The following is a 115343-nucleotide window of genomic DNA, read 5'->3' on the forward strand; positions in this document are numbered from 1 at the left end:
CATCTTCAAATGTTTGAATCTCCTGTAGCATCATTTCATATTGCTCTGGAATTACTTTAATAAATGCTTTTTTCTTTTCTTCAAAATGATTTAAAATATCTTGTGCTTTTGTACTTTCTGTAATCAAATAGTGCTGTTCAATTAAATGATGTAAGTTCGTTTCATCTTTTTTCGTTAATACATCTGCGATACGAATCATCTCTTTATTACATGCTTTTTCGAATTCCTCACGATTTGTAGGGCAAATATAGACCACACCACCAGACATACCTGCTGCAAAGTTTTTACCGACATCACCTAAAATGACTACATGACCACCTGTCATATATTCACAGCCATGATCGCCTATTCCTTCTACCACGATATCAGCGCCACTATTTCGAACTGCAAAACGTTCACCTGCTCGACCATTAATTAGCGCTTGACCACCTGTTGCACCGTAAAGACAGACATTCCCTGCAACAACATTTTTCTCGGCCTGCCCTTTCAATGGTGAGATGACAGCCGCTGTACCACCTGATAGCCCTTTTGCAAAGTAATCATTCGCATCACCTTCTACAGTCATCAACATTCCTTTTGGCATGAAAGCACCGAAACTTTGACCTGCACTTCCTTTAAAATGCAGTTGAATCAGTTGGTCTGGTAATCCTTTTGCACCGTATCTTTTTGAGATTTCGCTACCAACTATTGTCCCCACTACACGGTCTACGTTTCGAATTGGTGAAGTGACTTGGATGGCTGTTTTTGTTTGAATTGCGTAATCAACTTGTCTGAACAATGAACGCATATCAAGTGATTGATCTAAATGATGATTTTGTTCTACTTGTTTCGTACGCGGTCCTTCTACTTGCACAAGCAGTTTCGATAAATCTAAGTGGCGTGCTTTCCAATGCTCTTGCCCTTTCTTTCCTTGTTCGAGTATATCTGTACGTCCAACCATTTCGTCAAATGTACGGAAACCTAATTTCGACATCCACAAGCGAACATCTTCTGCAATAAAGTACATAAAGTTGACTACATGTTCTGGTTTTCCCATGAACTTTTCACGAAGCGCTGGATTTTGTGTAGCTACCCCTACAGGACATGTATCTAGATGGCATGCACGCATCATGACACATCCAAGTGCAATCAGAGGCGCGGTCGCAAAGCCAAATTCTTCTGCACCAAGTAATGCTGCTAGAATTACGTCTTTCCCTGTCATAAGTTTACCGTCTGTTTCCAATGTGACACGCTCACGTAAATGATTCAGCATCAATGTTTGATGTGCTTCTGCTAAACCAAGCTCCCACGGTAAGCCCGTATGTTGAATACTCGTCTTAGGCGAAGCACCTGTTCCGCCATCGTATCCACTAATGACAATTTTATCGGCTGCACCTTTTGCTACACCTGCTGCAATCGTCCCAACACCTGTTTTCGCTACTAGCTTCACACTAATACTTGCTTCTCTGTTCGCGTTCTTTAAGTCATGAATCAATTCAGCCATATCTTCAATTGAATAAATATCATGATGTGGTGGAGGTGAGATTAATCCAACACCAGGTGTTGCACCGCGAACTTTCGCAACCCACGGATATACTTTATTCCCTGGTAACTGACCACCTTCACCGGGTTTTGCACCTTGCGCCATTTTAATTTGTAATTCATCTGCATTGACTAAATAATGCGAACTAACACCAAAACGTCCTGAAGCAATTTGCTTAATCGCACTTCTTCTTAATTGTCCTTTTTCGTCGACTTCAAAGCGTTCTGGAGATTCTCCTCCCTCACCTGAGTTGCTGCGACCTCCAATTTGATTCATCGCAATCGCTAGTGCTTCATGTGCTTCTTCAGAAATTGAACCATAAGACATAGCACCTGTTTTAAATCGTTTGACAATCGATTGTGCTGATTCTACTTCTTCTAACGGAATTGATTGTAAGTCTTCTTTGAATGTGAATAAATGGCGTAAAAATCCGATTTGTTCTTCATTTGCCATCTCTGCATATTGATAATACAGTCCAGCATCATTTTTACGAACAGCCCACTGTAATGTATGAATCGTTTTCGGATTAAATGCGTGATGTTCTCCACCTGAACGCCATTGATATTCGCTGCCTGATTCTAATAATAAAGAATTAGCTTCAACTGCTTCATGGAATCGTTTCTCAGCTTCTAATTGAATCGTTGCTAAATCAATGCCACTCAACTGTGATTTTGTACCTGTGAAATGTTGAGCAATCACATCCGTATGAATCCCTACTGCTTCAAAAATCTGGGCACCGCGATAACTTTGTACCGTTGAAATCCCCATTTTCGCCATTACTTTAACAATTCCATCTGTCATCGCTTTTCGGTAACACGCGAAAGCTTCTGATAATGTTTGTGACAATTTTTCTGTATGCACTAGTTCCTCTACTGTTGCATAAGCCAAACTCGGATAGATTGCATCTACACCGTAACCGATAAGCGTTGCAAAATGATGAACTTCTCGCACTTCTAACGACTGTACAACTATGCTGACACGCGTACGTCTACCTGTTCGAATTAAATGATGATGTACGCTACTTGCTGCTAATAAAATAGGTACTGTCGGTGTGATAGTCTGTAGGTCATCTGATAATACGATAATTTCAGCACCATCTTGAATTGCTTCATCTACTTGTTTTGCTAAATTTTTCAATATTTTTTCTAAATCTTCTGTCATTTCAAGAGAGATTGTCGCAATGCGGAATTGATTTTGCTTTTGTAATGCTAGCCATTCTCCTGGTGTTAAAATCGGTGAGTCTAATTGAATGCGACGACTATTATTTTCCGTTGGATGTAATAAGTCACCTTCTTTACCAAGCAATGTCATCGTACTCGTCACAATATGTTCTCGAATTGAGTCAATTGGCGGATTCGTCACTTGCGCAAATAATTGTTTGAAGTAATGGAATAGCGACTGTGGTTTTTCCGATAAAACAGCGAGTGGTGCATCATTCCCCATCGAACCAATCGGATCCTTTCCTTCTTGTAGAACAGGTAACAGATATTTTTTCGTATTTTCATATGTGTAGCCATGAATTTTTTGACGTAATCTTATTTCATTTATTTGCACTTCGTCTTCCAGAGCTGTCAATTTAACAAGGGACTCATCCAACCACTTTTCATATGGTTTTTCTGTCGCCATTTGATATTTCAGCTCATCATCCGCAATTACGCGACCTTCTTCTAAATCAATTAATAACATCTTTCCAGGACTTAAACGCTCTTTATACAGAACATCTTCTTCTTTTACATCCACTACACCTACTTCAGAAGAAAAGATCATATAGTCATCTTTCGTTACATAATAACGCGCTGGTCGTAAACCATTTCGGTCTAAAATCGCCCCAATTTGCTTTCCGTCTGTAAAACAAATAGCTGTTGGACCATCCCAAGGTTCCATTAATGTACTGTGATAATTGTAAAAAGCTTTTTTCTCTTTTGAAATATGTGGATTTTCTGTCCAAGGTTCTGGAATCATCATCATCGCTGTTTGTGCTGGTGTACGTCCTGCTAAAACGAAGAACTCAAATGCATTATCTAACATGGATGAGTCACTACCACTCTCATCAATAATCGGTAAGACTTTTTGTAAATCGTCTCCAAATGCATCTGAAATAAATTGTTGTTCACGCGCTTTCATCCAGTTAACATTTCCTTGTAATGTATTGATTTCACCGTTATGAATCAAGTAACGATTTGGATGTGCTCGTTCCCATGAAGGAAATGTATTCGTACTATAGCGTGAATGGACCATTGAAAAGGCCGAAGTAAAGTGAGGTTGTTGCAAGTCTTTATAAAAAACAGCTACTTCTTCAGGTGCTAATAGACCCTTAAAAACCATTGTTTTACTTGATAGACTCGCACAATAAAATGAGATGTTTTTTGCTTTCGCAAATCGTTCCGTCTGTTTACGAATAAGATATAGTTTACGCTCAAAAGCGAGATCAACTGTTTGTGGATTGGCTTGAATAAATAATTGTCGAACAATGGGTGCTGTCTTTTTCGCTGTATCGCTCAATGTCGATGCATCAACTGGTACTGTTCGGAATCCTAGAACAGTTTGTCCTTCTGCTTCTGCATATTTTTTCATTTGTTCTTCAACTACTTGTTGACCTTTTGCATCGTCTTGCGAAAAGAATAGCATCCCTACACCATACATACCTTCTACCGGTAATTGAAAGGCAGTTATTTCTTGGCGAAAGAAATCATGTGGAATTTGTACCATCAGTCCTGAACCATCACCTGTTTTCCCATCGCTTCCTCTCCCAGCACGGTGATCTAGACGACATAGCATTTCCAATCCTTTTTCAACGATTTCATGTGTTTTTTTTCCTTTTAAATTAACATATAGACCGATACCGCATGCATCATGCTCGTCTCTTGGTGAATATAAACCTTGCTCTTTTGGTAATAAATGAAATGACATATCGATTCCTCCCTTGTATTCTATATTTTAAATTCACAAATTCATATAAACAATATATAATTTATATAGAATCAATCGTTTTTTTAGATGAATAGGGGATGTATAACTATGGAATTAAGACAACTACGCTACTTTGTAGCTGTTGCGGAAAGAGAACATATATCAGAGGCTGCTGAATCTTTACATGTCGCACAGTCAGCAGTCAGTCGACAAATTTCCAATTTAGAAACAGAACTTGGTACAGAATTATTCGAACGTATTGGACGAAATGTTAAACTTACACCAATCGGTAAAGTTTTTTTAGAACATGCTCTCATTGCGCTTGAAGCCATCGACTTCGCTGCCAAACAAGTCGAAGAATACTTAGATCCTGAACAAGGAACAATTAAAATCGGCTTCCCAACAAGTCTTGCAAGCTTCTTATTACCAACCGTCATTTCGGCATTTAAAAAAGAGCATCCGAATGTATCTTTCCACTTGCGTCAAGGTTCATATCGCTATCTAATCAATGCGGTGAAAAATCGTGAATTGAATCTTGTTTTTTTAGGACCTGTCCCTAAAAAAGATGAAATCATTGATACAAAAATTCTGTTTACAGAAAAAATATCTGCACTTTTACCTGCTACACACCCACTTGCAACAAAAAAAGAAATTCAACTAGCAGATTTACGTAACGAGCCTTTTGTATTATTCCCAGATGGCTTCATTTTAAATAAAGTCGTAGTGGATGCTTGTAAATCGGTTGGATACACACCAATCGTGAGTTCTGAAGGTGAAGATATGGATGCTCTAAAAGGGCTTGTAGCAGCTGGAATGGGTGTTACGTTACTTCCTGAGAGTGCCTTTTATGATTCGACACCAAGACGTACGGTTCGTTTACCACTATCTGAGCCAAGCTTCACACGCAATGTAGGTGTTGTATTCCCACATAACCGTGAATTAGCACCATCTGAAAAAATATTTTTAGAATTTGTGAGTACCTTCTTCTCACGTCTTACACAATTCATCTAATTGTATAAATACCCGAATCTCACATCATCTATATACAACTTAGAAAACGGGATATTAAGCGAATGTAAAATAAAAGCTCGGAAAGCTGTGTCATTACACATGCTACTCCGAGCTTTTTCATGTAAAAAAATAAAGAGCATCGCCTAAATCGGCAATACCCTTTAGTTCATTATTGGTTCACAGGAACAACTGAACCTTTCCACTCTTTGTTGATGTAGTCTTGGATTTCTTTTGAGTGTAAAACTTTCATTAATTCTTTGATTTCTTCTTTATCTTTGTCACCTTTACGAACTGCTACTACGTTTACATATGGTGAGTTTGAATCTTCAATTGCGATTGCATCTTTTGTAGGAATTAAACCTGCATCAATTGCATAGTTTGAGTTGATAATCACAGCATCACCTTCGTTATTTTTGTACATTTGTACTAATAGTTCTGGAGCTGTTTTTGTATCGATTTTTAAGTTTTTAGGGTTTTTATCAATATCTTTTAATTGTGCTGTTGATTTTTTAACGCCGTCTTTTAACGTGATTAAACCTTTTGCTTCAAGTAATGTTAAAATACGACCTTGATCTGCTACAGAGTTTGATACTAGAATTGTCGCGCCTTTAGGAAGGTCTTCTAATTTTTTATACTTTTGAGAGTAGATTCCGATTGGCTCGATGTGTACGCCACCAGCACTTTCAAAATCATAACCATTGGATTTGATTTGATCTTCTAAATACGGAATGTGTTGGAAGAAGTTCGCATCTAAATCTTTTGAATCTAAATCTTTATTCGGTAAGATGTAATCTTGGTACGGTTCGATTTCTAATTTGATACCTTCTTTTTCAAGAATTGGTTCTGCTTGTTCAAGAATTTTAGCATGTGGTACGTTTGAAGCACCGATTTTAATTACTTTTTCATCGCCGTCTCCTGATTTTTCTGAAGAACCACATGCTGCTAAACTAAGTGCTAGTGCTGCTGTTAAAAGACCTGTTACTAATTTTTTTGATGTTTTCATGATTCATTTCCCCTTTTCTTTGATCTATCGTTTATCAATTTTTGCTGTAATCAAATCTCCAATGAATTGAATGATGAATACAACAACTAATACTAATACTGTTGCGACGAATGTTACGTCGTTTTGACTACGTTGGAAACCATCTTGGAAGGCTAAGTAACCTAGACCACCTGCACCAATGATGCCCGCCATCGCTGTATAACCTACTAAAGCAACTGCCGTCACTGTAATCCCTGAAATTAACGCTGGTAAAGATTCTGGAATCAATACTTTCCAAATAATTGTTCCTGTTGTTGCACCCATCGAACGAGCTGCTTCAATCACACCACGATCAATCTCTTTTAATGCAATCAATACCATGCGTGCATAGAATGGTGCAGCCCCGATAATCAGTGCCGGTAATGCTGCGTTTGCACCACGCATTGTTCCCATTAAGAAAATTGTAAATGGAATTAATAAGATCACTAAAATAACGAACGGAATAGAACGGAAAATATTCACGATTACTCCTGTTAAAAAGTTCACAACCTTATTCGCCCATAATTGGCCCGGTGCTGTTAAGAATAAAATAATCCCTAGCACTAGACCTAAAATAAATGTAATGATGGTTGAAACACCTGTCATATAAAGCGTTTCTAGCGTGGCTTGCCACATTCCTTCCCAATCAACATTTGGGAATAGTCCTGTCGCTTCGTTATTCATGTGACATCACCTCCGACTTAATTCCTTCAGCAGTTAAATATGCTACTGCCTTTTCAACTTCTTCATCTGTTCCAGCAAGTTGTACGATTAACGTACCGTATGGACCACTTTTTGTCGGAGATATATTGCCATGTACAATATTTACATCGACATTAAACTGACGAATAAGTTGTGTCATAATCGGTTGCTCTGTTTTTGAGCCGACAAAGAATAATTTAATTAATTTGCCATTTTGGTATTGTTCTTTAATTTGTTCAATCGACTCTTGTTGCCCTACTGTATTCGTTACTTGTTGAACGAATCGTTGTGTAACAGGTGCCTGTGGTGCGTCGAATACTTGAAGAACATCGCCTTCTTCTACGACTTTCCCTTGCTCCATTACGGCTACACGATGACAGATTTTACGAATCACGTGCATCTCATGTGTAATTAAAATAATCGTGATACCGAGTTTTTCATTTACACTGCGTAATAAGTCTAAAATTGAATCCGTAGTTTCAGGGTCTAATGCTGATGTTGCTTCATCACAGAGTAATACTTCTGGGTCATTTGCAAGTGCACGCGCAATACCTACACGTTGTTTTTGACCACCTGATAATTGTGATGGATAAGCTTTTTCTCTTCCTCTTAATCCAACAAGTTCGATCAATTCTGCTACTTTTTTCTTTTTAGCAGCTTGATCAATACCTGCAATTTCTAAAGGAAAAGCGATATTCTCTTCTACCGTTCTTGACCATAATAAATTGAAATGTTGGAATACCATACTAATTTTATGACGTGCTGCACGGAGTTTAGCACCTTTAATTTTTGAAATATCTTCACCATTTACAATTACAGAACCACTTGTTGGTTTCTCTAAGCCATTAAATAAACGAATCATCGTACTCTTACCAGCACCACTGTAACCGATAATACCGAAGATTTCACCATCTTGGATAGTTAAGTTTACTTGATCGACAGCTGTGAGGGGACCATTTGAAGTTTTATATTGTTTTGTCACATTGCTGAGTTGAATCAAATTGTTTCCCACCTTTTTCGAACTTTATTCATAAAAAAATCCCTTCTGTCAGACAACAGAAGGGTTTAAACATCATAAAATATGCTAAACCGTTCTCTCATCTCTCAAAGACTACATAGTCCTTGCGTGAATTGGCACCTTTTCACATAATGTGATGGTTGCCGGGCTTCATAGGGCACTTCCCTCCACCTCTCTTTATAAGAGTAACGAATTAAGTTCATTTAGTTATTGTAGATACTTTATCACTTCTAAATTGAAAGGTCAATACTTCTTTAAAATTTTTTCAAATAAATGTGGCACTGACTGAAAAGCATAAATTTTCTCTACTAACTCGCCATTTTGCGTAATAAGAAGACAAGGTACACTTTCAATTTCAAAGTCATACGCTAATTGCTCCATATAATTTAAGTTGGCTTTCCCCATCGGAACATGTCCAATTGCTTGCTCGGTCACATCCATCATTCTTGATGCAACTTGGCAAGTTCCACACATCGGTGTATAGAGGTAAAAAGCTGTTTTTTCTTGGGACTTCACTTGCTCTTCCCATTCTTCACGTGTCCATTCTTGCATTATTGTCATCCTTTATCTAATAAGTAACCTGACTTAATCTTAAATTTAGCTCCTTGTAACACTTTTGCTAAATGATAACGCGGCGTGCGTTCAACACCACCGTAACGCGGTAATGTATAAAGATGATGTGTATTGGGATATTCTTGTTGTACAAGCTTACGAAGTTTCTCGCCCATATCATCTGCATCGAAAAATGCATAAAAATCACAACTCTCATACGGCTGTAATAGTTCATCTAAACGATGAGAGCTTACGGTTCCGTTTGTACAGACAATCTCAACAGGTTCATTCAAAATAGGCTTTAACTGTAAACAATCTTGTCTACCCTCTACAATGAGTACTTTCTCAATAATCTTCATACACACCACCCCATCTGATTCCTTATTCTTTTTTCTGTTCTTTCTTACTTTATTTATACCATATTTTCAGTATATTTTTGTAGGAATAGTGCTTATAAAAAAAGCGCATAGAAAAAACTTTACATACTTTACAACAAATAAAAAAAGAAGACAACTGAAATCAGTGTCTTCTAATCAAATCAGCATGAAAACGCGCACCTACATGAAAGGGGTGCTATTAACCTGCGATTACTTCTTCATATTGTTCAGCAGTTAATAAAGCTTCTAGTTGTGCAGCGTCAGAAGGTTTTACAACCACCATCCAAGCTTTCTCGTAAGGTGATTCGTTTACTAGCTCTGGGCTATCTTCTAACTCTTCGTTTACTTCTACTACTTCACCTGAAAGTGGTGCATATAGTTCAGAAACTGTTTTTACAGACTCAACGCTACCGAATGGTTGGTCGATTGTTAATTCATCGCCTACAGATGGTAGTTCAACGAATACGATGTCACCTAGTTCAGATTGTGCAAATTCTGTAATACCGATACGTACTGTACCGTCTTCTTGTAAAACCCACTCATGCTCTTTTGAATAACGTAAATTAGTTGGAATGCTCATTTTTTTACCCCTCCATGAAATATGTAATGTTAATTTCATCTATAGTGTTACATATTTTTTCTGCAAATACAAGTCATTCTAGTTATTTTTTCCAATTTTCAATAAATTTATTTTCATTGAAGCCGACTGTGACACGCTCTCCATCGTACGTAATTGGGCGTTTAATCAACATGCCATCGCTTGCTAATAACTCTAATTGTTCGGATTCTGACATTTCTGCCAAACGATCTTTTAATCCTAACTCACGATATTTCATACCCGATGTATTGAAGAATTTTTTAAGCGGTAAACCACTTTTTTCTTGCATCTCTTTTATTTCTTCAGCTGTTGGTGTTTCTGTCACAAGGTCTTTTGTATCAAATGCAATGTCTTCTTCTTTTAACCAAGCAATTGCTTTTTTACAAGTTGTACATTTTGGATAATGATACACGGTGATTGTCACGATCATTCACTCCATTCTTATTGAATATCCTTATTGTATAAATCTATTAGAAAAGGTGCAACCCATTTCATCACAGATTCATCTAGAAATTCCATACTAGATGTACAATTACCAATTGTAAAGGACAAGCTATGTTTATCATTGAGTTTCTACTTATATAATATAGAAAAAATATAATTGATTAAAACGCTTTTTACTGCAAGACAGCTAATTGTGAACATTCTGAATGATTTTTCCACTACGTACAACTCTTTTTTCTATTTTAATCTTCAAAGCAACAAAAAAGAACCACATAATACTATGCGATTCTCCTTCTAGTTAATTACTTATTTTTTAATAAATTCATCAAATGTTTCTGTTTGTTTGTTTAACAATTCTGCACGATTTTGAATAGAGTCATAATCATTCACTACTTCGCCAATAAATGCTTGATTCAAATCTACTGTCTTTGAAATGATATCTCCGGCCTTTTCAATCACTTCGATTTGTTTGGTTACATCTTCAATCATCATACGAATATCCACAATTGATTTATCAACACTTTGCGACAATTTTCGCACTTCCGTCGCCACAACATTAAATCCAAGCCCATATTCCCCAGCACGTGCTGCTTCAATCCCAGCATTTAATGCGAGTAAATTTGTTTGTTTCGCAATATGCTGAATCACTTTTACTATCTCTTGAATGGCATCTGTCTTTTCAATTAATTGATGAACAGATTGCTGATTTTGATTTGAAATTTCAACAACTGTATGAAAATTTTTATTCAAATTAGCTACATGATCTTTACCTGCACCAGATAAAATATTCATATCATTTGACATGGTTTTTAAGGTAGTCGCTAAATCAATCATTTGATTATTTCTCTCTGTAATATCAAATGCAATTTTCATAATGCCAATTAATTTAAAACGTTCATCACGAATTGGCATATATGTTGCTTCTAACCAGACACTTTTTCCGTTCGCATTTTTTCTTTCTACTTTATCTTGAAAGCTTTTTCCAGATAGCAAACTACGCCAAAATTTTTCATATTCAAAACTATTTGCAAACTCTGTTAAACATAACTCAGCATGTTTTTTACCGATTAATTCCTCTACCGAATACCCCATAGCTTCTGCAAATGGCTTACTTGCATATGTAACATTGCGATTCGTATCAAAACGAATCACAGCTAAATTTGATTCTAATGCTTTCATCAATAAATCATTCATCGTCACTCGTTCACGTTCTTGTAACTCTCTCATTGAGATGAGACCCCCATTAATTATAGTACTCACATTATACTTTTTCACATAACAAAAACATAGATTTTTTAATTCTTTTATCATAATCCATTTAAAAACATACGTCTAAAATGTCATTAATAATGATTTTTGAAGCAGCATAAAGTATGAAAATAAGGAAAAATTGATAATTATTACTGAAAAGTTAATCAAAAAACCTTAGAGTACAATATCATACTCTAAGGTTACTATTTACGTAAGAATATTAAACAATATACTTTTCATTTTCAATTAATTTGCCTGTAGCTTCGCGTTTTTTCGCGACAATATTGTATGGTGTGTGACGTCCCAATTTACGTAGTGCCGATAATAACATACGTAACTCGTCTCCTTCAGTCGCTGTTAGCAATGTTTCTTTTGCTTCTTTTTCGATTTCAGCAAATGCTTCTTGTACAAAAATTTCTGTATATAATACTTTTTGATTTGCTTTTGCTTCACCATCACGTGCAATGGCTTTTTCGGTACGTAATACTACTGACTCCATTGCAAATAATTGATTTGCGATATTTGCGATATTCACTAATACTTCTTGCTCATTTTCAAGTTTTGGACCATATTTCATTGCCGCTGTACCTGCTGCAAGAAGAGCGATTTTCTTCGCCATCTTCACAAGATATTTTTCCTGGGCTAATGTTTCTGTGCCGATTTCTTCTGGCATCATTGAAAGTAGCTCAGCTTGTAATGCTTGTGCTTGTTGTAGAAGTGGTAATTCACCTTTCATCGCTTTCTTCATAAATGTTCCCGGTACAATCAGACGGTTTATTTCATTTGTACCTTCGAAAATACGGTTAATACGTGAATCGCGGTAAATACGTTCTACTTCGTATTCTTGCATGTAACCATATCCACCATGTAACTGAACTGCTTCATCTACCACATAATCAAGTGTTTCTGAACCAAACACTTTATTGATTGAACATTCAATCGCATACTCTGCAATCGCAGCTGCTACTTCTTTACCGTCTTTTATTTCTGCTTCTGTTAATTGGCTCATACGATCTTCAAAGTAGCCTACTGTACGATAGATTAATGATTCAGACGCATAAATTTGTGCTGCCATTGTCGCTAATTTTTCTTTTGTTAGGTTAAATGAAGAAATAGCTGTACCAAATTGTTTACGCTCATTCGTATATTTAATTGCTAACTCTAATGCGCGTTTTGAAGCACCCACTGTACCTACTCCAAGTTTATAACGTCCAATATTTAGAATGTTGAATGCAATAACATGACCACGTCCAACTTCACCTAGTAAGTTTTCAACTGGAACTGCAACATCTTCTAAAATCAATGTACGTGTTGAAGATGATTTAATCCCCATCTTCTTCTCCTCTGCTCCTGTTGAAACGCCGGCATATTCACGTTCTACAATAAATGCTGAGAATTTATCACCATCGACTTTTGCATAAACAATGAAAACATCTGCAAATGCTGAGTTTGTAATCCATTGTTTTTCACCATTTAGTACGTAATGTGTACCTGCTTCATTTAAGCGAGCTACTGTTTTCGCACCTAGTGCATCTGATCCTGAACCTGGCTCTGTTAACGCATAGGCTGCTAATAATTCGCCTGATGCTAACTTCGGTAAATATTTCGACTTTTGTTCTTCATTACCGAATAATACGATTGGTAATGAACCAATTCCGACATGCGCACCATGCGTAATCGAGAAGCCACCAGCCGGGGAAATCTTTTCAGCGATTAATGCTGAAGATACTTTATCCAGTCCAAGACCACCATATTCTTCTGGTACATCGGCAGCAAGTAGACCTAAATCGCCTGCTTTTTTCAGTAGTTTTACTGAATGTTCAAACTCATGATTTTCTAGATTTGGTACGACTGGTAACACTTCATTATGCAAATAATCTTCCGTTGTTTTCGCAATCATTAACTGTTCATCTGTAAAATCTTCTGGTGTAAAGATATGTTGGAACTCCGCGTCCTCTGTTAAAAAACTACCGCCTTTTACTACGTGCTTTTGTGTGTTTTCTGTCATAATCAATTCCTCCTCATATGTTTGTTAGATCATTTCAAATACGCCTGCTGCACCCATACCGCCACCGATACACATTGTCACAACACCATATTTTTTTCCTTGTCTTTTTAGTTCATGTAATAGTTTTAATGTTAAAATCGCTCCTGTTGCGCCAAGTGGATGTCCAAGCGCAATTGCACCACCATTAACATTCACTTTTTCAAGATCAATTCCTAGCTCTTTTACTACTTGAATCGACTGTGAAGCAAACGCCTCATTTATCTCCCATAAATCAATATCTTCAATCGTTAAGCCTGCAATTTTTAAAGCTTTTGGTACCGCAACAATAGGACCAATCCCCATAATTTTAGGTGGTACACCGCCGACAGCAAACCCTAAAAACTTCGCCATTGGTTGTAACCCTTGCGCTTCTGCTTCCTCGCGGTCCATCACAAGTACAGCTGCTGCACCATCTGATGTTTGTGAAGCATTACCTGCTGTAACACTCCCTTTCACATGAAAGGCTGGACGCAATTTTTGAAGTGTTTCAACCGTCGTTCCTTGTCGAACGCCTTCATCCATACTAAATGTAAATGTCTTTTCTTGTAGCTTATTTTGCTCATCTACGAAACGTTCCGTTACTTCCACTGGTACGATTTCATCATTAAATTTGCCTGCAGCAATTGCCTGTGCTGCTTTTTCGTGTGAACGTACAGCGAACGCGTCTTGTTCTTCTCGCGTCACACCATACTTACTTGCAACAGCTTCTGCTGTATGCCCCATTCCGATATAATACTCAGGCGCTTCCTCTGCTAATTTCGCATTTGGTCGAATAACATTCCCCATCATTGGCACCATACTCATCGACTCAATTCCACCAGCTACAATGGCTTTTGCATGTCCGAGCATAATTTTTTCAGCTGCATATGCAATCGCTTGTAAACCTGATGAACAGAAGCGGTTCACTGTAATAGCTGAAGTTGTATCAGGCAATCCTGCCAACGCACCAATATTCCGTGCTACATTTAGCCCTTGTTCTGCTTCTGGCATGGCACAACCGATAATCAAATCTTCCACTTCACCTGTATAATTTGCTCGTTTTAGAGCTTCTTTCACAACAAGTCCACCTAAATCATCTGGTCTTACTTGCTTTAACGAGCCTTTTTTTGCTTTTCCAATTGGTGTTCTAGCACCTGCTACGATGACTGCTTCACGCATAATTTAGATCCCCCCTCTTAGTTTCTTAGTGGCTTACCTTTGATTAACATATGTTGCATACGCGCCTGCGTTTTTGGCTGTGCAACAAGTGATAAAAAGGCTTCGCGCTCTAAGTCTAATAAATATTCTTCATCTACAAGAGAACCATATGGTACGAGTCCGCCTGCTAATACATGTGCAATTTTTTTCGCAATTTCTAAATCATATGGCGAGATATAACCTGATTTCAGCATGGTATCTGCTCCTAGTAATAAGGCAGCATACCCTGGTGCACCTGATACAGGCACTTTTTCTCGCACTGGCGCTTGATAACCTGCTTGAACTATACCGAGTACTGCTTGTTTGGCATCATACAATTGATGATCTGGATTCACACTAACTGCATCTGCTTGATTTAAGAAACCTAAGTCACGTGCTTCTTCACCTGAAGTAGATGTTTTCGCTGTTGCAATTTTTTCGAATACCGATGCCGCCACTTGTACATAGTCAACTGCTACATCTTTCGGTAAACCTTTTAAGTGTTTCATATATAATTCTTTATTACCACCACCGCCTGGTAATAAGCCAACACCTGCTTCCACAAGCCCCATATACGTTTCTGTTGTCGCCTGAATATGAGCTGCTGGTAAACATACCTCTGTTCCACCGCCGAGCGTCATGCCGAATGGTGCTGCAACGACAGGCTTTTTACTATATTTCATACGAAGTGTGCCTTGTTGGAATTGGCGTACGATATAATCTAATTCGAATAACGCATCATCTTCTGCTTCCATTAAAATCATGGCAAGATTCGCACCAACTGAGAAATTTTTACCTTGATTCCCAATCACAAGTCCTTTGTAATCGTCTGATGTATCTAATACATCAAGTGCATATGTTAGCATTTGCATAATATCTAATCCGAGTGCATTTGATTTCGAGTGGAATTCTAGTAGTAATACACCATCCCCAAAATCGATTACGCTTGCACCAGCATTCGACTTTAATACACCATGCTGTTTTTTATATGTTTTTAAATTGATTTCTTTTTCATTCTTTGGAACAGCTACATACGTTTCACCATTATAGTAGTGTAGTACGTGATCAATCTCTTTATAGAAAGTTTGATGTCCTTCTGCTAATAGTTGTTGAACGAAAGTCGGAATTTTTTGTCCTTGTTCTTCCAATCTTTGAACTGCGCGTTCAACACCGATTGCATCCCACATCTCAAATGGTCCTTGCGACCAACCGAACCCCCAGCGCATCGCTTCATCAATCGCTACAATATCATCTGCAATTTCGCCATGCTTTTCAGCTGCATATACAAGTGTTGGACTAATAATCTTCCATAATAATTCGCCCGCACGATCTTCTGCATAAATTAAATGTTTTAAACGATTCGATAAGCCTTTTAGTTGTTTACTTTGTTCAATTGAAGGAGCTTGCAATTTAGTTGTTGGTACATATTCAAATGTCTCAATATTCAACTCTAAAATCTCTTTCCCTTGTTTCACAAAGTACCCTTTACCTGATTTCGCCCCTAAGTGACCTGCATCAACCATCTTCTGCATATGTGCTGGTACTTCAAATACACGCTGTTCCTCACCGTCTGTTTTGTGATACACCGTATTCGCTACATGGATAAATGTATCCAGACCTACAACATCTAATGTGCGAAGTGTCGCTGATTTTGGTCGTCCAATTAGTGGTCCTGTTACGGAATCCACTTCACCAACTGAATAACCGTCTTCTAGCATAACTTGTAATGTTTTTAACAACCCATATGTGCCAATACGATTTGCGATAAAGTTCGGTGTATCTTTTGCAATAACAACACCTTTTCCTAATACATCTTCTCCGAATGTTTTCATAAATTGAACAATCGACTCATCTGTATAAGATGATGGTACGACTTCAAGTAATTTTAGGTAGCGAGGTGGGTTGAAGAAATGTGTTCCTAAGAAATGCTTTTTGAAATCATCTGAACGTCCATCTGCCATGGCATCAATACTAATTCCCGATGTATTTGAACTAACAATCGTTCCTTCTTTTCGAACAGCATCGATTTTTGTATAGAGTGCTTTTTTAATCTCTAAATTTTCAGTTACAACTTCGATAATCCAATCAACTTCACCTAAGCGATGAGCATCATCTTCTAAATTCCCAGTTGTAATTCTTTGTAGACTTCTCTTTGTTGTAAGTGGTGCAGGTTTTTGCTTTTGTAACTTCTGAATTGCCGTATTAGCAAATTTATTTCGAAACGCTGGATGTTCAACAGTGAACCCCTTCGCCTGATCTTCTTCTGTTAATGTCGGTGGTACAATATCGAATAAGTAGGTATCAATCCCACAATTCGCTAAGTGTGCTGCAATTCCTGAACCCATGACGCCCGAACCAAGAACAGCCGCTTTTTGAATACGTCTTACCATGAATAACTCGCCCCTTCCACATTGAATGAATAACCATTCATTTTTTGATTAAAAAATAGCCATTGGCTTATAAACCCATTCTATGCCAATCTAAAAATGATTGCAACGAAAAAATACGATTTTTTCTAATAAAAGTATATTTTTTCTTTATTATACACAATTTCTGTCCTTTATCCCGTACTCGGTACAATATACTATGCGTTTGCTCTAAAAAATTGTAGAATAATAATACATAGGAGGGATTTCATAATGAAACCAATTACAACTGTTGAACAATTCAACGAACTTATTTCGACTGACCAAAAAGTGCTTGTTAAATTTTACGCAAGCTGGTGCCCAGACTGTACACGTATGAACATGTTCATCGATCCAATCATCGAAAAGTACACACAATTTGACTGGTATGAATTAAATCGTGATGAACTACCTGAATTAGCTGAAAAGTACGATGTAATGGGTATTCCTAGTTTACTAATCTTCCAAAATGGTGAAAAACTAGCACACTTACACAGCGCAAATGCTAAATCACCTGAACAAGTAACTGAATACTTAGATGCAAATATCTAATGAGTGATGAAGTTAATCACTCCAAACTAGCGTGAATTTTCATCATGCTAGTTTTTTTCTTTCTGAACAAGCCATTTTTCTACTTAAAAACTTTTATTTGTCATATTACTATATTTACCCAACTACTACTTTTTGGCTATACTTAAGAAAATCAGTTAGAGGATGTGATGATGAGTGGCACAGAACTTAGAAGATCAAATTACTTTACTACGTCATGAAATAGCGCAGTACAAATCGATTATTAAAGAAATGTCTGTTTCATTAATTGAATCCAGCTTAAACAATACATTGTTCATGCCTTTAAGTGGTCATTTATTTCAAGAGCGTATTACACAAATTGAAGTAAAGTTATTCAACTACTTACAGGAACATCGTCATGTAAAAACCGTCATTATGGACTTTACAGGAATTTCGCATAAAAATACGATTATGATGTCGATTGATGAATTATCGGATGCTTTACGTAACCTACACAAGACTTTAACTGTTGTAGGAATTCGCGTTATTTATACAGGTTTTCAATCTGAAGTGATTTTCAATTTTGTTAAATCTTGTTTTAATGAGCAGTTGGAGACTTACCCAACATATCGCCTAGCTCTTGAGCATCTTTATAAAGAATTACATCTTTTTACAGATGGTTTTAAAAATGAAGATTAATTTTGATTGTCCCGTCTATTCACAATATGATTCGACGGTTAAAAAATCATATCGTTCTTCTTCTTGTGGTCCTACTGCAGTTGCTTCGATTCTACATTTTTATAAAGATGATGCTCTGTCTATTAACCAACTTTACGAAGCACTGCATTGTACACCAGTTGGATTACCTGCTACTTTTATTCATTGGTTCTTACCGAAGGCAGTACAAGGCAACTATTCAGTTCGAACATTACAGCTTTTTGAAGCGGTGTATTGGATTCAACAAAAACAGCCAGTAGCTGTTAAATTCGATTGCTATTTCACTTGGAAATTAAATCGCCCTTCTTATTTTAAATATCATTGGACGGTTATGACGGGATTTCATTGGAAACGAGATGGTCTTTATTTAATCGTTGAAGATTTAGGTACACCAAATCGAGCTAGTCGAACACATGAAATTCCTTATGCACCAAATGCACATGCACTCACATTTATAGGAATTCATCCAAAGTAGTGTTTTATTTTACTTTCTTCGCGGTATAAATTTTAAAATTAAATGTAGGAAGGTGCGCCTTTATGGACATATATGCACAGGAAGCGCTCTATAAATTTTATTACCACATGAAAAGATTGAATATTCTTTAAATAGTCTTCATGCAGATGAGAAAATGAATCGTTTGTTTAAATGTTCGACTTTAGTAGCTGCTACAACCGAACGTATTTACTTGCACACGATCGACAATGAAAGCTATCAGATTCGCAGTATTTCATACGAACAGATTGAAGCTATTTATCAGCGAAATCGAGTGTTAAGCGGTCGTGAAATTATTATTTTAACCAAAAATAAAAGATATTCCATTTCACATATCGAAGAGGCGAATTTACATCATTTTATGCAATTTGTACAATCAGCTTGGAAGAAGGAATCAGCATACCGTCTGTTTCAAGAACAAGAATCTGTAGAAACAAGGGCTTAAATGTCCCTTTTCTTTTAACATATGAGGTTTACGTAGACGGTATAAAAGGTATACGGATATATAATATAAAAATAAGCGAGGTGCTTCATATGGAAAATACAACATCAATCTCTACACACTTACATGCTTTTTTAAATAAAAATGAACGTGTTCAAGTGCAATTAGTTGGGAATTTCGCTTATGTCCACGTGGAGACAAAAGGGACTTTATTTGCAACAAACGAACGCATCTGTTTTTATGCGCACGATGATTCAGCATTTTTAACATTTGATTATTATGAAATTGATGCAGTCATCTTACATCCCGACGAAGTAATTTTTTATAACCACGGTGAACGTCATATTTTATCAGATATCGAACAAGGCAATGTAGAAGAATTTAATCAATTCGTCATTGACCGCATGCAAATTAAATCATAAAAAAACCGTTCGACTACCTCTTCTATTTTTTGTAGAATCCGTGGTCAACGGTTTTTTTATTTTATAGAAATACGCCTATTGCTGTAAAAACAAAAATAATAACTGCCGCTAAGATCAAAATCCATACCGTCGTCAAATCTTTTCGCTCTTTATACTCTCGATATGCGAGCATAAGAAACACGATACACATAAAGACATTAACTAACGGTAAATATTGGAATTGCTTTGTCAGTAGCATGAAAACACCTAGTGCTGCACTACATACACATAGAATCATGACCGAAATTCTCATGTTGCTCACTCCTATCTAACGCATTAATGATGTTATATGTCTTACTACCAAACTATATTCTTCTGCCATTAAGCACTCAAATTTTTCTTCATTCCAAGTTGGTAAAGCTAATTCATCAATTGTTGTCTCAATCATCAAATCTGTTTTTATACGTGCTAATTGTAGTGATAGTTTCAACATTTCTTCATCTGCTTCAATTTTTTTACGTTGTCCTGGTGTTAATTCGCCAATCGAAGCTAAAACTCCTTCTACTGTTCCATATTTTTGAATGAGTTGAAGAGCTGTTTTTGGTCCAATCCCTTTTACACCTGGATATCCATCACCCGAATCACCCATAAATGCTTTTACATCTGCAAAACGTTCTGGTGCAATCGCATACTCTTCTTCAAAACGTTCAATTGTGTAAGGATTATATTCTGAGTAACCTTTTTTTGTTAAAGCAATCGTTGTATTTGGGTTTAATAGTTGCAATAAATCTTTATCACCGCTAATAACTGTAATCTTCGCATCAGACTTCCATTTTTCAACGAGCGATCCAATCGTATCGTCTGCTTCCATTCCTACTTGACCAAAACTTTTCCAACCAATTAAATCTGAAATTTGGCGCGCCAAATCAAATTGTGGTTTCATCTCCTCAGGTGGTTCCGGACGATGTGCTTTATAGTCTTCAAATAAGTCATTACGAAATGTTTGCGACCCCATATCCCAGCAAATTGCAAGGTGGGTCGGATTCATAATCGATTGCGCGCTTAATACATGTCTCGCAAATCCTTGAACACCATTCGTTGGTGTACCATCTTTTTTTCTAAAAAATTGATTCATTGGTGCTGTCGCATGGTATGAGCGGAATAATAATGCCATACCATCCACAAGCATAATATGTGGTTGTGTCATGTGATATCTCCTCTATTCTTTCTTCTAGTATAACAAAAAAAGTGCTCAAAGAAGATTTCTTTGAACACGCTCTTCGCTATTCATTCGCAATTTGAATCGTTACATTTAGCGCTAATTCGACATTTCCACGAATCGCCTTTGAAATCATACACGTTTTTTCGGCTTTTTCAGCTAATCGTTGTACCATTCGCTGCGTGCGCTCATCTGTATTTTTTTCTAACAAAATAGTTGGATGGTGTGTGATTTTTTCATATGTGAAAACACCATTTGTCACATCGACAATTCCTTCTGATGATAGCGTTAAATCAACAGGAATAATTTTCGCGCGTTCCAACATCGCTGCATAGGAGATCAAATAACATGTAGCTGCAGCACCTAACAACATCTCATCTGGATTCGTGCCCACTCCAGGTCCATCCATCTCTTTTGGTATCGAAATTTTCGTTTGGAGCTGACCCGAAGAAATTGTTCCCACTTCATTTCTACCACCAGGCCACTGCGCTTCCAACATAAAGCGATGTGCCGTCATCTAATTCTCCCCTTACTTAGAAAAAGAGTAGTATTGTTGATTATCTGGGTCAAACGCATAACGGTATACACGATCACCTTTTTCAACAGCAACTAAATACACTTCTTTTCCTTCATATGTTTTAATCACATTTGCATAATCTCGGTCTTTGATTGCTTTACCACCTTCAGTTCGTACAATGAGAGCCTGTGCTTCTTCCACCTTTGTTTGTGGCATTTTTGAATGGAAAAAGAATGGCGCTGCTAATAATAACGCGTAGGCTGCAGCGAATAACATATATTTTTTCCGGAATTGATTTCCATCAATTAACACAAAATACACAACAAAAAAAGCGATATTCCCTACTATAATATAATCAATTAAATCATCTAAACCATTCACATAATTATAAGGTTTTCCCATGAAGTAGAAATAAATAATTTCGATTAACGATAAAATAATAACACCTAATAGTAGACGTGTACGCTTATTCATTTTTTTGCGCTCTTGTCTTCTCTGTTCTGTATCCATGTAAATCCTCCTTTATCATTGCTTCTATTATACATCATTTGATTTATTCAATATGACCGCATATGAGGACGGTTCACCCATCCAAATGGTTCCATTTAAGTAATACGAATGATTCGTTTAAATTGTTTCATTTATGTATACCTTTTTACCGCGCCCTCTAAATACATAGCAAAATAAAAAAGAAGCTACATCACATCGATGCAACTTCTATTTTTTAATTAAGCTTGCTCAATTGTTGGTCCCATAATCGGTGGAACAGGTAGTTCAGCTTGACGAATTAGCACCGTCATCTGTCCACGGTGATGCGTTTGGTGGTCAATCATACTACGAAGTACTTGTCCAACAGGCATATTTTTTCCGAAAGCTTCTACTCTGCGCTCTAAATCGTGATCAGATAGTTTTGTTGCTTCTTCTTCTACTTTCGCTGCTTTTTTCTTATAAGCTTCTTCTAGTTCTTTTACCGTTGTTGGTTTTTCACCTTCTGGAATTGATGGTACATCTAGCCCTGCTAACCCACCGAAGAAACTCGGTGCATCTACTAAATGACTACTTAACCAACCTAATGTATTATGCCCTTCAACAATTGCTTGATCAAGTTTATCATCTTCTAATGCCTCAATCACTTTTAAAGTTCCTGCTGCTGAATAGTTCCAATCTCGAATAAAATCATCTACTTTACGATACATACTCGCATCTCTCCTTTAGTTATAGTTCCCTTTTATCGTATACACCATAACCAAAAAACACAAATTTTAACCTACCTTTGAATATATTGACTATAGAGTTGTTCTAATGTATTGATATCATATTCCTGTAATTGTTCGACTAAGGTAAGCCAGAGCTGCGCTGTTAACTGTGCATCTCCTAAAGCATGATGACGATTTTTAATCGGCACTTGATAATGTGTACATGCTTCATCTAATGTTATAACAGAAGACGTTACACCACATACTTGCAGTGCGATATGCGTATCAATAATGCGATGTTGGAATTTCTTTTGAAAACATTTTAAATAATACGTTTCTAAAAAATCACGTTCATGTTGGGCATGATGAGCAATCAAAGGTCGGTGTCCGATAAATCGCATAAATTGTTCCAATACATCCCTTAACGGAAATGCATTTGCAATCTCTTTATTTGTGATTCCCGTCAGTTCTTCTACCTCTTTTGAAATCCACCCTTGAATTTTCGTCAGCGCATAAAACTGCTCCGTTGTTACCTTATTTCCCCTTACTTTAATGGCACCAATCGATAAGATTTCATCTCCTCTTAATGCCTCAAAACCTGTTGTCTCGATATCCAATATGACAAATTCATTTTGATGAAAAGGTTGGTCAAAATCACGTGCTAATCGAACCGTTTTCTCTAGTCTTCGTAAATAAGCCATTTGCTCTTTCGAAGCTACTTCATTCGTTGGTCCCGTATGTCCACGCCCAACGAGCTGACGAAATAAGGTTGAAAAATTCATTATGAACACCCGATTCCAATTTTTTCTCTCACATCATTGTGTAATTTACGAACCGATTTCACAAGTTCTTTTATAGCTTTTCGATTGGATGGCTGAATTTCGACGAAAGAAGGCTCTGTCATTCGAATTTCCATAATGGCATCATATAGCTTACAATCTTGTTGCATGCCCGCCATCTTTTGTAATCTTCTACTATTGATGTAAGGTACATATACTGCATTTTTAAAATCGAAATATTTCGATTTTTCTAAAATCAATTTCCCTAACGGTGTCATACTTTTTTTCACCCACGTCGTCGTACAAATATATTTTTCAAGTTGTTCATGACTTTGAGGTTCCGTCCAGTTTTTCACCATCTGTTCATATGATTTATCCCCATAGACAATGCGTAAATCATAAAGCATTTGCAAATGACGAGTCGCTGTTATGTCATCACTGCAATACCATTCCATGAGTTGTTTTTGCCATTCATTTAGCGAACGACACCATGCACGTTCACTCGCCATAACGCCGCCATCACAGTAAGAAAAGCCAATTTGGTGTAGACCATCTGCAATCTCTTGTCCTAATTGTTGAAAATAGCGCTCATGTCCATCGTCTCTATACATAATGCCGTGGTCTTGATCACTTGTTGGAACTAATTCTCTGCGTCCACCACTACCGATGACAAACCATGCGAAGTGACAAGGTGGCTCAGGGTATTTTTTTAGTGCAATTCGAATGACTTGAATCATCGCCCGATCATATAGACCATTTAAAGAACGAATGCCGAGCTCATCTTGCTGAACATCTTCTAACCATTCTTTAATTTCTGTGTAGCTTCTCATCGACTTCACTCCACACTTCTTGTTCACGACGCTTCATATGTTCTGGATAACCAAAACTACCATGTTCACTTAAATCAAGTCCCATAATTTCTTCCTCTTGTGTCACACGTAAAGTTCCCATGATTTTTTTCATGATATACAAGATGATATATGACCCGAAGAATGCAAAAGCACCACATGTCACAACACCTAGTGTTTGAACCCATAATTGTTCGAAACCACCACCATAGAATAAACCCGCTTTGCCGACTACAGCTAATTCAGGTGTTGCAAAGAATCCAGTTGATAGCGTTCCCCAAATCCCTGGTACACCATGCACAGATAATGCAAAAATCGGATCATCAATACGTCGCGCTTCCAAGAAACGAGCGCTATAGAAACAAACGATTCCAGCGATAAAACCGATGATGACAGATGCATATACGTCAACGAACGCACAAGCAGCTGTAATAGCGACTAACCCAGCTAATGCTCCGTTTAAAATAGACGGAATATCCGGTTTACCAAGTACTACCCATGAAATTAAAGTTGCAGCAACAGCACCTGCTGCGGCAGCTAAGTTCGTATTTACAGCTACAAATCCGAAGAAAGCTTCATCTACTGATACAGTTGAACCTGCATTAAAACCAAACCAACCTACCCATAAAATTAAAACAGCAAGTGCTGTATAAACTTGGTTATGACCAGTAATACGATTAGCTGAGCCATCTTTATTAAATTTACCAATACGTGGTTTTAAGAGCATTGTTGCAGCAAGTGCCGCCATCGCTCCAGTTAAATGGACGACTGTTGAACCAGCGAAATCTTGTTCACCTCGTTCTGCTAACCAGCCACCACCCCAAATCCAATGTGCAATGACAGGATAGATGAGTGCGCTAAATAGAATAGTGAAGATGACATATACAGAGAACTTTGCTCTTTCTGCAAAACCACCGAGTGCGACGGTTACAGAAATCCCTGCAAAAGCAAGTTGGAATAAAAAGAAGACGGTTGTAGAAAGGCTCGCATCTTTAATTTGCTCACCTGAAAAGAAGAAGTCGGTCATACCGACGAAGAAGTTTGCATTACTACCGAATATAAAAGCGTAACCTACTGCCCAAAATACGAGTGAAGCGAGACCAAATGTAAAGACTGTCTTACTCGCAACATGTCCTGCATTTTTCATGCGAGTTGACCCTGCTTCTAATAAGATAAAACCACCAATCATAAATACGACTAAAATTGCACCTAACATTGTCCACAAACTGTTCATTAAAAAAGAAACATCCATTGCATAACCTCCTAAATTTTATTCATGTTAGTTTTCCTAACATGAAAGTTTTATATTTCATATTTTACAGAAAAAAACGATGTAGTCAAATGTTTTTTCTGAATATTCTTTTTAAAATGTAAGTTTTCCTCACATAAAAAATCTTCAAAAGCTTTATTTATTCTACATTTCTTATCTTTTTTATATTTATTAAATTTTTTTCTGGAAACGCTTCCTAATTTCTTTTTAAAACAATGTTTTTTCGCTAAATTGGTATTTTTAACCTTTTTCTGTTCATATTCTATTCATATTCACCCGACATACTAGAAGAAAAGTGGAGGTGTTCATGTTTGGAAAGAAAAGAGATTAAATTTTTACGTACAATGGGTATTTGGGATGGTATTTCATTATTAGTCTTACTCGGTATTGCGATGCCGTTAAAATATTTTGCAGATCTGCCAATCGCAGTTCGTATTACAGGTAGTGTGCATGGCGCAATCTTTATTACATATGCAATTGCAATTCTTATCGTGCAATTGCGCGTAAAATGGGCATTTTTCTACAGTGTTATTGCAGGTGCAGTAGCCTTTATTCCTTTTGGTAACTTTGTATTTGATAAGCACATCAAAAGGTATAGTGATTCATTACAAGCAAAAGAGAAAAAAGCAGTTCAAAAAACAGAAGTTGTTTAAAATGAAAAGAGGTCAGGGAAAAATTCCCTTGACCTCTTTATTATGTGGTTTATAAACCTATTGAGATATATTTTGTTTCTAAATACGGCTCAATTCCTTCGAAGCCACCTTCACGTCCAATACCTGATTCCTTCATACCACCGAATGGAATATGCGCACCAGACGGCGCACCATCATTCCAACCGACAATACCATATTGTAAGTTTTCACTGAAGTATAGTCCTGTTTTATAGCTTTCTGTGAAGAAGTATGTCGCTAAACCATATGGCGTATCATTCGCAATTTGAATCGCTTCATCAAATGACTCAAAAGTAGTAATCGGAATGACTGGCCCAAATGTTTCTTCATGCATAATTTGAGAAGATAGATCCACATTTGTTAGGACAGTTGGCTCTACGAAATAGTAACCTTTTTCATCATCAAAATCATATTGATTACCGCAAAGAACTTCCGCACCTTTTGAAGTTGCTTCTTCAATTTGTTGTTTGATTTTATCGAAGCCTTTTTTATTAATGATTGGACCTAGATCCACATCGGCCTCTAAACCATTACCCATCTTCAACTTACGAACGCGTTCTACCAACTTCTCTGTAAACACTTCTACAACATTCTCATGTACGATGAGACGATTTGGTGAGACACATGTCTGACCTGCATTACGGAACTTTGCCATAACCGTTTGCTGTACAGCTAAATCTAAATTTGCATCTTCTGCTACAATAATTGGCGCATGACCACCTAATTCCATTGTTGCATGCTTCACTGTATCCGCACATTTTTGCATGAGTAGTTTGCCAATTGGTGTCGAACCTGTAAATGTAATTTTACGAATCGCTGGATGTGACGTAAATACGTCGCCTACCATTGGCGCATCACCTAATACATATTGTACAGCATCTTCTGGAATCCCCGCTTTATGCGCTAATTCGATTAAACGAATCGTTGTCAGCGGTGTTTCCTCTGCTGGTTTCACAATGAATGTACAACCTGCTGCGAGTGCTGGTGCTGCTTTACGCGTCATCATCGCTGCTGGGAAGTTCCATGGCGTAATCGCTGCTACGACACCAATCGGTTCTTTCGTTACAACAATACGTTTGTTTTGTACATGCGCCGGAACCGTACGTCCATATACACGTTTCGCTTCTTCCGCATACCAATCAATATAACTCACTGCGTAGTCTACTTCACCTAGCGCTTCTGCTAATGGTTTTCCATTCTCTAATGTGATGAGTTCACCTAGTTCTTGGCGATTTGTGCGAATCATCGCTGCCCACTTCATTAAAAGAGCTGAACGTTCATGCGCACTTAACTTCTTCCATGACGTGTAAGCTTCTTTAGCACGATCTACTTTTTCAACTACTTCTGCTTCTTCACTTCGTGTTAGCGTATGAATAATTTCACCCGTTGCAGGGTTCGTTACTTGAATTGTTGTCATCGGTTACGCCTCCTTCGCTGCTGCTTCGAATGCACGATCTAAAATCGCTAAACCTTTTTCTAATTCTTCATCTGTAATAACAAGTGGTGATAAGAAGCGAATGACATTTCCTTTAATGCCTGCTGTTAATAACAGTAATCCATTGTCATTTGCATATTTTGCAATTGCTGTTGCTGCTGCTTTATTTGGCGCTTTATGCTCATCTACTAATTCCACTGCTACCATCGCACCTAGACCACGAATATCGCCTACAAATGCATATTTTTCTGCATAGACATGTAAGTGTTTTGTTAACTTGTCACCTAAAACTTGTGCTTTTTCGCATAATTTTTCATCTTCAATAATATCAATTACTGCAAGTGCCGCTTCACATGCTACTGGACTTCCTGCATATGTACCGCCTAATTCACCTGCTGTTGAAACTTCCATCATCTCTTTACGACCAACAACCCCACTAAGTGGTAGACCTGCCGCTAGTGATTTCGATACCGTCATTAAATCTGGCTCTACATCAAATTGCTCAATCGCAAATAATGTACCTGTACGTGCAAAACCTGTTTGAATTTCATCTGCTACAAAAACAATATTGTTTTCTTTACAGAAGTTCGCAACGGCTTGTACGAATTTTTTCGGCGGTACGATAAATCCACCTTCACCTTGAATTGGTTCCATGACAACACACGCCACCATCTCCGGTGCAATTGTCGAGATAAAGAAGTCATGGAATTGCTCGATAATATGATCTACATAAGCTTCATCTGTAATGCCTTCTGGTTTACGGTACATGTATGGATAAGGCGCTTTATAAATTTCAGGAGCAAATGGTCCAAATTCATATTTATAAGGCTTTACTTTTGACGTCATACCCATTGTTAAGTTGGTACGACCGTGATAACCGTTTGTAAAAGCTACAACGGCTTGTTTTTTCGTATATTTACGTGCAATTTTCACTGCGTTTTCAACTGCTTCTGCACCTGAGTTTAATAAAACGACTTGTTTTTCAAAACTTCCTGGTGTAATTTCTGCTAATTTTTCTGCTAAACGAATATAAGAATCATACATAATGACATTGAAACCAGGGTGTAAGAATTTTTCTACTTGGTCTTTGACAGCTGATACTACTTTCGGATGACTATGACCTACGTTTAATGTACCAATGGCTGCTGCGAAATCAATCCAGTCATTACCTTCAATATCGACGATTGTTGCCCCTTTTGCTTCTTTCGCAACCGCAAGATTTCCGTTACTTACCCCTTGTACTACGTATTGCTTGCGTTTTTCAACTAATTCTTTTGTTTGATTTGTTTGTAACATTTCATTTCCTCCTTCGTTTCTTTTTTCTAATTATGCCCTTTTTTGGTACAATAAAAAGCACCAAGTTTATAAAAAAAAGGTACCAGAGGTGATGAGATTGCAGATTCAAGTGAACTCAAAAGGAAAAGGTCGCTTTATTTACCAACAAATTTATCGTCAAATTAAAGAACAAATTCTAAGCCATCAAGTGCGTGCACATCACAAATTACCACCAAAACGTGAACTCGCAAAATCACTTGCTGTTAGTACGAATTCAGTTGCGACAGCTTACGACCAGCTTTTGGCTGAAGGATATATTTATACAATTGAACGACTTGGCTATTTTGTAGAGGAAATTCAGCGCTTTGATATTAACGACCAGATTACGCCCTCATTCCCTGAAATATTAAGAGAAGAAGAAAGTTCGCGTGAGGGATGGATTTCGCTTTCTCACATGAATGCAAATCCGAAATTATTCCCCTTTCGTAAGTGGCTGAATTGTCAGGCGAAAATTTATGAGGAACATATGGATGAATTAAGTGAAATGCCACATACACAGGGACCTTACATACTACGGAAAAATATTGCGAATTTTATTTATGCGACGCGTGGTGTGAAGTGCGAACCTGAACAAATTATTATTCACGCAACAAGTCAGGGGTTGATGGAACGTCTCTTAATGTTGCAGACAACTAAAACAGCTTTTGCAGTTGAGAATCCGGGCTATGCAAGATACTATCAACTTCTACAGCGACATCAGTTTAAAACACACCTCATTCCACTTGATGATCACGGGATTGATGTAAAGTATATTGAGCAGACGAATGCACAGTTTGTCATCACGACACCTTCTCATCAGTTTCCAACAGGTATTATTATGCCGATTTCAAGACGTGTTGAATTACTCAACTGGGCTTCACGCGATGAACAACGCTATATTATAGAAGATGATTATGACAGTGAGTTCAAATATCAAACAGACAATGTTCCTTCGCTTCAAAGTTTGGATTATAACCGAAAAGTCATTTATATGGGGACGTTCTCAAAAACATTGTTACCTGGAATGCGTATTAGTTATATGGTACTTCCAACAAAACTATTGGCAGCTTATCAAGAAGCTTTTCCACTTGAGATTCAACCAGCGAATAATTTAGCACTTTATACGTTGAATGAATTTATCGAGAGTGGGCAATATGAAAAACATATTCGAAAGATGACGAAACATTACGAAGAAATTCGAACCACATTAATTGAAGCACTCTCTAACAATTTGACGCGTAATCTTGTGATTTACGATATTCCTGCTGGACTTCACTTTTTAATTGAAGTACCTACATCAAAATCTTATGAAGAAATCGAACAAGCAGCACAACAAGAGAAGTTAGAACTTTATACATTAAAACGTTTTTCATTGAATCCATTACCACTTATTCAGCGTAACCGATTACTCGTGATTGGTTTCGCAAATATTCAAATGGAGGAAGTAGATGAAGCCATTCAACGACTGGCGCGCTGTATTTAAATATAAATCTATAGGCTTTTAAAAAAAAACGAAATCGCTTCACACAATGCGATTTCGTTTTGATGTTATACGTGTCCTTTCATTATTTCGCCATTTCTTCAAATGCTCGACCTAAAATGACCAACTCTTTTTCACATAACTTTTCTTCATGTACATTAAACCTAGGTAATAAAAACTTCTCTGCTTGCTCTTTTACAGCAGCTACAACTTTCGGGTGATTATGCCCAACATTTAATACACCAATCATAGATACAAAATCACTCTACTGTTTACCACCTAAATCCGTAACCGTTGCGCCTTTTGACAATCGCTAAATTCCCATTACTTACACCACGTACAATATATTGTTTTCTTTTTTCAATCCATTCATTCGTTTGTTCTGAATAAGACATACAATTTCCTCCTTTGATTTATAAAGATTCCTTCTACAATCATTTGCACTTATACCCTTTTCAATAATGAAAAAGCAAACTAGACAATGTATGCACTAGTTTGCTGTAATGTTTGTTTATTTGAATGTATTTGGTTGATTTGCTTGCAAGAATTTTGTCACTGCATTTGTCACTTGAATCGCTTCTGCATTTTCATTCGTTCCAATCAAACCCGTTAAGTCCGAATGTGATAATTCATGTGTTGTTAATAAATCAACTGGTTCACCTAATTTTTTTGCAGCTTTTACGAATTTCGTAGTTGCTGCGTCCTCTCTTGAGATAATTAACATCGGCGGAACTGCTTGCTGACCAAGATAAGTACTAGGTGAAGCTGCTTTCCATACATTCGGATTTTTTCCGTAAACTGATTTATACTTTGGAACTTCTTTAATAAAGTCGCTCATATCAAGTGGTCCTTCAATATTAATAACACCGCATATCGTATGAAGTGGTAATCCTACTTCTTTTAGATAGCGTGGGTCAAGTGCAACTAAAGAAACTAAATGTCCTCCTGCTGAATGCCCCATCAATGTAATTTGATTGGCATCTAAATGATATTGATCTGCATGATCGACAATCCACTTCATCGCAGCTGCTACATCACTTGCTTGGTCTTCATAATTACCTACCGGTGATAAGCGGTAATTCATCGAAATAAAGGTGTAACCCTTTTTATTAAAATAACCTGGTTTTTTACCTACATTCGCTTTATCTCCTGCATACCAACCACCGCCATGTATATACAGTACAACAGGCGTTTTCTCTCCCTTTTTTAACCCTTTTTGATAAATTTTTAAGTCTTGATTCGCCTGTTCACCATATGAAAACTCGTGCTTTGCATCAAATAACTCTGCACTTGTATAGTCGGCCCTCATTGAAAATACGCCTACACTAATGACAAGTAATAATAATACAAATAACGGGCTAAAGATTTTTTTATTCAGTTTTCCCAAATCGAACACCTCTTTACAAAATTTATATTTTATAAAAAATGTCATTTCGTAAGATTTTTACTATCATAAATAATTGTAATTTTAAATAAAGTACCCTTTTTTTTATGGTTATTAACATATCACCTTTATTCAAACATCGCACGTAAGTTGTCTTGTCAGATAACAAGATAAAGAAGATTTTTAAATTCTGATTTTACGAAGATTATTTTTGTGCAGGATGCGCGAATAAATGATACTATTTAGGATAGTGAAAATTTTATAGATGTATGCAAGGAGAAGATACGATGAGTAAGCAATCAGAAAACTTTTGGCAAGATTTACCGAAGCCATTTTTTATATTAGCACCGATGGAAGACGTAACAGACGTTGTATTCCGTCATGTAATTAGTGAAGCAGGTCGTCCTGATGTGTTCTTTACTGAGTTCACAAATACAGAGAGCTTCTGCCACCCAGAAGGCATTTATAGTGTACGCGGTCGTCTTACTTATACAGAAGATGAACAACCTCTTGTTGCACATATTTGGGGAAATAAACCAGAGATGTTCAAAGAGATGAGCATTGGTATGAAAGAGATGGGTTTTAAAGGGGTCGACTTGAATATGGGTTGTCCTGTGGCGAATGTTGCTTCACGTGGTAAAGGTTCAGGTCTGATTAATCACCCTGAAACAGCTGCGGAAATTATCCAAGCCGCAAAAGCTGGTGGATTACCAGTTAGCGTAAAAACACGTCTTGGTTATACAGATGTGAATGAATGGCGCGAATGGTTAACACATGTTTTAAAACAAGATATCGCGAACTTAACGATTCATTTACGCACACGTAAAGAGATGAGTAAAGTGCCTGCTCACTGGGATTTGATTCCTGAAATCAAACAATTACGCGATGAGATTGCACCGAATACATTATTAACGATTAATGGTGATATTCCTGATCGTAAAGTCGGCTTAGAATTAGCTGAAAAATACGGCATTGATGGTGTCATGATTGGCCGTGGAGTATTCACAAACCCATTCGCATTTAGCGAAGATCCACGCGAACGCAGTGTAGAAGAATATTTAAATCTTCTATTGTTACAACTTGAACTATATGAAAAATATGCAGAAGAAACACAACGCCCTTATAATCATCTACATCGCTTCTTTAAAATCTATGTACGTGGATTTAGCGGCGCAGCTGAGTTACGCAATAGCTTAATGCAAACCAAATCAGTTGAAGAAGCACGCGGTATGGTGGAAGCTGTACTAGCGAGTGAGGTAATCTAATGTATGAAACCCGAATGCCAATCATTCGGGTTTTTTTGTGCCTTTTATCATCGCCTTCACCTTACAAACTTTGCATTGTTGTGGAAGCAAATCACTTACTTGATGAGGCAAAATCGCATCACCCATCCGAACTTTTTTAATTTCTTTATGACATGTATCACAATAAATAACTCTCGTTTGAGACTGCATATAATCCGTTGCCAAAAACCTATAAAAATCTATAAGCAATGTTTATTTCCTGTTTCTTTGTATCTGCTTTTGCCGAAGCTACTCACATTTGGTATGATACTCCACAGGCGTTAATTCGGGTACAACGAACCCTACACATTAGTAGTGTCTTGTAAGTGACTAAGCTACTAATTCTCCATATTTAGCTAAATTTAACGCAGCATTCATATCTCTGTCTATCTCTAATCCACAGTCACACTTGTAAACTCTATCAGATAATTTTAAATCTGATTTAATTTGTCCACAGCACGAACATGTTTTAGAAGATGGGAAGAAACGTCCAACTTGTATAAATTCAATTCCGTATTTTTCACATTTGTATTTCAATTGACGGAGAAATTCATACATCTTTTGTTTGGCTACTGCTTTAGCTAAATGACGGTTTTTCATCATTCCAACTACATTCAAATCTTCCATCACAACTTTACAAGGTTTGGTTTTCACTATTGTATTTGTTGCTTGATGAATGTGGTTGTTTCTAATGTTAGCTAACCGTCTGTGTAGATTTCGTATTTGCTTTTCGATTTTTATAATGTTACATGTTTTGACAAATCGGTCTCCCTCCTTATTCATCTCATATTTTCGGGAAACGCTTCGCTGTAACCTACGTAAACGTTTCTCAATATTTCTCACTTCTTTTGTTTTGTTAATGTTTTTGAACACCATTTCGTTCGAGCAAATTGCTAATTCTTTAACTCCTAAATCTACTCCAATTACTTCATTCGTTAATTCTTGTTTTACTTGTTCTTGCTCTACTCCAACAGAGATATACCAATACTTTCCGTCAAAAGATACTCTAGGATTAGTATATTTCACCCCCATTGGGACTTGTTCAGAAGTTGCAACCCATCCTACTTTCTCAATTAACACCGTGTTCTTTTTTACTTTAAGTTTCACATTGTCATTATAGAAAGAAGATTTAGATTTCTTCTTAGACTTGAATCTTGGACGTTTCGCCAAACCTTTAAAGAATCTCTTATACGCATTACAAGCATCTTTAACAGCTTGCTTAGCTACATTATTTGATACTTCACTCAACCATTGGAAGTCCTCTTGTTTTTTAATTTGTGTGATTTCTTTTCTCAAAACATTGTCAGATAAGAATTTCAACCCTCGTTGATAATTTTCTTGTTGTCTAGCTAATGTCCAATTGTATACCCATCTTGCCACACCAGTAGATTTCCATAGTTGAATTTCTTGTTCTTTAGTTGGTTTAATTCGTATCTTCTTTGCTAGTATCATTCTCTTTCAACTCCTTAATTAATTTCTTAACCTTATTCGCCCGTCTCCCTTGTAATTTGCAACTAAATACAGTAACAATTTGAATTAAATCTTCGACCAACTCTTGATTATCTGTCATTGGAGTATTGTCGATAACCTCAATCTTTGTTCCGTATTTAGCAAATAAATTTTCCAAGAGTTCAAATCCGAATCGTAATAACCTATCTTTGTATAAAACTACAACCCTATCTACTTTGTAATTTAGGACTAAATCAATAACATCATTTAACCCTTTTTTGTTGTAGTTTATACCACTACCTATATCTTTCACAATCTTAAATGGATTACCTTGAGACAGTAAGTATGATTCCATGTTTTCCACTTGTCTCTGTAAATCATCCTTTTGCTTATGAGAAGATACTCGACAGTAGCCGATAGTTATTCTCGATTCTGATTCAGGAGAATGTAAACCAAGAAAATATTCAAGTTGTTGTTGAGAGTAATAACGGTGTCCAGAAGGTGCAGTATATTGAGGATTTAATTTATTTGTCTTATCCCAATTTCTTAAAGTCTGAACTGTTACTCCGATTTCTTTTGCGAATTGACCAATACTGTATTTTTTCATACATTTCATTCTCCTTTGAATTAGTGGATAATTCTATTACACCATGAAATGTATGAAAAATAAATAGTTTTTTATAGATATTTATAGATTTATTCTAACTGTTTAATTACCCCCTATTACACTACTCTACCATTTAACCTGTGTATTTTTATGTACACTTCGATTATTCAAATCACTATATTTTTGATTAGTTTATTATTTTTTTATGTTATATCATTATTTTTTCAATTACCTTCTATATCAAATAGGATTTAATCCATATATTACCTTTCGTATTCATTAGGGTATAATAGGATGGATTGGAGGTTTTAAACAACATGAAAACAAAATTAACATGGAGTCTATTCATCATTTTAGTAGGGTCTTTATTCTTTTCAGCGCAAGCCAACGCCAAATCGACTACTTATTATGCAAAGCCTGATACGTATTTATATGCAAAACAAAGCACGTCATCTACGAAATTAACTACATTAAAACAGAACCAAAAATTCACAACAACATCGAAAGCATCTGCAACTTATTACAAAGTGAAGATTGGAACAAAAACGGGTTATATCCCAAAATCCAAAGCGTTAAAAAAGAAAACATGGTATTACTATGCAGATCGAGCGAATCTATCAGGTTACCATAAGAGAAGTTTCCAAGCGACTTCAACAACCTTAACAAATAAAAAAGGAACACTATTCACATCCAACGAAACACCAAAAGCTACAAAAAATATTTCTTCTGCCCAAAACTTAATTCCTATTACGTATAAAGGAAAAAAATACTATGTACCTTTTATGTATTTGAATATAGGAAAGACCGAAAAACAATTACGTTCTTATTTTACGAATATTCATAAAGGGAAAGATTACGCATTCCAAGGTTCGTATTTTGACACGTACACATTCTACGACGCAAAACGTACCAAGACAATGCAAAACTATATTGAACGAAAAGGATTCGTAAAAGCCAGCCCAACCCTTTCTTTCTTCAATCCCTACACGTACACCTATAAATTTGAACAGTTTGGTTCGTATAAATATTACACGTTGAAAGTGAATAAAAAGTAAAAAAGAGGAGGTATCGCCATCGCGATATCTCCTCTTCTTTATCCTAACCTTCTACATATACTGCATCAAGTGCAGCCGCAATTTCTTTCATCTTTTCTTCTATGACTGGATGGGAAATTGCTACATAGAGTTCCCCATCGAAGAAACGAAATGGTACTTTCACTTGATCGACATGCCACATAAAAAAGTCACCTTTGATCCTCATCTCAACGCCTTCTTGATTGCGTGACACAAATGCATCTTCATACGTAAAATCAGATTGTGTAGAAAAGAATTGTTGGAAATCTTCCAATGTTAAAATTGGCTCCTCTTGCTCATTTAAACGTGTAATTTTATAACGTGTATTCATCATAAACTCCTTTAACATAGTCGTTACTTATATTATAAAGCTTTGAAAGCTATTCGCAAAGCAACCTATTTAATGACAACACGATGAATCGTCTTATTCGTCTTTGTATCGACTAGACGAAGCACACCTTTTTCGATTACCGCATCATGCTCTAAATACCAAATCGCCATACCTTCCAGACGATATTTTTTTACAACTTCTTTTGGCAATTCATCTAAATTTAAAAATGTTGCTTGTTGTTTATTAAAGTAGACAACACGATTTTTTGTATTTTTCAATAGACCATACATGAGCTGTCCCTCGTATTCTTGATAACCTGTTAGCTTTTCGTAAGTATTTCGATCATCATGAATTTTTGTCCAAATAATACCACGTGTTTTCCAACCCCACATCCCTCTTTGTGCGTAGGTTACACCATAATTTCGATCATCTTTAACAAAAAAGTACAGTGCTTGGTTGTCTGTCTGATGCGCAGGAATCAATGTTAAATTCTTTTCAGCTGCACGAATCACCTGCTCGGGCTTTTCATACGATGTATTCTTTAAATAAAATAACCATATCACAGCTAATACAAGCACAATGATGCCCACAATCGTGACAGACTTTTTATTAAGAATACCTTCTTTTCGCTGATGCACAGGCAACACCTCGTTTTTACAAGTTATTCCCTATTCATCATAAATAACACGTCTTACTTGACTGGTTGGTATATCTCATATAAATGTTCAAACGTTTTTAAAAACTCCTCACGGAATGCTTTCGGCTCTAATACCTCTACATGTTCACCTTGACTCATTAACCACATTTTAATTCCTTTACCGAACACTTCTGCTTCAAAAATCCAGCCATCATCAATCGTCATGACCTCTTTCGCTGTTGGTAAACGATCTAATACAGCTTGTTTAGAAGCTCCTGTAAACTTAAACTTCACTTTTAATAAATCTCCTGTATACATAAACTGCACACGTTTACGGAATTCTCCCTCTTGGAATCGCTCTGAATAAGGGATTTTGAAAGATACCTGTTCCGCTTTAATCGACTTAATACGATCAATTCGGTAAATAATCGGATAATCAATTTCTTTATTTGCAGGGTATGCAAGTAAATAGAAATAGTACTCTGAAAAAATGATTCCAACCGGTTTAACAAGATGCTCTTTTTCAGCGTCTGCTAGTTCACGCTGATATGTAATCGTCATGATGTGTTGGTTTTGGATATGCTCTGATAACGTCCAGATTTTTTCAATCACTGCTTGCCCATGCGATAAATCGGTATAGAGAAGTCTTTCATTCCCTGTCATTTTCTTTAAAATTTCTTGATCCTTTTTATTCGCAAGTATTAGTAGCTTATTCACAATGCTTTCCATCTCATCTTTTTTAAATGCTCTTGAATCCATTAAAACTTTTAAAATCGCTAAAATATGATGACTATTTAAGTGACTTTCATCGTCTCCTACACTTAATTGATACACTTTTTCTTTACGATTATAGTCTAAGTATGCATTATTTTTTTCCAACTCTAAAAACCTTCTAATATGATTAATATCACGTTGAATTGATTTATCACTCGTTTGGAATCTTTGAGATTCTTCCTTCTTTACAAGTTTTTCACCTTTTTCCAGTCGATCATACATCGATAAAATACGATGTATTTGTGATTCTTTTTCTCGACTCATAACATCACCTCTTTACACTCTATCTTACATAGGTCAATGGTCGTTATATGACCATCAAAAAAATATATAACTAAAATAATTATAACATTTTTTCCCTCAAAAAAGGACTTTATATCTAATGATCGAACTATTTTTGAATTAAAAACAACAAAAAAAGTTATTTTTAATATTTATGATTCACACGAAAAATGATTTCACAAAAATTTTAGCAGTTAAATAAGTAAAACAGTATTATTTTCTTTTAAAAATAATCTTAAATAACTATTGCACACAAATCCCAGTTTTTCTTTTCAAATCAAATCATTCATTCTTTTGTTTTATTTTCTTATATAATAACAGTATAAAAAACCCTATATAGAAGGAGGACTACTTACTTATGAGTATTTATAATTATTTAGTAAAGAAACCGAACGGTGAAATTTTATCGATGGAAACTTATCGTGGAAAAACAATGTTAATCGTCAATTCCGCAAGTCAATGTATGTTTACATATCAATACGAAGACTTACAAAAGCTCTATGAAAAATATAAAAATCGCGACTTCGTTGTACTCGCCTTCCCAACGAATCAGTTCGGTGAACAAAACCCTGAAGATGGTGTCACAACGATGACAACATGTAAAACTCACTTTGGCGTAGAGTATCCTGTATTTGATTTAATTGAAGTGAATGGTGAACGCACTGCTCCACTATTCAATTACTTAAAACACGAAGTCGATGTACGCGATGTCGATCAATCAAATATGCAAGAGATGATGGTCATGGACCGCGTAAAACATGATTACCCAGACTATTTAATTGGACGTAATATTCGCTGGAACTTCACAAAATTCTTAGTCGATGCAAATGGTCAAGTGATTTCACGCTTCGAACCAACTGATTCACTACTTGATTTAGAACAAGCAATTGAAAAAGTATTGTAATAAAAAAAGAACATCCTGTATGCTTTACCACATACAAGATGTTTTTTATTTACCCATGCATCCAACCTGTTTTACAATTTACACGTCCCATTGTTTGCCATGAACCATTTAATTTGTGCTCAATGCTATAGTAACCATCTTTACCAGCGCCGCCATTTTTCACAAAACGATATGGGTCACTACCAGCGTATCTTTTTGCATATTTTTTGGCTTTAGCTTTTATACCTGGTACCCAGCTGTGCTTGTTTTTAAAGTTTAAATTGTTTTGTGCCACATACCCCTTTTTATTTTTGTATGTGATTTTATAAAAACCAAATTGATCAGGACTATACCAACGATCTTGATCCCAACCTACATCTACGCCACCAATTACTTTAACTGCTTTGCCTTTTGGTACAGTATACGCTACTTTATAAGATGTACCAGCCTTCACATACACTTTGACTGTTTTCGCTGTTTTTGCACGATCATATGAAGCTGCAGAAGCTTGTGTTGTCCATACACTACTAACTAGCATTAGAACAAATACCATACTTAGAATTTTTTTCATTTGAATTCCCTCCTCTTATTTATAAACCAATGGATACAATAAACTGCTTATCTTGAATCGCAAATTTTTTAATGTTTCCAATGGGAATAGCCTTCACCTTATCAAATGCATTAAGATCAATCTGAATCATACGCTCATCATATGTCACAACGGGCGGTTTATGAAAAATTTTTTTATGCACTGCACTAAAATCAAGCGGCTTCATCTTTTTTAACTCAAACTGTAGCGTACGCTCCTCTGCATGAACAGGCTTTAAAGAAAGCGTAAAGTGAATGTTTTTCGATATACCAAATTTCTTCACTTTCGTATCCCCTTCTAAAATAAGAAACCCTTCCTCAATCTTCACTTGAAGATCCTCTACCCCTTCAATAGATTGACGCTCTAAAATCTTTTCGAATACAGACGCATTTAATGGTAAATCCACTGCCTTCTTTTCTTTGAAGTTCATAAACCCTGCTTTTAATTGGTCAAACATCTAAAAACCTCACTTCGTTTATTTGTAATATCTACCTTCTTTTACAGTATAGAGTTTGTATTGGACGAAATATGACCAATTTAACAAATTAAAAAATACCTTTACCGACTATTATGAAGGCAAAGATATTTTATCTATTATTAAATCTCACAACACCATTTCAAAATCTTCTTCAATTTCTAATACTTTTCGACCGACGCGTGTCGCAATATCGGGTGGTAGTGTCACGATGACAGGATGTTCTGCTTTTAATGGTTTTTGATTCGCTGTTAGTTGAATTTGTAGTGAATCGTGACATAAGAAATCGACGGTCACTTGTTTGTAAGCATCGGCAATAAGCAGCTCCAATCCTTCATCACTAATGAAGCGAAGTGGTTTTGCCTTCCCTTTATATTCGCCAAACCAGCTATTTCCATACCCTGTAAGTATGACTTCATGTGCTTCTGGTACGGGCTTTGGTTCGATTGTTGCACGTTCTTTTAAGTAAATGGGTTCTCCTTGATGGAAGTGAACAATCGTTTCATGAATCGTCTGATGAATCGACTGTACTTGGCGTTCTTCGACACATATTAATTGTTTTGTATCAACTTCAAAAGCATATAGATGCCAATCGCGGTCCACACAGCTCATATAGAGTCGCCCCTGTTCAAACGTACAAAACTGCACACGTTCTTCTAAATGAAGTGTCTCAGTTCTCGATACAATATCGAAGGACATGAGTGAAGCAGTTTTTGGTTTTGGATAATACAATGTTTTACCATTCGATGCGACATCATATAAATTCGTAAAATATTGATAACGCTCACTCAAACATTGTGGATAGTGTGCTTCATTCCATTGATGGTCTTTTTTCATAAAGGCATCTGAACGGAGCAGATAGCGATAGCGAATTTCATGGTTCTTCATTTTCGAACCGACATCATCCCACGTCGCATCGATATGATACCAAGCGTCATCCAATTTCACCATATTCCATGCATGTCCTAAATCACTCTCACCGTCCGCTTGACCAATAACGTAATAACAAGGAATTTTTAGCTCTTCCATCATTTTTTCGAACAGTAGTGCATACGCCATACAGACGCCCTGCTTCTCATGCATAAATGTATAGACCGTAAACGGTGAACCAGTCGTATTCATCTCATATTGGTGATTGCGTACAATATAGTCATGAACAGCAATCACTTTTTCCACATCACTCATCGTATTCGTTATGAGGTCTTTTAAAATTAATTGAATCTCTTGTATCACCCATTGTTGTTCTTCTCTCGTCATACGATAAGTCATCGAAAAATTCATCTTAATACGGTTCTTCGATACATATTTGAACGAACTCTCCTGTCTCGCACAATGTTGCGTATAAAAAGGCTCTTGTAAATGCAATAGTGAAAAAGCTTCCTGTAATAAATCTGGTACAGACTTCGGTAGACGTCCTTGTAAGTAGAGTGAAAACTGACGGTCGCCACGCTTCATATGTGTAACTATCGCTGGTAGTAATTGTTTCGCTGTAATCGTTGTTTGTTTTAAACCACCATCTTTTTGAAACATCTCCATTGACTCAAAATAGATGCCCATATGTTCCCCCTACATTCGTATTTTCATTCATTATACACGAGTTCTTTTATAAAGACTTTTTCCAATATGAGATTGTTTTTAAAATCAACTTCAAGTAAGTTAGAAGTTAAATAGAAAAGAGCTATTACTATGAAAAAAATCATCGTTCTTTTCATCGCCATATGCTGCATCATGAACCTTACTACCCTAAATACCGATGCAAAAACAAAAAACATCACATTACAAGAAGTTAAAAAACAAGTGACACAAAATAAATTACCTTATGCACTCGCAAAGATTGGTGATCCTTATAAAAAGTTTAAAGGAAAAAACATGCGAGACTGCCTTACTATGCTAAAGAACGTGGTTCGTCCTTAAATGTTTATGTTTATGCGAATAATAAATATTTTAAAACGAAAGATATGATTTTTACGTATATTCTAAAGGGGAAGAAAAAAACAAACAAAGCGACAGATAAAGTGCGTGGAATGCTGCTCTCAACTCCTCAAAAATTCACAAAAAAACAAGTGACACAAACTTTTGGTAAACCTGTTGAATATAAGGCGTCAAAAAAGGAAGCAGGTTATATTTATTTTTACAATACAAATATTCTAGTCATTTAAGTGAATACGAAAAAGGCAAAGCCTATACCCGATTCTTACTTATTCCATTTAGTGAATTTTCACAAGGCGGGATATTTGAAAGTTATCTTAAATAAACAACAAAAAGCCGAAATTGCCACAAGTGCGATTTCGGCTTTTTGTATATGCTTAAGAACTATTTATCTACCTTAAATACTTCGGTTCGATTGGACCATATGGTGGCTCTGGCTCAATATGCACATAATTTGATAATCGAATGCGAATGTCTGATGGTAAATTGTAATACTCAATTTGTCGCTGTCTTTGCAGGTTATTAAATCTCGGTGTTAAATCATGCCCGATTTCTTCAAAAGGTAGTCTCGTTAATGTTGAGAACTTGGCGCCTGCTTCATATTCCTCGACTAATTGATCATAACGCGTATGATTTTCAATTTTATTTGCGCCATGCATTATAATGAAAGTCATACAAAAACCCATTACAGCTAATACAACCAACTTGTTGCCTTTTCTTAGCCATTCTACGATTTTTTCATCACAAATTAATAATAAACAAATGACTAGTAACATATAAGTTAACAGCATATTTCTTGGTCCAAATGGTGTAATTAATAAAAATGGACCTAATAAAATGATTGCATATAAAAAATATGTATAGAAATATCGTTTATTTTCATTTTTCACTTTTGATTTCCCTACCATGATTAATAGTGCAATCAAATAGATACACATTAACATAAATTCCACTACTAGTAAGTAATAAGGTAGTGATGCGGGGCTTAATCCAACTAGATTTCGAATAATGAAATACATGGCAATTACTAGTATAGAACCTACTAAATACTTTTGCCCTTTACCGATTATTGCTAATACGATTGTAAACAATACGATGAGAATGAGATTATCTTTAAAATAAAATTCACTCCAGCTCGTGATCATCGTTGTGAATAATAACGTGAAGTCTAATCCTCCAACCTCGCGCATATTCCCTTCCGTATGATAGGCCGTATTAGAGAACATTATATAAGCGCCAACCGCTGCCCCCATTAGCCACATAATAAATACAGCTTTCTTTTCTTTATAGAATAGTGCCAATAACAATCCAATCACTGCCATAACAACGCTAGCGACAGATACGTTTTCAACGAAAAATTGTCCTAAAAACGCGACGATTCCTACGAAAAACAACTCAATCATTTTCGGCTGTTTTTTCTTGGCAACATATAAAATATATAAAATTGCCAATAAAGAAGTATTATAGTTTGCGAAGCCTGCTAACCAACCATATGTTTCACCATAAATTGAGATTGGCATAGATATAATAAGTAACATGATGAGTGGAATGCTAAATTTTCGATTTAGTAATAACCAAGTCACATACACGATTCCTGTATTAACTAAAGCATACATTGCAATTCTAAATAGTAGAGAGCGAGTAATAAAAATTTCAATTATATTCCCTAAGTAACGTCCGTTGTAATAATCGAATCCATTTTCAAGTCTTGACCATCCTTCTTCAGAACCCCATGCCCAATCATCACCTGACAGTATTAATAATGAGGCAATCACTGCATAGAATATAAAGATTGATCGCCAAATGTAACTTTTCTTAAAAGTTGTAATAATCAATGCAACTGCTCCTTATTTACTCTTTCCGCTTTAAAAACGGCTTTTTTCGAAATAATATAGTTTATAATAATGGCTAATATTTGTACGATAAATACAAAAATAAATTCATTTAATAAAGCAGGTGTTCCAATGAACCCTTTTGTTAATGCAGATGAGAAAAGAAGATAGTCATAATTAATAGCATTCAAACCTAAGAAGTGAATGATTTCTTTAGAATAGGCTACGACCGCAATATACGTAATCATCAAGTCCAAACCAAACACGAATGCTCGACCGGCTATAAACCCTGTAAGTTGTTTTAATAAATCGATTGGCTTCCATTTTTGATCTTTAAAGACGAAAATTTTATTCGTAAAGTAAGCGAATAGAATTGCTGTAATTTGAGCTGTAATGACTGCCCACATTGAGTTTTCAGTTATGTTTACAATTAAAAATCTTGTCAAAAAATAAACTGCTGTAGTGCCAATCCCAAATAGGAGATAGCGTATTTTTTCATTTTTAAATAATTTTTTCATTCTTTTTATACACTTTCTGTTTTCGCAAATCTTTGCGGTAATTGAATTTTTTCTAGTTCAATTTTTTCACCTGTATATTCTTGAACAAAATAAAGCGGTCTGTTTTTCGTTTCATGAAAAATCTTCCCTAAGTATTCACCCATGATGCCTAATGAAATTAGTTGGAAACCACCAAGCAGTAGAATTAATGTGACGAGCGTTGGATAACCTGGTACACTCGTTCCGTAAATTAATGTCGTTATGAGGATATAAATCATATAAAGCATCGAACTGAATGAGAGAATTCCGCCTAATATACCTGCGATTTTAAGTGGGAATGTTGTGTTCGATGTTAAACCATCAATACCCAGTTTTAATAAGTCCATGAATTTCCACTTCGTTTCTCCTGCAAATCTCTCCTCCGCATCGAAGTTGACTTCTTTTTTACGGAAACCAATCCACATATATAACCCTTTTGTATATCTTTGCGTTTCTTTCATTTTTCTGATACTGTCGATGCATACACGATCTAATAATCTGTAATCACCTACACCTGGCAATACTTCTACTTTTGAAAATTTAACGAGTAATTTATAGTAAATTTCGGACATTTTCTTTTTTAGAAAACTTTCGCCTTTTCGTTCATTTCTTTTTCCATATACATCAAGATAACCAGCTTCCCATTGTTCGACCATTTCAAGAATCACTTTAGGTGGATGTTGCAAATCTGCATCCATCGTAATTACTGCATCTCCTAAACAATAGTCAAAACCTGCAGCCATCGCAACTTCTTTCCCATAGTTTCTCGATAAATCGAGCAACTTCACCCTTGCATCTGCTAATGTTAAATCTTTTACCTTTTTCACACTATGGTCGATACTTCCATCATTAATAAAAAGGAACTCAAAATCATACTTTTGAGTTAGAGGTCTAATCGTTGTTGTTAGTTGCTTATAAAATGCATCGATGTTTTCAGCTTCATTGTACATCGGCACACATATTGAAATAAGCTTTTTCACTACTTACACCCTTCCATATATTGTTATATTTTAATTCTGTAACAATTTTAACATAAATTTTTTATAAATTATTATTTTTTCATTATTTAATAAAATCTATGTATAAAACGGTGTTTCGCCCTCTAAATAAGTAAATTTACAGCAAGCTAATATTACATTTCTCTAACAAATCTTTCAAAGCAGGTCTTGAATTTCCATCTCTTCCTATTATTTTATGTGCTGTAATCATCGAGTTCAATACTGCTTCCTCCGTCGCTTCACCAACTGCTCTAAAAGCGACATCGATCACGTCTTCTGGAATTTGAGGAATCGTTATTAATTTCGTTTTTTCATCGTGTGAAATTCTTGTCGCAGTTGAAAAACCAAATACGACTTCCCCACTACCTGTTGTAATAATAGAACCTGTTCGAGATAGTCCTGTCACCGTTCTTTTCAAAATTCTTTGAAGTTGTCTTTCTGAAACGGGTAAGTCGGTCGCAACAATTGTTATGACAGAACCTTTATCTTCTTCCTTATACACTTCATCTAATTTTTGCTTTAATTGCTGACCAATTGGATTTCCTTGAATTATGAAGTCTTTCAATATGCCAAAGTTCGTCAATACGAGTACACCTAATGTATAAGAACCAAATTCAAAGTCCATTATTCTTGAAGCAGAACCAATCCCGCCTTTTAATGAATAGCAAAGCATACCCGTTCCCGCGCCAACTGCTCCCTCCTCAAATACCTCATCACAGTTATTCAATGCTTCTCGTATATGCTCGGGTTTTACAAATTTACCTCGAATATCGTTGAGGATCATATCATTACACTCACCGATTACTGAATTTACCGTACCTGTCGTTCGTCCAATTTCAGGATTTTGTTCTAACATATAATCAATTAAAGTATCTGCTGCAATGCCTGTACTTAAAGTATTTGTCAAAATAATCGGTGTTTCAATGGCCCCAAGCTCAGCCAATTGAACCGTCCCCATCGACTTACCAAAACCATTAATGACGTGACTTGAAGCGATTAATTTCTCTCTGAATACATTTCCGCTATGCGGTAGAATTGCTGTGACACCCGTCTGCATATCCCCTTCGCTTAATGTAACATGTCCTACTTTTACTCCTTTAACATCTGTAATCGCATTTAAAGGACCTGTGCGCATTTCCCCAATCTCAATTCCGTAATCTCGCATTCTTTTTTTATGATGCATTTGAAACACCCCTTTGGTTTATGTATGTTTATTTCTCTTTTAAACTGTATCCCCTTGCACAGGCTCTACTCCACCTTCAAATCGAATGCGTAGCGAATTGGCTTGCTCTATATGTGGACAATCCATTACTTGAAAGTGAATATGAGCTTCAGAAGAATTCCCCGAGTTGCCACAAAGCGCAAGTAACTCACCACTTTTTACTACATCGCCTTGTTTCACTACGGTACTATATTGCTTCAAATGGGCAATCAAACTATATTCTCCTTCCGCATGTTCGAGAATGATATAGTTTCCTAAAAAATCTGCTTCATTCATCTCACCTACTGGTTGGTCTGGAATATGCTGAATGACTTGAAGTACTTTTCCGTCTAATGGAGCCACTACTTTAGCTCCAAAAGCAAAATAATCTTCATTGTGTATTCCTTCATTTTTAAATGCTTGATGATCGACAACACGTATTAAATCATAGGCATAGCGCTGATGAGGATAGAGATAATGGTAGTTTTCAAATTCGTTCGTGCCACCCCAAAATACAAACCATTCGTCACAAATGGGCATGTGATATGTGTTTTTTGTCCACAGATGATCTGTGTCAAATTGATAGTAAGGACGCAATGTAAAGCCATGAATCATTCCTTGTAAATCGGTCACGATATGAACTGCTTTTTCACACTGTTCATCAACAAAAAGAATTTGAATCGAATTCATTAGCTTTTTTTCGTATTGACGTTTTAATGCGCTAACTCCTTTTAAAAAGCTGCGACACATTCTGCTAAAACGCCAATAGGAAATCTGCTTTTGAAAACTCTTTGATGTGCACTTATAATATTTTTTCCATTCGCCTTGTACAAATTCCACTTCAAAGTTTGATAACATTCACTTTCTTCCTTTCATTAAAAACTGAATAAACTTCTCTACTTCCACTGTGCGTACTTTGGTTAAAAGATAGGTCGTCGAAGTCGGTGGTGAGATAACTTGTGCTTGGATTGTCATGACTTCGTTCATTTCTTGAATCATCGAATAAGGTAGATAGGCACTGCCAAGCCCTGCTTCATATTCTGCGAGTAAATTATTCGCAAATATATAAAATCGCTTCCCTGCCGCTGTTAACGTGACACGATTACTCGTGCGATGAAATAACTTTGTATGAATGACTTCTTCTAAACGCTGAATATGTAATCCAGGAACATACTTTGTAAAACTGATTCTAAAACATGCAAATTAAAACTCCCTTTAACTTTTTTAAAACCAAAGTTAAAGGGAGTTTTTTGTTAACTACTTCTCACTATTTTTAAAAGCTTTAGAGGTTAAAGTTAATTCACTTTTTTCAGCATTATATACAACACTATAATCTTTATAAACCGCCATAATTAGTGATATGCCGATTGCACTAGCAATAATAATTGCTGGAACAGCGCTAGCTACTCCAACTCCTGTTGCAGCACCTGTACCTGCTGTACCTGCTGCTCCTGCTGCTCCCATTAAGAACGCAACAGATGTACCTCCCGTTGCTGGTGCTGCTACTAATCCTATTGCAGCTGTCCCACCGACTCCTGCTAAAATCGTTGCAATAGCAACTTTACTCATCTTAGTAATTCTTTTAGATGCATGTACTTTTTTAGCTAAATCACCTTTGATAATAATCATTTTTTCTTTATTCTTTACTGCTAGCTTTAATTCTTCTTTCGTAGAAACTTCGATTGGGTTCATGATATCGACTCCTTTACTATTTTTAATAATTTACCACCTGTCCCTCTAAAATAAAATAAGATTTAAGTTTATTATATAAATAGACACTATTTTTTGACATAATTTCAAAAAGTATATTAAATGGACTTTTAACGTCTATTTCATATCATTCTCGATACTTTTCTATAAAACTAACTATTATTTCAATCAGTGAATAGATTTTCTATATAACTTTTTCAATTTCTTTAAATTCTATTCCTACTTCTTATTCTGAATACCTCGAATTGTACTTTTGGGAATAGATGGATTATGTTCAACAATATAAATTGACCCTAAAATTTAATTACTACCTTACCTTTTGTTTTTCCTCTCGCTACTAAATTTAGTGCATCATTTATATCATTGAGTGAGAATTCTGTAGGATCAATAGCTGGTACAATACTATTTTCTTCAACAATGCGTGTAATTTCTTCTAATTGTTTTCCATCAGCTCTTACAAAAAGAAAGCGATATTGAATACCTTTTTCCCTTGCTTTCTTATCAAATTTAGCACCTGCTAATCCGAAAATAATTTGTTTCCATTTAGGAAATCCTTGATCTATGGCAAATTGTTTATTTGGTGCAGTACGAAGGCTCAGTAAACGACCACCTGGTTTTATAATGGCTAACTCTCGTTCGAATTCATTAGCGCCAAGCGTATCGATGACAAAATCAACTTCGTCTATCTTTTCCCAATAGTTCTCCTTCGTATAATCAATATATTGATCTGCACCAGCATGTAAGGTTCTCTCTTTAGCAGAAGGACTCCCTGAAACAATAACTTTCAATCCCATAGCTTTAGCAATCGGTATAGCCATTTGCCCGAAACTTCCTGACCCTCCTGGAATAAATAGCGTCTGTCCTTCTTTCGCTTCTAATTCCTCAGTTAAACTTTGATATGCTGTCAAACCTGTTAAAGGTACAGCAGCTCCTGTAACAAAATCTAAATTTCGAGGTAAATGCCCAATATATTTAGCATCAACTGCAACGTATTCTGCAAATGCTCCAATCTTTTGAATAGGGAGCCTTGTATAAATTGGTTCGCCAACTTTAAAATTATCTACTTGATTCCCTACTTGTTCGATCACTCCTGTTAATTCATTTCCTAATATAAGTGGCATCTTGTAGTCCTGTATTAATTTCACACTTCCTGTCATATTTAATATTTCTAGTGGATTGACTGCTGCAACTTTAACTTTCACTAACACTTCTGTATCTTTAATAGTCGGTACCGGCATATCAACAATTTGCGCCTCGATATTTTTTGAATATTTTTGTATTTGAGCAGCTTTCATTTTCTCTGTCTCCTTTTGAATTCATCTCTATTTACAATCACATTTTTAGAACGAACATTCTAAAATAAAAAAAGAAAAAGAAAGTTATGTTAAAACTTTCATTATTAGCTCAATCATACTTTCTAATTCCTTTTTCGAATAATTCGTTTTCACTAATACTCTTAAACCAATCAAATTATTGTGTAGAAATCGTGCCGTCACCTCTGTATTTAAATCTTTCGAAAACTCACCTCGATGTTTCCCTTCTGTTAGAAGCTGACTAAATAGCTCTTCTGTATCATCAAACATCTTAGTCGTCAAACTTTGAATTTCTTTATCTAATAAGGATAATTCCACAGCTGTATTCACTACAAAACAACCAGCTGGATAACTATTTCCTTCTGCCATATCCATTACATAATTAAATATTGCTCTAATCGATGTTTCGATTGATGAAGATTTCTCTATAATTCTCGTTAATTCTCCAAAAACAAATGTTTCGTACCATTTTAAAGAAGCTAAAAATAAGGCATGTTTGTCTCCAAATGTATCATAAATACTTCTACGATGAATTCCCATGTGTGTCACTAAATCTTGCATCGATGTTTTTTCATATCCTTGCCTCCAAAAAAGTTCCATTGCCTTTTGCAAAACAACTTTTTCATCAAATTCCTTATGCCTAGCCATACCCATTCCTTCTTCCCAAAGTACTAAAAATTCAAAAACTCTTTTTAGACTGAACGTTCTAGAAAAAGAATATACAATATTTCATCATTCGTAAAGTTTTTTATTCCACTCTTTTTTAGAAAACAAAAATAATTTACATTTTTTGTTTATTTTATATATTTTTAGTTTTATAAATGGTAATATTATGTAGTTACATTAGAACCATATTTATACAACCTAACATTAAAGGAGACTAGCTACATGAAAAAAATAGTGGGTATTTTATTTGCATTCACACTAACAATTGGCACATTTTTATCTTTTAACACAAGCTCAGCACAGACAAAATCTTTAGAAGAAGAAATTCAAAAATTTTGCGGACCAGACTTTTATTATGCATTTAATAATGGAAATGATAATCCAGAAGCAAAAGTTGGTGAAACATTCCATGTTGACTTTGCTTGTGATGGTACTGCAGTAGAATATAATGCCTATATTCGCGTATCATATCCTGTGCGCCCTTCATTCAAAGAGTTTATTTACGGCAGTAAAGCATTCTCAGATCAAAAAAGTTACCAAATTAAAGTCGATCACTCTGGTAATGCACAAGTCGTTTTCACATTTAAAGATGCAAAAGGCAAAGAATTAACTTTTGATAGTGAACAAATTGAAGTTTACAGTACAAAAGCACCTAAAATGACAGGTATTGAAGGTAGCACAGATTTCATGGAATTTAAAAAGAAGTCTACTTTCACAATCAAAAATAAGCAAACACTTTATGTCAACCCAATTTCAAATGCTGATGAGATGAACTACACATTTTCAGCACAACTACTAAATAACAAGAAAAAAGCAATAGCTAAAAAATATGTATCTGAAGAAGGTGCTCAAACTTTCGGTGTCAAACCACCTAAAAAAGGAACATACTATGTAAAAGTGACCCAGAAAAACTTTTATACAGGTAAAACTTCTTCTAAAACATGTAAATTGATTGTGAAGTAAACTAGAAAACCCCCTTTAACTTTTTTTAAACCAAAGTTAAAGGGAGTTTATTTTGTTAGCTATTACTCATTATTTTTAAAAGATTTAGAGGCTAAAATTAATTCGATTTTACAGTATTCCTCTTTTTAAAAACTGCGTATAATCATGGGTTCATTTTTTACAGTATGTTTTACAATATAATTAATTTTATGATCAAATGTTTTATAGCAGTTTGGGCAATGCACATCCCAGCTTTCCCCCACTTGGATATTATAATTATGAGTTGGATACTTATAAAGCTGCCTTGCGAGATATTTAGGATATCCATTATAATAAAATAGCTTCATGTTTCGACCGTGATATGAACAGGAACTACAAAAATTCGCAACCCACACTTCTTCGCACACACTACAGTTATAAAGAATTTTTCGACTTATTTTATTTTGAAATTCCTTTGTATTTTGAATGGTACCTTCAACAAACTGACCACATTTAGGACAGCAATGATCTAATCCACTATTTTCGTGTAGTAATCTTTTTAAATAGATTTGGAGATTTTTACTTTCAGATGGTGTGAAGTGAAAATGTGCAATTGTGTGTTGATTATTCTCTGTATTCACCTGCTTTTCTTTTACATTCCAATTTAAAGATTTTATATCTGTATGTATTAGTGTAGCTGACTTAACTTTCAATTCTCCACCAAATAAATCATTTAAATATCGTGTACCTGAGTGTTTTAAATCGTTTAAAAGAGTTTGTTCTCCTTTAGTCATTTCACTATAACATTTATACTTCGCATCTAATGTGTGAAGACTCCATTGTTTATTTTCTTTTTCAAAAAAACCAATAACGAAGTCTGGACGATAGCCAGACCCATCAAAAGTAAAGTCATAATAAATACCAATATCAAATGGACGATTTTCCATTCTGAATTGTTTTTTATACCCACTTATCGATTTTGAATCTTTATATTTTTTTTGAATATCTACAACAAATTCATGTGCATCTAATCCCCACTCACTAAAATAATGAATTATTTTTAGTAATACCCAAACTTCATAAAGTGTGGGTGATTTTAATAAAGATTGAATAAATGCTCTAAATGTTTCTGTTAAAACCGGAGATAGTTCTTCATAAGCTAAATAAATTTCATATACTTCACTGTAAATGGGATGCATTCTAAAAGTATGTGTTTCTTCAATCGTCATAGGCTCACATTGTAAAAGTGGTACATCTAAAATCTCATTTACTTTATTCGCTGCATCATTCCAAATGAGAGATCTCTGTTGTAACTTCGCGCAATCTGACAATAAAATATTTATGAGTGAACGAAATTTAAATACTAAATTAGATTGTTCTTTTCTTTCTACATCTTGCAATTCCCTTATTTCATCCATAAGAAGGATTAGTTGCTTTTTCTCCATTGCTACTTCTACTTCTATTCTACGTTGAAATTCTTCTGCCATAAATCGAATCATTTGATGTTCTTTAATATCATATGTTTTCTCTATTACATCGGCCGTCACTCTTCCATTTTGTTTTATTGAATTTTCAATGATGATCGAAGGCTTCCACTTTTTCACTTGATGTATATGTATTTTTTGATACTATGTCAAGAAAATGGACAGAGGAAATTGAGATTTCGCTCTGAATCTATCGCGCTATCGCTTGCTCGCCTCACAAATAATTTAAGGGGCGTAACCCTTAAATTATTTGTGAGGTTAAAAGGGGTAGATTATATGACTCTAGCTTTCTGTAAAACTTCGAAATATTGCTTTTCGTATGCAACTGGCGACATATAATTTGTATATGAGTGGATCCGTTTGTAGTTATAGAAACTAACGATGTATTCAATGATACTTTTCTTGGCTTGATCTCTCGTTTTATACTTTTCGTGAAAAACTAGTTCTCGTTTGATCACGCTATGAAACGACTCAATACATGCATTATCGTAACAGTTTCCTTTTCTGCTCATGCTTGTGATGATTCCGTTAGTTCGTAATACTTGTTGGTATTCCTTCGATGCATACTGGCTCCCACGATCAGAGTGATGAATAAGTCCAGAAGTTGGAGATTGAGCTCTAATTGCCCGTTTTAAGGCAAGAATCACTAACTCTTTTGTCATCCTCGCATCCATCGCCCATCCGATAATTCTCCTTGAAAACAGCTCCATAATTGTCGCTAGATACAACCATCCTTCACTTGTCCATATATACGTAATATCCGCTACCCATACTTTCCCAGGTCGGTCTACTTTGAATTGCTGGTCTAATAGATTCGAATAGATTGGTAGATTATGTTTTGAATTCGTCGTCGCTTTGTATTTTTTCACTGTTTTTGAACGTATTCCTTCATTTTTCATAATTCTCGATACTGTTTTTTGTGATACATGGACTCCTTCCGAATTCAATTGTTTTGTGATTTTAGGACTACCATAATTTCTTCTGGAATCTAAATACACTCGTTTTATTTGGCTTGTTAACTTTTCTTTACGCTCTTTTTGCTTACTTTTTGGGCGGTTCAGCCACTCATAGTAACCACTTCTTGAAACACCTAATACTTCGCACATCTTTGCCACACGGTATTCGTGTCGGTGCTGTTGAATAAAGTCATAAATTACTTCTGGTCTTTTGCAAAGATGCTCATAGCCTTTTTTAAGATGGCATTTTCCTCTTCTAGATCACGGATTCTTTTTTGTAACTCTTTATTTGCCTTGTCCTCTGGTTTTAAATTTCCGCTACCAACAAAAGCAGCTTCTCCATCTTTACCAAATTTTCTAACCCAGTTGTGTAACGTTTGTTCCGCAAGGTCTAGCTCACGTGCAACTTCCGCAACTCTCTTGCCACTTTCAACTAACTGTACTGCCTCTAATTTGAATTCTTTGTCGTAACTTTTTCGATTGGTCATTTTAGACACTCCTAGTAAATTATTGAGACTATTATACTTTATAAACTCCCAATTTACTGTGTCCATAATTTAGACTATCATCATTTTGTCTATTTACAGTCAACTGTTGTTCAGGATCTTCCATAATCTTAAGTGTATATTCACTAAAATGATTCAATAACTCTATGAATTCTCGTTGAGGATATAAAGGAAATTGTACTCTTTTTAAGATATTTTCTTCCTGTATATTTCTTTCTGATAAATCATATGAAAAGAGTTCAAATAGCTTTCTCACTTCAAGTTGTATTTGTTTATACTCTTCTAGTGACATTGTTCCAGGTGTAATGTTTACGATTGCTGTTTCAATTTCTTCATTTTTGTCGTTATAAGCGACTACTTCAAAACTACCTCCTGCATTTATGCCAAATATACCATCTGTCTTTTGATTATAATTATCTTCAATCCACTCTTTTGGACGATGATACCAAATTCGACTGTCTTCATCTAAAGTTAACCGGACTACTTCTTGATTGAATTGCTTTACAATAACGCGATTAGCTTCTTCTTTTGTTAGAATACCAATTTGCGTCATTTTCTTTCGTTGTCGACTGTATTCATAAGTAAAATATTCTTTACCATCAAATTGAAGCTCATCGTATGCAAATAAGCGGTTATGTTTTTGAATATGATATAATTTCACATTGTCACCTACCAAAAATTAACTGTATGTTTTGTGTTTAACATTTTTCTGAATTTTTCTAATGATAATGGATATGGTTGTAACTGATTTATTACGTTTGCAGCAATAGCTTCAATATCCATTCGTTTGATTTCAATTCTTGGAAGTATTTTACCTAAAATGATGTAGTCAAGAAGTTCATTTTTTTCAATATTATTTTTAGCATAACTTAAGAAGTTTCGAATATGTTTTAATCCACGACTATTCAATGCGGCATTTGGATAACTTTCAAATAAAGCCGAAATCTCTTCTATTTTTCTCATAGTGTCTTCAATTAGTGAGGCTTCTAAAATAGCATCTTCAAATATTGAATAATTCATTTCTACCTTCCCTACTTCTCTCCCAATTCCTCGTTTTATAGCTTCCTTTTCTTGCGAAGTTAAATGGTTAATTTCTATAATAAAACTACGATCAATAACTTTTGGACTAAGTGGCTTAACTGTGTGATCCATATTTAGCGTACCTATAAAACGCACATTTTTAGGTATTTTAAAGATTGGTGGATATAAATCAATTAATTCTCTTGCAGTTTGTTGTCTTTCTAAATCCACGTCTTCTTTCAACAGTAACATTTTGGCTGTACTCCAGTGTCTTTTAGGATACAAACGTAAAGATGGTACTTTTTCTTCTCGAGCACTTAAAATCTCTGAAAAATAATATTCAACATGCGCTAAATTCATTTCATCTAAACAAATTAAAAATAGCTTAGATTTATTTTTATCTAATGCGGCTTCTGCCATTGCTTCCATAAAAGGAGTTGGTATAAATGCTTTATCCATAGGATGAAAATAACCTAACAAATCTTGTGTATCTGTCCAACTCGTTTGAACTGGTATCATTCTTACCTCTACATTTTCAACAGCATTTGCAAATGCATGCACAATACTCGATTTACCCGTACCAGAAGGGCCTGCTATAATTGTTAAAATATTGGCTTGTAATGCATAGACAAAACTTTTAATTAAGTCTTTTTTATAAATTAAATGTTGTTCATCATTATAATAAAATAAAGATTGTAAAGTAGAAATAAATTGTTCTGGAATATAAGGAATACGATTTATTTTTGAGATTTCTTCTTCTAACTCATCCATATTTGTTAACTCATCTATCTTGATTAATACTTCATGCCACTCTTTTCTTTTTTCATCTAGCATTTCTTTTTCTTGATTCAACTCTGCTGTTTGTTTGGTAATTTGTTCTCTCACATTATCTAATTGTGTTAACTGTTCCGATAGAGAAACTTGTACTTCTATACTTGTATCAAGTAATTTTTTTGTAATAATAGATTTTATTATTTCTTCATTTTTCTCTTCTATTCGAAATACCTCATATGCTTTTTCAATGTAACTTTCATCTGCATAGTCAACTAAAGCCTGATGTAACGTTTGTGGTACAATCTCTGCACTACTGAAATCTACATATAATAACGAAGCGAGAAAACGTTCATTGTGTGTAGATTTAAAATGGACTGATACAATATCGCCTACTTTGAGCCTATTTTTATCATCCACATAATCAATGGAATTTGATACCTCCCATTCAGTCTCTAAAAAAGGATGTGGAAGAATGACATATCCTTCATTCGTTAATTGGATCGGAACACCAATAATTTTTTTGGAGTTAATTTCAATTATTTTTAGTAACCCCCTCCCTTGAAGGTATTTCTTAAATTCAAATACAAATTGTTTTACTAAGTCTTTAGATAATGTTTTTTCATCATAAGCATGACGCATTTCAGTAATTAAACTATTCATATCTTCATTCAACCATCTTCTATACGCATGAAGATGTTTATCTTCTGAATCGTGATTTATAATTATTTGAGAAGTTATTTCCTCTCCAAATGTTTCTAAGTATGTTTTAGTTACACCTAATATTCCTTGTGCTATTAACGTATTTTTTTGTTTTTGAATTTCTTGATACTCATTTAACTCGATAGCAGTCTTTAATTTTTGAAGTAATTCTGTTAATTCTTTACCATTAGATAAATTCATATTTTCAAAGTAAATTTTGAAGTTTTTCTTTCGTTTTGTTTTCGTACCAGATTTCATAAAATTTAAAATGTCATTTACTATATGTAAGTGATTCATACTTATTTCTTCATCGGTTAGTAATAAATTTTGAAATGCTAAAAAAGACTGACTGTAACCTTCTAATTCTTCGTCCTTATTCATAACATCATTCATAATAATCTTCTTCCTCTTTCTAATTACATATTTAATAATTTCTTTATCATAACTTTATAACTATACTATTATATCATTACCATCATTAGAATAACTTATAATTATCTATTTTTTAACTTTATAGTATATATTTGCACACACGAAAATCCCTCATATAACGCTAAAGTTATATGAGGGTATTCATATCTGTATCTATTTAAATAGTATGTCAAATTCAATCTAATTTTAAAGAACCTTTCGCTAATTGGTAAGCGTGGTTTTGACGAATGAGCATACATTCTTTATACGCTTGTTCATGGGCTCTTTTTATCCAAATTTTTCGACCTAGTTTAAATAATTTATAGCCGGCATTTAAAAAGATTAAAACACCTGTAGGGTCTGGTAGGAGTGCGTCCATGACTACTCCACCTAGCATATCAAAGCTTAACTCTAAGCCAAGTCCAATAGCTGAAAATACTGCAAATTCAGCAAGAGCTGTGACCATTTGATTTTTAGCGTTTCTAAAAGCTTGCTCATTGTTTACGCCTTTAAATAATGCAGTTACATAACTAAGTACAGCTGTTGCTAGTTGAACACTTAATAAAGAACCATTTATTTCAATCATACTGGAAAAGAATTCATCGACTACGCCTACTGATAGATCATCGAATACCCAATCTAATACGGATCCTGTTGAGTAAGATAATGCGCCTATTCCTGAGCTAGTAAGCGTTGAAAATATAGCCGTCTTGGCCAGTACTTTTTTCTTCTCATTCCAAGGAAGTTCGCTATTTTGTAATTGATAATATGTAACTAACTGTTTGATTGTAATCCCCAGTAAAGCTGTTGGAGCTATAGATACTAAACCTACTTCGAAGAATCCAGGTACGATTTGACTTTCATTATATGAAAGTGTTTCTGCAAGACGATCTTCATTCGACATTTTCACATCTAAGTATTCATCTTGTGTAGGATTTTTATAGCTTCCTCCGTGTAAATACTCCAGATGAGCAGAATCAGTTGCTAAAATAATATTATCTGAATCACCTGCCAGCTCTATGTTTGTAGCGTTCTCATGGACTGTCTCAATATGATGTCCTTGTATTCCCTCTACAGGATAAGCTTGTCCAGGTTGCCATTCTCGAATAGCTTCTAACTCATCATTTGTAAAAGATACTAAATTTCCTTCATCGTCAACATATTGTAGAATCTCGGAAGGTGCATTAACATCTTCACTTGCAAAAAAATGCATCATTTCCCACTCATTTTCAACACCCTGAGACCGTGCATAGTCGATGGAATTCGTATCAATTTCTTGTGATAATTGTAGTTCTTCAAATCTTTTCGTGACATCTTCTTCGTAATGTAAATACTCTAATTCTTTTGGTTCAACCCAAAGTTCATCCACTAACCAACTTGTCCCCACAGTTGTGACACTGAGTACGGGTGTAATTGCTGAGTGATACAAATGATTATATTCTGGTCTGATTAATTTCATAACATTACATCTCTTTAGTAGGAGCCTTTAAAATTCGCTCAGTCATTTCCGGTTTGATATTTGCATCTAATTTTGAAAAAATTTCAGAATATATATTTTGATAATAGATTTGCGTAGGTTGCGTCAAATACTGTAGTTTCCAACCGCCCAGTTCTTTTATAACCTCGCGTAATGTTCCTCCTGTTTTAACAGTCGATTCATTATCCTTAAAGTACTCGTGTGCTCGTTTAAATGCTTCTACAGCTTTTAGATTATAGGTTTGAATCTTTTCTTCGGATGGCTTCTCCATGATCTCTGCTGCTAATTTCTTAGTGATCATTTGATATTGTTGAAGTAAATATGGGTATTTCTTCAATGCATCTTTGTTAATGGACTCATCTAACTTTTCAATTTCCTCCATATTTTCCTTACTATTTAAAACAAATTGATTTAATTTATTTACTTGAGCCTGTAAGTTTCGTTCTTGCTTCAGATTAAATTCTTCCATAAAGTCATGACCTAATCGGATTGTTTCGTCTTTTACTTGTTGCGCAAAACTAGCATCCTCTGCTCGGCAATGATCAAAGAAAATACGGCTTGTATGATTCATTTTTTCAATAATTGTTGGCTTTGCACGATCTGTTGCATTTTTTAATGTATCTTTCAATAATTCCATATATTCTTCAAAAAAATCTCGATGATCTGGAAATTTATTTAACGCTGACTCTAAATATTGTAATTTTGTACGTTGATTGCGCTGATTTTCAATTAATTGCTTCCATTCATTTTGGCGTAATTGATCGTATGTTAAGTATGTATGTAAATCATCCTTTAACTGCTGACTGATTGTTTCCTTTGTTTCTGTTAACTGTTGATTCATATGTTGTATGAATTCCTGTGATAACTTATCAAATTGATGTGGTGTTGTTAACTCCAGCTGCTCCATTCTTTGAACTAGTTCCATAAATAATACTTGGTCTTTTTTGTTTTGTAACAATAATAAAATCAATAAGATTAAACTCACGGTTATAATAATACACGTTGTTAGTAACATGATGACACTCCTTCTAGGTGATATATTATACCTAGTTCCATTGTCTTATAAAATGGATTATTTATCAATTTAAAATATACACAATTTATAGCTTTTTTATCCATTTTTTTCTTGTTTACTAACTAAAAAAACGAACTCTACATCAAATGTAAAGTTCGTTCTATCTAAACTATCGTTCAATATCTACATTAAATAACGGCATGAGCTTACCAATCGTATAGTCCTCTAAATAAAAGTGATTCACGACATGTTCTAAAACTTTTTCAACTATTAAACTAAATCTTTTAAACTTTTTTTATATTTGTTTTTCCACTCTGTTAGTCCATTAGCACTTCGTCCCATGACAAAATCAGCAGCCGCAGATGGACTTGAAAATAATAAATCTTCTTGTACAATAAATTCGCCTTGAATTTCTGCAACTTTTTCTGATTGAATAAGTTCATTCCGTTTCATAATTGCTCGTTCACCATAAGATTTCACGTAACTATCTGCAATTTTAGAATTAGCTAAAACAACAAACCCTTCTTGTGTTTGAATCCCTCTAGCTTGGGCTCCACGCGCACCCTCGATATAAAATAATTCATCTTCATTAAGTTCAATTTGTTCTTTTATATCCTCAAATAGCTTATGACCTAAAATATTTACTAGCATCGTTAAATTGCTAATATATTCGTCCATTTCTGCGCGATCAGCTTCAGAGATAGATGGAATAGGTGGAATATTACCATTCATTACGACATAACGCTTGGCTGCCTTCGCTTTCTCATATAACTTATTTTCAATATATTTAATATGTGCTTTATTAAAATTTTCATCCTTACTAATAAATACAATTACTTCGTTCCAAAAATCCTTTTCACGTAAATGGTCTTGCAAACGCTTATAGACATCTTCTGCTTCACCAATATATACAGCATCTTTATCTTCTTCATTCTGACCAAATAACATATACACACCTGTAGAGCTTAAATTAGGTCGATCTGAGCATTTTTTCACTTCTGTACGTGGAATACGGTAGGCCAACCCTGTCCAATTCGAAAGTTCACACGTTAAACGTCCACTTGAATCACCATCAATTAAAAACATTTTAATCGTTTTACCAAAAACCATTTCTTCACCTCTATGTATTGATTTACTTATATTATTTTACCTTATTTATATTTTAATAGAGATAATTAGTTTAAATTATAGTGGTGTTTTTTGTTATTAATAATTTTATAAATCCATATATTTTTCATTCATATTTATCTTTCCCTCTACAAAAACAAGCCTACTCGTATAGTCGAGTAAGCTTATTTTCCATTCCTCTGTATATCTTCAATCAAAAGGTCGATCCATGCTTCTTGGTATGCGGCTTTTTTATTTTGGTGCATTTGTTCGACAACGTTTGGCAGTATGGTGATTGACTTTAGCTTTGCTAGGCGATCATCGGATAATGTTTCACTCATAGCATTTTGATAGCATTGCACATCCATTCGCCAAAGATTCACGCGAGAACCGTAACGTTTTAGAATATTTTGTGCGATGTGTAAGCCTTCAGGATCTAAATCTCCCGCATAATAAATCGCTACATCTGAATCAAGTAAATCTAATAGGCGCCAACCAGCCATGCGTACTTGACCATGTGTACAAATAATCGGTGCTTCTGGATTTATGTCCATTAACGTAGAGGCGACACTCGAATTTTCTACTATATATACACTCTTATTAGAGAGTGGTTGCACGCGTGTAATATTTAATAACTCACGCATCGGCATATTGAGCGCACTTTTGGTTTGGTTAGCTGCTTCCCATACTTTATGAATCGATTCATGAGTATAACCGACCAAACCTTGTACAGTAACAAAATTCCATAAATCGTCTTGCACAATTTTTAGTGTAGCTAGTAAATCTACACGTTCTTCTGTATTTTTTGGATATGTTATGTGTTGATTATTTAAACTAAAAGCAGCATGCACTAATAGTTTTCCGAGTACTGTATTTGTATCAAATGCATGTGGATTTCCAGTCGCTTTTTGAGCAAAAAGAGGCAATCGCATAAATTGATTATAAATAAGATGTTGTTCCAACGCTTTTGCCACAATCTCTAGATCTCGTAAAATAGTGGCTTGTTGTTGCCAAATAAAACGACTATCGGATTCGCGTTTTAGAATCTGTTGTAACCATGCTGGATAGTTGGTTAGGATACTTTCTAGTTGTTGCACAAAATTTTTATTTACATTTTCTTGTTCCAGCATTTTTTGTATTTTCGTTTCCAGTTGTTCATTCAAAATGGCTTCAATCAATTCTTTTAGCGTCATATGAGAAAATGCAGATGTCATGAGCTGTTCTTCAAACTGTTGTAATGTTACTTTGCCTTTACGCTCGAGTTGAATCGCAGAAACGCCTAAAAATCCAGCGATTTCTGCAATCTCCTCTGCGCTAAAATCTTTTAAGGATACAGTTCCACGCATTCTACCAAGTGAATAATATTTTTTCTTAAAGTGTTCAAATAACTTCAAAAAAGCTTTATTTTGAAAGGCATCTAATTTATTCAATAAGCACACGTTCCTTACCATTCCATCGATAATTCAGTACCGTGACATAATCTGCATTTTTCGGACGCACTAATTCTGCAATTGCAAGACTCGGAACAGTATCACAATCTCCCCAAATCGCTTGCGAGTTCATAATATAATTAAAGCCAAGTTGTTCAACGACTTCAAACATATCTCGAATATTTTGATCATCTACACCCGCAAAAGCTTCATCTAACGAAATGATGTATGGAGCCATCGCATCTGCTTCTTTATAGCGTGAATAAGCTGCTGTAAAGAGTGGAATATACATCGCCATTGCTTTTTCACCACCACTAAATTTATAAAAAGCATTATTAGTTAACTCTTTTTTCGATTCATGTTGGCGTGTATAGTACAGTACAAATGAAAACCATTTACGATAATCTAATACTTCTTTTAACACTTGGCGTAACGTGTTTCCTTCGTTTCGTAAACCAATCGACTCTTTTGCACTTTCAATACGCGAACGAAAATGCTTAGTAATTTTTTGTAAATCTTCTTCACTTAAGAAACTACTTTTACGCTGTAATAATTGAACAAGTTCTTTCGTATCCAGTTCTGCTTCTGATTCTGCTGTACGTGGTTTCCAACTAACTGAAAAAATTAATCCAGATGAGTTATCACGCTCAGCCATTATTTTGTCCATCTGTTTCACCCATTGCTCTGCTCTAGAAATGCGCTGTCGTAAAATCGTACCTACCGAATTAACGATAATATCTTCATACAACTCTCGGTCCTGTGCATCTAAATAATGTCGACTTTCCTCAAGCTCTGCTGCAAGAACCGCATCAATTCGATATGGACTTACACGCTGACCGCGATAATCTAGCTCTACTATGCGTCGACCACGTAATTGTTTAAATGCCTCTAAGCGATCGTCCACCACATCTTCAAGTTGCGGAAGTAAAGCTGTTTCTTTTAAATAACTATTCACATTATATTCCGTCAGTGCATGCATTTCTTCATTCTGCACACGTGATAAATATTCTTGTAATTTCACTCGGTCTTGCTGCGTGTTATATTGTTTTACAATATCTCGTGGTTCCTTACTCTCAAGTTGAATAAAGCCTAAGTCGAGTTCTTCTTGCAATGCTCGTTTCCATTGCTCAACTAATAAGATTGAAAACTCTTCGTCTTGCTGTAATTGTCGAAGTACATCTTGAATTTTTTCTTGCTTTGCTTCTTGTTTTGGTATGTCTGTACGTAAATCATTATCACGTTTTTCTAATTCACGTAGTTCCTGCTGCACTTTAGCAATCCGTTGTTGAATCGCCTCTGCTCCCTCCAACTCAAGTTGCTGTTCTTGTGATGTAATTTCAGCTATGATTTGATCTTGTTCAGTTTGTATATCGATTATGTCACTATGAAATTCATCAATCTCCATTTCAATTTCCTCAAGGTTTTCTTTTATGTGTACTAAATCACTTTGTACATTTGATTTTTCCATAAGTACACGCTCTAAGTCATTCAATTCTTCTAAATAATCGTCCATATATTGAATAGCTTCATTTACTGCTTCCGTCGTTTGTACAAGATTTATTTTTTCTTTTTCCGTATAGAGTTGCTGACGGAGTGTTTTTAATTCCAAATGAACAGCTTGCCATTGGTCATCAATCTTTTTTTGCTCCTGTTGTTTAATCTTTTGTGTTTCACGTCGATTTCGTATTTCTACATCAATATCATATACGGTTTTGTCACTCGGTATAGTTGCCTCAAAGCTTCGTGTGTCACGTAGCTGTTGTTCAATCTCATTATATTTTTGGCGTTCACTCTGCAACTGATCTTCTATTTCACGCATCGTTTGTTGTACAAGCTCCATTTGTTCTAACTGATATCGTTTACGCGAAGTACGTCCGATAAATTTTGACGGTCCTTGTTTAGGTGCATGTCCTGTAATAATACCTAAACGATAAAAACCTTTTTCATCAATAGTAAACACACTTTCTGTTTCATCAATTGGTATGCTTCGCAGTATATCATCTACTAATGCGCTTGAGATCTCTTGACCTTCAACATCTGATTGTAAAAAATCTGCCAACGTATGCCCAAGTAATCTTGGATTTGCAACTAAAAATGAATCTTCTTCTACATTAAAAGTCTCTGGTGAGATTAAACTATCTAAAATACCTGTGGAAGCTAGCGCTGCTTCAATGCGCGCTTTTTGTTCATCTGTTACATGCTCTTGAAACTCGACAGCCGCATAAAAAGGGAGGTACGGAATTTGTTGTTCCGTTAATTGTTGACGAAAAGCGACTGTACCTGGCATTCTACTTGGATCTGCGAATTCTTCTGATTGTAACTTTTCGAGAACTTGTTGCTGTTCTATAAGAGCGTGTTGTAACTGCTTTTGCTTCTCTTTATTTACTTGTAGCTTAACCTCAAATTGTGCGCGTAATCCATTTATTCCTGTAATCAAAATATTCGTCACATCATGATAAGAAGACTGATTATATAACTGTTCAAGCATTAACGAGATCTGTTGTTCCTGTTCGGAAGAGAACGCAATTTGATTATATGTTTTCATCCACATGAAAATAGCTGTTTTTAGTTTTTGTAATTCCTCTAAATACCAGTGACTTGCTTGCTCTATATCTTTTTCTAATAAATCAATTTCTTGTAATAGATTAGAGGACTGAATTTGAAGCTGCTTATCTTTCTCTTGCAAATGATTTAAAGCAGCAATTTGTTTTTCAAGTTGACGTAGCTGTTCTTTATGTTCTTTCACTTCTCGTTTCCAAAACTTAAAATCTGCTGACTGTCTTTCTAAACTATTTATATTTAAAGTATGTTGTGCAAAATCTGCTTCCTCTGCTAACGACTGCATGTTAAGGGTGATTTCTTTTTGCTTACTCTTAGTTGATTCCAGCGTATATTCTTTTTGCTTTTGTGTTTCTAGTTGCTGAATTCTTTTCATTTCTTTTGCATCTTTTTTTACACTTAATTGATTTAGCCTGTTTTTAAGTGTCGTTAGTTGTTCTTTATTTTCATGTAGTTTTTTAGTGATCGTCCAGATCTCATGTCTTGATAACGATTGTTCTTCATTTTTATATACAGCGAGATTTGTTTTGATTTGCCTATATTCTTGCTGAAGCTGTTCAATGGATTGTTTGATTTGTTCTTGTTCCTTCAAGTTCGTATTCTTCTCATTACGGATTGTCGCTAATCGTTCCTCTGCTTGTAAGACACGTTCTGCTCGCTCAACTAGAATATACGTATTGTACGCATCATAACGCTTCACAATTTTTTTATTTGCTTCATATTCAATGGTTAATTGCTCTAATTGTTGTTCCGTTTGATCCATACTTTCAATCGTATCCGATAAGTGGCGCAATTCATCATCTGTAATAGGTGGAAGGGCTGATTCTAAAATTTCGTATAGTACGGTTGGTTTAAAATCTTTGGAGAGCTTAGGCGCGCGTAGTTGAATTAATAGTTTAACTAAGTCTTCATATGCCTCCATAGTTTCAAAACCAAATACATATTTATTTACAAGTGCCGCATATTCTTTTTGTGAATTCGTAACCATACCACCAGTGCCAATGCGGTTCGTTAGTTCCTTTTGAGAAAATGGAATTATTTCATTCAAGCTGCGATGAGCCAGCTCTAGGTCAATACCAATTCGGCGATTGTCGGTGATGACAAAATACCAAGACTTCAAATCTTTATGACGACGTGCCTGCATACCAATACCTGTCGTTATGTACTGCTCTGTTCCAGCCATTTTATATTCTAAAAATAAATAGCCTGTACGCTCGTCACGACCCGAAATTTCTTCTTCCCCTAACAAATAATCACTCATTTTTCTCGCTTTAGAGCCAAATGGATCCAATCGATCGGGTGATTTTTTACCATCTAATAATACGGGAATAAAACTCTGCATCGTAACTGACTTTCCTGAACCGTTTGTACCTCGAAGTAGTAACTTCCCATTTGCAAATTCAAAAATTTCATCATCGTAATACCAAAAACTGAGTAGACCTGCTCGATTCATTTGCCACTTCGTCATACTTCACCCTCCTTTTGATAGTCTGCTGGATATGAACCACTTAAAACGCCTAATAGCGGATGGATGTGTATAAAACCTTGCTCAACTGTCGCCATCTGCCAGTAAACGAGTTCTGTTACAACATCTTGTCGGACTGCCGCAACCGACTTTTCACGGTAAAGTTTTGCCCATCCTTCACCTAATTCATTTTTTAATTCTTGTATAATTGTATTTAATTGTCCGTCCGTTAAGATTATATCTCCATTCTCTTGTGGAGGATAATGCGCTACATTTTTGTGTAAATAACTCGAAAGCTGAAGTAAAATATCGGTTACCGACTTAGTGTTTGGAAAGAGTTCATAATAATTTTTCGGCTCTGTAACGGATAAAAAAGCTGCATTTTTAAATACATGCAATTTAAAATCACTATGTTTTTCAATATCATCACTCATTCGATTACGGAAGTTTCGAATATATAAAAAGTCCGGGTCCTGTCCTTCCTGACGATACATGACAGGTGACGTAAATAATTGACGGTACACTCTTTTTCGACGCTCATCTTCATTTGTTAGTGAGTGTTCTAGGTGTAGCAGTTCTTCAGCACTTGAAAACATCGTAAATTCATCCGGATGTACACGCATAAAATAACGACTATAGATTGTCACTTCATATAATACTTCTTGTTCCTCATGATGATCAAAACGCTTTACATCTCCATCAATTGTTTCGATTAGATGTAGTTCTACTAATGTTTGTATTGCGCGAATCAGTGATTTCCTATGTTGAAATAATGTCCAGTCCAGCTCTTCTTCTTCGTAACTAAGCGCGCGAATTTCTTCACAAAGTTCTGATAATAAAAATTGTTCTTCAATTCCCTTACTCTCTATAAATGCTAGTGCATAACAAAAAATCATATAGTCCATCGGTGCTTGAAAACTTTGAATGCCCATCCAGCTTTCAGGTTTAATCGGTATTTTTTCAAGCTTAATGAAGTGTTGACGAACATGTAACTGAAGTCCTAACTTTTCGGACACATACCGCTGTATCACTTTTTGACGTTCACGAATTTGCTGATACATCTTCGGCTCTTCTTTACGCAATACCCAAAAATGATGTAATAAATAATCTAAACTTTGTACAGCCTTCTCATCAAATAATTCATCCATTTCGCCCCTCCTCTCTCAATTCAAATAACACATCATTCATATGAAGATCGCCATCGAGTGCATGCAAGATTATTTTTTCTTCCAGTGGCTTTATATGTAGCAGCATACCCGACTCAGTCGTTACAAATCCCTCTTTATTAGCGCGTGCTTTTGACATCCATGTTAATAGAAGTTTTCGCATAAAAGGTTCTACTACATCAAGCTTTGATAATTGTACAGAACCATTTTCAAAATATTTTTTGACCGCTTTCTCTTGGTGATACCGCTCTTTTAAATATTGTTCACGTTGTTCTCGCTTTTTCTCTGTCTGCAAAGGTACACCCGTTGCTTTTGTTTTTTCGCGATAGCGATTGGTTCGCGGCTTAATAATCACTTTTTCAGGCGCATGATCCCATGTATCACTATACAAGTCATCCGTTGTATGTTTTTTCAACTGCACATGCTTCACTTGCATAGCACCAAAAACAATTGCAGAAATTTTATGCGCTTCTTCCAACGTTTCACACTTCGCAAACCATTTAGCCAAATGAACATAATCATTTCGGCGACTTTTAAAATGATGTTGACGCTCTCCTAAACGCTGCACATAGCGCGTAATACGCCGAATCATCTCATTCGTTTGCCACTGAAGGACTTCTAACTCACTTTTTTGACCATCTACATCTAAAAACCATCGTTGAATGGAGTGATACGTTTCTGTATATCGCTCCAAAAGCTGCTCATCTGAAACACCTACCTCTTCAAGTCTCGGAATAGACTTCTCTTTCTCGACAAGCTTTTGAAAAAAAGGAAGTAACGAGCGCTTCGTATGACGCTCTAGAAGTTCTTTAATTTGTGCGGATGTTTTTTGCAGAGACACAATGAAATCCCGCAAATAATTTGTGAATTGTGCTTTATACACTAAAAAAGCCTCTGACTGCATACGTTGATCTGTCTTTTCACTATTTATATAAGCAATATAATCTGCCGTACTTGTACGAATCGTTTTAAAAGACCTTAGAATATCTTCCCACACGTGCATACTTCGATCTGCATTATCTGATTGTTGATCCAACTTTTGTAAAGCATCTAGTAAGCGCTCAAATTGAGACGGTTCAAGCGAGCCTTTGAATCGATCATCTACGATATTTTCAAGTTCAATCAGCATACGTTCAATTTGAATCGTATAAGGTGTTGGATAATATTTAAAACGTTTCTTTTTATATTCCTCGATTGTCCGCGCATTCGTCATATCTTGTCGCGCCGATAAATTATTCCATTCCACGAGCTTAGCTAAATTTTGATGCAACACATCTTCATCATAGTCTTCAAACTGCGGAAAAGACCGCACATGCTGCAACACTTCTTCTGGCGTTAAATAATCGCGCATACGCTCATGTTGTTCATAAAAGAATCGCAAAATCGTACGATATTGTGCAGCTGAAGGAGCTGTTAAATACGCTGTTTCCACCACTTGCTTCATTGTAGAATCCATTGCCTACCTCCTCTTTTTTATCTCTCTATATAAATTAGTAATAATTAAATACCCTATGTAAAATAATAACAGAAAAATTAAATAGTATCTCTTAAATATTGTTATGCTCAAATCAAAGACCTTGAGATAAAAGTATTTTTAACAGAGTAAATTCATTCTGCTTCAAAAAACGAATAAAGGGAGGTAAAAAGAACGCAATGTACTGTCGCAAACAATACTGCTTCTTCTATTTAAATTCATGCGATTCTCTTTTTTCATACATTAGTTAAATTTAAAAATAATATGGAATGCTAATTTAGTTAACTGTTAGCATTCCATTATAATTGTTTATTTTATAGAATAAGCATTTTTCAATTCCTCTACTAAATCTACTTGTTTTGGGCTACCTGAATAGTGGCTAATATTTACGACGTTATATTGTTGATCCAGTCCACTTTCTTTTAAGAATTCATTCACTATGCATGTTTTTGGATTTTTACCCATTACTATTAATGTATGTGTTTTTCCACCAAGTAACTGTAATTCTGTATTTAAGATTTCTCCAAATAGTTTACAGAAATTAGAATAGAAATTTTTGAACTGTGCATTATTGTATTTTAAATTAGTTTTAATCTTCTTCAGGTTCTTTTTAATATCTGGTCCATACGGTGTAGGCAGTCCTTTTATAAAGTCTGTCATATAAGTGCCACTTACCACTTCATTATAGAATGCTTCATTGCCAGTATTGATTAAGGCGTTTTTATATCGAATAGGACTTTTAACAGCAGTAGATTTATTGTTCTTTTTTAGACTACGAATTTGGAACATTTCAAAGTGCTCAAACGTTTCTAATCCTTTTATCCCCATTCCTTTTGCACCTGCATTAACACCTAATAGTACATAGCCAGCTTTTAATTCTACATTTTCCTCTTGCATTTTATCCCAATCTTGTAGTAATTGAATATTTTCATTTGCTTGATCGAACGCTTTTTTGTGAATACTATTTTTCCAGTAAGCAAAGCTACTGAAGTTTGCGAAACTACCACCTTCTTCAGGCTTGAAATTTAATGTCTCTAGAAAATTAATTTCTTTTAACTCTGTCTCTGTTAAATACTTTTTTGCTACCTCCTGAAAATTTAATCCATTTTCTTTTAGTGCTTGATATTCATTTTTTGTAATTACTGTGTTCATGAGAACATCCCTTTTTATTTTCTTTAATTTTATTGTCAATTGCTAAATAATAACGCTTGGGTAAGGTAAGTATTTGACGAATTTCTTTATCAAATTTATTCACACCCAGACTATAACTACCTCATTAATTCACCCTCGTTAACTTTGCTTTGTATTCAATTTCTTCTGTTAACGCGAGTTTAATTTCATCTAATGATTCACATTTTATTGTACAAAGGCTCATTTAATGCGAATATAGATGACATGTCCATTTGTTACTTTCTAACAAATCATGTTCCACTATGTTTCCTCTATTCTAAATAAATGATGTAGAGTTGTTCATTAAATGGCTATTTCTATTTCTAATATACCTATAACTATGTATCGTTTTTGATACATAAACTAGTTTACGGTAAATTTTTAATCTTCATATCTATATTCAGCTAATACACAATCACTAATAGAATAAAAACCATATAATGTGTCTTTTAATGTATAAAACATATCATTTTCTATTTCATACAGACCTTCATTTATTGACACTTCCTGAAGAATGGTTATGGCATTTTCTCTTTTAGAAAGCACGTAATTATTTTCACAAAGCTCATCCATAACCCCTGCTTCTATTCCTTCTTTTGTGAATTCAATTTCCACTCTATAAAGCGTTCCATCATAGAAGCTATCTCTAATCCCCTCTCTGTAAAATTCATATTCACTAACAAATTGTTCAATTGGCTGACCTGTCATTTTTTCTAATTTCATGATGAATTTTTCATAACCTTCTTTGAAGTCTTCGAATGTTTCATATCCTTTAGCGTATTCTTTTTTCATACTATTCATCCTCCAAATATCATTTTTTATTTCAATCAAGTACTATCTACCTCTACATTAAGACTAACATTTACGATGTATCATTTTTGATACATCAACACCTTTTTTGAAAATTTTTTTGATTTTTTACTAAATGGTGGTTCTAATTTCTTTATTAGAAGAATAGCCCTCATCATCTGTATTTAAAAACGTAAAAGGGATGAGCCTGGGACAAAACCCTAGCTAAAAGCAAGAGAGCTTTGGCACATGAAAATGCCGAAGCTCTTTTGGTCTGTCTGCGGATGTTCGTTTTGGCGATGCTTTTCGCGGGCACGGCTTCATCTCATGTTGGCGATGAATCGCCAACATGGATATTCAGCTCGTGCTGTTCCCGCAGAAGTCACGCCCACACGCCCATCCAAAACAAAAAAACGGATATAAAAAAAGAGCCTTTCCTGTTAAAATTTAAGTGTCCTACCACAAAAATAATAAAAGGAAGTGCTCTTTATGTATAAAAACTATAACATGAATCAAGTGATTTTACCATTAGATTTTGAAATGAAACTAGCTGAAAAGGATATTGCTTTTTCAATCCATCATTTAGTTGAAAGTATTCCAGAAGAAGCTTTCGCTCCTTTCTACAAAGCGACAGGTTGTCCTTCTTATCATCCTAAAATGATGTTGAAAATTATTTTATGTGGCTATACACAATCTATTTTTTCAGGTCGCCGCATGGAAGATTTAACAAAAGATAGTGTACGTATGATGTGGTTAGCACAAGGTTACAAACCAAGTTATCGCACGATTAATCGTTTTCGTGTTCATCCACAGATGCAAGAACTTCTAAAACAATGCTTTATTCAATTCCGTTGTCGATTAATTGAAGAAAAATGCATTGACCAACAAGCGATTTTCATTGATGGTACAAAAATTGAAGCGAATGCCAATAAGTTCACTTTTGTATGGAAGAAGTCGGTTGAAAACTATCAAGCTAGTATGATTGAAAAGTCTAATGCCTTATACGAGCAACTCGTAGAAGAACGTATTTTGCCTGCCATTCAAAAGGAACAAGACGATGCTTTGTCTAGTGAAGAGCTAGAACAAGTCGCTTCGACATTAGAAGAAGTGATTGATGATTATACAGAAAAGCTGGAAGCTTCCTCTGATTCAAGTGAACGAAAACAATTACGCGCTGCACGTAAAACACCGAAACAATATTTAAAACAAGTGAAAGATTGGATTGTCCGAAAAAGACAATATCGCCTTCATTTACAACAGATGGGTACACGAAATAGTTATTCAAAAACCGATGTCGACGCGACATTTATGCGTATGAAAGACGATTATATGAAGAATGGACAACTGAAACCCGGTTACAATGTTCAAATCGCAACAGAAAATCAATATGTCCTTGCTTATGAGGTGTATCCGAATCCAACAGATACGAAAACGCTCGTACCCTTTTTACAAGATATTCAAGCTCATTATTTTGAGCTGCCTGAACATATTGTCGCCAATGCGGATTATGGTAGTGAACCGAACTATCAATACGTGGTAGAAACACTTCAACGTAAAGCATTAATTACATATGGTATGTATCGCAAAGAACAGCGACGAAAATATCTTAAAGATCCTTTTAAAACAAACAATTGGGCGTATGACGCAACGACTGATTGTTATATGTGTCCTAATGGACAATTAGTAACGTATCAATACGACTCAACACGTACGGACAAAACAGGATTTACACGTCATTTTAAAATATATACATGTGAAGACTGTTCAGGATGCCCATTCCGTTCATCTTGTACAAAAGCACGTGAAGGGAACAATCGAAGATTGGCCATCAATACGCATTGGGAAGAACAGAAGAAAATGATTCAAGCGACGCTTTCAGAAGCAAAAACAGGCGCCATTTATCGAAAACGAAAAATCGATGTGGAACCAGTTTTTGGATTTTTGAAGGCGAATTTAGGTTTCACTCGATTTTCACTTCGCGGAAAATCGAAGGTCCGAAATGAAATCGGACTTGCCTTAATGGCGACCAACCTAAGAAAGTATGCGAAGAGAGGGTAAAATCCTCCCATCACTTATGAAAAAATCACGAAAAAAAGGAGATTGCCTGCGCAATCTCCTTTTTTGTGTGACTGAGAGCTATTTTTGTCCCAGCCTCTTATCATTTATCATGGAAGACCTACTAGTCACCTTTAGGATTGCGAATTTATTCATTTTTTATTCTCTTAGACCAATTTAGTAAGGCGAATACTGGATAATTAACACTTCGCAAAAATTAAGAGCCTTTTAAGTGGTTACTTTTAGTTTTTATGAGCTTCGTTGCTAAGGTTAATAATCAAAACATTATTTCATAAACATACAGTACAGGTGGTGACGAATTAAATCATAAAAATAATATTCTTTATTACATATTTTGGGTTAAAAGAAGTGGATTTAAGATGATTTTGAATGACGAACTTGTTGGAATGCTTGTATTATTTCATTTGCCAACTCTATATGTGTTGGCGAACCTGAATAGTGACTAATATTGGTGACTTTATATTGTTCGTCTAAACCATTGCGTCGAAGAAATTCATTCACTACATTTGTTTCTTTATTTTTCCCCATTACAACTAATGTGTGTGTTTGTCCACCTAGCAATGCTAATTCATTAACTAAAATTTCACCAAATAACTTACAAACATTTGTGTAGAATGTCTCAGACTGATCTTCCGTATAATTTAATTCCCGTCCGATTTCTTTTATTTTTTTAGGAATGTCGGGACCATAATTAGTTGGGAATCCTTTAATAAAATCGGTCATATAAGTGCCACTTACAACCTCATTATAGAACTTTTCATTCCCAGTCTTAATGAGAGCATTTTTATAACGCATTGCATTGGGTATTCGTTTATAGTTGTCGTTATCTTTTAGACTACGTAACTGGAACATTTCGAAATGCTCGAATGTTTCAATTCCTTTTATACCCATTCCTTTTGCACCAGCATTTACACCAAGTAAAACGTAACCTGCTCTTAATTGTCCGTTTTCTTCTTGAAGCAGATTCCAACTTTGAAGAACTTTTAGATTTTCCCTTGCCTCATAAAAAGCTTGCTTTATATTTCGATTTTCCCAATAGGCAAAGCTACTAAAATTAGCATAGCTTCCTCCTTCTTCCGCTGTTAAATATAATGTTTCTTGAAAGCCGATCGCAGTAATTTCTTCCTTCGTTAAATACTTATCTGCAGTTTTTTCAAAATTTAAATCATGTAGCTTAAGAGATTCGTATTGGTTTTTAGTAATAGTATAGTTCATAAAATCGCTCCTTGAATTTCAAATTTTTCCGATAATATCTATAACTAGATTTACCATATCAAACACTAAATTTCCACTTTCTTCTATAAATAATTTACACAAACAATGGCATGCGTTTCGTTTCCGAACACTTCATATGAGTAATTCAATATATCATCACCGTCAAAATATTGCGGTTCGTAGTGGGCAATAAATTTTACATAATCGTTGCGTAATTCAAGTATTTCATAATTCCCTTCAGTGGCATATTTTACATAACCAATAATACTTTGTTCCGGTTCTTCGTTTTTGAAGGCGACTTCTGTAATCACTAGATGACATTTTGCAATCGCATAATCATTATTGAAATATGCTGTTCCTTTCACGTCAGACTTTCTTCGTTCAATTTCATATGGCGTTATCACTGGTATTTTTTTCGCTACACTCGGTCTAATCGAGTCCTCGTCGTCATCTAAAAATTCCTCATCATCAAATCCAATATAGTCAATCAGTTCCTCAAACTCATCATCCCATTCAATGATCATTGTGCTAGTTGGAAGAAAGTGTTCTTCTGAAAATTGCTTGAAAATGTTTGTAGCTTTTCCACAAGTACACTCTGTATCGCATTTACATACATCATTCTTTACATCTGAATTTGTTTCAAATAAGTTTTCTTTGTTCACGAGAATTCCTCTTTTCATATAGTATTTATATTTTCATATTACTAAACTCTATGTATCATTTTTGACTCATGAAGAGGTTTTCCATGATTTTTTTAAAACATGCATCATGTACCAAAATTGATACATTGTTATTGCTATGCTAAACGTATGGAAAATGAAAGAAGCTCTCAAAATGAAGTATATAAAAATATCTAATGAATAAATAGTAAAATAAATGAGAACGAGTTTTCCAAAAAATGATACGAGGTGGATCTATATGAAATTAATCGAAAAAGCGATGATTTTCGCCGCACAAAAACATGAACATCAATACCGTAAAAGTACGACAATTCCTTATATTACACATCCTTTCATGGTCGGCATGTACTTGCAGCAGGCGAACTGCACTGAGGAAGTAATTGCAGCAGGGATTTTACACGATACGTTAGAGGATACAAATACGACACTTGATGAATTAACGAATGAATTCGGGGAAAAAGTGGCGCATCTTGTTGTGATGGCTTCTGAACATGATAAAAGCTTGTCTTGGGAGGAACGTAAGCAGCACACAATTGAAATGCTCGCAACGCAATCTCTCGAAGATATTCAAGTTATTGTAGCGGATAAACTACATAATTTACGTTCGATCTGTGCTGATTTTGAACGCGATGGTGATTCCATTTGGTCTCGCTTTAACCGCGGAAAAAGCGATCAACAATGGTATTACATAAGTATCGCAAACGCTGTCTCAAAATATGAGACTGAGTTTTCACTAATCGGTGAGCTTCAGGCAGAAGTATCAGCATTGTTTCGCTAAAAATAAAATCCTTAAAAGCTAGAGTACATTTCGCTTTTAAGGATTTTTTCATGAAATTTATTTAATTTTATGATTTATGTATCAAAAACGATACATCCGAATTGCTATGCTAATTGTATAACGATTTAAGGGGGAATGTATGATGACGACAAACCAACTTCAATTTGATGGACGTAATGAAAAAAAGGAATTTATGAAAAGATGGGGACATTGGCCGTGTTCCGTATTTGAATTCAATTTAGTCTCACTATTCTGTGTAAAAATTTACTTCACTGAGCGTGGGACGAAAGAAATCGTCACATTGTTAAAACAGCAACTCGAACTCGATTATGAAATATTCGATATTGAACAGAACTTTGTGCACTTTCACTGTTTATATGAAAGCGTCCATTTAGACGGACGTGAACTGTTAGAAACAAAAATTTCTGACTTGCTACGAGACTTCGAAACATATGAATTGCATTGGATTGGCTAAAGGTCGGTTTGTTAAAAAACACCACCTCACTTATAATAAACGAAAGGATGATTGTATGAATGCACCTCGACATTACGAAAAGGAACTAAAACAAATCGACAACTTTGCCGACTACCAAGTGGCTCGAATCTGAGAGAAAAGGATGTTTATGGAAAGATACGGACTACTAACCGATTATGAACAACATTTCGATGAATGTTCATTGCACGAAATCGAAGTACAGCTAAAAAATATGGTGAAAGAACATATCCCTGCCTTTATCGACCGAGAGTTTGTGGAATACTATGAGCTGTTAGAAGTAAAATATCATTACGTCCGACTTCTATACTTTTTAGACTCTTCCTACGACCCAGCTGAAATCGATGTCGTTCTCTATGATATATTTGGTGATTATGAACTCGGGGTGTACCGTTCATATCACATCCGCTAAACTGTAAAGGGTGAATACAATGGCACAAGACAACAACATACTACTACTCGACTTATTAACGCTGCTGCAAAAATATTCGAACTCCAAAAATCGTCTCTCACAGAAAGAAATTATCGAAATACTTGAGCAGCATTTTCATTATAAAAATGTCTCACGCAAAACGGTCAAAAACAACTTGGAAAAGCTACGACGTTATACGGACAACATTGATGCAAAGCGCACTGAACGTAGCTTTATAAATAAAGAAACTGGCGAAAAAGAAGAATTTGATGTGTATACGGACTATTATTATCAACACCCGTTTACAGAAAGTGAGCTTCGTCTGGTCATTGATGGGATTTTATTTTCCAAACATATGACGAAAACTATGAAAACTGAGCTTATTGATAAACTTGAGAAAATGATGGGCAATCATTATAAAAAGCGGAAAAATCATATTTTAGCGGATGATGGGATTGGGCTGGACGATTCACAGCTATTTGAAAATATCAATCATCTCGACAAAGCCATTAGTACGATGAGAAAAGTAACTTTTACGTACAATCGCTACGTCGTCAACGCTGTGGGCAAAATTTCATTTGAGCCCGAAAGATCCAAGGATGGGCAAATTCGAAAATATGTTATGAATCCGTACCAAATGGTTGCAACAAATGGACGCTATTATTTAATTTGTAATAACGACCGTTACAACAATATGTCCTACTACCGCATCGATCGCATTTCCGACGTTATCATTGAACCGGTAGAACGTAAGCCTATTAAAAAAATTGACGGCTACGAGCAAGGTTTACTGATGCAAGAACATATGAAGCAACATATTTACTTATTTTCAGGCGAACTCATTCGTGCTTCTATTCGTTTTCAAAAAAAGTTGTTAACAGAATTTATTGACTGGTTTGGAAAGGAACACATTACTTTTTCCAATCAAACAGAAGATGAGATAACAGCGACAATCCAAGTAAATTACAATGCACTACGCAAATGGGCACTACAATACGGGCTTTATTTCCGTGTCATTGAGCCAGCACAGCTAGTAGATGATATTAAAGAAGATATCAAGCAAGTGCGAAAAAATTATGAGTGAGGAGGTGAGATAGTTAAAAATTATTCACTTATTGTGAAGGTATTTATTTCGTTATAAAAGTGCGAACGACTTTAATAAATTGAGGAGTGAGCGTATGAATGAAAAACTAGATGCAGCTATAGAAAGTAATTATAAGGGTGTTACAGATTTACCTATTGAAAAATTAGCGGATGATAATCTACATATTTCAAATTATATCGAGGGATTGTCAGATTTTATACGTACTTGTGCAACACCGATGACAATAGCTTTACAAGGCGACTGGGGAACAGGTAAAACCTCATTTATGAATTTAGTGATTGACCATCTTGAAAAAAGTGAGCCTTTGGGAAATGGCTCGAAAAAATTAAATGATGAAGAAAATAACCATCTAGATGACGAAGTAATTACAATCGTTTTTAACACTTGGAAATATGCACAATTTAATCAAGCACAAAATTTATCTCAGTCTTTTTTAAGTTATGTTATTAGTCAACTTTACGGCATGTCGATTTCAAAAGTGCTAAGTAAAGCGGAAGAGTACGAACCAGGGGCAAAAAAAGAAAACGGTATTATTTCTTCAGCTAAAATAATAGGAAAGCTAATGTCAGGTGTTACAAATACAGTCGTCTCACAAGTACTTTCATCTTATCTTACAGGCACAATTCCAATGGTTCAAAGTGCTGAAATATCTTTGAAAAGCGATGAAAATAATGCGTTTGATAGAACGACACAAATGGATTCTGCTGTAGCAATCGAAGGTTTGAAAAATGAATTTATTAAAGCTGTTGAGTATAGAATTAATGAAAGTAAAAGCGATGAAAATAGGAATAAGCGTATAGCTATTTTCATCGATGATTTAGATCGTTTAAACCCTATCATTGCTGTCAATCTTCTAGAAGTCATTAAAATATTTTTAGATGTTCCAAACTGTGTATTTGTTCTATCAGTCGATTATGCAATCGTGACAAAAGGTGTAAAATTAAAAAATGGTGATTCTGATATGGACGATGAAAAAGCCCATAATTTTTTCGATAAGATGATTCAAGTCCCATTCCGTATTCCGATGGAATTTTATAATTTCGAAGGTTTTTTGAAAAAGAACCTACCTGAAATTAAAAACTTTGCAAATTTACATGATTTAATTCGTCATAGTATTGGCAATAACCCTCGTGGCGTAAAAAGATTATTAAATTCTTACTACTTAATTTCGAATATTATGTTCCGAGGTGCAGATGCGGATCAAAATGAAAAACAGCGTGGTCAATTAATTGCATTATTATGCATGCAACTGTCTCATGAGCCGTTATACAGATATTTTTGTTTAAATATCGGTGAGCTTAATATGCTATTAGCTGAATCAGATGAGGAAGTTGAACAGCTATTAAATGATGAAAACATTCCCTATTCTAAAACGAATGTAAGAAAGCATGTACTATTTTTACGCTCGCTCCGCTTTTATTTATTTGGAAAGAAAACAACTGAGGAAATTAGTCGAGACAATGAACATGACAACGACGTTTTAGAACTATTCTCGACAACTTTATCTTATACAAATATAACTAGCGAGACAGTAACAGAAGAAATTGAAGAAATCATTCAAGTACCACTAAATGAAATAATGGATTATTCTGCTGCTGATTATGGTGTCTTTGATATGTCAAATGAAAGTCTAAAACTGAAATCAAAGTCAGCGAATGGTTTAGCATTTGAGATGTATAAAAAAGTATTCGAAAAAAATCCAGGTTATATTCCATTATTACAAGATTATAAACAATTACCGAATATGAAGGCAGCAGGAATTGAAAAACGTTTAATTTTACCATTTTTAGAGCAACTTAATAAAAATCATGAGGCGAAACTATGGATTGAACAAAATATTCCTGAATATACGTTTAAAAAAGGTGATTATTCAACAAAATTATCAAAAAAAGAGTTACCTGGAGTTGGCTATGCTATCATTACTAACTACTCAGCATTAGAAGCGATACAGAATCTATATCGTATTTTGAATTATTTAGAAGACGAACATATCACAAATACAGTCGTTCGTTTAAAGAAGAAAAAGAAAAAATAGGAATCGTGATTTAGTAACAAGTATATAATCTATACTGTAAGCCCGAAATATAAAAAATAGCGCACCTTTACGGTACGCACAACGAATAGCCAACTAGCTGAAAAATTTTTCAGCTAGTTGGCTATTTTGCACATGTGGCCTGAATTTGTTCGGACCAAGGTAGATCGTTATGTAAAATTTCAGGCTGCTGAAAGAAATTAAAGATGAGTATTTAGAAAACTCGAATGTAAAGTATGCAGAAAAAATAGAGATAATACTTTGCGACTTTATAGATGATTTAAGGCGTTCAATGTACACGTTTAAAGTTAATTGTAAGCGCCAAATATAGCACACCTTCAACGAATTCCATGGCCATGAGACAATCATAAAAATGAATGAAGTTGGAGGTTTTTTTATGAAACGATTTGAACGTCAGTTGATGTGGCAATCTCGTATTCAAACATATCACACAAGCGGTGAAGCAAGCGTTGCCGCTTGGTGTGCAAAAGAAAATGTACCGGTTCAAAGTATGTATCAGTGGTTACGAAAATCACGTATGCAGACAAAAATTCAACCTGCTCAAATGCTTCAAGAAAAGCCACTTGTTTCTCTAAATCCACTTTTTCTAACGTATACGTCGGTTTCGTATAACTTAAGCCGAAGTGGTACAGTAAATCGCGTGTTCCACGTTCAGAAAAAGACACATCAAAGGTCTGCTTAATCCAATCGCGAATGAGCGGTGCTGTCCAATTCATTTCAACCGGAAAATCAACTTCTTTCGGTATTTGATTGACGATGATTGAGATGACTTGTGCTTCTTGTTCAGCCGTCAAAAAGCGCGCACGACCTGGTTGCTTTTTCGGTACAAGTCCAGAAATACCTTTGTCACAATACGCTTTACGATAGTTGAAGAGTGTCGCAATGGAAAGACCCGTATAATCCATAATTTTTTCGTAAGACTCGCCTGAAAGCAACATATAAATCACTTGATAGCGAACGAATAAGTTCTGGTTCTGTTCTTCTTTCATCGCAAGTTTTAATTCTTCTAAAGCAGCTGGGATGTTTTCTTCTGGAATAAGTGTGATTTTACGCATGATTTTTCTCCGTTTTCTGTCTGGTAACTTCAGTATACAGGAAATAGGAGAAGAAAGATTTAAATATATTTTTTAATCACCGTCTATATAGAAGAGATACGCAATACTTGTTTTACAAAAGGTTAATCTAATGTACATAGGCACACACACTATTTACTACAATTTATAAAAATACGTTTACTTAGCGGCAAAGTAAACGTATTTTGTATTAATATTAAGTCTTAGTGAATTTCCAGAATTGTTTCCGTACAAGGTACTATAAATCTCTTCGAACCATTTCATTACGTATAATCATCGCAATACGCTCTTTAAACTCAGGTGAAATTTGTATATATTTCAAATAGAATTGACGATTGTTTTCATACCATAAACTTAATTTATTATTTGCTTCATCAGTCAAATCAGCTCTTGGTAAAAAATTAAAATGGCTAGCCTTCTTTAATCCTTTTTCTACAAAACTATCTTTCAAAGTAAAATTATTTAATAGTGCCTGTAATTGTTCGTTCGACACGGGAATAATTAACTCTTTGATTTCTTCTTCTAGTTTATATAATAAAGGGTGCGTAATAATTTGACTAATATTATAGTCATTTGCAAAGCGTTCAAAAGCTAAATACATCCAGCCAAAATATCGATGGAATTTTATTTCGTAATCAATACCCCAATTAGCGTCTTGTTTATATGATTTTAAATCATCGGACATTTCATTTAGCTTCGTTATTATTTTATTTTCAATAGAGTTGCTTTTTTTAAAATATTTATCATTGTTTAATGTAATTCGATCTTCACCGTACAAAGTGCCTGAATCCAAAATATTTGGAGGAATAGTATGTTTTACTTTTTCAAATATTTCTTTGTAGTCATATGAAACAATATCCGCAACGATATCTTGTAAGTTATGTTCAAATAAAAATCTCTGCGAATCATTACTCAATTTTTTATACTTAATTGTTTCGACATCTGCTTTAAGAAGAACCTCTCCGAGTGTACTAATAATTAGTTCAATAGGTTTGATGATAGTCTAAATTATGGACACAGTAAATTGGGAGTTTATAAAGTATAATAGTCTCAATAATTTACTAGGAGTGTCTAAAATGACCAATCGAAAAAGTTACGACAAAGAATTCAAATTAGAGGCAGTACAGTTAGTTGAAAGTGGCAAGAGAGTTGCGGAAGTTGCACGTGAGCTAGACCTTGCGGAACAAACGTTACACAACTGGGTTAGAAAATTTGGTAAAGATGGAGAAGCTGCTTTTGTTGGTAGCGGAAATTTAAAACCAGAGGACAAGGCAAATAAAGAGTTACAAAAAAGAATCCGTGATCTAGAAGAGGAAAATGCCATCTTAAAAAAGGCTATGAGCATCTTTGCAAAAGACCAGAAGTAATTTATGACTTTATTCAACAGCACCGACACGAATACCGTGTGGCAAAGATGTGCGAAGTATTAGGTGTTTCAAGAAGTGGTTACTATGAGTGGCTGAACCGCCCAAAAAGTAAGCAAAAAGAGCGTAAAGAAAAGTTAACAAGCCAAATAAAACGAGTGTATTTAGATTCCAGAAGAAATTATGGTAGTCCTAAAATCACAAAACAATTGAATTCGGAAGGAGTCCATGTATCACAAAAAACAGTATCGAGAATTATGAAAAATGAAGGAATACGTTCAAAAACAGTGAAAAAATACAAAGCGACGACGAATTCAAAACATAATCTACCAATCTATTCGAATCTATTAGACCAGCAATTCAAAGTAGACCGACCTGGGAAAGTATGGGTAGCGGATATTACGTATATATGGACAAGTGAAGGATGGTTGTATCTAGCGACAATTATGGAGCTGTTTTCAAGGAGAATTATCGGATGGGCGATGGATGCGAGGATGACAAAAGAGTTAGTGATTCTTGCCTTAAAACGGGCAATTAGAGCTCAATCTCCAACTTCTGGACTTATTCATCACTCTGATCGTGGGAGCCAGTATGCATCGAAGGAATACCAACAAGTATTACGAACTAACGGAATCATCACAAGCATGAGCAGAAAAGGAAACTGTTACGATAATGCATGTATTGAGTCGTTTCATAGCGTGATCAAACGAGAACTAGTTTTTCACGAAAAGTATAAAACGAGAGATCAAGCCAAGAAAAGTATCATTGAATACATCGTTAGTTTCTATAACTACAAACGGATCCACTCATATACAAATTATATGTCGCCAGTTGCATACGAAAAGCAATATTTCGAAGTTTTACAGAAAGCTAGAGTCATATAATCTACCCCTTTTAACCTCACAAATAATTTAAGGGTTACGCCCCTTAAATTATTTGTGAGGCGAGCAAGCGATAGCGCGATAGATTCAGAGCGAAATCTCAATTTCCTCTGTCCATTTTCTTGACATAGTATCAGTTTAGATGCGTTTTCTATTGAAGTAGATAATAGATGTAAATTTGAGCACTTGCTATCTTTTAATATTGTATTTACGACTTCATCATCGAATTTAGTTTCTAAGCGATTACTTTCCACTAATTCGTAATATAGTTTGGTAATATCGTTGGCATGTAAATGTTCTGGCACTATACATTGCTCAGTATTTGATGAACATGGGTAAATTACGTTAGCCGAATTAAGATGATATGGTGCGAAACTATTAAAAGTTTCCTTACTTGCCTTGGCTTCTTGTTGATATGATTCCGTTGATTCTTCAGGAATAATATCATAAATTTTCTTTTTCTCGTCCTTAATTTTTTGTGCAGCTGCTCTTTCTACTTTCTCTTGTTTCATACGTTTATTAGCTTTAAATTTATTGATATGTTTTTTTATGAATGCTCTATACATTAAGTAGAGAACAAAAACACATAGCAAAAATAGTATTAATAAAATCACTAAAATTTCAAATAATATTTCCGGCATTTTACCCCACCTTTATGAATTTAACTAAATGAAAATTACTTTTTATTCCATCTGTTAACTATTTTATAATATAATTATTGTGTGGTATATATATTTTCGTTTAATAATGATTGAGGGGTGGAGTTTTTACATAGTTTTCCCTCTAGGTTTATATAAAACAGGAGCATTCCTGTTAGAAACATTTTCAGGGACTTGAAAACAAAAAAGCCCTCTTGTATGATGCTTGATTGTCAACGGCAAATTGACTCGAACATCTATGAGAGGACTTATAACAATGAATCCTAATACGAATGAAAAAATTAATCAAGTTTCTGAAAATACTCTAGTGATTGGTATCGACATCGCTAAGCACAAACATTTCGCTTGTGCGGTAGATGATCGTGGTCGCGTGCTTCAAAAATCATTTCCAATCCTGCAAACACGCTTAGGATTTGAAGGCTTTTACGAGCGGCTCCTAGCGTTAAAAGCGGCGCATGAAAAACAAGATATTCTCGTTGGTTTTGAGCCAACAGGTCACTACTGGATGAACTTAGCGGCGTTTTTAATGAACTACGGGATTCCATTTGTGATGGTTAATCCGATGCACGTCAATCGTTCTAAGGAACTCGACGATAATCTTCAAACAAAAAATGACCAAAAAGATGCGCTCGTCATCGCACGTTTAATGCGAGATGGACGCTTCAGCTATCCTCGTTTTTTAGAAGGTGTGGAAGCAGAATTACGAAATGGCGCGACATTGCGCTCAAAAATTCAAGAAGATTTAACTGCCCTTCAAAATCGACAAATACGTTGGTTAGATTGCTTCTTTCCTGAGTTTTCACAGGTTTTTAAGAAGTTTGGGAAAGTGGCGTATGCGGTGCTCGAAATGACGACATTACCTTCTGATATTAAAGGGAAGTCACCAGAAGAATTACTCTTCTTATATCGCCAAGTAGATGGGATGAAAAGCCCACAACTACCAAAGGCAAAACAGTTAGTTGAAGCCGCAGAAACCTCAATTGGATTAACAGAAGGCTTAGTGATGGCCAAATACGAAATTGCCACACTTCTTTCACAAATCAAATTGATGCAAGCTCAACTAGATGAATTAACGGTTCAGCTCACAGAGCTAGCGAAACAAATGACAGATTATGATTATTTAGCATCAGTACCAGGAATCGGAGATATAACGATTGTCGATTTACTTTCAGAAGTCGGTTCTTTAACGCAATATGAGCATCCACGCCAATTAATTAAGCTAGCGGGACTTACATTACGTGAAAACTCTTCTGGACAGCAAAAAGGACAAAAGCGCATTTCCAAACGAGGAAGACGGAAGTTGTGGGCGCTCCTATTTCGTGTGATTATACCTCTCATTCGACATAATCAAGCTTTTAAGCATTATCATGAGTACTACACAACACGTACAGTGAATCCGCTTCGTAAGAAGCAATCCATTGTCGTTCTATGTGGGAAGTTACTAAAGATTTTACACGCCTTGTGCAACAAGAAGACGATGTTTAACGAACAACAAACGATGAACGATTTCACTCAGCTTCAAGTGGCTACTTAAGTACAACCAACTGAAGTCAAAATCAAGAGGATGACACGGAGAAGCCGGCATTATTTTCACCATCTGACCGTTGATACCAATCAAATGAGTACCTATAGGAGCATCGCCAGCCTCTGCCTTATGAATAGACCGAACAAAGGAATGTACGCGCAAATAGACGCCTAGAGACATGGGAGGGTCCGTCATCATAAGCAACGCAAGGATCCATATGTGCATCAAAATACAGCACGGGATCAGGAGAATCATTACCAATTAATGGTTCATCCTTTAGCGAAGCGTACGGATAGTTTGTAAAAAAATCAATATATATAAAATACAGATAGATGTACGTGTCGAAAAATATTTTTTAGACACCCAAAAAATGGCGTGAGCCATTGATATATCAACATTTATAGAGGGAGGTAACATTATCATGAGCGTAGGACAAAAATATAAAATATATGCATCTATATTTTTTGCATTTGTAGTATTTTATGGAGGGTTATTTTATTATTCACTTAAAGTAGGAAATGTGAATATATTTTCTCTTTTTAATGATAACTTTTTATTATTCTTTTTTATAATAATTTTTCTATTTAGGAAGACGAAACATTATATAAAAAAAATAAAGAATGATTTTTATGGTCCTTCAAAGTATAGCGATATCAATATATTTAGTTTAATTAAAAGTATGTTAAGTATTTTTATTTATACATTATTTAACTTTGGCGCAATCCAATTATTAGTAACCTTATTAGAAGATAAAAATTATCCTACATTAATAAAAATATTAGAAGCGCAGTATATTATTTTCCCGCTTGCACTAATCATATGGGAATTTAAAATATTGACGTATGCTAGAAATATTAAAAAAGAAGAAATTCAAATCGAGCGTAAAAAACATTTGAAATATGCAGAGAATATGGAAAAATATACAAACCTAGCTAAATCGAAAGAAAATGGTTTAATGACTGGGTATGAGCCGAGAAAATTACAGCAAGTTATGATTAAGTCTACACCTTTAATGAAAGGTGAGCCGGGGATTGGTTTGAGCGGATCAGGATTTAGTGAAGGCAATATTAAATCGGGTGCGTTAGGAGAACTTAACTTTGCGAAAATTTTACAACAAAATAATTTCTTAGATAAGTTTGCAACACATTGGTCTGCACAGTACCCTTCAAGTTTTTCTCCTGGGCCAGACAATATTTTAAAAGCAGATATCGACTGTTTAATCATTACAAAAAACACATTATTTTTAATTGATATAAAAATGTATAGTCAAGGTAATGTAACATGGAAAATGTTGGATAACAATAAATATATTTATGCAGAAGATAATATCACAGGCAATTTTGCGTATAAACCGACAAAGATGTCACAAAATATGTCAAAGGCAACAGAACGTTTCAAATCTAAATTAGATTTATTAGGTGTCAAAATTAAAATTCAACCGTACGTCGTCATGTTACCAACTGACCGCGGGATAGGAAATATTGAAAATGTTTATTGGCCAGGAAACATTAAATGTATTTCTGTAATGGACATGTTGGCTATTTTAGAAATGGAAAAGCCTTTTGATAGCAAAAATGAAGATGCGATGTTATTAGACAGTGTATTTAAGTGGGTTTTAAAAGACGAAAGCGGTTCTGCTCCTAAATTTGATTTCAACTAACAATTAAACGTTTACTCATTAACGATGAGTAGGTGTTTTTTAGTGTCTAGCATACTCACTTAAAAGACCAGGCGGTGAAAGAAGTTGCCGATAAACTTGAAAGTAAAGAATCCATCATCACCGACCTACAGCAGCAGACACACCAGCTAAAGCAGGAGCTAGGCTTAAAAAGTGAAGAAATCGAAAGCTTTGTGCAAAGGGTAGCCGTTTACGAGGAAAAGCTAAAGGCGAACGGAGCGATGCTTGAAACGAATCAAGCCCTGATTAGTGAGTACAAGGATAAAAACGATACATTAAATGGACTGGTTGTGAAATACCAGGCGTATGCTGAGGAAAATGAGGAAGTGAAACGTCTTTTTGAAGCAGAGAAGGCGAAAGTGAATTACGAGCGTGAGGTAGCAATACTAGCAGAGCGTAAGGAGCTTGAGAAAGAGAAGGCCGTTGTCGAAGCGAAAGCCCTTCATAACGAGGAAGTGCTCTTTATGTATAAAAACTATAACATGAATCAAGTGATTGATGATTATACAGAAAAGCTGGAAGCTTCCTCTGATTCAAGTGAACGAAAACAATTACGCGCTGCATGTAAAACACCGAAACAATATTTAAAACAAGTGAAAGATTGGATTGTCCGAAAAAAACAATATCGCCTTCATTTACAACAGATGGGTACACGAAATAGTTATTCAAAAACCGATGTCGACGCGACATTTATGCGCATGAAAGACGATTATATGAAGAATGGACAACTGAAACCCGGTTACAATGTTCAAATCGCAACAGAAAACCAATATGTCCTTGCTTATGAGGTGTATCCGAATCCAACAGATACGAAAACACTCGTGCCCTTTTTACAAGATATTCAAGCTCATTATTTTGAATTACCTGAACATATCGTCGCTGATGCGGGTTATGGTAGTGAACCGAACTATCAATACGTGATAGAAACACTCCAACGTAAAGCATTAATTACATATGGTATGTATCGCAAAGAACAGCAACGAAAATATCTTAAAGATCCTTTTAAAACAAACAATTGGGCGTATGACGCAACGACTGATTGTTATACGTGTCCTAATGGACAATTAGTAACGTATCAATACGACTCAACACGTACAGACAAAACAGGATTTACACGTCATTTTAAAATATATACATGTGAAGACTGTTCAGGATGCCCTTTCCGTTCATCTTGTACGAAAGCACGTGAAGGGAACAATCGAAGATTGGCCATCAATACGCATTGGGAAGAACAGAAGAAAATGATTCAAGCGACGCTTTCAGAAGCAAAAACAGGCGCCATTTATCGAAAACGAAAAATCGATGTGGAACCAGTTTTTGGATTTTTGAAGGCGAATTTAGGTTTCACTCGATTTTCACTTCGTGGAAAATCGAAGGTCCGAAATGAAATCGGACTTGCCTTAATGGCGACCAACCTAAGAAAGTATACGATGAGAGGGTAAAACCCTCCCATCACTTATGAAAAAAATCACACAAAAAAGGAGATTGCGCAGGCAATCTCCTTTTTGTGTGACTGAGAGCTATTTTTGTCCCAGGCTCATTGTAAATGTTATTCCCAGTCTGCCTGAAAAGAACTAATTGGTCACTCATCTCTAAATTAAAACCAGCATACATTATATAATCCCCCTTATGAATAATGAATAAATGTAAATATATTTAACTAAAAGCTACAAGTAAAAATCATATTTCTCTAGCCTTGCTTTAACTTCTTCATCATCAGGCTTTAACCTATGAGCATATTTAAAATATCCCCTAGCTTTTTCGTACTCTCTTTTTTGCTCATATGCCAAACCTAATTTTTTAACTACTGCCCAAACTCCCGGTGTCTCTTGATTTATATACTCTAATATTTGAATTGCCTTATCTTCCTGATTACAAAGGCCATAGCATATTGCTAAACGGTAGCGATAATCTATAGATTTAGGTTGCTGGTGTACTAATTGTTGATAGATTTTCTGAGCTTCTTCGAATTTTTTAATTGAGAATAAGATTCTTGCTTTTAATTCTTTCAACGAGTTTATGAAGTTTTCTCTTCTGGTTTCTTCAACGGCATTTACATTAATACTATCTATTGTTTTTAACGCTTCAAAACGACGATCCGTTATAAAATAAACGTACGCTAACTGAAGTATTAAGTCGGGATATACATGATCATTTGCAATCTCTGTTTGAAGAATCTTTTCTGCAAGTTTAAATTTTCCTAACTTGCAATTAGTTATTGCTAATTCAAGAGCATCCCTTTTTTCAACAAGGGTAGCTTTTGGTACATACTTTTCATTTGTTTCTTGCTGGAGGTGCTTTTTTACGACCCGTTTAAAATCATTCCTTAGCTCAGTGACCGTCTGATAACGTTCCTCCGGATTACGTGCTAAGGCTTTAAGGATTACTTGTTCCATTTTTTCATGTATAGATTTATTTAATTCTCTTGGACGTGGAAAAGGCTTATTATGAATAACATCCAGAAAAGTATCATGCGGTGTTTGCCCTGTAAGGAATTGATATAGAATAGCTCCTAGTGAATAGATATCTGAATTTAAATATCTCTCTTTTGAATTAGCAACCTCTGGGGCTATATACGCATATGTACCTGCACCATCAATTGTCTTTACAAAGATATCTTCAATTAAACGACTTGTCCCAAAATCTGTAATCTTCACTTGCTCATCTTTAATTAATATATTATCTGGTTTAATATCTCCATGAGCTATCTTCAAATCGTGCATAAATTCTAAGCCATCTAAGATCCTCTCAAATATTACATACACTGTTTGGAAAGTACGAAGAGTGGATATGCCAGTGCTTATTAGCTCTTGGGATAAGGGATGGCCTTCGAAATATTCCATTTCAATAATAAAATATCCGTCAACACGGCCCATATCATATATTTGAATAAGGTTAGGATGAGAAAGACCCTTTAGCTTCAACCCCTCTGCTAATACCTTATCTCCCTTTTCTTGACTTTTCGGTATCTTTAGAGCTACTGTCTGACTGTCATCACGCCGAACCGCTCTCCATACTTGACCAAAAGTCCCTTCACTTACATATTCTTGTAAAACATACTTGTCTCCTAGTTCCATATCTTTTTTCAAATCTAATATATATCGTTTACGTACCATACTACTTCACCTGAATCCATTGATTGATCGTTAATTTTTCTTTGTTACCTTTAGCAACCGCTTGAAAAACCAAATAATCACTTTCAAATGAATTAATCCCATTAATATAAATACCATTTGGTAATCGGAAACCTTCATCAAAAATAGAAATATATTTTTCAATATCTTTTGGCACTATTCCACTATAAGACCAATATACAAATAATATTATGGGAAGGTTACCACCAAGTTGGTGATAGGCAATCAATAGGTTTTCAATCTTTTCCCTTAACTTATCATTTTTAGCTTTAGAATTTTCAAACCTTTCAAATTCAGAAACTAATACTGGCTTCAGGTCTTCTTTGTCATACCAAATTGAATCAGGTCGTACTTCACGAGTTATGCTATGTCCAAAATTTCCATTGATAGGATATACTGGATACTCAGACACTGCTGTATATCCATCTAACTGTCTTCCTATCTCAGTGATATAGTTTAATCCAGTGGAATGAACGGTTTCTGAATAATCCCGCACTCCTGAAACAGATAACATCGGAAACCAAGTATCACGAATCTTGCCATTTTTAAACTCTTGGATAATCCATTCTTTTATTTCTTCCTTATCCATTAAAGACTCCCCATTCTTTAACAACTTCTGGTGATTGACCACCATGAACGAGGGCTTTAGTACCGACTTTTACCAATAATGGTGCTGGAATAGAACGACCAGTAAGTAATGCTTCTCCTGTAGATAGTGCAGGTAATTCGTCAATATCAGCTTTTGTAAGCATATCTGAAGTTTTTGTAATAAAACGTTGATCATCTGGGTTTTTCAAACGCATAGTAATAATTGTGTTACACTGTGAAGTTACATCAGCATCTAACTTTGATGGACGTTGGGAAACAATCGCAAAACCAACACCAAATTTTCTTCCCTCTGCTGCAATTTTCTTTATGATTTTCTTTGAAATAGTTGGAGCACCTGCTGGAGCATAGTTATGTCCTTCTTCATAAACTAAGAAACATGGTCGAATTGGTCGTTGTTTATCTGCAGCAGCACGCATAATTTCGCTAGACACTAAAGCTGTTACAATTTGTTTTGCATCATCCGATATCCCTTGTAAATCGACTATAATTAATCGGCCATTTTTTTCATTCATTTCTCCAATTAAATTATATATATCGGTTGGTTCACCAATTGCTCTAGTGTAGAAGCTTTTAGCTTCGTTAATCACTCGTTTTAACTTCATAGATGCGACAGCAGCACTCCTACCGTTTAAAGCACGTGATTCAGCATCTGAAAGATCATCCCAACTTTTAAGTTCTTCTAAATCACCAGACAATAGCTCACGTAAATCTTTAATATCCCTTGGTGGATGCGGATACTTGAATTTCCAATAGCGAAGCGCAACATCCAATACCCGTTGTTGAGGTTCCGTTAGGCCCGGTAAAATTTCTTCAAAATCATCCATTTCAAAACGGTCAAACTGTAGGGCAAGATGATTGTTTTTACCAGCATATTTGTAATCAAATTCCTCCATTTGCGGGGTATATACTCTAATACCCCCCCCTGCTTCTTGCAGCTTCTTTAGTCTTTCTTGAATAAAAAGGATATTATCCTTTTCTTTCGGATCCTCAATATGTTCTAAATCACTGTTGAAATGAACAGTTCCTTTTTCAAATGCCTTACCGTATTCACCGTGCGTGTCAAAGACAACTACTGTTCCGTTCATTTGGGCAACTAATCTTTCAATAATACGTCCAACTGTATATGACTTACCTGAGCCAGTCATCGCTAATACTGCTAAATGTTCTGTTACTAATTTATTAACATCCATATAAACTGGTACTATATTTTCTCCACGTTCATAACCAATTAGATTTCCAATTGCAATGCTTTTGTTCTCATCAAATTGATAGAATTTAGCAAGAAATTCATAATCGACTCCTAAAACCTTACTACCGGGATCAAGAGGTCTTCTCGGAATACGAATTTGACCAGTTCTAGCCTCTTTGTATCCTACAAGATCAATCGTTCCAAAAAGTGTTTCTCCTGTCATCTGTGTACCGGGCAATAATTCAATGGAATTTAATCCATCTCCCATTTCACTGTTATAAAGAATGTTACTCCTAGAGATAGATGTAATGCGTCCAAGAACATATGTTACTTCTTCATCCTCTCGTTCTTGATGGGCTATCTTAGCAAACTCCCCACGTCTTGCAACAAAACTATCATGGAGAATCATTTTTAAATCGTTTGGATTTCCTGTGTTTCCAATTAACTTACCAATAAATTTATCTTCGCTCATAAGTCATCCTCCCCAAACAAATCAACTTCCTCGGTCCATACACTTTCTACGTTTTCATTTTTAATCATTTCATGTGCTTGTGACTTATAATATTGAATGATTGTCCCTGTCTTAATAGCCTTTAAACCATGACTTGCATACCAAAGTGGAAGAGGTAATGCTTTTAATTGATCAATTGTATATAATGAAATCAAATCAGAGGTTAGCCCATCAACAGATTCAGTTTTCCAGTCTTCTTTATGCCCAATCGCTTCAACCAAAAGAGGCATTGTTCTCATACCTGCACGAAAATGAAAATTTATTACCCCAAGCTCTCTAACAAATTGTGGTTCTAACCGATTATCTGAAGTTAAAAGGTCAAATTCATAGGCAGCTGTTCTTGTTCTTCTTGTTAATACTCCATTTAATAATTTCTTTACACCGACTTTTTTTATCTTATCAAAAGAGGTGCTTAGAGATGAAAGCTCTTGTGTAACTAATGAATCAATCATATATTTTTCTGTATGTTCAGAAGTTAATCCATAGAAAACAGAACCAAAACGTTTTGAGCTAACTGAAACTATTTTCACACCACTAGAGTTAAAAGGATAAATCTCATGTTTATGATCTTTCCAAAATTGTTCAATTCTCTCTTTACAAGCGATATAGTCAAAGTGAAGTTCTTCATAGGATTCTAACGGTGCATCGCTTCGTTCTAGTATTAAAGGTGAATCTACGATTACAAGCTCAGGTCTGTTGGCTTCATTTAGTAATTCTTCTAACAAATCATACATCTGATTTATATGAACAAATTTCAACTTTTGGGTTACATCAACGTCATCGGCTTCATCAATATCCACTAAACTATCTTGATAGGTTTGATATACTACCCCGTCTTGAATCGAAAGATCTTGGCGAAGCGCACCTGCACTATAAAGAATTCCACCAAAAGCAGGGATGGTTTTACTTGCAGTCGCAATACCTGTGACATTCAGAGTTAATGGGACCTTCTTAGTTACCGTTCGAATTACACCACTATTACGAAGTTTGGGAGCTATTTGATCAATAAAACGCATTTTAGAACCCAGTTTAGCAACTGTACTTGGTAAACCCAACTGTACCTTTGCAACTAAACTATTCGCGATGGATATATCTCTTTTCTTATCTCCATGTTCCATCGTCACGCCTCCATCTCTTTATCTCTCGAACAAACGCTTTATATCCTTTAAGATTGATATATTTTTCTCCCACATCTGTTATTACACCTGAATCCTCTAGAAGTTTCTGATCTATCAACTGTTGAAGCAATTCCAAAACTTCATTATGTGATAGGTTTTCCTTAAAGAAGTTGCTTAACTGCCCTGATATTTTCGATGGCTCTAATACGTTTGCAGAAGCTAGTATCAGTATGTATTCATGAACAGGGCTAGGTATAAATTGCTCCCGAACTGGGATGGATTCATCATTTTTATTATCTATTATTAATTCTAAAAACAACTTTTTACATATATCTTGCTTGGGCAATAAACGATAATCGAATAATGGAACTGTTGTTAAAGTGACACATCCACTTCCCGAATGTTCAAAATAATCAACAGCAACTATCTCACCGTTAGCCAGTTCCCACTTTGATTTAGTATTAGACTTAATTGATTCAATAACAGGAAGGCTGTTAAATGATTGGGCTTCAGTTTCTTGTAGTGACAGATCAACCTTTAACTGAAGTAAAGAAACAACGTCCATTTGATGAAAAGGAGGGGAAACAATAAGTTGGTTCCCCCATTGTCTCCACCATTTATTTAATGATTGCAACTCTACTTCCGACAGTTTCAATATGATAATAGCTGGAATAACGCAAATACCAGACGTTAATTCATCGATATGTCGTTCATCGACATTTATCCAGTTCTTTAACATTTTATATTCCGTTCTTTTTGTATACTTCTTAACGATTTGGATGTTCATTAGGACAACACCACTTTTGTCTTAATTAGTCCGAGATTTTCTAGTTCCTTTTTTTCCCTTGGATAACTTTTCCAATCAATATCTGCTTTTCTCTTAACAACATCTTTAAAAAATTCAAATCGAACAAACTGAGCATTCTTATCCTTAAAGAATCGTCTACCGTCTTCATCTAATTGTTCCATTTTCTTTTTTACAGTTTCTATTGTTTTTTCATAGCTGATTTCTTGGATTGCTGTACCAATTTCCGGCTTATAAGGTAATTTATGCTGAAGACGATAAATCAAGTTCACTGAATCAATCAATTCTTGATCATAGTATTCGTCACGAATTTTCCTCATTGAACTTTCAATTTGATTAAGCATTGAGATTAAAGATGTAATGTTATTTTTGTGTTCTTGTAATAACCTCTCACTGTATTCAATTAGTTGAATAGGTTTACCTTTTTGCGCCAGATGGTAACCATCGATTTGCTCATCAAATCCAGCTTCAAGAAACATCTGAAGTTCATGATAATTTGCCTCAAGTTGGTCTGACTGAACTTTTTGTTTTATATCAATAGGTGCTGACTCAAAATAAGATAACCATTTCTGAACGATAGGCTGATTCTCAACAAAATAATCTACTACTTGTTTAAACTTTTCAAACATTTCATCGTAACGACCAGAAATACCACTATGCTCTTTCCATTCAACTTGATTTTGTCCCTCTTTTTTCAAACCTATTTCACCAATCATCGTGTTTAATCTATCTATTGCCTCTTTGTAATTAGCCAACCATAAATGATGTGCTAGGCTATCTGATTGAACAACCATTGTTTCACGTTTTGAAGACTTTATATAATCCTTTGCATATTCGATTTCTGTCTGATAGCGTTCTAATGCATTAGTAAATTGGGTAATTGGTAAAACATAATCCTTATAGGTACTCTTAGATTTAATTGATTCAAGTTTTTCCTTTAATTTGGACAATATATTTCTTTGTAAGGTCGAAATATAATCATGGAACAATTGAACGAGTCGAAGTTTTTTCCAAATAGGCATTTCATTGTCTTGGATATTTAATGTGCTTATTACTCGCTCATTAAACGGTATTGAATTCCATTGTTCTTCATCATAAATAAAATTGCATTCTTTATGGAAAGTTTGTAGTAGCTTTAATTGTTCCTTCCAAGTATCAAGCGGATTAACTGTATCAACCTGTAATGAAGAAAGATTAATCTCTTTTAATACTTCATTAATTAAATCTAAACGACCACGATATTTATCGTCTTTTAGTATTCCTAGTCTATTTTTATCAATAGTTTGTTTAAATTCGTCAACTAACTTGTCGTATTCTTCATCACGCCACTTCTGAACTTTATCACGTTGAAATTCTAATGTAGCTTTTATTACATTTTGAGCGTGAGTGCCACCTTGAATCTCAATGACTTTTAAATCTTGTAAAAAGTAAATCCATTGTTCAACAATTTTAACTGGTTTGATTGTATCAACAGAACTAAAAAAGAATGTATTTTGAATATCTTTAAAAACACGTCGAGTATTCCCTATATAGGTTAACAATGCAGCAAATGTTACAGGCACTTGAACCTCATAATCATCTTCATTGGTCTTTACAAATAACTTAGCACCCTCATATCCATCCTTTTCTAGCTTTGCTCGAACTTCTGTTGCTTTTAAGACTTGTAAAAATCTATTATATTTTTCACTCTCAGGGAATTTAACCCCTTGTTTAATACCTAGTTCTGTAGAGGTTGCACTATGAATTAACATCCTATTGTACCCTTCTGCTAATAGTGGTAGGTTGTCTTCTTCAGCCTTTGTAAAGATTAATGGTCTTAATACATAGCCTTGCTGATCAATATGTTCAAACCAAACTCTTGAAACTTTAGCAATTTCATCACGTAATGCTCTAATCTTTGCCTTAAAAGGAGTCGCTAATTGATGCGCAACTGGTCGAATGTCCATGACTTCACGGTCAACAGATAAAACTTCTAATACATTTTTCTGTAAATTCGTTACTTGAAAAAAGATTACACATCTACCTGCAAGTGGGTAATCACGTTTGAACTTGTTAATATCAATTTCTGTATCAGCAGTAGACGATAATATAAATATTGGATGGACGCCAACATCAAGAAGATTACTTTCTGCAAGATCATTTAGCTTTTCTAATCTACTTGCCCAAACGACATCTACAACCTTTTTAGGATGAACTCCTAAATAAACATCCCTTTCAACATGACTCCTAAATCCACAAATTTGTCCTTTAATTTTAAGTGTTTCAGTAGATGGGTATTCTTGTTCTAATGAACGAATAAAACCTAAAACCGTTCTTTCGATATCTTTTCCATAATCCTTTGTACGTTCTTTTAGCAACTGCTGTAATTCTTGATCCTTTTCATCTAATAACAAATAATTTGCAATACCCGTTTGTGCAGCATACCGACGATTCAAACGCTCAAGAAAAGCAAAGTTTGGACCAATAAACGTTTCTTTTAAAACTTGGTCTTTTTTTTGATCAAAATAACTAAATAAAATCTCAGCTGCATCGACGACCTCATCTTTTGGATAAAGTGTTCTTACTTGTGCAAGAAAAGTCTCCTTTTCTTTTCCGATAATAAAATAATTATCTGGTGCATTAATAGAAAATGTTTCTAAACTACGAATTAAAACATCTAGGCTAAACTTCTCACCTGTTGACTCGTTTACAAAGAAATGGTCAACATCTGGGCGATATTTATTACTTACAAGATAAAATCCCAGATCACTTTTAGTAAGTGGAATAGTAATAAATTCTTTAAATAAAGGAATTCCTTGAAGATTTTTTGCTGATAATAATACTTGTTGCTCTTGTTCGGTATACTCTTGTTTAGGGACCGGTAATTGACGTAATAATGCCTTTTTTAGCAATAGTTGATACACAGGACTAGAATCAATATAATCAAGTTGTGAAATATCAATTAAACTATCTTTAAAACGCGGTACTGATTGAGAAAGATCTAGTAATATTTGTCCCGCCTCTGCATCAGGATGATTGTTTAAATATTGATCACAATGAGCCATAATAACATTAAGCCAACCAAAGTTCCCTGCAGCAATGGTATAAGACGCTTCAACTAGCCCTTCAGGATACTTACGAATTTTCTCTTCTTTTTGTAACGACTCAATGTAATCGGAGATGTCCGCATATGAATTCTGTGTCATCTCAAGCTTATCTCCACGACGATCTAATGCTTCTAGTGACTTAATTTGATCACCAATTGCTGGAGAACATAGTAGTAAGAATGAAACATTAGGGTGCCGAGAGCGGCTATCTTCGTGCTTAATGGCAGACGTTATTACTTTTATCGCTTCACCATCTAGTTTCTTTTTTCGCTCTTCATTGTTTTCATGTATTTCATCTCTAAACAATTCATATTCTGATTCCACTTCATCAACGATAATATGTAGGTGATCAATTGAAAATTGATTTAAATACTTCATTCCTTCTTGTACGAGCTTATCTAAGAGTGGAATATCTTCTCCTAATAATTGTTCTGGAGAATGTTGTCCTTTTTCAATAATCTCACCAAGTTTTTGAGGTGAAAAACCAATTGGAATTAGGTTACTTTGCAAATCTTTAATGATACTGCCCTGAATTGTTGTTTCAACATTTTGATTGGCAAGTTTTGATAGAGCAATATATGCTCCATAGCCCACCCAATTGTCTCCATAAAGATAATCTTCATTCATTTGTTCATAGCGAATATAGATTGGTAATATACGATCTTCAAAATCTTCTTTCAAAAGCCTGACTTCTTCTAAATCTCCATCACTATTTCGAATTGTCCAACCTTTATCAATTCCAAGGACTTCACTTATGAGTTCATAAGCAATCCTTGATTTACCAATACCCCATTTCGCAATCAGTGTAAAAATACGAGACATCGGTGCATCTTTGATATCACTTAAAAAATTCTGATATGCTTGAAAGAAATCATGCTGTCCAACCATTGGCTGTAATACAGGAAAGGTAGAAACCCCTTCTTTTAACCAAACTGATTTTTTCATGAATTGAACACTCCTTATTGGTGAATATCAAGCTTTATTAACTGATACTCCCTTTTTCCTAGATAACCTCTACCATGACGTGGTTGACCTGATTCATGTGCAACTACAGTAAAAATCCCCTTATTTATACCATCTGTAATATAATAATCAACAAACCGAGAAAGACCCTTATCCCAAGAAGGGTAATGTTTTATTAAAACTTGTTCTAAAACTGGTTCAAGTGGGAAAAAGCCGCGATCATCAGAGAGAAAATGAATTGTTTCTTTTAATGTATGTACTTCATCTACTGAATCTGTTGGAGTAATAGTAAATAGAGAACCTAAGTTATCTATGTCATGAGAGACTTTTTCTTTATTTAAAATTACTTTTCCGCCTTCATCTCTAATAAACCAATCTAGATATTCAAACAATTGCATAGGAGAGCGCATAAATGCTGTTAGATTTGTTATAGCAGGTTCTTTTCCTCCAGAGCCAATAAAAGACCAGCATTCTTCCAACCCAGTTTCTTTCGCCAGAAGAAGTTTCATCCACTCATTACCTAATGCTTCTACTTTAAATAATGCTAATAAACGATTCATATCATTTTTTTGCGGATTACTTGCAAAAGGATGATATGATGCACCGTCCATATCTAGCTGCCATTTCCCAATAAAATCCAACGATGCATCATTAGTATTAAAATATCCACCATTTAAAAGCATATGAATAACTACTCTAACTCTTGGTGAGAAGCGTAGTAACTGCCTTGCTAACAACACTTCCCATCCATCATCATTTTTATAGGAACTTATAATTTTTTTTGCGTCCTCAGTTAGTTGTAAATGTCCATTAATTCGTTCAAGGAAGAATACACCTTTAATTTCAAATTGAGCAGTTCGTTTAAAATATTCATAGCCTAATAATCCAAACAATTCTTTTGAGCGATCAAGCTTTTTATCTTTTTCAGTTACATCTTTATTTAAGTAAAATGAGGCAATTTCTTTCATTGATTTTGCTTCTGTTTGATGTGGTATGCGTGATAATTGCTCACACCATAACTCAAAGTTACCCGGTTCAATCCAAAAGCGTTCAATTGAAAGGCGAATATGTTTCATCGTTTTTCCCTCAATTCATCGATCCATTGCTCTAACCTTGCACGTAGCTGTTTACTCTCAGCAATAAGAGGAATAAATAAACGAGTATGATAGATTACATCTTCTATTGTTGTTGGTAAACGATATTCATCGTTTACAACAGTAAGTAATTTACGTTCAACAAGGTTTTGAAAAATAGTGTGTAAGTTGCGCAATTCATAAGGAAACAATTGGTACTGATTTTTTTTGCAGAATTCAATAGCAAATTCATCAAAGCTCCCATATCTAAATTGCTGATGATTGCTTGCTGTTAATAACACATCAACACCATCCCCTACCACTTGAAAGCGAATAGCCTGTACCCCTTGTGCTTCAAAATTCTCTCGTACAATGCAACAAAGGAATACAAATACCTTCCAAGGATAAGTAAAGATATGCTGAAATTGTGGATGATCAATCTTACGTTCAGGGATAAAAGGAACAAGCGTATGCACTGGTCTCTCTTTCAAAGAGGCAAGAGAAAGATCTGCTGAAATCTTCCTTCCCTTTTTCCACTGCTCATCTATCTTCTTGCCGAGGTCAATATCTTCTATCACGTTTTCCTGCTTATATGCTTGAACAAGCTTTAAATAAAACATTATTCGTTGATAATGTGGTGAGCCATCAAAGATAAGCCGATTGAAATCTTGAAACTGTTCTTCTTTTGGTTTTAATCGAACTTCCAAACATGCATTTGAAAAACCACTATTTCCTTTAATTTCTGCCAATACAGAAACCGTATAGGCAGAAAGATTTGATAAATTACTTACAAATGTTTCAATTCCCTTTAAATCCTTTGTCTCACTCATCTTTAAAGCTGTTAAAAGTGCATCTTCTACTAGATATTTTTGATAATTAGTCTTAAAACAGAAGAGTGAGAATAGATAGTCCTTTTCAGATTGAAATAGTTGACTATAAGTAATCCAGTTGTTAGTAATTACATATCTGTTTTGTATCATTTCAAGTAAGCCTTGTTGTTTTAGAAACGAAAATGTATCATTCAGCTCACATTCTCCATAATCGTATAGTTGTTTCAGCCATTGATAACTCTTCTTTACATTCAAAAAGCGCCCCTCCCTTCAACAACCAAATTCACTCTGTCTCAATTATTTTTGACTCATCAAAATTGCCTTCTATGAGGAATTGGACATCTTGTTTTGCTTCTTGTATTAATTCATTAGCTTTTAATAGATTATCTTTCCAATTCCTTATTAATAGATCAATTTGATTCATACTAGAAAAATCTAACTTAGGAATTTTCAATTCTTTAATACTAGAATAATTAATGACAGGTTGAACTGCACCTTTTACAATACGTTCAATTTGCAACTTTCCTGTTGGAGAATTTAAATAAGCAGCTATGTATCTAATTGGAATATCCAATTTCTTAAATTTAACAGAAATGACATTATCGCTTACTGCCAATCCTTCCTGATAATTTTCAACAATACTACATACCCCAACAGTACCTACTCTTGTAATTAACAAATCACCTTCCCTAGTAAATAATAATTGGTCACTTATTTTAACTTTTCTAACATTATTATCAAGTTCTAGGTCGTCAGATATAACATTATTTACTGCAATTAAAACAGTTCCATTTTTATCATCTACATCATTTGAAGGTGTTTTACCTGTTTTCAATTCTAAAACTAAATCTGAGAGAGAAATAAAATCATATTTTTTCTCTAATTCTTCTAACATTAAATACTTTGTCGAAAAATAACCTGCATCAATTCTGTCAATAATTTGATTACTTTCAATCCAAGAGTATTTTTGACCCATATTAGTTTCATTTTGCATTTCTAGTTCCAAATTTTTCAAGAATATATGCTCTATTTCTTCCTTCAATTGCTTAGCTTCTTCACGAAGCTGTTCTGCATTACGTATTTTATTACCTATGTACGTCTGAATACCGAACTTAGGAAGTAAAATTAATAGGTCCTTTATATTTTTATTTGTTAATGATGGTTGGACTCCACCATACGCAAATCTAGTCATCTGATCTAAGCAATATTCGGTACTCATATATGCAAGAATATAATCCACATCTAATTCATCAGTATTAAATGAAACACGTGTTAAATTTTGTCCCATAGCTACTTTATTTACATTACAAGGTACTTTACACAGTCTCCCAATTGTTCCAACCCTAGTAATAATAATATCATTTTTTTCAGCTTGAATTGCAGGTTGTTCAAAATATATATTCGGATCAATATCAATAACTGTATCTAAATCAACTTGATTATCTTTAATATTCTGTATCCTTATTAAAGGGATACCCTCCCCTCGCTCTCTATAAGCTGATGAAGGAATTCCTTGCCAGCCGATTGGTGCATTCATATTAATCATGAGATTTTTTAGCTTTATTGTCGGGATACCAGATTCTAATAATTTCGTCTGTTTTTCAATAAACTTAACATCATAAAATTTACTATCAAGCCTTTCCTCATCAAGAAGTGCATTATTTGCCCAAACAATAGAAGGCTTTTTAGACACGGTACTACTTTGTTTCATATAAAAACCCCTTTCATTTTAAGAATACAGAGTGGGCCTTTAAAAGCCTTTTTTGTAAGCATCCACAATCTTTAATAAATCATTACGATCATTTCCTAATTGCACTTCTACTTTATTTTTAACATCGAATCCAATTTCATCTGCTACCGCCATAAACACTTGTCCTTGTTTCTCATTTTCGTGTTCTTTTTTCTTGATATATAAGAAAGATGTTTTTGCTCCTGTACCAGATAACTGAAATGTTACTGTTGGAAGTGATACAACTGCCTTTACAACTGCCCTACCACCTTCAAATTCGCCTGTTACTTCATTTTTCTTGCCCATTAAATATTCACGAACATACTTATAGCTTGAGTTACTTAAAATTCCATCGGGAAGAACAATAATTAATTGCCCACCGGGTCTTAATAATTGTAAATTCCGATCAATGAACAGTACTGCTTGATCGGTTGAATTAACTTCCTTCCAAACACCTCTAGCATTTGGCTTCGAACCTAAGCAAAGACCATCTTTTTTCGGTTTACCTGTTTCATCAATCCCAGTACTATAACGTTCAATAATTGCTTTTCCTTCATCCGTTTTATTAGAAACTGAACCAGATCCAAATGGTGGATTCGTAACAATCAAATCAAAACTTTCTGGCTTTAATGATTCTGTCATCAATGAATCTGTTACCCAAAATATCGGTGCTTTTGGCAATCCATGCATCGCCATATTTAAGCGAGCTTTTAATACCATGTTTCGCGTCTTATCTGCTCCAACAAAACTATGTTCTTTCATAAGTTCAAAATGCTTCTCCATTTTTTCTTTCATCGTCCCCGTGAACTGCGTGAGCATATATTTTTTTACTGCTTCATAATTTTTTATTAAGAACCCACCGGAGCCGCAAGTGATGTCGCCCATTCTAAATGTAGGAATACCTTTTTCATCAGCTGTGATTAATTTTGATGCTTCTTTTGGGTTAGATGTTAAATCATGCATAACCATTTCAATCATTGCTTCAGTTACTTGTCTCGGTGTTAAGTAAGTAGCTTGACCAATTTTATTATCATATTTACCACGCATCAATACATCGAATAAACGCCCTAAAATATCCGCACTGACATTTTTCAATGTCGCTTTCACTCGGTTTCCATTTTCATCTTCAAAATCATCTAATTCTTGAAATGTTTCAAACGCGGCAATAAAGTTTGCTGGATTTTCCAACCTAATGTATTCATCTTCACTAAAGATAAAACATTCTTCACCGAGGTCATTAACTGCAACATAATCCTCATGATTTTTTATTTCTTTAAAAGCATCACGAATTTGCCTAACAGCCTCTTTTCCATTCTCTTTTATGTATTGATACTTTAAAATATCAAAAATTCGCAGACCTGCATTTTTTCCTTCTCTTAATACATAGTCTTGATGATACAAGCGGAAAGTCTCCATAAAAAGCAGCTTACTTAATTCATCAATGGCTTCGTTCGTACTGCTGATATTATCAGCCCCACCCGGTCCATATAAGCGTTCATGCAAATCATCAAATCGCTTTTGAAGAGTAGAGTACATCTTTCTTGACCATTCTTCTTGTTTAGAAACTTGTCGTTTTTCTTTTTTCGTTACCTCAATAACAGCTGGTATTTCTGCCAGTGGATCTGACTCAATACAGTCGGCATAATAATTCACTTCACCATTTGATGCCCAAATAAAATCCGGTGCCTCTTCATGATACTGCGCCTCTATTAAAGCAGCATCTTGTACTTCAAATGACAAATCCGCACCCTTGTCAAATACCTTTACATAAACAATTTTTTCATCCCCAGTGGCTAAGAAAATCGTTGTGCCATCTTCTTCATGTGTTTCCGGTTCAGAAAATGTACTATATCCCTTCATCATAAGTTGTTCTTTTAACTCTTCAATTAATGTTTGCATTATTGGTTTCTCCCTTATTTTCGTTTCACGCGGATAATATTTTCTCTTGGCGATTCATAAAGCCCTGTACTAACAGCCACTTCAATTACCTCATTATGAGGCACAATCATATCACTTGGTAACTGTTCTATAATATTGGGGTCAATTTTAGTCATCGGTCGCTTTTCTAGTGCTTTTTCAATTGCCCCTAATATAGTTTGACGACGATCATCAACTTTAATAGCCCATTGACCTGAGCCTGTTTCATATATATTAGGATCAAGCAAACTATATAATTTCACTTGGTCCTCATTCCAATTCAATCCGTGTTCTTTTGCAATATTCACTAATTGTTCTGTTGTTTTTGGTGTGCTTAGGTATTCATGAAATATCAAGATGATCACCTCCTTGATAACTCTCTAAGATACTGTCAATTTCATTTATTTTATTAATTGGTAACCTTGGAACGAGAACTTGTTTTAAATCATGAATTGATAGAAATGGCTGTATCCCACCTCTACTCTTAATTCGCAATTGTAAACGTACAAATGGATGTGTTAGGCACCAAAGTATATATCGTTCTGGTAAGTAAAAAGTCCTTAAAACTACAAATACATTGGACGCAATTGAGTTTGCGAAATGGTTTGGAACGATTGCAAGTGGTTGCTCCTTTTCACCAATCTTTGTACCGATAACTCCTAACAATATATCCCCTGCTTTTAATTCATAGCGCGCACGGCTCCAAACTGTTTTATAAGGAACTTTTTCAGTTGTATGAATTAGCCATTTTTCACGATCCAAATTTTTTATACCAATATACGAAATAGTTTGATCTTTGAATTCAGAAGGACTAATTGTTTTATCAACAATTTCAACAACTTCACTTAGCTGTACCCATTCCTCATTTCTTAATCGCTCTTTGAAATCCATATACAACCTTGTATTACATTGTTGGTAGTAGAGGACATCGAGCCTATCTGGAGATAACTCTTTCGATACCCATATTAAATTAGGTGAAAGATTTTCTAAGTATCGTTTCTCGTCAACGTTATAAAAGTTTTCTAGCAGCTGCTTATAATCCACTTGTTCCATATCTAGATTCGTAGAGGCGTTAGTAGGTTGCTTATCTAACAGAATTAACATTTTACCTATTTCCTTAATAGAAATTTTCGGTATAACCGAGGGAGTAACCGCCAGTTTCATCGAAAGGTGACCAAGCTCAGTATTCAAAAAATTGAAGATTATATCTTTTGCTTTCATATTTTTCGGTCTTAATCTCAATAAATCCGGACTGATGATAGCACCATCGGCATTCTCATCAACTATAGCCACCTTCGGAATCGCAGCTACCTTAGATATGAGTATATCGCCCTTTTTGATAATAGCTTTCGATTCAATACCTAAGTAATTCGCTAAATAAGATACATTATTAAATTGGATTTCTTGGTTATTTATGTTTGAAATTTTAATGTACGGTATCCCCTCATTAGAAAAATCCTTAGCATTACGAGTACCATCAGTTATTCCTTCACATAGTTCCGATAGTTCAACTGAGTTGATTTTCTCAATCTTCATATTTAATTTCTCTTTTATTTCATAGTAATGCGGGTCTAACCTTTCAGTATTAAGATTCATAGGTATTATGTATCGGTATATAGGAATCACCACACTTTTTCTTTTCAAACTTTCTGTCTACCTTAACTTACAACAATTTTACATATGCTGTCAACGAATTATTTGTTTATTGTTCATTTTATACTCTTTTTAAAATTAAAAACTCGTTGATTGATTTATTATTTGCAATAAAAATAACAACATTTTTGTAGTGGTTACCATCAAATTCATCATAATAAAAAATTATTAGTAATCCCTTTTGAACGTTGAATTTTGTTGTTAACTCTCATCAATAATAGTAGTATGGCATACGTCCCATATGCGATTGTTTAATAAAGTGTACATAACAATTACTTCTCCCTGTTGGACTTCAATTTTAAATATAAGTATTGATTAAGGTTAATACCCTTACTTTATGAGACATGTGATTCATATTCAATACCTTGGAGTTTTGAGCAATTCTACTGATCAAGTAGAATCCTTTTCAATATAATTCTTAAAAGTTACAAGCAAAAAATAGGACTGAAAAGGCTTCAGTCCATAAGGTTGTTAAGCTTCTTTTTCCTTCACTTTGTAAAATAAACTACCAATAAAACCAATTAAACCTCTCAATGAGAGAATAAGAAATGGAAATGTAAAACCATGAGTAATTTATTGTACATCCCGCTAAAAAATAGAAGAAGGCAGCTAATTATACTAATAAGATATCTTATCAAATGTTTTCCCCCTTAACTATTTGTTCTAGCTTAAATTATTTAGTAAATGATTTGTTATGATTTTTCTCCACGGTAAATGAACCACTTATTGAAACAGTCAATTTTCAAGGAAGATGATATTAATTCAATATTTCTATAGAGAAAACATTATTTTCTCAAAATCAGTTATTATTTCCGGAGACAATAGTAATCTCAATTGTTCTTTAGTGGCCCACTTGAAACTAGAATGTTCCTTAGAAAGAATAGCATTACTACTATCGCTACTACAAAGATAAGTCAAAATAACAACTTGTCTTGTTGGATCAGTTTTGAAGATAGTAGCATATACAAGTTTCTCTACTGTAATAGATAATCCTACTTCTTCTTTAATTTCTCGTAAGAGTGCAGATTCTAAATCTTCTCCAAACTCTATTTTTCCACCAACACATTCCCAAGTCCCGCCGCCGATTTTATCTTCTTTTGCACGTTGAACTATTAATACGCTGCCTTCATCTACAATAACACCTTTAAGAGCAACAACTATTTTATTTGAGCTTTTCATTCTTCATACTACTGTTTATATTCTGATCTCGGTTAGTAACTATGGGGCAAAATTTTGTACAACATCTCTGATAAACATAATTCCACCAATGGTAAGCAGAAACAGTATAACAGCTAAAGCTAGGGCTAACTTTTTAGTGTTTCTCTTTATAACAATTAGAATGATTAATACCATAAGAACTAAGAAAAATAGTAAAAAATACATATTCGCCTCCCTCATACTAAAAAGAATTCATAGAATTAAACATCTTGATATTTTGCTTATATTAAAACATTGTTGTAAATAAATAATCCACCCCGCTACACTGTGAACCGTTAGGGTGGATTATCATGCTCTAAATCCACAATGACACAGCCATTTGGATAGAAAGGGTATTACCCCCTCACTTTCCTCATTTTAATATTTTTAACAAACTTTCACCAAAGGCATTTTGTACGGAATTTCCAAAGGGAATAGCAGAATAAAACTGTGCAACGAATTCTCTTCCAGCATCATCGTAGACGGCTTTATTCATGCCTATTGCACAGTCAATGTGTTCCGTTATAGCTTCTGCTTGTCCATTTGAAAAACAGTTATTAAAAATAACGAGTTTAATTGAATCAGACGTTGTCTTCATCAATAGGGTAATCGCCTCTTTAAACTGAACATGAAGTGTTAACAACACAAAAAGCCGATATAAGTTGGAAGCGATTTTTAACTAGTTTAGCTACAACGGATGAATACGATTAAATCTTAAACCTCCCAAATTCAGAAGACAAACGAAAGGACTATCAAGAAAGTTTAAAAAACTGTTCATATAAAAAAGCGGATAAAGTAGCGAGACTTGAATTATAAAAACGAACTTATAACGCAAATAATTAAATATGTTATGTGTTGTACATATAAGAATTTTTTATCAATCACCAACCTTTTATTATCAAGATATTTAAGGATTTCTAGGATATTTCTCCCTAGACATCCTGAATAAAATTATTATTTTTTCCTCTTTTCCCCTTCGAATTAAAGAATCCTTCTACTATAGTATTTAAAATTAGAAAGGATTGAAAACAGAACAATGAATTTAACAATCGTACAATACAAAGCATTATTATGAAGAAATGTTAGAAGTAAATGAAGAAAATATTCAAGGGATGTTTTTTGTATCTACGAAAGAAGAACTTAAAGTACTGGCAAAGCAGTATTTAATTAATAAGTGGAAAAGTGAAAATTATTATGAAGAAGATGCTTACTACTATGAAGATGCCGAAGAAGTTGTATTAGAAATACGATGAAAAGGCGAAGGGTTATACACATTTTTGGGGCTTGATTTTACGGGTGAGTATACATTAGCACACATCACGGAAATCTTTGATGCTGAAACTAATGTGAACCATTTAATCTTTCTAGAGAACAAAGAAGAAATAGAAAAAAGAATTGTATTCCTCTTATGATTCTAGCTATATCTATGCTGTTTGGAAACCAATAACTTTAAACTTAGTAGATCTCCTGTATTTAGACGAAGAGCTAGATATAAACAATAATAAACATTTGCTTTATTATATAGTCACTGAAATACGTGAATTAGATCATTATAGTTTTTATGATTTTTAAGACAATATTCAATAATGGAATCTATTGGATGACATTCCTAATAGCAGTGGGAATTTTCCCTTTGCTTTTTTATTTGCATTTATTTATCAAAAAAAAAATATAAACCCACTTAATTATTTTATAGATCTCCACACACTCAGTTAAAACGTAATTTAATTCTTTCCAAAATTCTTTCATTTTTTTAATAAGTCTATTCGAATATTTAAAATCACTAGCTATTATGTTTCTAGCTTGCAAGCACTAGAATTTATCACACTGAAAGGAGCTATTTATATGCTTAGTAAAAATGAGGAAACAGTAGAATCAAACAAATTTATAGGTGAATGGATGGATTTAAAGACTGCCGCAGCCTATCTAAATGTTTCTTATAAGACTTTAAAAACTTTCCAGACAATGTGATTAGAAATATCAGAAGTCTTGAGAATTCGTAGAGTTTCTAAGACTGCATTAGATGATTTTATTTAAAAACACGCTATTTAACTCAATAATTGGAGGAAATATAATATGCCTATAAGTACAAAATATCATAAAGCAATTAAGGAGTATAAATTAAAAAACGGGACTACCTTTTATCGATTTACTGTTTATTTAGGTGTTGATCCAAATACAGGAAAGAATAAAATATGAGTTTAATAATGGGTAAAGGTCTGAAGATATGCGTAAAACTTTTTCAGATGTATATGAAGAGTGGGATGTACTTTATAAAAATTCTGGGATTGTTATGAGTACGTATTCTAAAACGGAAGGCTATTTTAAGAATCATATACTACCGTTTTTTGCACATATGAAAGTATCAAAAATTACTGTTCGACATTGTAAAAAGTTCGCCTTACAGTTATCAAAAAATCTAAAGTACTTTCAACATATCATTAATTATGCATCGGATATTATGAACACTGCAGTACGTTATGAATACATTAATTCAAATCCATTTAATATTGCCAAAATTCCAAAAGAAATAGTACATGAAATTAGCGATAATTATCTCGATATCGAAGACTTTAAACTATTAATATCCTATTTACCAACTCTTGATTTAATGACACAGGCTTTATTACGTTTACTGATGTTAACAGGAATTCGTAAAGGGGAGTTATTGGTATTAACATGATCAGACATTGATTATAAGAAGAAAACGCTAGAAATTCATGAAGCATATTCTTATTCTAAGCATAATAATGGGAAAAATATTGGTCGTCCTAGAGGGAAACTTAACCGTAGCATTGTTATTGATGATATAACACTAAATATTCTAAAACAGTGGCAACAAGAACAAATGTTACGTTTAAATCAACTTGGAATCTCACTAGAAAAACAACAGACCAATTGATTTTTATTAACTCTGTTAATAACTATGTTGATTCCTATTTTCCAAATGAACAACTAATTAAAGCAATAAACGACTTAAAGATAAAATATATTACTGTGCATGGTCTCCGACATACTCATGCAACACATTTACACGAAGCAGGTGCAAGTTTAATTGGGATACAGGATCGTCTTGGGCATACAAAAAATTCAAACACTACTCACAAATACTACACGCATGTGACAGATAAAATTAAATTAGACACTCTACAATCTTTACTAGATTACTATAAAAATCATGACGTTTATCGATTCGTGTGACTATATTCACAATCTACAAAATTAAAAAACCGCTAAGGGAGTATAATATTATTCCCTAGTGGTTATTTTTTTGCCCTTTTCTAATTTGCCAATGTTAATTTCATCAAATACACTTTAATTATAGTAACTATTACTACACCTCTTCGTCTCCGTAAGCAATAGACTGGAGGAATATATGACTAATATTAAAAGTTACCAACTAAAAAACAAAGAAACGAGATACAAATTTCACGTTTATGTCGGTGTAGATCCGTTAACTGGTAAAGAACGGACGACTACCCGAAGTGGATTTAAAACAAAAAAGGAAGCTAAAGAAGCTCTTCTTCAAATTCAACAGGAAATTCGTATTGGTTCTTTTCGTAAACAGGCAGTGGAAACATATCGTGACGTTTACCAATTATGGATGGAACATTACAAAAATACAGTTGAAGATAGTACGTTATTAAAAACGAAGCGTATTTTTGCAAATCATATTTTGCCCAATTTTGGAGACTATAAAATTGCTAAAATCGATGCAGCAATTTGTCAAAAGCACGTTAATAATTGGGCAAAAAAGCTCCAGCGTTTCCATATGGTGAAAAATCATGCTGCGTTAGTCGTAAAATATGCAATAAAACATGATTTAATCGATAAAAACCCCTTCAATCTTGTAGAAATGCCTATCATAAAATCTAAAATCAACATAGATGATAATGAAGAAGAATTTGAAAATTTCTATTCACGTGAACAATTGATTCAATTTTTATCTTATCTAGAGCAAGACAATAATTTAAAACAATCTACTCTTTTTCATCTTCTTGCATTTACAGGAATGCGTAAAGGTGAAGCTTTTGCACTTCAATGGAAAGACATTGACTTTGAAACGCAAGAAATCCGAATCACAAAAGCTGTAAAGCGTGGAGAATCAGGCTTGTATGTTGGCCCTACGAAAAATGGGGAGCCTCGGACAATTAAAGCCGATGAAAAAACGATGAGCCTTTTAAAAATATGGAAGCTCAAACAAGCAAAAATTTATAAAGAAAAAGGATTCAATACAAACACTAAAAAGCAACTAGTATTTTCAAATGAATATAATGTATTGCAAGATTCAAATAAAACAGTTCGATGGCCTTCACAATTTCTACAAAAGCCATGGTCTTGACTACATTACAGCGCACGGATTACGCCACACTCATTGTTCTTTACTTTTTGAAGCTGGAGCTACAATTAAAGAAGTCCAATTTAGACTTGGTCATAAAGATGTAAAAACAACATTAGATGTCTATGCCAACGCCACTAAAAAAGCAAAAGCCGAGACAATCGATAAATTCACAAACTTTATTCATGAGCCCAGTATTGATTAACTTTCTAACAAAGGATTAACAAAGGTTAATAAGGTTTCAGTTCAGTCCAATTCAGTACAACTCAAAGGCATTAAAAAAGTGCCAAAACCCTTATATATCAAGGATTTTGACACTCTATGAAATCATATGATTTCGTCTTATGGAGACGGCGGGAGTCGAACCCGCGTCCAGAAACTCCAGTACTTAGGCTTCTACGCGTGTAGTTTGTCTACTTGCAAGTTCACGTGACAGTATGCCGACAAACAGGCGTCGTGTACGCTAACCTTGAAATCTCTTCTGTTAGACTAAGGTGGCACCTAACAGCGTATCCCACTATAAGTGAGCCTAAACTACGCTACATGGGCGATAGGGTAGATAGGCAGTTTCAGCAGACTAGGCTGCGAAAGCTAAGTTGTTGTTTGTTTTGCCAGTTATTATATAACTTCCGTTGGTGACGAAGCCGAGACCTCCGACGCGCAACCTAAGCCTGGATATCCCTGTCGAATCCGTAACGTCCCCCTGATATAAATTCCAATCTACTGCGCAATACTTTGTCAGCTGCCTTCACTTGCTTCAGTCATGTACAAACGTACACTCCTTCGCGCGTTCTGTGGCTTTCGCGTCTTGCTTGTATCTTGAAATTTCTATATGATTTTTTTCATTGTGTCGGTAACACCACGAATTTTTCATATGTCCGTTCCAATCTACTGCGCAATGCTTTGTCAGCTGCCTTCACTTGCTTCAGTCATGTACAAACGTACACTCCTTCGCGCGTTCTGTGGCTTTCGCGTCTCAGAACTTCTATATGTTTTCTTCACAATGTCGATGACACCACGAGTTCCTCATATATCCGTTCCAATCTACTTCCACATGTCAGAATCTCCATATGATTCGCACTGGGCATTTCATATATCCATTCCTACAGCTAGTATTGGGTGATTGTGAATTTTCCATCCAATAGGCAACATCGTCAGTAGAAAGCGTGTGCCTTCTCAGAGTGCAGATTGGATGATCAAGGTTCATTCGGGATACAGTTGCGAAGTGGCAACTGTAGAATCAGAACGAATCTGATACTGGCTTGATTACTTGAATATTATATGACAAAAATGGTCATACTTCAAGGAAAATGCCTATTAGTATTGATTTTTCGCTTTAATTGCTCGATCCATGTTTCGTTTTGCTTCTTTTGCTTTTAAGTCGTGGCGTTTATCGTATGTCTTTTTCCCTTTACCTGTACCAATTAATAATTTAGCAAAACCGTCTTTTAAGTACATTTTCAATGGGACAATGGTATAACCATCACGTTTGACGTCTAAGTTTAGTTGGTCAATCTGTTTGCGGTGTAATAAGAGTTTACGTGTGCGTAATGGGTCATGGTTGAAGATATTCCCTTGTTCGAACGGGCTAATGTGCATGTTTGAAATGAATGCTTCACCGTTACGAATAAGTACGTAGGAATCTTTCAACTGTACTTTCCCTTTACGGATTGACTTAATCTCAGTACCCGTTAGGACAATGCCTGCTTCAATCGTTTCTTCAATCGCATAATCGTGATTTGCTTTTTTGTTTTGTGCAACGACTTTTCCTGCACCCTTTGCCATGTATATCACCTCAAATGTGAGCTGCTCCTGACAAATGACTTGTCAGGAGGGCTGTGCTCGTTATTTTTTCTTTTTGCGTCCTTTTTTCTTCTGTTGCTTGGCAATGCTCTCATAGAACTTTTTGCCTTTATGCGCTTTTTTCGGTTCGCCTTCCGTACTGCGTTTGCGATCTTGTTTACGTGTTTTACCGTTCACTTTTGGACCGCTCGGTGTACGGCGCGATTTCGAACTGCCGCTACCACTACCTTTTTGCCCTTCAGACTTCTTCGCACCGCGTCCACCTGCTGTAATGACACGTGTTGGTCTGCCTGATTTCGCACGTGGCGCTGGCATACCGACAACGATAAAGTCGACAGATGATTCTTCTAAGTTCACATCATGTACTTTGACTTTCACTTTGTCACCAATGCGGAAGATGCGTCCTGTACGTTCGCCAATCATCGACATTGTACGTTCATCAAAGTTGTAGTAGTCATCTGTTAGATTACTATTATGCACAAGTCCTTCAATCGTATTTTCAAGTTCGATAAACATACCGAAGTTCGTTACCGAGCTCACGATACCTTCAAACTCTTCACCGATTTTATCTGACATGTACTGTGCTTTTTTAATTGATTCTGTATCACGTTCCGCATCGACTGCGCGGCGTTCACGTTCTGACGTATGGTTTGCGATTTCTTCCATATGTGCGCCCCAATACGCAATCGTTTTGCCTGATGTGTCTTTATTGATGACATATGTGCGTAATAAACGATGCACAATTAAGTCAGGGTAACGACGAATTGGTGATGTAAAGTGCGTGTAGAACTCTGTTGATAAACCAAAGTGTCCAAGTGATTCTGGGCTATACTTTGCTTGTTGCATCGAGCGTAACATCATTGTAGAGATTACTGGGTATTCCGGTTGTCCTTCTACCGACTCTAAAATCTGTTGTAAAGCTTTTGGATCCACTGTATCGCCCTTACCTTTTACAAGGATACCGAAGTTTGTAATAAACTCGAAGAAGCGTTGTAACTTCTCAGGTTTTGGATCTTCGTGAATACGGTAGATGAATGGTAATTTCATGTTAAATACATGTTCTGCCACTGTTTCATTCGCTGCTAACATGAAGTCTTCAATTAACTTCTCTGCCACTGTACGTTCACGAATAACTACATCAACTGGCCATCCTTTTTCATCTACAACAACTGCAGATTCTTTGAAGTCAAAGTCTACTGCACCACGTTTTTCACGACGATTTCGTAAAATAGCCGATAATTCTTTCATATGTTCAAACATCGGTACTAACGGTTCGTAGCGTTTAATAAGCGCTTCGTCTTTTTCTTCTAAAATTTTATACACATCTGTGTACGTCATACGTTCTGTTGTGTTAATCACACTCTCGAAAATTTCGTGATCAACGACAATCCCTTGTGCATTAATCGTCATTTCACATGACAATGTCAGACGGTCTACTTGTGGATTCAATGAGCAAATACCGTTCGATAAACGGTGTGGAATCATTGGTATCACGCGGTCCGTTAAATAGACACTTGTCGCGCGGTCATATGCTTCACGGTCAAGTGGTGAACCATCTGTTACATAGTGACTAACGTCTGCGATGTGTACACCTAGTTTATACGTGCCATCATCATTTTTCGTTACCGTTACAGCGTCATCTAAGTCTTTCGCCGTTTCACCGTCAATCGTCACAATCAGTTGGTCACGTAAATCACGACGACCTTCTAAGTCTTGTGGTTGAACGGTATCTGGAATTGCTTTTGCGGCATCTAATACTTCTTGTGGGAAATCCACATCAATATTGTGCTTGTGAATAATGGATAAAATATCGACACCTGGATCATTTTTATGCCCTAAAATCGCTGTTACAATACCCGCTGCTGAATGACGACCATCTGGCCATTCTGTAATTTCGACGACTACTTTATGTCCGTCTACTGCACCAAGTGTGTGATTTTTCGCAATAAAAATGTCTGTGCCAAACTTTTTATCATCTGGTACAACAAAGCCGAAACCACGATTGGCTTGGAATTCTCCAACGATTGTTGAGTTTCCTCGTTCGATAATTTCTACGACTTCACCTTCACGTCGCTCACCGGATTTTAATTTCGAGATGTTCACTAATACAGTATCTGTATTTAGCGCGCCATTTGTGGCAGTTGGTGGAATGAAAATATCATCCATACCTTCTTCTTCTGGTGCTACAAATCCGAATCCTTTCGCGTGTCCGATGAAGCGTCCACGTACTTGATTCATTTGAATTGGTAAACCATAGCGATCTTGTCCTGAGCGAACGATGCGTCCTTGTTCCTCTAGTTTTACAAATGCTTTGACCAATTCTTTGAAGTCCTCGGCATCTGTTAGTCCCAGCTGATCTTCGATTTCTGAAACCGTTGAAGGCTTATAGTTCTCTTGTTTCATCAGCGTGAGTATTTGTTGTTCAAAATTCATAAATCTTCCCTCCTTGTACAGCATGTTTGTATTTGATTACTTGGACCAATCTAATGTATTCAAGAAGTCCAAAATATCTTGCTGTAACTCTTTTCTTTCCTGATCTAATGTAATGACATGACCTGAATTCTCATACCATTTAATCATTTTGTCATTGGATTCGACTGTGTCATAAATATATTGTGCAGAGTGAATATCGATGACCTCATCTTTACTTGCCTGCACCACAAAGATCGGAGCGTAAATCTCATCTACTCGTTC

General features: G+C 35.1%; 105 protein-coding genes, 1 other RNA gene, 4 pseudogenes and 1 riboswitch (2 of these 111 cut by a window edge). Of the genes and pseudogenes, 31 read left to right on the forward strand and 79 right to left on the reverse strand.

The window, feature by feature from the left end; genetic code table 11:
* Nucleotides 1-4432, reverse strand: partial view of a glutamate synthase large subunit gene (gene gltB, locus MHB75_RS08860; RefSeq protein WP_340997164.1) — the 5' portion only. The gene continues 56 nt to the left of window position 1, outside the view; the window shows 4432 of its 4488 coding nt (coding positions 1-4432); the start codon lies at nt 4430-4432; the stop codon falls past the left edge of the window.
* Nucleotides 4433-4540: 108 nt separating this feature from the next.
* Between gltB and MHB75_RS08865 the strand changes: the two genes are divergently transcribed.
* Nucleotides 4541-5443 carry a LysR family transcriptional regulator gene (locus MHB75_RS08865; RefSeq protein ID WP_141273148.1) on the forward strand — a complete coding sequence of 301 codons (903 nt, stop codon included), beginning with the start codon at nt 4541-4543 and terminating at the stop codon, nt 5441-5443.
* A 169-nt stretch (nt 5444-5612) separates the two neighbouring features.
* Here MHB75_RS08865 and MHB75_RS08870 read toward each other — a convergent pair whose 3' ends face one another.
* From MHB75_RS08870 to MHB75_RS08920, 11 genes are all read right to left on the reverse strand, one after another.
* Nucleotides 5613-6446, reverse strand: coding sequence for a MetQ/NlpA family ABC transporter substrate-binding protein (locus MHB75_RS08870; RefSeq protein ID WP_340997165.1), 834 nt, complete (start codon nt 6444-6446; stop codon nt 5613-5615).
* 24 nt (nt 6447-6470) lie between these two features.
* Complete coding sequence (locus MHB75_RS08875; RefSeq protein ID WP_340997166.1) at nt 6471-7148, reverse strand: methionine ABC transporter permease; 678 nt, start codon at nt 7146-7148, stop codon at nt 6471-6473.
* Nucleotides 7141-8166 (reverse strand): methionine ABC transporter ATP-binding protein, encoded by a 1026-nt coding sequence (locus tag MHB75_RS08880; RefSeq protein ID WP_340997167.1) that lies wholly within the window; start codon nt 8164-8166, stop codon nt 7141-7143. The genes MHB75_RS08875 and MHB75_RS08880 overlap by 8 nt, the downstream gene beginning before the upstream one ends.
* A gap of 94 nt (nt 8167-8260) precedes the next feature.
* A riboswitch (SAM riboswitch) is annotated at nt 8261-8370 on the reverse strand.
* A 57-nt stretch (nt 8371-8427) separates the two neighbouring features.
* Entirely contained in the window at nt 8428-8736 is a 309-nt protein-coding gene (locus MHB75_RS08885; protein WP_141273156.1) for a thioredoxin family protein, read from the reverse strand.
* A 5-nt stretch (nt 8737-8741) separates the two neighbouring features.
* Entirely contained in the window at nt 8742-9095 is a 354-nt protein-coding gene (locus MHB75_RS08890; protein WP_174795787.1) for a toprim domain-containing protein, read from the reverse strand.
* Nucleotides 9096-9312: 217 nt separating this feature from the next.
* Entirely contained in the window at nt 9313-9693 is a 381-nt protein-coding gene (gene gcvH, locus MHB75_RS08895) for a glycine cleavage system protein GcvH (RefSeq protein ID WP_141273158.1), read from the reverse strand.
* 82 nt (nt 9694-9775) lie between these two features.
* A complete protein-coding gene (locus MHB75_RS08900) occupies nt 9776-10135 on the reverse strand; it encodes an arsenate reductase family protein (protein ID WP_174795788.1) in 360 nt (119 codons plus the stop codon).
* A 326-nt stretch (nt 10136-10461) separates the two neighbouring features.
* Complete coding sequence (locus tag MHB75_RS08905; protein WP_340997172.1) at nt 10462-11382, reverse strand: methyl-accepting chemotaxis protein; 921 nt, start codon at nt 11380-11382, stop codon at nt 10462-10464.
* A 244-nt stretch (nt 11383-11626) separates the two neighbouring features.
* Nucleotides 11627-13414 (reverse strand): acyl-CoA dehydrogenase family protein, encoded by a 1788-nt coding sequence (locus MHB75_RS08910; RefSeq protein WP_141273162.1) that lies wholly within the window; start codon nt 13412-13414, stop codon nt 11627-11629.
* Nucleotides 13415-13438: 24 nt separating this feature from the next.
* Complete coding sequence (locus tag MHB75_RS08915; protein WP_340997175.1) at nt 13439-14611, reverse strand: acetyl-CoA C-acetyltransferase; 1173 nt, start codon at nt 14609-14611, stop codon at nt 13439-13441.
* A 17-nt stretch (nt 14612-14628) separates the two neighbouring features.
* Nucleotides 14629-17019, reverse strand: a complete 2391-nt coding sequence (locus tag MHB75_RS08920; protein ID WP_340997177.1) for a 3-hydroxyacyl-CoA dehydrogenase/enoyl-CoA hydratase family protein — start codon at nt 17017-17019, stop codon at nt 14629-14631.
* 249 nt (nt 17020-17268) lie between these two features.
* Here MHB75_RS08920 and MHB75_RS08925 point away from each other — a divergent pair, with 249 nt between their 5' ends.
* The 5 genes from MHB75_RS08925 to MHB75_RS08945 all read left to right on the forward strand — a co-directional run bounded on the left by MHB75_RS08925 (nt 17269) and on the right by MHB75_RS08945 (nt 19618).
* Complete coding sequence (locus MHB75_RS08925) at nt 17269-17586, forward strand: thioredoxin family protein (protein ID WP_340997178.1); 318 nt, start codon at nt 17269-17271, stop codon at nt 17584-17586.
* A 174-nt stretch (nt 17587-17760) separates the two neighbouring features.
* Entirely contained in the window at nt 17761-18243 is a 483-nt protein-coding gene (locus MHB75_RS08930) for a hypothetical protein (protein WP_340997180.1), read from the forward strand.
* Complete coding sequence (locus MHB75_RS08935) at nt 18233-18736, forward strand: C39 family peptidase (RefSeq protein WP_340997181.1); 504 nt, start codon at nt 18233-18235, stop codon at nt 18734-18736. The genes MHB75_RS08930 and MHB75_RS08935 overlap by 11 nt, the downstream gene beginning before the upstream one ends.
* A 115-nt stretch (nt 18737-18851) precedes the next feature.
* Nucleotides 18852-19199 (forward strand): PH domain-containing protein, encoded by a 348-nt coding sequence (locus tag MHB75_RS08940; RefSeq protein ID WP_340998605.1) that lies wholly within the window; start codon nt 18852-18854, stop codon nt 19197-19199.
* 89 nt (nt 19200-19288) lie between these two features.
* Nucleotides 19289-19618, forward strand: coding sequence for a PH domain-containing protein (locus MHB75_RS08945; RefSeq protein WP_340997183.1), 330 nt, complete (start codon nt 19289-19291; stop codon nt 19616-19618).
* 61 nt (nt 19619-19679) lie between these two features.
* Here MHB75_RS08945 and MHB75_RS08950 read toward each other — a convergent pair whose 3' ends face one another.
* The 8 genes from MHB75_RS08950 to MHB75_RS08985 all read right to left on the reverse strand — a co-directional run bounded on the left by MHB75_RS08950 (nt 19680) and on the right by MHB75_RS08985 (nt 25408).
* Complete coding sequence (locus MHB75_RS08950; protein ID WP_068451378.1) at nt 19680-19910, reverse strand: hypothetical protein; 231 nt, start codon at nt 19908-19910, stop codon at nt 19680-19682.
* A gap of 15 nt (nt 19911-19925) precedes the next feature.
* Nucleotides 19926-20804, reverse strand: a complete 879-nt coding sequence (locus tag MHB75_RS08955; RefSeq protein WP_141273176.1) for a 5'-3' exonuclease — start codon at nt 20802-20804, stop codon at nt 19926-19928.
* Between the two features lie 76 nt (nt 20805-20880).
* On the reverse strand, nt 20881-21333 hold the full coding sequence (locus MHB75_RS08960) for an OsmC family protein (RefSeq protein WP_141273178.1): 453 nt from the start codon (nt 21331-21333) through the stop codon (nt 20881-20883).
* A gap of 12 nt (nt 21334-21345) precedes the next feature.
* Complete coding sequence (locus MHB75_RS08965) at nt 21346-21843, reverse strand: hypothetical protein (protein ID WP_340997186.1); 498 nt, start codon at nt 21841-21843, stop codon at nt 21346-21348.
* 218 nt (nt 21844-22061) lie between these two features.
* Nucleotides 22062-22529 carry a DinB family protein gene (locus tag MHB75_RS08970; RefSeq protein WP_141273180.1) on the reverse strand — a complete coding sequence of 156 codons (468 nt, stop codon included), beginning with the start codon at nt 22527-22529 and terminating at the stop codon, nt 22062-22064.
* Nucleotides 22530-22600: 71 nt separating this feature from the next.
* On the reverse strand, nt 22601-23311 hold the full coding sequence (locus MHB75_RS08975; RefSeq protein ID WP_340997188.1) for an exonuclease domain-containing protein: 711 nt from the start codon (nt 23309-23311) through the stop codon (nt 22601-22603).
* Entirely contained in the window at nt 23311-24138 is an 828-nt protein-coding gene (locus MHB75_RS08980) for a DUF294 nucleotidyltransferase-like domain-containing protein (protein WP_141273184.1), read from the reverse strand. The genes MHB75_RS08975 and MHB75_RS08980 overlap by 1 nt, the downstream gene beginning before the upstream one ends.
* The gene (locus tag MHB75_RS08985) at nt 24116-25408 is read right to left on the reverse strand and encodes an ammonium transporter (RefSeq protein ID WP_087680017.1); all 1293 of its coding nucleotides are present in this window, start codon (nt 25406-25408) and stop codon (nt 24116-24118) included. The genes MHB75_RS08980 and MHB75_RS08985 overlap by 23 nt, the downstream gene beginning before the upstream one ends.
* A gap of 329 nt (nt 25409-25737) precedes the next feature.
* On the opposite strand from MHB75_RS08985, the gene MHB75_RS08990 reads away from it, so the two are divergent.
* Nucleotides 25738-26079 (forward strand): DUF3817 domain-containing protein, encoded by a 342-nt coding sequence (locus tag MHB75_RS08990; protein WP_255314714.1) that lies wholly within the window; start codon nt 25738-25740, stop codon nt 26077-26079.
* Nucleotides 26080-26128: 49 nt separating this feature from the next.
* Here MHB75_RS08990 and MHB75_RS08995 read toward each other — a convergent pair whose 3' ends face one another.
* Together MHB75_RS08995 and gabT are read right to left on the reverse strand one after the other, a co-directional pair.
* Complete coding sequence (locus MHB75_RS08995; RefSeq protein WP_340997191.1) at nt 26129-27514, reverse strand: NAD-dependent succinate-semialdehyde dehydrogenase; 1386 nt, start codon at nt 27512-27514, stop codon at nt 26129-26131.
* Nucleotides 27515-27517: 3 nt separating this feature from the next.
* A complete protein-coding gene (gene gabT / locus MHB75_RS09000; RefSeq protein ID WP_340997193.1) occupies nt 27518-28828 on the reverse strand; it encodes a 4-aminobutyrate--2-oxoglutarate transaminase in 1311 nt (436 codons plus the stop codon).
* A gap of 91 nt (nt 28829-28919) precedes the next feature.
* Between gabT and gabR the strand changes: the two genes are divergently transcribed.
* Nucleotides 28920-30329 carry a MocR-like transcriptional regulator GabR gene (gabR, locus tag MHB75_RS09005; RefSeq protein WP_445667022.1) on the forward strand — a complete coding sequence of 470 codons (1410 nt, stop codon included), beginning with the start codon at nt 28920-28922 and terminating at the stop codon, nt 30327-30329.
* 82 nt (nt 30330-30411) lie between these two features.
* Here the strand turns inward: gabR and MHB75_RS09010 are convergent, their stop codons facing one another.
* The 3 genes from MHB75_RS09010 to MHB75_RS09020 all read right to left on the reverse strand — a co-directional run bounded on the left by MHB75_RS09010 (nt 30412) and on the right by MHB75_RS09020 (nt 31713).
* Complete coding sequence (locus MHB75_RS09010) at nt 30412-30576, reverse strand: hypothetical protein (protein WP_340997196.1); 165 nt, start codon at nt 30574-30576, stop codon at nt 30412-30414.
* 22 nt (nt 30577-30598) lie between these two features.
* Nucleotides 30599-30721 carry a hypothetical protein gene (locus tag MHB75_RS09015; RefSeq protein ID WP_340997197.1) on the reverse strand — a complete coding sequence of 41 codons (123 nt, stop codon included), beginning with the start codon at nt 30719-30721 and terminating at the stop codon, nt 30599-30601.
* A 116-nt stretch (nt 30722-30837) separates the two neighbouring features.
* Nucleotides 30838-31713: an alpha/beta hydrolase gene (locus MHB75_RS09020; protein WP_340997200.1), complete on the reverse strand. Its 876-nt coding sequence runs from the start codon at nt 31711-31713 to the stop codon at nt 30838-30840.
* A gap of 284 nt (nt 31714-31997) precedes the next feature.
* Between MHB75_RS09020 and MHB75_RS09025 the strand changes: the two genes are divergently transcribed.
* Nucleotides 31998-32975, forward strand: a complete 978-nt coding sequence (locus tag MHB75_RS09025) for a tRNA dihydrouridine synthase (protein ID WP_141273197.1) — start codon at nt 31998-32000, stop codon at nt 32973-32975.
* A 348-nt stretch (nt 32976-33323) separates the two neighbouring features.
* On the opposite strand, the gene MHB75_RS09030 is transcribed toward MHB75_RS09025, so the two are convergent.
* Nucleotides 33324-34445: an RNA-guided endonuclease InsQ/TnpB family protein gene (locus MHB75_RS09030; protein WP_340996986.1), complete on the reverse strand. Its 1122-nt coding sequence runs from the start codon at nt 34443-34445 to the stop codon at nt 33324-33326.
* Nucleotides 34417-35049 carry an IS607 family transposase gene (locus MHB75_RS09035; RefSeq protein ID WP_340995165.1) on the reverse strand — a complete coding sequence of 211 codons (633 nt, stop codon included), beginning with the start codon at nt 35047-35049 and terminating at the stop codon, nt 34417-34419. The genes MHB75_RS09030 and MHB75_RS09035 overlap by 29 nt, the downstream gene beginning before the upstream one ends.
* 317 nt (nt 35050-35366) lie before the next feature.
* Between MHB75_RS09035 and MHB75_RS09040 the strand changes: the two genes are divergently transcribed.
* Nucleotides 35367-36104 (forward strand): SH3 domain-containing protein, encoded by a 738-nt coding sequence (locus MHB75_RS09040; protein WP_340997202.1) that lies wholly within the window; start codon nt 35367-35369, stop codon nt 36102-36104.
* Nucleotides 36105-36147: 43 nt separating this feature from the next.
* Here MHB75_RS09040 and MHB75_RS09045 read toward each other — a convergent pair whose 3' ends face one another.
* From MHB75_RS09045 to MHB75_RS09055, 3 genes are all read right to left on the reverse strand, one after another.
* Entirely contained in the window at nt 36148-36453 is a 306-nt protein-coding gene (locus MHB75_RS09045) for a hypothetical protein (RefSeq protein ID WP_087680009.1), read from the reverse strand.
* A 65-nt stretch (nt 36454-36518) separates the two neighbouring features.
* A complete protein-coding gene (locus tag MHB75_RS09050) occupies nt 36519-37091 on the reverse strand; it encodes a hypothetical protein (RefSeq protein WP_340997204.1) in 573 nt (190 codons plus the stop codon).
* Between the two features lie 53 nt (nt 37092-37144).
* On the reverse strand, nt 37145-38128 hold the full coding sequence (locus MHB75_RS09055) for a helix-turn-helix transcriptional regulator (protein ID WP_340997206.1): 984 nt from the start codon (nt 38126-38128) through the stop codon (nt 37145-37147).
* 376 nt (nt 38129-38504) lie between these two features.
* Here MHB75_RS09055 and MHB75_RS09060 point away from each other — a divergent pair, with 376 nt between their 5' ends.
* The gene (locus MHB75_RS09060) at nt 38505-39050 is read left to right on the forward strand and encodes a glutathione peroxidase (protein ID WP_340997208.1); all 546 of its coding nucleotides are present in this window, start codon (nt 38505-38507) and stop codon (nt 39048-39050) included.
* A gap of 49 nt (nt 39051-39099) precedes the next feature.
* Here MHB75_RS09060 and MHB75_RS09065 read toward each other — a convergent pair whose 3' ends face one another.
* The 3 genes from MHB75_RS09065 to MHB75_RS09075 all read right to left on the reverse strand — a co-directional run bounded on the left by MHB75_RS09065 (nt 39100) and on the right by MHB75_RS09075 (nt 41650).
* Nucleotides 39100-39600: an SH3 domain-containing protein gene (locus MHB75_RS09065; protein WP_340997210.1), complete on the reverse strand. Its 501-nt coding sequence runs from the start codon at nt 39598-39600 to the stop codon at nt 39100-39102.
* 19 nt (nt 39601-39619) lie between these two features.
* Nucleotides 39620-40075: a hypothetical protein gene (locus MHB75_RS09070; protein WP_340997212.1), complete on the reverse strand. Its 456-nt coding sequence runs from the start codon at nt 40073-40075 to the stop codon at nt 39620-39622.
* Between the two features lie 147 nt (nt 40076-40222).
* On the reverse strand, nt 40223-41650 hold the full coding sequence (locus MHB75_RS09075) for a transglutaminase domain-containing protein (protein ID WP_340997213.1): 1428 nt from the start codon (nt 41648-41650) through the stop codon (nt 40223-40225).
* Between the two features lie 129 nt (nt 41651-41779).
* On the opposite strand from MHB75_RS09075, the gene MHB75_RS09080 reads away from it, so the two are divergent.
* Both MHB75_RS09080 and MHB75_RS09085 read left to right on the forward strand, forming a co-directional pair.
* Entirely contained in the window at nt 41780-42007 is a 228-nt protein-coding gene (locus MHB75_RS09080) for a hypothetical protein (protein ID WP_141273221.1), read from the forward strand.
* 44 nt (nt 42008-42051) lie between these two features.
* The gene (locus MHB75_RS09085) at nt 42052-42252 is read left to right on the forward strand and encodes a hypothetical protein (protein ID WP_340997215.1); all 201 of its coding nucleotides are present in this window, start codon (nt 42052-42054) and stop codon (nt 42250-42252) included.
* A 162-nt stretch (nt 42253-42414) separates the two neighbouring features.
* Here the strand turns inward: MHB75_RS09085 and MHB75_RS09090 are convergent, their stop codons facing one another.
* The 10 genes and pseudogenes from MHB75_RS09090 to MHB75_RS09130 form a co-directional block, all read right to left on the reverse strand.
* On the reverse strand, nt 42415-43857 hold the full coding sequence (locus MHB75_RS09090; protein WP_340997216.1) for a hypothetical protein: 1443 nt from the start codon (nt 43855-43857) through the stop codon (nt 42415-42417).
* Nucleotides 43854-44372: a GtrA family protein gene (locus tag MHB75_RS09095; protein ID WP_340997217.1), complete on the reverse strand. Its 519-nt coding sequence runs from the start codon at nt 44370-44372 to the stop codon at nt 43854-43856. The genes MHB75_RS09090 and MHB75_RS09095 overlap by 4 nt, the downstream gene beginning before the upstream one ends.
* A 5-nt stretch (nt 44373-44377) precedes the next feature.
* Entirely contained in the window at nt 44378-45370 is a 993-nt protein-coding gene (locus MHB75_RS09100) for a glycosyltransferase family 2 protein (RefSeq protein WP_340997218.1), read from the reverse strand.
* Nucleotides 45371-45506: 136 nt separating this feature from the next.
* Nucleotides 45507-46571, reverse strand: coding sequence for a DmpA family aminopeptidase (locus MHB75_RS09105; protein WP_340997220.1), 1065 nt, complete (start codon nt 46569-46571; stop codon nt 45507-45509).
* Between the two features lie 39 nt (nt 46572-46610).
* Complete coding sequence (locus MHB75_RS09110) at nt 46611-47447, reverse strand: M23 family metallopeptidase (RefSeq protein ID WP_340997223.1); 837 nt, start codon at nt 47445-47447, stop codon at nt 46611-46613.
* Nucleotides 47448-47588, reverse strand: coding sequence for a hypothetical protein (locus MHB75_RS09115; RefSeq protein ID WP_340997225.1), 141 nt, complete (start codon nt 47586-47588; stop codon nt 47448-47450).
* A gap of 87 nt (nt 47589-47675) precedes the next feature.
* A pseudogene (locus tag MHB75_RS15105) lies at nt 47676-47777 on the reverse strand (hypothetical protein); the annotation flags it as partial.
* Between the two features lie 69 nt (nt 47778-47846).
* Nucleotides 47847-48281 (reverse strand): hypothetical protein, encoded by a 435-nt coding sequence (locus tag MHB75_RS09120; RefSeq protein ID WP_340997228.1) that lies wholly within the window; start codon nt 48279-48281, stop codon nt 47847-47849.
* A gap of 311 nt (nt 48282-48592) precedes the next feature.
* Nucleotides 48593-49594, reverse strand: coding sequence for an NADP-dependent oxidoreductase (locus MHB75_RS09125; RefSeq protein ID WP_340997230.1), 1002 nt, complete (start codon nt 49592-49594; stop codon nt 48593-48595).
* Between the two features lie 84 nt (nt 49595-49678).
* On the reverse strand, nt 49679-50260 hold the full coding sequence (locus MHB75_RS09130; protein WP_340997232.1) for a TetR/AcrR family transcriptional regulator: 582 nt from the start codon (nt 50258-50260) through the stop codon (nt 49679-49681).
* Between the two features lie 240 nt (nt 50261-50500).
* Here MHB75_RS09130 and MHB75_RS09135 point away from each other — a divergent pair, with 240 nt between their 5' ends.
* Nucleotides 50501-51241: a hypothetical protein gene (locus MHB75_RS09135; RefSeq protein WP_340997235.1), complete on the forward strand. Its 741-nt coding sequence runs from the start codon at nt 50501-50503 to the stop codon at nt 51239-51241.
* Nucleotides 51242-51366: 125 nt separating this feature from the next.
* On the opposite strand, the gene MHB75_RS09140 is transcribed toward MHB75_RS09135, so the two are convergent.
* The 13 genes from MHB75_RS09140 to MHB75_RS09200 all read right to left on the reverse strand — a co-directional run bounded on the left by MHB75_RS09140 (nt 51367) and on the right by MHB75_RS09200 (nt 70704).
* Complete coding sequence (locus MHB75_RS09140) at nt 51367-52803, reverse strand: hypothetical protein (protein WP_340997238.1); 1437 nt, start codon at nt 52801-52803, stop codon at nt 51367-51369.
* Between the two features lie 152 nt (nt 52804-52955).
* A protein-coding gene (locus MHB75_RS09145; RefSeq protein WP_340995027.1) for an IS3 family transposase occupies nt 52956-54127 on the reverse strand; the annotation gives its coding sequence in 2 pieces (ribosomal slippage) (nt 52956-53866 and nt 53866-54127; 1173 coding nt in all).
* 31 nt (nt 54128-54158) lie between these two features.
* Nucleotides 54159-54806: a hypothetical protein gene (locus MHB75_RS09150; RefSeq protein WP_340997240.1), complete on the reverse strand. Its 648-nt coding sequence runs from the start codon at nt 54804-54806 to the stop codon at nt 54159-54161.
* An 8-nt stretch (nt 54807-54814) separates the two neighbouring features.
* Complete coding sequence (locus MHB75_RS09155) at nt 54815-57031, reverse strand: AAA family ATPase (RefSeq protein WP_340997241.1); 2217 nt, start codon at nt 57029-57031, stop codon at nt 54815-54817.
* Nucleotides 57032-57245: 214 nt separating this feature from the next.
* A complete protein-coding gene (locus MHB75_RS09160) occupies nt 57246-58508 on the reverse strand; it encodes a hypothetical protein (protein ID WP_340997242.1) in 1263 nt (420 codons plus the stop codon).
* A gap of 4 nt (nt 58509-58512) precedes the next feature.
* The gene (locus MHB75_RS09165) at nt 58513-59541 is read right to left on the reverse strand and encodes a hypothetical protein (RefSeq protein WP_340997243.1); all 1029 of its coding nucleotides are present in this window, start codon (nt 59539-59541) and stop codon (nt 58513-58515) included.
* Between the two features lie 270 nt (nt 59542-59811).
* Nucleotides 59812-60651, reverse strand: a complete 840-nt coding sequence (locus MHB75_RS09170; RefSeq protein WP_340997245.1) for a GIY-YIG nuclease family protein — start codon at nt 60649-60651, stop codon at nt 59812-59814.
* Between the two features lie 182 nt (nt 60652-60833).
* Nucleotides 60834-62078, reverse strand: coding sequence for a TIGR02679 family protein (locus MHB75_RS09175; RefSeq protein ID WP_340997248.1), 1245 nt, complete (start codon nt 62076-62078; stop codon nt 60834-60836).
* A complete protein-coding gene (locus MHB75_RS09180; protein WP_340997249.1) occupies nt 62071-66105 on the reverse strand; it encodes a TIGR02680 family protein in 4035 nt (1344 codons plus the stop codon). Before MHB75_RS09180 ends, MHB75_RS09175 begins: the two co-directional genes overlap by 8 nt.
* On the reverse strand, nt 66102-67250 hold the full coding sequence (locus MHB75_RS09185; protein WP_141273252.1) for a TIGR02678 family protein: 1149 nt from the start codon (nt 67248-67250) through the stop codon (nt 66102-66104). Before MHB75_RS09185 ends, MHB75_RS09180 begins: the two co-directional genes overlap by 4 nt.
* Nucleotides 67243-68724: a TIGR02677 family protein gene (locus MHB75_RS09190; protein ID WP_141273255.1), complete on the reverse strand. Its 1482-nt coding sequence runs from the start codon at nt 68722-68724 to the stop codon at nt 67243-67245. The genes MHB75_RS09185 and MHB75_RS09190 overlap by 8 nt, the downstream gene beginning before the upstream one ends.
* A gap of 327 nt (nt 68725-69051) precedes the next feature.
* Nucleotides 69052-69894 (reverse strand): hypothetical protein, encoded by an 843-nt coding sequence (locus tag MHB75_RS09195; protein WP_340997253.1) that lies wholly within the window; start codon nt 69892-69894, stop codon nt 69052-69054.
* Between the two features lie 399 nt (nt 69895-70293).
* Nucleotides 70294-70704, reverse strand: coding sequence for a hypothetical protein (locus MHB75_RS09200; RefSeq protein WP_340997255.1), 411 nt, complete (start codon nt 70702-70704; stop codon nt 70294-70296).
* A gap of 486 nt (nt 70705-71190) precedes the next feature.
* On the opposite strand from MHB75_RS09200, the gene MHB75_RS09205 reads away from it, so the two are divergent.
* Nucleotides 71191-72759: an IS1182 family transposase gene (locus MHB75_RS09205; RefSeq protein WP_340997257.1), complete on the forward strand. Its 1569-nt coding sequence runs from the start codon at nt 71191-71193 to the stop codon at nt 72757-72759.
* A 372-nt stretch (nt 72760-73131) separates the two neighbouring features.
* On the opposite strand, the gene MHB75_RS09210 is transcribed toward MHB75_RS09205, so the two are convergent.
* Both MHB75_RS09210 and MHB75_RS09215 read right to left on the reverse strand, forming a co-directional pair.
* Entirely contained in the window at nt 73132-73992 is an 861-nt protein-coding gene (locus tag MHB75_RS09210; protein ID WP_340997259.1) for a hypothetical protein, read from the reverse strand.
* A gap of 83 nt (nt 73993-74075) precedes the next feature.
* The gene (locus MHB75_RS09215; protein WP_325921626.1) at nt 74076-74654 is read right to left on the reverse strand and encodes a hypothetical protein; all 579 of its coding nucleotides are present in this window, start codon (nt 74652-74654) and stop codon (nt 74076-74078) included.
* Between the two features lie 256 nt (nt 74655-74910).
* Here MHB75_RS09215 and MHB75_RS09220 point away from each other — a divergent pair, with 256 nt between their 5' ends.
* The 6 genes and pseudogenes from MHB75_RS09220 to MHB75_RS15110 form a co-directional block, all read left to right on the forward strand.
* On the forward strand, nt 74911-75450 hold the full coding sequence (locus MHB75_RS09220; protein ID WP_340997264.1) for an HD domain-containing protein: 540 nt from the start codon (nt 74911-74913) through the stop codon (nt 75448-75450).
* A gap of 139 nt (nt 75451-75589) precedes the next feature.
* Nucleotides 75590-75925, forward strand: a complete 336-nt coding sequence (locus MHB75_RS09225) for a hypothetical protein (RefSeq protein WP_340997266.1) — start codon at nt 75590-75592, stop codon at nt 75923-75925.
* A 148-nt stretch (nt 75926-76073) separates the two neighbouring features.
* Complete coding sequence (locus tag MHB75_RS09230; RefSeq protein ID WP_340997269.1) at nt 76074-76355, forward strand: hypothetical protein; 282 nt, start codon at nt 76074-76076, stop codon at nt 76353-76355.
* Nucleotides 76356-76374: 19 nt separating this feature from the next.
* Nucleotides 76375-77439 (forward strand): helix-turn-helix transcriptional regulator, encoded by a 1065-nt coding sequence (locus MHB75_RS09235; protein WP_340997271.1) that lies wholly within the window; start codon nt 76375-76377, stop codon nt 77437-77439.
* Nucleotides 77440-77533: 94 nt separating this feature from the next.
* The gene (locus MHB75_RS09240; protein ID WP_340997273.1) at nt 77534-79495 is read left to right on the forward strand and encodes a KAP family P-loop NTPase fold protein; all 1962 of its coding nucleotides are present in this window, start codon (nt 77534-77536) and stop codon (nt 79493-79495) included.
* A 418-nt stretch (nt 79496-79913) separates the two neighbouring features.
* Nucleotides 79914-79997: pseudogene (locus MHB75_RS15110) on the forward strand (hypothetical protein); the annotation flags it as partial.
* 73 nt (nt 79998-80070) lie between these two features.
* Here MHB75_RS15110 and MHB75_RS09245 read toward each other — a convergent pair.
* Together MHB75_RS09245 and MHB75_RS09250 are read right to left on the reverse strand one after the other, a co-directional pair.
* Nucleotides 80071-80568: pseudogene (locus MHB75_RS09245) on the reverse strand (helix-turn-helix domain-containing protein); the annotation flags it as partial.
* Nucleotides 80569-80824: 256 nt separating this feature from the next.
* Nucleotides 80825-81502, reverse strand: a complete 678-nt coding sequence (locus MHB75_RS09250) for a hypothetical protein (protein WP_340997275.1) — start codon at nt 81500-81502, stop codon at nt 80825-80827.
* A 160-nt stretch (nt 81503-81662) separates the two neighbouring features.
* Between MHB75_RS09250 and MHB75_RS09255 the strand changes: the two genes are divergently transcribed.
* Nucleotides 81663-82834, forward strand: a protein-coding gene (locus MHB75_RS09255) for an IS3 family transposase (RefSeq protein ID WP_340995027.1) whose coding sequence is annotated in 2 segments (ribosomal slippage) — nt 81663-81924 and nt 81924-82834 — 1173 coding nt in all. Because the reading frame shifts where the segments join, the coding sequence is not laid out codon by codon here.
* Here MHB75_RS09255 and MHB75_RS09260 read toward each other — a convergent pair.
* The gene (locus MHB75_RS09260) at nt 82768-83472 is read right to left on the reverse strand and encodes a hypothetical protein (protein WP_340997276.1); all 705 of its coding nucleotides are present in this window, start codon (nt 83470-83472) and stop codon (nt 82768-82770) included. The genes MHB75_RS09255 and MHB75_RS09260 overlap by 67 nt on opposite strands.
* 274 nt (nt 83473-83746) lie before the next feature.
* Between MHB75_RS09260 and MHB75_RS09265 the strand changes: the two genes are divergently transcribed.
* From MHB75_RS09265 to MHB75_RS09275, 3 genes and pseudogenes are all read left to right on the forward strand, one after another.
* Entirely contained in the window at nt 83747-85024 is a 1278-nt protein-coding gene (locus tag MHB75_RS09265; RefSeq protein WP_340997277.1) for an IS110 family transposase, read from the forward strand.
* A 412-nt stretch (nt 85025-85436) separates the two neighbouring features.
* A complete protein-coding gene (locus MHB75_RS09270; RefSeq protein WP_340997278.1) occupies nt 85437-86675 on the forward strand; it encodes a nuclease-related domain-containing protein in 1239 nt (412 codons plus the stop codon).
* A 500-nt stretch (nt 86676-87175) separates the two neighbouring features.
* A pseudogene (locus MHB75_RS09275) lies at nt 87176-88135 on the forward strand (transposase); the annotation flags it as partial.
* A 225-nt stretch (nt 88136-88360) separates the two neighbouring features.
* Here MHB75_RS09275 and MHB75_RS09280 read toward each other — a convergent pair.
* From MHB75_RS09280 to MHB75_RS09345, 14 genes are all read right to left on the reverse strand, one after another.
* Entirely contained in the window at nt 88361-89809 is a 1449-nt protein-coding gene (locus MHB75_RS09280; protein ID WP_340997284.1) for a protein kinase domain-containing protein, read from the reverse strand.
* A 1-nt stretch (nt 89810) separates the two neighbouring features.
* Entirely contained in the window at nt 89811-90416 is a 606-nt protein-coding gene (locus MHB75_RS09285; protein WP_340997286.1) for a hypothetical protein, read from the reverse strand.
* On the reverse strand, nt 90409-92097 hold the full coding sequence (locus tag MHB75_RS09290; protein ID WP_340997287.1) for a helicase HerA domain-containing protein: 1689 nt from the start codon (nt 92095-92097) through the stop codon (nt 90409-90411). The genes MHB75_RS09285 and MHB75_RS09290 overlap by 8 nt, the downstream gene beginning before the upstream one ends.
* A complete protein-coding gene (locus MHB75_RS09295) occupies nt 92094-93254 on the reverse strand; it encodes a hypothetical protein (RefSeq protein WP_340997289.1) in 1161 nt (386 codons plus the stop codon). The genes MHB75_RS09290 and MHB75_RS09295 overlap by 4 nt, the downstream gene beginning before the upstream one ends.
* The gene (locus MHB75_RS09300) at nt 93238-94041 is read right to left on the reverse strand and encodes a hypothetical protein (protein WP_340997291.1); all 804 of its coding nucleotides are present in this window, start codon (nt 94039-94041) and stop codon (nt 93238-93240) included. Before MHB75_RS09300 ends, MHB75_RS09295 begins: the two co-directional genes overlap by 17 nt.
* Complete coding sequence (locus MHB75_RS09305; protein WP_340997293.1) at nt 94041-98090, reverse strand: hypothetical protein; 4050 nt, start codon at nt 98088-98090, stop codon at nt 94041-94043. Before MHB75_RS09305 ends, MHB75_RS09300 begins: the two co-directional genes overlap by 1 nt.
* A 14-nt stretch (nt 98091-98104) precedes the next feature.
* The gene (locus MHB75_RS09310; RefSeq protein ID WP_340997295.1) at nt 98105-99184 is read right to left on the reverse strand and encodes a hypothetical protein; all 1080 of its coding nucleotides are present in this window, start codon (nt 99182-99184) and stop codon (nt 98105-98107) included.
* Complete coding sequence (locus MHB75_RS09315) at nt 99181-100266, reverse strand: hypothetical protein (protein ID WP_340997297.1); 1086 nt, start codon at nt 100264-100266, stop codon at nt 99181-99183. Before MHB75_RS09315 ends, MHB75_RS09310 begins: the two co-directional genes overlap by 4 nt.
* Nucleotides 100267-100294: 28 nt before the next feature.
* Nucleotides 100295-101722, reverse strand: coding sequence for a restriction endonuclease subunit S (locus MHB75_RS09320; RefSeq protein WP_340997299.1), 1428 nt, complete (start codon nt 101720-101722; stop codon nt 100295-100297).
* Between the two features lie 39 nt (nt 101723-101761).
* Nucleotides 101762-103639 (reverse strand): HsdM family class I SAM-dependent methyltransferase, encoded by a 1878-nt coding sequence (locus MHB75_RS09325; RefSeq protein ID WP_340997301.1) that lies wholly within the window; start codon nt 103637-103639, stop codon nt 101762-101764.
* A 14-nt stretch (nt 103640-103653) separates the two neighbouring features.
* On the reverse strand, nt 103654-104013 hold the full coding sequence (locus MHB75_RS09330) for a hypothetical protein (RefSeq protein WP_340997302.1): 360 nt from the start codon (nt 104011-104013) through the stop codon (nt 103654-103656).
* A complete protein-coding gene (locus MHB75_RS09335; protein ID WP_340997303.1) occupies nt 104000-105253 on the reverse strand; it encodes a restriction endonuclease subunit S in 1254 nt (417 codons plus the stop codon). Before MHB75_RS09335 ends, MHB75_RS09330 begins: the two co-directional genes overlap by 14 nt.
* 828 nt (nt 105254-106081) lie before the next feature.
* A complete protein-coding gene (locus MHB75_RS09340; protein ID WP_340997305.1) occupies nt 106082-106489 on the reverse strand; it encodes an NUDIX hydrolase in 408 nt (135 codons plus the stop codon).
* A gap of 391 nt (nt 106490-106880) precedes the next feature.
* Nucleotides 106881-107108 (reverse strand): hypothetical protein, encoded by a 228-nt coding sequence (locus MHB75_RS09345; protein ID WP_340997308.1) that lies wholly within the window; start codon nt 107106-107108, stop codon nt 106881-106883.
* Nucleotides 107109-107586: 478 nt separating this feature from the next.
* Here MHB75_RS09345 and MHB75_RS09350 point away from each other — a divergent pair, with 478 nt between their 5' ends.
* From MHB75_RS09350 to MHB75_RS09375, 6 genes are all read left to right on the forward strand, one after another.
* On the forward strand, nt 107587-107760 hold the full coding sequence (locus tag MHB75_RS09350; protein WP_340997309.1) for a hypothetical protein: 174 nt from the start codon (nt 107587-107589) through the stop codon (nt 107758-107760).
* Between the two features lie 550 nt (nt 107761-108310).
* Nucleotides 108311-108478, forward strand: coding sequence for a hypothetical protein (locus tag MHB75_RS09355; protein ID WP_340997312.1), 168 nt, complete (start codon nt 108311-108313; stop codon nt 108476-108478).
* A 256-nt stretch (nt 108479-108734) separates the two neighbouring features.
* A complete protein-coding gene (locus MHB75_RS09360; protein ID WP_340997314.1) occupies nt 108735-109190 on the forward strand; it encodes a site-specific integrase in 456 nt (151 codons plus the stop codon).
* Between the two features lie 149 nt (nt 109191-109339).
* The gene (locus MHB75_RS09365) at nt 109340-109708 is read left to right on the forward strand and encodes a tyrosine-type recombinase/integrase (RefSeq protein WP_340997316.1); all 369 of its coding nucleotides are present in this window, start codon (nt 109340-109342) and stop codon (nt 109706-109708) included.
* Nucleotides 109709-109883: 175 nt separating this feature from the next.
* A complete protein-coding gene (locus MHB75_RS09370) occupies nt 109884-110849 on the forward strand; it encodes a site-specific integrase (RefSeq protein ID WP_340997319.1) in 966 nt (321 codons plus the stop codon).
* Nucleotides 110782-111051, forward strand: coding sequence for a tyrosine-type recombinase/integrase (locus MHB75_RS09375; protein WP_340997322.1), 270 nt, complete (start codon nt 110782-110784; stop codon nt 111049-111051). The genes MHB75_RS09370 and MHB75_RS09375 overlap by 68 nt, the downstream gene beginning before the upstream one ends.
* A gap of 137 nt (nt 111052-111188) precedes the next feature.
* Here MHB75_RS09375 and ssrA read toward each other — a convergent pair.
* The 4 genes from ssrA to MHB75_RS09395 form a co-directional block, all read right to left on the reverse strand.
* Nucleotides 111189-111549, reverse strand: a transfer-messenger RNA (tmRNA) gene (gene ssrA / locus MHB75_RS09380).
* A gap of 614 nt (nt 111550-112163) precedes the next feature.
* A complete protein-coding gene (gene smpB, locus MHB75_RS09385) occupies nt 112164-112631 on the reverse strand; it encodes an SsrA-binding protein SmpB (RefSeq protein ID WP_068451263.1) in 468 nt (155 codons plus the stop codon).
* 60 nt (nt 112632-112691) lie between these two features.
* The gene (gene rnr / locus MHB75_RS09390; RefSeq protein WP_340997328.1) at nt 112692-115082 is read right to left on the reverse strand and encodes a ribonuclease R; all 2391 of its coding nucleotides are present in this window, start codon (nt 115080-115082) and stop codon (nt 112692-112694) included.
* A gap of 36 nt (nt 115083-115118) precedes the next feature.
* On the reverse strand, nt 115119-115343 hold the 3' portion of the coding sequence (locus MHB75_RS09395) for an alpha/beta hydrolase (protein WP_340997330.1). Its footprint extends 522 nt past the window's final position; 225 of the gene's 747 nt are visible here — the last part of the coding sequence; its start codon lies off the right edge, out of view; the stop codon is at nt 115119-115121.

Source organism: Kurthia sp. FSL E2-0154, assembly GCF_038003625.1.
GTDB lineage: Bacteria > Bacillota > Bacilli > Bacillales_A > Planococcaceae > Kurthia > Kurthia gibsonii.

Excerpts from the sequence above, each read along its gene's own strand:
- MHB75_RS08920 (WP_340997177.1), bottom strand. The coding sequence starts at position 17,019 with ATGGTAAGACGTATTCAAAAAGCGGCTGTTCTTGGTTCGGGCGTCATG.
- MHB75_RS09265 (WP_340997277.1), top strand. The coding sequence starts at position 83,747 with ATGAATCCTAATACGAATGAAAAAATTAATCAAGTTTCTGAAAATACT.
- MHB75_RS09360 (WP_340997314.1), top strand. The coding sequence starts at position 108,735 with ATGCGTAAAACTTTTTCAGATGTATATGAAGAGTGGGATGTACTTTAT.
- MHB75_RS09260 (WP_340997276.1), bottom strand. The coding sequence starts at position 83,472 with ATGCCGGAAATATTATTTGAAATTTTAGTGATTTTATTAATACTATTT.
- MHB75_RS09120 (WP_340997228.1), bottom strand. The coding sequence starts at position 48,281 with ATGAACCCAATCGAAGTTTCTACGAAAGAAGAATTAAAGCTAGCAGTA.
- MHB75_RS09280 (WP_340997284.1), bottom strand. The coding sequence starts at position 89,809 with ATGGTACGTAAACGATATATATTAGATTTGAAAAAAGATATGGAACTA.
- MHB75_RS08950 (WP_068451378.1), bottom strand. The coding sequence starts at position 19,910 with ATGAGAATTTCGGTCATGATTCTATGTGTATGTAGTGCAGCACTAGGT.
- MHB75_RS09235 (WP_340997271.1), top strand. The coding sequence starts at position 76,375 with ATGGCACAAGACAACAACATACTACTACTCGACTTATTAACGCTGCTG.
- MHB75_RS09010 (WP_340997196.1), bottom strand. The coding sequence starts at position 30,576 with ATGATTGGTGTATTAAATGTTGGGCATAATCACCCGAAAGTTGTAGCT.
- MHB75_RS09155 (WP_340997241.1), bottom strand. The coding sequence starts at position 57,031 with ATGAATGATGTTATGAATAAGGACGAAGAATTAGAAGGTTACAGTCAG.
- MHB75_RS08980 (WP_141273184.1), bottom strand. The coding sequence starts at position 24,138 with ATGAGAAGCTACACAGAAATTAAAGAATGGTTAGAAGATGTTCAGCAA.
- smpB (WP_068451263.1), bottom strand. The coding sequence starts at position 112,631 with ATGGCAAAGGGTGCAGGAAAAGTCGTTGCACAAAACAAAAAAGCAAAT.
- MHB75_RS08865 (WP_141273148.1), top strand. The coding sequence starts at position 4,541 with ATGGAATTAAGACAACTACGCTACTTTGTAGCTGTTGCGGAAAGAGAA.
- MHB75_RS09065 (WP_340997210.1), bottom strand. The coding sequence starts at position 39,600 with ATGAAAAAAATTCTAAGTATGGTATTTGTTCTAATGCTAGTTAGTAGT.
- MHB75_RS09295 (WP_340997289.1), bottom strand. The coding sequence starts at position 93,254 with ATGGAACATGGAGATAAGAAAAGAGATATATCCATCGCGAATAGTTTA.
- MHB75_RS09195 (WP_340997253.1), bottom strand. The coding sequence starts at position 69,894 with ATGAACACAGTAATTACAAAAAATGAATATCAAGCACTAAAAGAAAAT.
- MHB75_RS09135 (WP_340997235.1), top strand. The coding sequence starts at position 50,501 with ATGAAAAAAATAGTGGGTATTTTATTTGCATTCACACTAACAATTGGC.
- MHB75_RS08925 (WP_340997178.1), top strand. The coding sequence starts at position 17,269 with ATGAAACCAATTACAACTGTTGAACAATTCAACGAACTTATTTCGACT.
- MHB75_RS09170 (WP_340997245.1), bottom strand. The coding sequence starts at position 60,651 with ATGGTTTTTGGTAAAACGATTAAAATGTTTTTAATTGATGGTGATTCA.
- MHB75_RS08985 (WP_087680017.1), bottom strand. The coding sequence starts at position 25,408 with ATGGATGTTTCTTTTTTAATGAACAGTTTGTGGACAATGTTAGGTGCA.
- gcvH (WP_141273158.1), bottom strand. The coding sequence starts at position 9,693 with ATGAGCATTCCAACTAATTTACGTTATTCAAAAGAGCATGAGTGGGTT.
- MHB75_RS08970 (WP_141273180.1), bottom strand. The coding sequence starts at position 22,529 with ATGTATCGTAAAGTAGATGATTTTATTCGAGATTGGAACTATTCAGCA.
- MHB75_RS09025 (WP_141273197.1), top strand. The coding sequence starts at position 31,998 with ATGAGTAAGCAATCAGAAAACTTTTGGCAAGATTTACCGAAGCCATTT.
- MHB75_RS09220 (WP_340997264.1), top strand. The coding sequence starts at position 74,911 with ATGAAATTAATCGAAAAAGCGATGATTTTCGCCGCACAAAAACATGAA.
- MHB75_RS09325 (WP_340997301.1), bottom strand. The coding sequence starts at position 103,639 with ATGCAAACATTAATTGAAGAGTTAAAAGAACAACTTATGATGAAGGGA.
- MHB75_RS09085 (WP_340997215.1), top strand. The coding sequence starts at position 42,052 with ATGATTTTTACGTATATTCTAAAGGGGAAGAAAAAAACAAACAAAGCG.
- MHB75_RS09070 (WP_340997212.1), bottom strand. The coding sequence starts at position 40,075 with ATGTTTGACCAATTAAAAGCAGGGTTTATGAACTTCAAAGAAAAGAAG.
- MHB75_RS08995 (WP_340997191.1), bottom strand. The coding sequence starts at position 27,514 with ATGACAACAATTCAAGTAACGAACCCTGCAACGGGTGAAATTATTCAT.
- MHB75_RS09185 (WP_141273252.1), bottom strand. The coding sequence starts at position 67,250 with ATGGATGAATTATTTGATGAGAAGGCTGTACAAAGTTTAGATTATTTA.
- MHB75_RS09080 (WP_141273221.1), top strand. The coding sequence starts at position 41,780 with ATGAAAAAAATCATCGTTCTTTTCATCGCCATATGCTGCATCATGAAC.
- MHB75_RS09180 (WP_340997249.1), bottom strand. The coding sequence starts at position 66,105 with ATGACGAAGTGGCAAATGAATCGAGCAGGTCTACTCAGTTTTTGGTAT.
- MHB75_RS09055 (WP_340997206.1), bottom strand. The coding sequence starts at position 38,128 with ATGAGTCGAGAAAAAGAATCACAAATACATCGTATTTTATCGATGTAT.
- MHB75_RS09290 (WP_340997287.1), bottom strand. The coding sequence starts at position 92,097 with ATGAGCGAAGATAAATTTATTGGTAAGTTAATTGGAAACACAGGAAAT.
- MHB75_RS08945 (WP_340997183.1), top strand. The coding sequence starts at position 19,289 with ATGGAAAATACAACATCAATCTCTACACACTTACATGCTTTTTTAAAT.
- MHB75_RS09040 (WP_340997202.1), top strand. The coding sequence starts at position 35,367 with ATGAAAACAAAATTAACATGGAGTCTATTCATCATTTTAGTAGGGTCT.
- MHB75_RS09045 (WP_087680009.1), bottom strand. The coding sequence starts at position 36,453 with ATGAATACACGTTATAAAATTACACGTTTAAATGAGCAAGAGGAGCCA.
- MHB75_RS09335 (WP_340997303.1), bottom strand. The coding sequence starts at position 105,253 with ATGAATCTTAATACTGAAAGGTTAGACCCGCATTACTATGAAATAAAA.
- MHB75_RS09060 (WP_340997208.1), top strand. The coding sequence starts at position 38,505 with ATGAGTATTTATAATTATTTAGTAAAGAAACCGAACGGTGAAATTTTA.
- MHB75_RS09075 (WP_340997213.1), bottom strand. The coding sequence starts at position 41,650 with ATGGGCATCTATTTTGAGTCAATGGAGATGTTTCAAAAAGATGGTGGT.
- MHB75_RS09105 (WP_340997220.1), bottom strand. The coding sequence starts at position 46,571 with ATGCATCATAAAAAAAGAATGCGAGATTACGGAATTGAGATTGGGGAA.
- gabR (WP_445667022.1), top strand. The coding sequence starts at position 28,920 with ATGAGATTGCAGATTCAAGTGAACTCAAAAGGAAAAGGTCGCTTTATT.
- MHB75_RS09230 (WP_340997269.1), top strand. The coding sequence starts at position 76,074 with ATGGAAAGATACGGACTACTAACCGATTATGAACAACATTTCGATGAA.
- MHB75_RS09210 (WP_340997259.1), bottom strand. The coding sequence starts at position 73,992 with ATGAACTATACTATTACTAAAAACCAATACGAATCTCTTAAGCTACAT.
- MHB75_RS09165 (WP_340997243.1), bottom strand. The coding sequence starts at position 59,541 with ATGTTACTAACAACGTGTATTATTATAACCGTGAGTTTAATCTTATTG.
- MHB75_RS09110 (WP_340997223.1), bottom strand. The coding sequence starts at position 47,447 with ATGTTATCAAACTTTGAAGTGGAATTTGTACAAGGCGAATGGAAAAAA.
- MHB75_RS09095 (WP_340997217.1), bottom strand. The coding sequence starts at position 44,372 with ATGAAAAAATTATTTAAAAATGAAAAAATACGCTATCTCCTATTTGGG.
- MHB75_RS08910 (WP_141273162.1), bottom strand. The coding sequence starts at position 13,414 with ATGACAGAAAACACACAAAAGCACGTAGTAAAAGGCGGTAGTTTTTTA.
- rnr (WP_340997328.1), bottom strand. The coding sequence starts at position 115,082 with ATGAATTTTGAACAACAAATACTCACGCTGATGAAACAAGAGAACTAT.
- MHB75_RS09320 (WP_340997299.1), bottom strand. The coding sequence starts at position 101,722 with ATGAAACAAAGTAGTACCGTGTCTAAAAAGCCTTCTATTGTTTGGGCA.
- MHB75_RS08885 (WP_141273156.1), bottom strand. The coding sequence starts at position 8,736 with ATGCAAGAATGGACACGTGAAGAATGGGAAGAGCAAGTGAAGTCCCAA.
- MHB75_RS09300 (WP_340997291.1), bottom strand. The coding sequence starts at position 94,041 with ATGAACATCCAAATCGTTAAGAAGTATACAAAAAGAACGGAATATAAA.
- MHB75_RS08875 (WP_340997166.1), bottom strand. The coding sequence starts at position 7,148 with ATGAATAACGAAGCGACAGGACTATTCCCAAATGTTGATTGGGAAGGA.
- MHB75_RS09370 (WP_340997319.1), top strand. The coding sequence starts at position 109,884 with ATGACTAATATTAAAAGTTACCAACTAAAAAACAAAGAAACGAGATAC.
- MHB75_RS09030 (WP_340996986.1), bottom strand. The coding sequence starts at position 34,445 with ATGATACTAGCAAAGAAGATACGAATTAAACCAACTAAAGAACAAGAA.
- MHB75_RS09115 (WP_340997225.1), bottom strand. The coding sequence starts at position 47,588 with ATGATTCAAGAAATGAACGAAGTCATGACAATCCAAGCACAAGTTATC.
- MHB75_RS08975 (WP_340997188.1), bottom strand. The coding sequence starts at position 23,311 with ATGAATTTTTCAACCTTATTTCGTCAGCTCGTTGGGCGTGGACATACG.
- MHB75_RS08870 (WP_340997165.1), bottom strand. The coding sequence starts at position 6,446 with ATGAAAACATCAAAAAAATTAGTAACAGGTCTTTTAACAGCAGCACTA.
- MHB75_RS08890 (WP_174795787.1), bottom strand. The coding sequence starts at position 9,095 with ATGAAGATTATTGAGAAAGTACTCATTGTAGAGGGTAGACAAGATTGT.
- MHB75_RS08915 (WP_340997175.1), bottom strand. The coding sequence starts at position 14,611 with ATGCGTGAAGCAGTCATCGTAGCAGGTGCTAGAACACCAATTGGAAAA.
- MHB75_RS09130 (WP_340997232.1), bottom strand. The coding sequence starts at position 50,260 with ATGGCTAGGCATAAGGAATTTGATGAAAAAGTTGTTTTGCAAAAGGCA.
- MHB75_RS09190 (WP_141273255.1), bottom strand. The coding sequence starts at position 68,724 with ATGGATTCTACAATGAAGCAAGTGGTGGAAACAGCGTATTTAACAGCT.
- MHB75_RS09375 (WP_340997322.1), top strand. The coding sequence starts at position 110,782 with ATGTATTGCAAGATTCAAATAAAACAGTTCGATGGCCTTCACAATTTC.
- MHB75_RS08955 (WP_141273176.1), bottom strand. The coding sequence starts at position 20,804 with ATGACACAACCACATATTATGCTTGTGGATGGTATGGCATTATTATTC.
- MHB75_RS09240 (WP_340997273.1), top strand. The coding sequence starts at position 77,534 with ATGAATGAAAAACTAGATGCAGCTATAGAAAGTAATTATAAGGGTGTT.
- MHB75_RS09340 (WP_340997305.1), bottom strand. The coding sequence starts at position 106,489 with ATGAAAAGCTCAAATAAAATAGTTGTTGCTCTTAAAGGTGTTATTGTA.
- gabT (WP_340997193.1), bottom strand. The coding sequence starts at position 28,828 with ATGTTACAAACAAATCAAACAAAAGAATTAGTTGAAAAACGCAAGCAA.
- MHB75_RS09205 (WP_340997257.1), top strand. The coding sequence starts at position 71,191 with ATGTATAAAAACTATAACATGAATCAAGTGATTTTACCATTAGATTTT.
- MHB75_RS09305 (WP_340997293.1), bottom strand. The coding sequence starts at position 98,090 with ATGAAAAAATCAGTTTGGTTAAAAGAAGGGGTTTCTACCTTTCCTGTA.
- MHB75_RS09200 (WP_340997255.1), bottom strand. The coding sequence starts at position 70,704 with ATGAAAAAAGAATACGCTAAAGGATATGAAACATTCGAAGACTTCAAA.
- MHB75_RS09285 (WP_340997286.1), bottom strand. The coding sequence starts at position 90,416 with ATGGATAAGGAAGAAATAAAAGAATGGATTATCCAAGAGTTTAAAAAT.
- MHB75_RS08935 (WP_340997181.1), top strand. The coding sequence starts at position 18,233 with ATGAAGATTAATTTTGATTGTCCCGTCTATTCACAATATGATTCGACG.
- MHB75_RS08965 (WP_340997186.1), bottom strand. The coding sequence starts at position 21,843 with ATGGATACAGAACAGAGAAGACAAGAGCGCAAAAAAATGAATAAGCGT.
- MHB75_RS09035 (WP_340995165.1), bottom strand. The coding sequence starts at position 35,049 with ATGAAAAAATACAGTATTGGTCAATTCGCAAAAGAAATCGGAGTAACA.
- MHB75_RS08960 (WP_141273178.1), bottom strand. The coding sequence starts at position 21,333 with ATGACGGCACATCGCTTTATGTTGGAAGCGCAGTGGCCTGGTGGTAGA.
- MHB75_RS09225 (WP_340997266.1), top strand. The coding sequence starts at position 75,590 with ATGATGACGACAAACCAACTTCAATTTGATGGACGTAATGAAAAAAAG.
- MHB75_RS09015 (WP_340997197.1), bottom strand. The coding sequence starts at position 30,721 with ATGTCTTATTCAGAACAAACGAATGAATGGATTGAAAAAAGAAAACAA.
- MHB75_RS09310 (WP_340997295.1), bottom strand. The coding sequence starts at position 99,184 with ATGAAACATATTCGCCTTTCAATTGAACGCTTTTGGATTGAACCGGGT.
- MHB75_RS09125 (WP_340997230.1), bottom strand. The coding sequence starts at position 49,594 with ATGAAAGCTGCTCAAATACAAAAATATTCAAAAAATATCGAGGCGCAA.
- MHB75_RS08905 (WP_340997172.1), bottom strand. The coding sequence starts at position 11,382 with ATGAGAGAGTTACAAGAACGTGAACGAGTGACGATGAATGATTTATTG.
- MHB75_RS09350 (WP_340997309.1), top strand. The coding sequence starts at position 107,587 with ATGTTAGAAGTAAATGAAGAAAATATTCAAGGGATGTTTTTTGTATCT.
- MHB75_RS09160 (WP_340997242.1), bottom strand. The coding sequence starts at position 58,508 with ATGAAATTAATCAGACCAGAATATAATCATTTGTATCACTCAGCAATT.
- MHB75_RS09270 (WP_340997278.1), top strand. The coding sequence starts at position 85,437 with ATGAGCGTAGGACAAAAATATAAAATATATGCATCTATATTTTTTGCA.